This is a genomic window from Streptomyces lavendulae subsp. lavendulae (genome assembly GCF_002803845.1).
Lineage (GTDB): Bacteria > Actinomycetota > Actinomycetes > Streptomycetales > Streptomycetaceae > Streptomyces > Streptomyces lavendulae.
Window position 1 is genome coordinate 7,490,241 of the sequence record NZ_CP024985.1, and the last position, 112,579, is coordinate 7,602,819.

The 112,579-nt window shown below is 73.3% G+C and carries 104 protein-coding genes and 2 pseudogenes (2 of these 106 only partly in view); 50 read left to right on the forward strand and 56 right to left on the reverse strand.

The window, feature by feature from the left end:
• The 3 genes from SLAV_RS33515 to SLAV_RS33525 all read right to left on the reverse strand — a co-directional run.
• Nucleotides 1-1,627, reverse strand: partial view of a DNA-binding protein gene (locus tag SLAV_RS33515; RefSeq protein ID WP_234333728.1) — the 5' portion only. Its footprint begins 3,368 nt before the window's first position; only the first 1,627 of its 4,995 coding nucleotides appear in the window; it begins with the start codon at nt 1,625-1,627; its stop codon lies off the left edge, out of view.
• Nucleotides 1,624-2,481, reverse strand: coding sequence for a DUF4132 domain-containing protein (locus tag SLAV_RS33520; RefSeq protein ID WP_030234329.1), 858 nt, complete (start codon nt 2,479-2,481; stop codon nt 1,624-1,626). The genes SLAV_RS33515 and SLAV_RS33520 overlap by 4 nt, the downstream gene beginning before the upstream one ends.
• Before the next feature lie 204 nt (nt 2,482-2,685).
• On the reverse strand, nt 2,686-4,218 hold the full coding sequence (locus SLAV_RS33525) for an MFS transporter (RefSeq protein ID WP_030234332.1): 1,533 nt from the start codon (nt 4,216-4,218) through the stop codon (nt 2,686-2,688).
• A 139-nt stretch (nt 4,219-4,357) separates the two neighbouring features.
• Between SLAV_RS33525 and SLAV_RS33530 the strand changes: the two genes are divergently transcribed.
• Nucleotides 4,358-4,798, forward strand: a complete 441-nt coding sequence (locus SLAV_RS33530; RefSeq protein WP_030234340.1) for a MarR family winged helix-turn-helix transcriptional regulator — start codon at nt 4,358-4,360, stop codon at nt 4,796-4,798.
• 13 nt (nt 4,799-4,811) lie between these two features.
• On the opposite strand, the gene SLAV_RS33535 is transcribed toward SLAV_RS33530, so the two are convergent.
• Complete coding sequence (locus SLAV_RS33535; RefSeq protein ID WP_030234354.1) at nt 4,812-5,285, reverse strand: MarR family winged helix-turn-helix transcriptional regulator; 474 nt, start codon at nt 5,283-5,285, stop codon at nt 4,812-4,814.
• A 120-nt stretch (nt 5,286-5,405) separates the two neighbouring features.
• Between SLAV_RS33535 and SLAV_RS33540 the strand changes: the two genes are divergently transcribed.
• The gene (locus SLAV_RS33540; RefSeq protein ID WP_030234357.1) at nt 5,406-5,816 is read left to right on the forward strand and encodes an organic hydroperoxide resistance protein; all 411 of its coding nucleotides are present in this window, start codon (nt 5,406-5,408) and stop codon (nt 5,814-5,816) included.
• A gap of 62 nt (nt 5,817-5,878) precedes the next feature.
• Here SLAV_RS33540 and SLAV_RS33545 read toward each other — a convergent pair whose 3' ends face one another.
• The gene (locus tag SLAV_RS33545; RefSeq protein ID WP_051841171.1) at nt 5,879-6,274 is read right to left on the reverse strand and encodes a hypothetical protein; all 396 of its coding nucleotides are present in this window, start codon (nt 6,272-6,274) and stop codon (nt 5,879-5,881) included.
• Between the two features lie 176 nt (nt 6,275-6,450).
• Between SLAV_RS33545 and SLAV_RS33550 the strand changes: the two genes are divergently transcribed.
• From SLAV_RS33550 to SLAV_RS33560, 3 genes are read left to right on the forward strand one after another with little or no spacing between them, the layout of a single operon-like run.
• Nucleotides 6,451-7,719, forward strand: coding sequence for a sensor histidine kinase (locus tag SLAV_RS33550; RefSeq protein ID WP_078950474.1), 1,269 nt, complete (start codon nt 6,451-6,453; stop codon nt 7,717-7,719).
• On the forward strand, nt 7,707-8,363 hold the full coding sequence (locus SLAV_RS33555; protein WP_030234373.1) for a response regulator transcription factor: 657 nt from the start codon (nt 7,707-7,709) through the stop codon (nt 8,361-8,363). Before SLAV_RS33550 ends, SLAV_RS33555 begins: the two co-directional genes overlap by 13 nt.
• The gene (locus SLAV_RS33560; protein WP_030234377.1) at nt 8,360-9,181 is read left to right on the forward strand and encodes a DUF4097 family beta strand repeat-containing protein; all 822 of its coding nucleotides are present in this window, start codon (nt 8,360-8,362) and stop codon (nt 9,179-9,181) included. The genes SLAV_RS33555 and SLAV_RS33560 overlap by 4 nt, the downstream gene beginning before the upstream one ends.
• A gap of 32 nt (nt 9,182-9,213) precedes the next feature.
• On the opposite strand, the gene SLAV_RS33565 is transcribed toward SLAV_RS33560, so the two are convergent.
• From SLAV_RS33565 to SLAV_RS33615, 11 genes are all read right to left on the reverse strand, one after another.
• Complete coding sequence (locus SLAV_RS33565; RefSeq protein ID WP_234333730.1) at nt 9,214-9,921, reverse strand: DUF6882 domain-containing protein; 708 nt, start codon at nt 9,919-9,921, stop codon at nt 9,214-9,216.
• A gap of 28 nt (nt 9,922-9,949) precedes the next feature.
• The gene (locus SLAV_RS33570; protein WP_030234382.1) at nt 9,950-10,462 is read right to left on the reverse strand and encodes a mycothiol transferase; all 513 of its coding nucleotides are present in this window, start codon (nt 10,460-10,462) and stop codon (nt 9,950-9,952) included.
• 99 nt (nt 10,463-10,561) lie between these two features.
• Entirely contained in the window at nt 10,562-11,185 is a 624-nt protein-coding gene (locus SLAV_RS33575) for a hypothetical protein (protein WP_030234386.1), read from the reverse strand.
• 206 nt (nt 11,186-11,391) lie between these two features.
• Nucleotides 11,392-13,470 (reverse strand): RICIN domain-containing protein, encoded by a 2,079-nt coding sequence (locus SLAV_RS33580; RefSeq protein ID WP_244225257.1) that lies wholly within the window; start codon nt 13,468-13,470, stop codon nt 11,392-11,394.
• Nucleotides 13,471-13,852: 382 nt separating this feature from the next.
• Nucleotides 13,853-14,185, reverse strand: coding sequence for a TcmI family type II polyketide cyclase (locus tag SLAV_RS33585; RefSeq protein ID WP_030234393.1), 333 nt, complete (start codon nt 14,183-14,185; stop codon nt 13,853-13,855).
• A 48-nt stretch (nt 14,186-14,233) separates the two neighbouring features.
• Nucleotides 14,234-14,701: an SRPBCC family protein gene (locus SLAV_RS33590; RefSeq protein WP_030234396.1), complete on the reverse strand. Its 468-nt coding sequence runs from the start codon at nt 14,699-14,701 to the stop codon at nt 14,234-14,236.
• 1 nt (nt 14,702) lies between these two features.
• Nucleotides 14,703-14,957: an acyl carrier protein gene (locus SLAV_RS33595; RefSeq protein WP_030234400.1), complete on the reverse strand. Its 255-nt coding sequence runs from the start codon at nt 14,955-14,957 to the stop codon at nt 14,703-14,705.
• A 76-nt stretch (nt 14,958-15,033) separates the two neighbouring features.
• Nucleotides 15,034-16,287 carry a beta-ketoacyl synthase N-terminal-like domain-containing protein gene (locus tag SLAV_RS33600; RefSeq protein ID WP_030234403.1) on the reverse strand — a complete coding sequence of 418 codons (1,254 nt, stop codon included), beginning with the start codon at nt 16,285-16,287 and terminating at the stop codon, nt 15,034-15,036.
• Nucleotides 16,284-17,555 carry a beta-ketoacyl-[acyl-carrier-protein] synthase family protein gene (locus SLAV_RS33605; protein ID WP_030234407.1) on the reverse strand — a complete coding sequence of 424 codons (1,272 nt, stop codon included), beginning with the start codon at nt 17,553-17,555 and terminating at the stop codon, nt 16,284-16,286. Before SLAV_RS33605 ends, SLAV_RS33600 begins: the two co-directional genes overlap by 4 nt.
• A complete protein-coding gene (locus SLAV_RS33610) occupies nt 17,552-17,998 on the reverse strand; it encodes a cupin domain-containing protein (protein WP_030234410.1) in 447 nt (148 codons plus the stop codon). Before SLAV_RS33610 ends, SLAV_RS33605 begins: the two co-directional genes overlap by 4 nt.
• 99 nt (nt 17,999-18,097) lie before the next feature.
• Nucleotides 18,098-19,195, reverse strand: coding sequence for a TcmI family type II polyketide cyclase (locus SLAV_RS33615; RefSeq protein ID WP_030234412.1), 1,098 nt, complete (start codon nt 19,193-19,195; stop codon nt 18,098-18,100).
• A gap of 258 nt (nt 19,196-19,453) precedes the next feature.
• Between SLAV_RS33615 and SLAV_RS33620 the strand changes: the two genes are divergently transcribed.
• A complete protein-coding gene (locus SLAV_RS33620) occupies nt 19,454-21,088 on the forward strand; it encodes an FAD-dependent oxidoreductase (RefSeq protein WP_030234415.1) in 1,635 nt (544 codons plus the stop codon).
• A 16-nt stretch (nt 21,089-21,104) separates the two neighbouring features.
• On the opposite strand, the gene SLAV_RS33625 is transcribed toward SLAV_RS33620, so the two are convergent.
• Both SLAV_RS33625 and SLAV_RS33630 read right to left on the reverse strand, forming a co-directional pair.
• Nucleotides 21,105-21,317, reverse strand: a complete 213-nt coding sequence (locus SLAV_RS33625) for an acyl-CoA carboxylase subunit epsilon (protein WP_078950475.1) — start codon at nt 21,315-21,317, stop codon at nt 21,105-21,107.
• A 64-nt stretch (nt 21,318-21,381) separates the two neighbouring features.
• Complete coding sequence (locus SLAV_RS33630; RefSeq protein WP_063760329.1) at nt 21,382-22,305, reverse strand: DMT family transporter; 924 nt, start codon at nt 22,303-22,305, stop codon at nt 21,382-21,384.
• 19 nt (nt 22,306-22,324) lie between these two features.
• Here SLAV_RS33630 and SLAV_RS33635 point away from each other — a divergent pair, with 19 nt between their 5' ends.
• A complete protein-coding gene (locus SLAV_RS33635; protein ID WP_078950476.1) occupies nt 22,325-22,900 on the forward strand; it encodes a MarR family winged helix-turn-helix transcriptional regulator in 576 nt (191 codons plus the stop codon).
• Nucleotides 22,901-22,915: 15 nt separating this feature from the next.
• Here the strand turns inward: SLAV_RS33635 and SLAV_RS33640 are convergent, their stop codons facing one another.
• The gene (locus SLAV_RS33640) at nt 22,916-24,799 is read right to left on the reverse strand and encodes a galactose oxidase early set domain-containing protein (protein WP_037687823.1); all 1,884 of its coding nucleotides are present in this window, start codon (nt 24,797-24,799) and stop codon (nt 22,916-22,918) included.
• Between the two features lie 238 nt (nt 24,800-25,037).
• Between SLAV_RS33640 and SLAV_RS33645 the strand changes: the two genes are divergently transcribed.
• The 6 genes from SLAV_RS33645 (at nt 25,038) to SLAV_RS33670 (ending at nt 32,467) form a co-directional block, all read left to right on the forward strand.
• On the forward strand, nt 25,038-27,299 hold the full coding sequence (locus SLAV_RS33645; protein ID WP_037687824.1) for a HelD family protein: 2,262 nt from the start codon (nt 25,038-25,040) through the stop codon (nt 27,297-27,299).
• An 83-nt stretch (nt 27,300-27,382) separates the two neighbouring features.
• A complete protein-coding gene (locus SLAV_RS33650) occupies nt 27,383-28,576 on the forward strand; it encodes a cytochrome P450 family protein (protein ID WP_030234430.1) in 1,194 nt (397 codons plus the stop codon).
• A gap of 64 nt (nt 28,577-28,640) precedes the next feature.
• Nucleotides 28,641-29,906: a VWA domain-containing protein gene (locus tag SLAV_RS33655; RefSeq protein WP_030234433.1), complete on the forward strand. Its 1,266-nt coding sequence runs from the start codon at nt 28,641-28,643 to the stop codon at nt 29,904-29,906.
• Nucleotides 29,906-30,700, forward strand: a complete 795-nt coding sequence (locus tag SLAV_RS33660; RefSeq protein ID WP_030234435.1) for a hypothetical protein — start codon at nt 29,906-29,908, stop codon at nt 30,698-30,700. The genes SLAV_RS33655 and SLAV_RS33660 overlap by 1 nt, the downstream gene beginning before the upstream one ends.
• A 125-nt stretch (nt 30,701-30,825) precedes the next feature.
• Complete coding sequence (locus tag SLAV_RS33665) at nt 30,826-31,743, forward strand: MurR/RpiR family transcriptional regulator (RefSeq protein ID WP_030234436.1); 918 nt, start codon at nt 30,826-30,828, stop codon at nt 31,741-31,743.
• Between the two features lie 337 nt (nt 31,744-32,080).
• Nucleotides 32,081-32,467: a hypothetical protein gene (locus SLAV_RS33670; RefSeq protein WP_030234438.1), complete on the forward strand. Its 387-nt coding sequence runs from the start codon at nt 32,081-32,083 to the stop codon at nt 32,465-32,467.
• A 25-nt stretch (nt 32,468-32,492) separates the two neighbouring features.
• On the opposite strand, the gene SLAV_RS33675 is transcribed toward SLAV_RS33670, so the two are convergent.
• On the reverse strand, nt 32,493-34,088 hold the full coding sequence (locus SLAV_RS33675; protein ID WP_030234440.1) for a phospholipase D-like domain-containing protein: 1,596 nt from the start codon (nt 34,086-34,088) through the stop codon (nt 32,493-32,495).
• Nucleotides 34,089-34,405: 317 nt separating this feature from the next.
• On the opposite strand from SLAV_RS33675, the gene SLAV_RS33680 reads away from it, so the two are divergent.
• Complete coding sequence (locus tag SLAV_RS33680; protein ID WP_030234442.1) at nt 34,406-34,606, forward strand: hypothetical protein; 201 nt, start codon at nt 34,406-34,408, stop codon at nt 34,604-34,606.
• 66 nt (nt 34,607-34,672) lie between these two features.
• Here the strand turns inward: SLAV_RS33680 and SLAV_RS33685 are convergent, their stop codons facing one another.
• The 4 genes from SLAV_RS33685 to SLAV_RS33700 all read right to left on the reverse strand — a co-directional run bounded on the left by SLAV_RS33685 (nt 34,673) and on the right by SLAV_RS33700 (nt 38,401).
• Entirely contained in the window at nt 34,673-35,782 is a 1,110-nt protein-coding gene (locus SLAV_RS33685; RefSeq protein ID WP_030234443.1) for an aryl-sulfate sulfotransferase, read from the reverse strand.
• 63 nt (nt 35,783-35,845) lie between these two features.
• The gene (locus tag SLAV_RS33690) at nt 35,846-36,853 is read right to left on the reverse strand and encodes an ABC transporter substrate-binding protein (RefSeq protein WP_030235692.1); all 1,008 of its coding nucleotides are present in this window, start codon (nt 36,851-36,853) and stop codon (nt 35,846-35,848) included.
• A 55-nt stretch (nt 36,854-36,908) separates the two neighbouring features.
• Nucleotides 36,909-37,625, reverse strand: coding sequence for an ABC transporter ATP-binding protein (locus tag SLAV_RS33695; protein WP_037687920.1), 717 nt, complete (start codon nt 37,623-37,625; stop codon nt 36,909-36,911).
• Nucleotides 37,622-38,401, reverse strand: a complete 780-nt coding sequence (locus SLAV_RS33700; RefSeq protein WP_030235687.1) for an ABC transporter permease — start codon at nt 38,399-38,401, stop codon at nt 37,622-37,624. The genes SLAV_RS33695 and SLAV_RS33700 overlap by 4 nt, the downstream gene beginning before the upstream one ends.
• Before the next feature lie 129 nt (nt 38,402-38,530).
• Here SLAV_RS33700 and SLAV_RS33705 point away from each other — a divergent pair, with 129 nt between their 5' ends.
• Nucleotides 38,531-39,103: a helix-turn-helix domain-containing protein gene (locus SLAV_RS33705; RefSeq protein ID WP_030235685.1), complete on the forward strand. Its 573-nt coding sequence runs from the start codon at nt 38,531-38,533 to the stop codon at nt 39,101-39,103.
• Between the two features lie 9 nt (nt 39,104-39,112).
• Here the strand turns inward: SLAV_RS33705 and SLAV_RS33710 are convergent, their stop codons facing one another.
• Together SLAV_RS33710 and SLAV_RS43270 are read right to left on the reverse strand one after the other, a co-directional pair.
• Nucleotides 39,113-39,616: a GNAT family N-acetyltransferase gene (locus SLAV_RS33710; RefSeq protein ID WP_051841236.1), complete on the reverse strand. Its 504-nt coding sequence runs from the start codon at nt 39,614-39,616 to the stop codon at nt 39,113-39,115.
• 29 nt (nt 39,617-39,645) lie between these two features.
• Nucleotides 39,646-42,213, reverse strand: a complete 2,568-nt coding sequence (locus SLAV_RS43270; RefSeq protein WP_263459224.1) for a serine hydrolase — start codon at nt 42,211-42,213, stop codon at nt 39,646-39,648.
• Nucleotides 42,214-42,467: 254 nt separating this feature from the next.
• Between SLAV_RS43270 and SLAV_RS33720 the strand changes: the two genes are divergently transcribed.
• From SLAV_RS33720 to SLAV_RS33740, 5 genes are all read left to right on the forward strand, one after another.
• Nucleotides 42,468-42,887, forward strand: coding sequence for a GntR family transcriptional regulator (locus tag SLAV_RS33720; protein ID WP_030235676.1), 420 nt, complete (start codon nt 42,468-42,470; stop codon nt 42,885-42,887).
• Nucleotides 42,884-43,834, forward strand: coding sequence for an ABC transporter ATP-binding protein (locus SLAV_RS33725; RefSeq protein ID WP_051841235.1), 951 nt, complete (start codon nt 42,884-42,886; stop codon nt 43,832-43,834). Before SLAV_RS33720 ends, SLAV_RS33725 begins: the two co-directional genes overlap by 4 nt.
• Entirely contained in the window at nt 43,831-44,784 is a 954-nt protein-coding gene (locus tag SLAV_RS33730) for an ABC transporter permease (RefSeq protein WP_030235662.1), read from the forward strand. Before SLAV_RS33725 ends, SLAV_RS33730 begins: the two co-directional genes overlap by 4 nt.
• Before the next feature lie 143 nt (nt 44,785-44,927).
• Nucleotides 44,928-45,704, forward strand: coding sequence for a class I SAM-dependent methyltransferase (locus SLAV_RS33735; RefSeq protein WP_030235660.1), 777 nt, complete (start codon nt 44,928-44,930; stop codon nt 45,702-45,704).
• Between the two features lie 195 nt (nt 45,705-45,899).
• The gene (locus tag SLAV_RS33740; RefSeq protein ID WP_078950511.1) at nt 45,900-49,142 is read left to right on the forward strand and encodes a TIM-barrel domain-containing protein; all 3,243 of its coding nucleotides are present in this window, start codon (nt 45,900-45,902) and stop codon (nt 49,140-49,142) included.
• On the opposite strand, the gene SLAV_RS33745 is transcribed toward SLAV_RS33740, so the two are convergent.
• The 4 genes from SLAV_RS33745 to SLAV_RS33760 all read right to left on the reverse strand — a co-directional run bounded on the left by SLAV_RS33745 (nt 49,132) and on the right by SLAV_RS33760 (nt 52,916).
• Nucleotides 49,132-50,484, reverse strand: coding sequence for an MFS transporter (locus SLAV_RS33745; RefSeq protein WP_030235655.1), 1,353 nt, complete (start codon nt 50,482-50,484; stop codon nt 49,132-49,134). The genes SLAV_RS33740 and SLAV_RS33745 overlap by 11 nt on opposite strands.
• Nucleotides 50,481-51,089, reverse strand: a complete 609-nt coding sequence (locus SLAV_RS33750; RefSeq protein ID WP_030235653.1) for a TetR/AcrR family transcriptional regulator — start codon at nt 51,087-51,089, stop codon at nt 50,481-50,483. Before SLAV_RS33750 ends, SLAV_RS33745 begins: the two co-directional genes overlap by 4 nt.
• Before the next feature lie 48 nt (nt 51,090-51,137).
• The gene (locus SLAV_RS33755) at nt 51,138-51,836 is read right to left on the reverse strand and encodes a hypothetical protein (RefSeq protein ID WP_158740788.1); all 699 of its coding nucleotides are present in this window, start codon (nt 51,834-51,836) and stop codon (nt 51,138-51,140) included.
• Nucleotides 51,837-51,968: 132 nt separating this feature from the next.
• Entirely contained in the window at nt 51,969-52,916 is a 948-nt protein-coding gene (locus SLAV_RS33760; RefSeq protein ID WP_199922203.1) for an ArsR/SmtB family transcription factor, read from the reverse strand.
• 144 nt (nt 52,917-53,060) lie between these two features.
• Here SLAV_RS33760 and SLAV_RS33765 point away from each other — a divergent pair, with 144 nt between their 5' ends.
• The 3 genes from SLAV_RS33765 to SLAV_RS33775 all read left to right on the forward strand — a co-directional run bounded on the left by SLAV_RS33765 (nt 53,061) and on the right by SLAV_RS33775 (nt 57,410).
• Nucleotides 53,061-53,993: an oxidoreductase gene (locus SLAV_RS33765; protein WP_100661121.1), complete on the forward strand. Its 933-nt coding sequence runs from the start codon at nt 53,061-53,063 to the stop codon at nt 53,991-53,993.
• Nucleotides 53,994-54,066: 73 nt separating this feature from the next.
• Entirely contained in the window at nt 54,067-56,136 is a 2,070-nt protein-coding gene (locus SLAV_RS33770) for a prolyl oligopeptidase family serine peptidase (RefSeq protein ID WP_051841234.1), read from the forward strand.
• A 95-nt stretch (nt 56,137-56,231) separates the two neighbouring features.
• The gene (locus SLAV_RS33775; protein WP_037687945.1) at nt 56,232-57,410 is read left to right on the forward strand and encodes a PP2C family protein-serine/threonine phosphatase; all 1,179 of its coding nucleotides are present in this window, start codon (nt 56,232-56,234) and stop codon (nt 57,408-57,410) included.
• 12 nt (nt 57,411-57,422) lie between these two features.
• Here the strand turns inward: SLAV_RS33775 and SLAV_RS33780 are convergent, their stop codons facing one another.
• The 3 genes from SLAV_RS33780 to SLAV_RS33790 all read right to left on the reverse strand — a co-directional run bounded on the left by SLAV_RS33780 (nt 57,423) and on the right by SLAV_RS33790 (nt 61,815).
• On the reverse strand, nt 57,423-59,531 hold the full coding sequence (locus tag SLAV_RS33780; RefSeq protein WP_078950510.1) for a SpoIIE family protein phosphatase: 2,109 nt from the start codon (nt 59,529-59,531) through the stop codon (nt 57,423-57,425).
• Nucleotides 59,532-59,671: 140 nt separating this feature from the next.
• On the reverse strand, nt 59,672-60,757 hold the full coding sequence (locus SLAV_RS33785; protein ID WP_078950509.1) for an alpha/beta hydrolase family protein: 1,086 nt from the start codon (nt 60,755-60,757) through the stop codon (nt 59,672-59,674).
• Nucleotides 60,754-61,815: a zinc-binding dehydrogenase gene (locus tag SLAV_RS33790; RefSeq protein WP_078950508.1), complete on the reverse strand. Its 1,062-nt coding sequence runs from the start codon at nt 61,813-61,815 to the stop codon at nt 60,754-60,756. Before SLAV_RS33790 ends, SLAV_RS33785 begins: the two co-directional genes overlap by 4 nt.
• An 88-nt stretch (nt 61,816-61,903) precedes the next feature.
• On the opposite strand from SLAV_RS33790, the gene SLAV_RS33795 reads away from it, so the two are divergent.
• Nucleotides 61,904-62,848 carry a LysR family transcriptional regulator gene (locus tag SLAV_RS33795; RefSeq protein ID WP_030235627.1) on the forward strand — a complete coding sequence of 315 codons (945 nt, stop codon included), beginning with the start codon at nt 61,904-61,906 and terminating at the stop codon, nt 62,846-62,848.
• Between the two features lie 36 nt (nt 62,849-62,884).
• On the opposite strand, the gene SLAV_RS33800 is transcribed toward SLAV_RS33795, so the two are convergent.
• Nucleotides 62,885-64,951 carry a phosphocholine-specific phospholipase C gene (locus SLAV_RS33800; protein WP_030235625.1) on the reverse strand — a complete coding sequence of 689 codons (2,067 nt, stop codon included), beginning with the start codon at nt 64,949-64,951 and terminating at the stop codon, nt 62,885-62,887.
• A 272-nt stretch (nt 64,952-65,223) separates the two neighbouring features.
• Here SLAV_RS33800 and SLAV_RS33805 point away from each other — a divergent pair, with 272 nt between their 5' ends.
• Complete coding sequence (locus SLAV_RS33805; RefSeq protein WP_037687919.1) at nt 65,224-66,549, forward strand: cytochrome P450; 1,326 nt, start codon at nt 65,224-65,226, stop codon at nt 66,547-66,549.
• 84 nt (nt 66,550-66,633) lie between these two features.
• On the opposite strand, the gene SLAV_RS43275 is transcribed toward SLAV_RS33805, so the two are convergent.
• On the reverse strand, nt 66,634-67,146 hold the full coding sequence (locus SLAV_RS43275; protein WP_037687918.1) for a hypothetical protein: 513 nt from the start codon (nt 67,144-67,146) through the stop codon (nt 66,634-66,636).
• 295 nt (nt 67,147-67,441) lie between these two features.
• Between SLAV_RS43275 and SLAV_RS33815 the strand changes: the two genes are divergently transcribed.
• The 6 genes from SLAV_RS33815 to SLAV_RS33840 all read left to right on the forward strand — a co-directional run bounded on the left by SLAV_RS33815 (nt 67,442) and on the right by SLAV_RS33840 (nt 71,571).
• A complete protein-coding gene (locus SLAV_RS33815; protein ID WP_030235619.1) occupies nt 67,442-68,647 on the forward strand; it encodes a sensor histidine kinase in 1,206 nt (401 codons plus the stop codon).
• Nucleotides 68,644-69,309, forward strand: a complete 666-nt coding sequence (locus tag SLAV_RS33820; protein WP_030235617.1) for a response regulator transcription factor — start codon at nt 68,644-68,646, stop codon at nt 69,307-69,309. The genes SLAV_RS33815 and SLAV_RS33820 overlap by 4 nt, the downstream gene beginning before the upstream one ends.
• Before the next feature lie 164 nt (nt 69,310-69,473).
• On the forward strand, nt 69,474-69,758 hold the full coding sequence (locus SLAV_RS33825) for an SHOCT domain-containing protein (protein WP_030235614.1): 285 nt from the start codon (nt 69,474-69,476) through the stop codon (nt 69,756-69,758).
• Nucleotides 69,759-69,839: 81 nt separating this feature from the next.
• Nucleotides 69,840-70,598 carry an SOS response-associated peptidase gene (locus SLAV_RS33830; protein WP_030235611.1) on the forward strand — a complete coding sequence of 253 codons (759 nt, stop codon included), beginning with the start codon at nt 69,840-69,842 and terminating at the stop codon, nt 70,596-70,598.
• A 57-nt stretch (nt 70,599-70,655) separates the two neighbouring features.
• Nucleotides 70,656-71,081 (forward strand): GNAT family N-acetyltransferase, encoded by a 426-nt coding sequence (locus tag SLAV_RS33835; RefSeq protein WP_030235607.1) that lies wholly within the window; start codon nt 70,656-70,658, stop codon nt 71,079-71,081.
• 79 nt (nt 71,082-71,160) lie between these two features.
• Entirely contained in the window at nt 71,161-71,571 is a 411-nt protein-coding gene (locus tag SLAV_RS33840) for a GNAT family N-acetyltransferase (RefSeq protein ID WP_030235604.1), read from the forward strand.
• 23 nt (nt 71,572-71,594) lie between these two features.
• On the opposite strand, the gene SLAV_RS33845 is transcribed toward SLAV_RS33840, so the two are convergent.
• Nucleotides 71,595-72,716 (reverse strand): sulfite oxidase, encoded by a 1,122-nt coding sequence (locus SLAV_RS33845; RefSeq protein ID WP_030235602.1) that lies wholly within the window; start codon nt 72,714-72,716, stop codon nt 71,595-71,597.
• A gap of 304 nt (nt 72,717-73,020) precedes the next feature.
• On the opposite strand from SLAV_RS33845, the gene SLAV_RS33855 reads away from it, so the two are divergent.
• Nucleotides 73,021-73,812 carry a class I SAM-dependent methyltransferase gene (locus tag SLAV_RS33855; RefSeq protein WP_158740786.1) on the forward strand — a complete coding sequence of 264 codons (792 nt, stop codon included), beginning with the start codon at nt 73,021-73,023 and terminating at the stop codon, nt 73,810-73,812.
• A 154-nt stretch (nt 73,813-73,966) separates the two neighbouring features.
• The gene (locus SLAV_RS33860; protein ID WP_158740784.1) at nt 73,967-74,344 is read left to right on the forward strand and encodes a hypothetical protein; all 378 of its coding nucleotides are present in this window, start codon (nt 73,967-73,969) and stop codon (nt 74,342-74,344) included.
• Nucleotides 74,345-74,400: 56 nt separating this feature from the next.
• On the opposite strand, the gene SLAV_RS33865 is transcribed toward SLAV_RS33860, so the two are convergent.
• From SLAV_RS33865 to SLAV_RS33900, 8 genes are all read right to left on the reverse strand, one after another.
• Nucleotides 74,401-75,063, reverse strand: coding sequence for a methionine ABC transporter permease (locus SLAV_RS33865; RefSeq protein WP_030235593.1), 663 nt, complete (start codon nt 75,061-75,063; stop codon nt 74,401-74,403).
• A complete protein-coding gene (locus SLAV_RS33870; RefSeq protein ID WP_030235592.1) occupies nt 75,060-76,076 on the reverse strand; it encodes a methionine ABC transporter ATP-binding protein in 1,017 nt (338 codons plus the stop codon). Before SLAV_RS33870 ends, SLAV_RS33865 begins: the two co-directional genes overlap by 4 nt.
• Complete coding sequence (locus tag SLAV_RS33875; protein WP_030235589.1) at nt 76,073-76,954, reverse strand: MetQ/NlpA family ABC transporter substrate-binding protein; 882 nt, start codon at nt 76,952-76,954, stop codon at nt 76,073-76,075. The genes SLAV_RS33870 and SLAV_RS33875 overlap by 4 nt, the downstream gene beginning before the upstream one ends.
• Before the next feature lie 136 nt (nt 76,955-77,090).
• A complete protein-coding gene (locus SLAV_RS33880) occupies nt 77,091-77,474 on the reverse strand; it encodes a GntR family transcriptional regulator (protein WP_051841240.1) in 384 nt (127 codons plus the stop codon).
• Between the two features lie 125 nt (nt 77,475-77,599).
• The gene (locus SLAV_RS33885) at nt 77,600-78,598 is read right to left on the reverse strand and encodes an ABC transporter permease (protein ID WP_030235584.1); all 999 of its coding nucleotides are present in this window, start codon (nt 78,596-78,598) and stop codon (nt 77,600-77,602) included.
• Complete coding sequence (locus tag SLAV_RS33890; protein WP_030235580.1) at nt 78,595-79,539, reverse strand: ABC transporter ATP-binding protein; 945 nt, start codon at nt 79,537-79,539, stop codon at nt 78,595-78,597. The genes SLAV_RS33885 and SLAV_RS33890 overlap by 4 nt, the downstream gene beginning before the upstream one ends.
• 85 nt (nt 79,540-79,624) lie before the next feature.
• Entirely contained in the window at nt 79,625-81,541 is a 1,917-nt protein-coding gene (locus SLAV_RS33895) for a helix-turn-helix domain-containing protein (RefSeq protein ID WP_051841233.1), read from the reverse strand.
• Nucleotides 81,542-81,575: 34 nt separating this feature from the next.
• A complete protein-coding gene (locus SLAV_RS33900) occupies nt 81,576-82,967 on the reverse strand; it encodes an MFS transporter (protein ID WP_051841239.1) in 1,392 nt (463 codons plus the stop codon).
• A 412-nt stretch (nt 82,968-83,379) separates the two neighbouring features.
• Here SLAV_RS33900 and SLAV_RS41200 point away from each other — a divergent pair, with 412 nt between their 5' ends.
• From SLAV_RS41200 to SLAV_RS42730, 4 genes and pseudogenes are all read left to right on the forward strand, one after another.
• Nucleotides 83,380-83,886, forward strand: a complete 507-nt coding sequence (locus tag SLAV_RS41200) for an IS5 family transposase (protein WP_158740782.1) — start codon at nt 83,380-83,382, stop codon at nt 83,884-83,886.
• 224 nt (nt 83,887-84,110) lie between these two features.
• Nucleotides 84,111-85,181, forward strand: coding sequence for a YncE family protein (locus SLAV_RS33910; protein ID WP_158740780.1), 1,071 nt, complete (start codon nt 84,111-84,113; stop codon nt 85,179-85,181).
• Between the two features lie 541 nt (nt 85,182-85,722).
• A complete protein-coding gene (locus SLAV_RS33915) occupies nt 85,723-85,941 on the forward strand; it encodes an aldo/keto reductase (RefSeq protein ID WP_030235572.1) in 219 nt (72 codons plus the stop codon).
• A gap of 122 nt (nt 85,942-86,063) precedes the next feature.
• Nucleotides 86,064-86,216: pseudogene (locus SLAV_RS42730) on the forward strand (pirin); the annotation flags it as partial.
• A 209-nt stretch (nt 86,217-86,425) separates the two neighbouring features.
• On the opposite strand, the gene SLAV_RS33925 reads toward SLAV_RS42730, so the two are convergent.
• Nucleotides 86,426-87,691: a hypothetical protein gene (locus SLAV_RS33925; RefSeq protein ID WP_030235571.1), complete on the reverse strand. Its 1,266-nt coding sequence runs from the start codon at nt 87,689-87,691 to the stop codon at nt 86,426-86,428.
• A gap of 239 nt (nt 87,692-87,930) precedes the next feature.
• Nucleotides 87,931-88,839, reverse strand: a complete 909-nt coding sequence (locus tag SLAV_RS33930; RefSeq protein ID WP_051841232.1) for a LysR family transcriptional regulator — start codon at nt 88,837-88,839, stop codon at nt 87,931-87,933.
• 259 nt (nt 88,840-89,098) lie between these two features.
• On the opposite strand from SLAV_RS33930, the gene SLAV_RS33935 reads away from it, so the two are divergent.
• The 8 genes and pseudogenes from SLAV_RS33935 to SLAV_RS33970 all read left to right on the forward strand — a co-directional run bounded on the left by SLAV_RS33935 (nt 89,099) and on the right by SLAV_RS33970 (nt 97,336).
• Nucleotides 89,099-89,890, forward strand: a complete 792-nt coding sequence (locus SLAV_RS33935) for a gamma-glutamyl-gamma-aminobutyrate hydrolase family protein (RefSeq protein ID WP_030235568.1) — start codon at nt 89,099-89,101, stop codon at nt 89,888-89,890.
• A gap of 85 nt (nt 89,891-89,975) precedes the next feature.
• The gene (locus tag SLAV_RS33940; protein ID WP_030235558.1) at nt 89,976-90,653 is read left to right on the forward strand and encodes a FadR/GntR family transcriptional regulator; all 678 of its coding nucleotides are present in this window, start codon (nt 89,976-89,978) and stop codon (nt 90,651-90,653) included.
• Nucleotides 90,650-92,089 (forward strand): amino acid permease, encoded by a 1,440-nt coding sequence (locus SLAV_RS33945; protein ID WP_030235555.1) that lies wholly within the window; start codon nt 90,650-90,652, stop codon nt 92,087-92,089. Before SLAV_RS33940 ends, SLAV_RS33945 begins: the two co-directional genes overlap by 4 nt.
• Before the next feature lie 92 nt (nt 92,090-92,181).
• Complete coding sequence (locus SLAV_RS33950) at nt 92,182-93,198, forward strand: asparaginase (protein WP_030235552.1); 1,017 nt, start codon at nt 92,182-92,184, stop codon at nt 93,196-93,198.
• Between the two features lie 55 nt (nt 93,199-93,253).
• Nucleotides 93,254-94,663 carry an aspartate ammonia-lyase gene (gene aspA, locus SLAV_RS33955; RefSeq protein WP_030235550.1) on the forward strand — a complete coding sequence of 470 codons (1,410 nt, stop codon included), beginning with the start codon at nt 93,254-93,256 and terminating at the stop codon, nt 94,661-94,663.
• 174 nt (nt 94,664-94,837) lie between these two features.
• Nucleotides 94,838-95,191, forward strand: a pseudogene (locus SLAV_RS33960) (fatty acid desaturase); the annotation flags it as partial.
• 267 nt (nt 95,192-95,458) lie between these two features.
• Entirely contained in the window at nt 95,459-96,739 is a 1,281-nt protein-coding gene (locus SLAV_RS33965) for a preATP grasp domain-containing protein (protein ID WP_030235545.1), read from the forward strand.
• Nucleotides 96,740-96,895: 156 nt separating this feature from the next.
• On the forward strand, nt 96,896-97,336 hold the full coding sequence (locus SLAV_RS33970) for a hypothetical protein (protein WP_030235543.1): 441 nt from the start codon (nt 96,896-96,898) through the stop codon (nt 97,334-97,336).
• A gap of 99 nt (nt 97,337-97,435) precedes the next feature.
• Here the strand turns inward: SLAV_RS33970 and SLAV_RS33975 are convergent, their stop codons facing one another.
• A complete protein-coding gene (locus SLAV_RS33975; RefSeq protein WP_051841231.1) occupies nt 97,436-97,981 on the reverse strand; it encodes a DUF2231 domain-containing protein in 546 nt (181 codons plus the stop codon).
• 397 nt (nt 97,982-98,378) lie between these two features.
• Here SLAV_RS33975 and SLAV_RS33980 point away from each other — a divergent pair, with 397 nt between their 5' ends.
• Genes SLAV_RS33980 through SLAV_RS33990 form a run of 3 tightly spaced genes read left to right on the forward strand, consistent with a single transcriptional unit; the run spans nt 98,379 to nt 100,319 of the window.
• Nucleotides 98,379-99,035 (forward strand): HemK2/MTQ2 family protein methyltransferase, encoded by a 657-nt coding sequence (locus SLAV_RS33980; RefSeq protein WP_100661346.1) that lies wholly within the window; start codon nt 98,379-98,381, stop codon nt 99,033-99,035.
• Complete coding sequence (locus SLAV_RS33985; RefSeq protein WP_037687917.1) at nt 99,019-99,276, forward strand: CDGSH iron-sulfur domain-containing protein; 258 nt, start codon at nt 99,019-99,021, stop codon at nt 99,274-99,276. The genes SLAV_RS33980 and SLAV_RS33985 overlap by 17 nt, the downstream gene beginning before the upstream one ends.
• Nucleotides 99,276-100,319, forward strand: a complete 1,044-nt coding sequence (locus tag SLAV_RS33990; protein WP_030235532.1) for an iron-containing redox enzyme family protein — start codon at nt 99,276-99,278, stop codon at nt 100,317-100,319. The genes SLAV_RS33985 and SLAV_RS33990 overlap by 1 nt, the downstream gene beginning before the upstream one ends.
• Before the next feature lie 177 nt (nt 100,320-100,496).
• Here SLAV_RS33990 and SLAV_RS33995 read toward each other — a convergent pair whose 3' ends face one another.
• The 6 genes from SLAV_RS33995 to SLAV_RS41205 form a co-directional block, all read right to left on the reverse strand.
• Complete coding sequence (locus SLAV_RS33995) at nt 100,497-101,576, reverse strand: AI-2E family transporter (RefSeq protein WP_388097467.1); 1,080 nt, start codon at nt 101,574-101,576, stop codon at nt 100,497-100,499.
• Between the two features lie 278 nt (nt 101,577-101,854).
• Nucleotides 101,855-104,140: a catalase gene (locus tag SLAV_RS34000; RefSeq protein WP_030235529.1), complete on the reverse strand. Its 2,286-nt coding sequence runs from the start codon at nt 104,138-104,140 to the stop codon at nt 101,855-101,857.
• Nucleotides 104,141-104,325: 185 nt separating this feature from the next.
• Nucleotides 104,326-104,727 carry a hypothetical protein gene (locus tag SLAV_RS34005; RefSeq protein ID WP_030235525.1) on the reverse strand — a complete coding sequence of 134 codons (402 nt, stop codon included), beginning with the start codon at nt 104,725-104,727 and terminating at the stop codon, nt 104,326-104,328.
• 163 nt (nt 104,728-104,890) lie between these two features.
• Nucleotides 104,891-106,480 (reverse strand): phytoene desaturase family protein, encoded by a 1,590-nt coding sequence (locus SLAV_RS34010; RefSeq protein WP_030235522.1) that lies wholly within the window; start codon nt 106,478-106,480, stop codon nt 104,891-104,893.
• Complete coding sequence (locus SLAV_RS34015) at nt 106,473-106,925, reverse strand: SRPBCC family protein (RefSeq protein ID WP_030235519.1); 453 nt, start codon at nt 106,923-106,925, stop codon at nt 106,473-106,475. Before SLAV_RS34015 ends, SLAV_RS34010 begins: the two co-directional genes overlap by 8 nt.
• 264 nt (nt 106,926-107,189) lie before the next feature.
• Nucleotides 107,190-107,345, reverse strand: a complete 156-nt coding sequence (locus tag SLAV_RS41205) for a DUF6131 family protein (RefSeq protein WP_212723246.1) — start codon at nt 107,343-107,345, stop codon at nt 107,190-107,192.
• 404 nt (nt 107,346-107,749) lie between these two features.
• Here SLAV_RS41205 and SLAV_RS34025 point away from each other — a divergent pair, with 404 nt between their 5' ends.
• Complete coding sequence (locus tag SLAV_RS34025) at nt 107,750-108,715, forward strand: LLM class F420-dependent oxidoreductase (protein ID WP_030235516.1); 966 nt, start codon at nt 107,750-107,752, stop codon at nt 108,713-108,715.
• A 35-nt stretch (nt 108,716-108,750) separates the two neighbouring features.
• Complete coding sequence (locus SLAV_RS34030) at nt 108,751-109,419, forward strand: HAD family hydrolase (RefSeq protein ID WP_030235514.1); 669 nt, start codon at nt 108,751-108,753, stop codon at nt 109,417-109,419.
• A gap of 335 nt (nt 109,420-109,754) precedes the next feature.
• Here SLAV_RS34030 and SLAV_RS34035 read toward each other — a convergent pair whose 3' ends face one another.
• The 3 genes from SLAV_RS34035 to SLAV_RS34045 all read right to left on the reverse strand — a co-directional run.
• Nucleotides 109,755-111,152: an NAD(P)/FAD-dependent oxidoreductase gene (locus SLAV_RS34035; RefSeq protein ID WP_051841229.1), complete on the reverse strand. Its 1,398-nt coding sequence runs from the start codon at nt 111,150-111,152 to the stop codon at nt 109,755-109,757.
• Between the two features lie 255 nt (nt 111,153-111,407).
• A complete protein-coding gene (locus tag SLAV_RS34040) occupies nt 111,408-112,325 on the reverse strand; it encodes an oxygenase MpaB family protein (RefSeq protein ID WP_030235508.1) in 918 nt (305 codons plus the stop codon).
• A gap of 250 nt (nt 112,326-112,575) precedes the next feature.
• On the reverse strand, nt 112,576-112,579 hold the end of the coding sequence (locus tag SLAV_RS34045; protein ID WP_030235505.1) for an SRPBCC family protein. The gene runs 431 nt beyond the window's last position; only the last 4 of its 435 coding nucleotides appear in the window; its start codon lies off the right edge, out of view — the gene reads right to left on this strand; its stop codon occupies nt 112,576-112,578.

A 112,579-nucleotide genomic window follows, 5' to 3' on the forward strand; every position in this document is an offset into this window, starting at 1 on the left:
CCTCCGCGGGGAGCCAGGTCAGCCGCCGGATGGCCTCGGGCAGGTCCGGCAGGGCGGCCGCCGTGGAGGTCGCGGCCACCTGGCCGACCCACTCGGCGAGCAGGGCGCGGCTGCCGGCGCACTCGGCCAGGCGCCGCACGGTCCCGCGGCCGCCGGATCCGTTGCCGTTGAAGCGGTCCAGGGTGCGGAAGAAGGCGGGCCGCAGCCGTTCGTCGGCGCACAGCGCGCTCAGGTCGCGCGGCTCGGGGGACTGGGCCCACTGGTCCAGGCCCATGACGCCCTGCCAGGCGTCGCCGGGATCGGCGACGGACAGGCCGAGGGAGAGCAGGAGGTCGATGAGGTTCACGTCCTGGAGGGCCAGGCGCAGGCCGTTCTCGCGTCCGGGCAGGGCGAGTTCCTCACGCAGCCGGTCGGCGCAGCGCGCGACGAGCGAGAGCAGGGCGGGCAGCGCCGGCGGGGTCCCCCAGCCCGCGTGGCGGGCGGTGTGGAAGCGCTCCAGCCAGCCGGCCGTGCCGTCGGGGGAGCGCTCGGCCTCGGGCAGGGCGGCGTCGGCGAGTCCGGCGGTGGCGCCCGATTCCTCCAGCACCTCCAGCCACAGCGCGGCCAGTTCGCCCGCCTCTCCGCCGCTGCCGGGCATCATCCCGAGCAGGGTCCCGCGGACCGGCGGCACGCGCCGGGCCAGGGCGACGAGCGCGGTGCGGTGGGACTTCCACCAGCCGGCCGCGGCCCGCAGCGTGGCGGGCAGCGGCAGCAGTTCTGCGAGGTACTCCTGCTCGGGTTCGCCGCCGGTCAGCCCGGCGGCGCGGGCCAGGCGGCGCAGCTCGGTGGTGGCCTGCGCCGAGGGCGGGAGCCCGCCCGCGGTGCGGCGCACGCACAGGCGGCGGAAGCGGTCGAAGGCCTCGGCGGGGGAGACCCGCGCCGAGAGCTCCTTGCCGTATCCGGTGAGGACCTTCACCGGCAGGGCGCCGGCCAGGGCGAATTCGAGGAAGACGGCGTCGAGGCGGTCCTCGTCCACGGCCAGGCCGTACCCGGCCTCGCTGGCACGGGCCCGGCCGAACAGCTGGGCGGCGTAGGTGGTGTTCTCGACGCCGAGGAAGACGCGCGCGGCCTGCTCGTAGAAGACGGGCAGGAAGTGCGGGACGGCGAGGGCGAGCCGGTCGGCGAGCTCGTGGCAGGCGTCGAGGGCGGCCTTGGGCTTGGTCTTGGCCTGCCGCGCGAGCCGGTCCAGCTCGGGGACGACGGCGAGGGCGTGGTGGCCGTCCTCGGGGTGGTGCACCAGCACCCACTCGGGGAAGCCGAGCGCCTGGCGCCGGCCGAGTCCGACGACGGGCGGTTCGCCCTGCGGCACGAGGCCGAGGAAGCCGGCGGCGAGGTCCTCGGCGGCGCCCAGCTCGGCGGCGGCGAGGCGGACGACGACGCGGTCGTCCCCGAGCGCGGGGTGACGGTAGGTCCGGGCGGTCAGCGGGACGGCGGCGGGCCCGGCACCGGTGGTGCCGACGGGCAGGACGGCTCCGGCGGCCAGCAGCGCGGCGCTCGCGCCGTCGGTGCTCTCGGCGCCCTCGGCGCCCTCGGTGCCCTCGGCGCCCGCGCCGGTGTCGGTGGTGCTCATGGTGTCGGTGGTGCTCATGCGTCCCCGCCCTCCTCGATCTTGCGCCCGGCGTACAGCGCCGCGGCCATCCGCATCCCCTCGGACCAGGCCACCGGTCCGACCTCGCCGAGCCGTACGGCCCGGCCCTCCTCGTCGTGCCAGCTCAGCGGCCCGGTCTCCGACTCGTCCTCCCAGTACGGCTCGCCGATCCACACGGCCGCCTCCACCGCCCGGCCCGCGTCGCGCACCTTGCAGGTCGCGTAGCCGCCGGCGACCCGGTAGCCGAGGCCGGTGGCGCGGGCGGCGAGGCTGAAGCGGGTGGGGAAGGTGCCGCCCGCGTAGTCGCGCACCTCGGTGGCGGCGGGGGAGAGGTCGGCGGGCTTCGTCCAGGTCGCCCGGTGGATCTGCTCGACCCGCTGGGTGATGTCCAGCTCCGCCGCGAACTCCCGTACGTCGTCCAGGTCGGGCAGCAGCACGGGGTGCGGCAGGGTGACCGTGAGCGGCCGCAGGCGTACGGTCTCGCCGTCGAGGTTGACCACCTTGAGCTCGCCCTCGGGGGTGGCGTCGCGCAGGAAACCCACCTCGTCGGCGTCGGTGTCGGGGACGACGGCCAGGTCGCGCAGCGCGGCCTGCCAGGCCTCGTCGGGCCAGACCCGGGCGAGGAGGGCGGTCGGCACCGGCAGGGAGGACACCATCCAGGTGTCCACCTGGGCGGCGCACGCGGCCTCGTGGCGGTCGAGCCACTCGGCGAGCCGGCGCAGCCGGTCCACCTCGGGATGGTCGCGCAACGCCTTGGGAACCGTCTTCAACTGCCGCCCCGCGGGCCGCCGCACCGCGACCCGCCCCTCCACGAGGGCTATCTCGTACCCCTCGTCCAACGCCAGCCAAGCCATCAGCCCGTGCCCCTCCGCCTGTCCGAAAATGGTCTTGCGCAGCCCGGAGCAAGGCATCAACGCCTGCTGGGCTGCGGTATGTCGGGAGACTAGCGAGCCCCACTGACAACGCCGCCCGCAGGGCCGCCCGGAGTCCGCGGACCCGGACGCGACACAGCCCCCGGTCCGTGGGACCGGGGGCTGCGCGCGGGAAGTGGCGGGGGATCAGACGGCGTCGGCGGTGTCCGCGACCTTCGCCGCGGCCTTGTCCGCGGACTCCGGAGCGGCGGCGGCCACGGCCGGGGAGGCCGTCGCGGCCGCACGCGGCCCGTGGCCGGAACGCAGGCCGAGCCAGCTGATCAGGGCGACCAGCGCGAAGGCGCCGGCCCCGATCCAGAAGGTCAGGGTGAACCCGGACTCCGCCGGCAGCGCCGGAACGCCCGCCGGGAGGTGCTCGATCGTCTTGGAGGCCAGGATCGTGGTGACGATGGCGCTGCCGATCGCGCTGCCCGTGGAGCGGGAGATCGAGTTGATGCCGTTGGCGATGCCGCTCTGGTGGTGGGGGACGCTCGACATGATCACGGCGGGCATGGCCGCGTAGCCGAAGCTCACGGCCGCGCCGACGACCAGGCCCGCGCCGATGACCGAGAAGGTGTGGCCGTGGTCGAGGGCCAGCCAGCCGAACCCGACGGCGCCGAGGGCGGCGGCGAGGCCGAGCGCGACGCGCGGACCGCGGTGGCGGACCAGCTGGCCGCCCACGGGGGAGGCGAGCAGCGAGACGATCGCGCCGGGCAGCAGGAACTCGACGGAGGCGCGCAGGATGGAGGCGTCGAAACCGTAGCCGGTGAGCTTCTCGGGCATCTGGACGAGGTAGGAGACGCCCAGGAAGTTCGCGAACATGCCGAAGCCGACGAGGATGCCGGCCAGGTTGGCCATGAGCACCGGACGGTGGACGAACATCTTCATGTCGACGAGGGGTTCGCGCACCTTGCGCTCCACCAGCACCCAGACGGCGGTCATCACGGCGGCGCCGGCGAAGCTGCCCAGCGTACGGGCGGAGGACCAGCCCCACTCGTGGCCCTGCGAGATCGGGAGCAGGAGCAGCAGCAGGGCGATGCCCAGGGTCAGCGCGCCCAGGAAGTCGGTGCGCCCGCCGGTCTTGTGGCGGGTGGCCGGGACCAGGAGGACGACGGCCAGCAGGGCCAGCGTCGCGAAGCCCGTCGCCATCCAGAAGGCGTTGCGGTAGTCGGCGTCGGCACCGGAGGTCAGCAGGCCGGTCGCGACGAGCGCCAGTCCGCTGCCGAACGCCAGGGTGCCGCTGACCAGGGCCATCGCGCCGGGGAGCTTCTGCGGGCGGACCTCCTCGCGCAGCACGGACAGGGCCAGCGGGAAGATCGCGGTGGCGGCGCCCTGGAGCACCCGGCCCAGGATCAGCAGTGGCAGCGAGGTCGCCAGCGCGGCCACCACGGAGCCCGCGACCATGACGCCGAGGACGGCGACCAGGGTGGGCTTCTTGCCGTGCTGGTCGCCGAAGCGGCCGAGCAGCGGGGTGAAGACGGCGGCGGACAGCAGGGTGGCGGTGGTCACCCAGCTGACGTTGGCGGTGGAGGTGCCGAGGTCGTTGCGGATCAGGCCCAGGATCGGTACGGGCAGGGTCTGCATCATCGACACGACCATGGCGGCGAGGCTCAGGGCGAAGACGATGACCGTCTCGTTCCTGTTCCTCGCTTCGGCGGGGGCGGATGCGGCGGAGCTCATGACTGGCAGGACCTTCTTACTGCTTCAGGACGCAGATGTTTGATGTCATCAAGTACTTGGATGAAGGTAGCCAGCAATAGTTAAGGAGGTCAAGTAAAAGGTTGATAATGTCAACGATCCTGGCGTACGCTCCCTGGGTATGAGCGCCACCGCCCCCCATGCCCCCAGCAAGCTGGAACTCCTCGAACTGCTCGCCGCCATCGGCACCGCGCAGTGGCGGGACTTCGCCGCGGCGGCCGGCCGGTACGGGCTGACCTCCACGCAGGCCAAGGTCCTCGCCCAGCTGGAGGGTCCGGTCCCGATGCGCGGCCTCGCGACCCTCCTGGCCTGCGACGCCTCGAACGTCACCGGGATCGTGGACCGGCTGGAGGCGCGCGGACTGGTCCGGCGCGAGCCCTCCGCCGCCGACAGGCGGGTCAAGAACGTCGTCGCGACCGACGAGGGCCGCGAGACCATCCGCCGGGTCCGCGAGGAGATGCAGGCCACGCACGGCGCGCTGGACATCCTGGACGCGGCCGAGAGCGCGACGCTCTACGCCCTGCTGGAACGCCTGCGCCCCACCATGGAGCGCACCGCCTGAGGTCCGGCCGCCCTCAGTCCTGGGGGACGGCCGCGTCGAGTGCGGCCGTGAGGCGGGCCAGGCGCACCTGGAGGTCGCGGATCTCGGTCAGCTCGAAGCCGGTGGCCGCCGCGATCCGGCGCGGGACCTCCACCGCGCGCTCGCGCAGGGCGGTGCCCTCGTCGGTGAGCACCGCGTGCACCGACCGTTCGTCCTGCGCGCTGCGCTCGCGCCGGATCAGGCCGGCCGCCTCCAGCCGCTTGAGCAGCGGGGAGAGAGTGCCGGAGTCGAGCCGCAGGCGCCGGCCCAGTTCCTTGACCGGGGTCGTGCCGTTCTCCCACAGCACCAGCATCACGAGGTACTGGGGGTAGGTCAGGCCCAGGTCCTTCAGGACCACCCGGTAGAGCCCCCCGAAGGCCCGGTTCGCGGCGCCCAGGGCGAAGCAGATCTGCCCGTCGAGGCGGAGGAAGTCCTGGTCGCGGAGGGCGGCTGCGGGCTGCTCGGTCATGGGCGCCAGTGTACCGGAGCGCACTCACGAGCGATTGAGTTGTGCACAACTGAATTGTGTGCTCTAGTGGTGGTCAGGAACGGCCCCGAGCCGCCCCACCCCCTCCGAAAGGACCTCCCGATGGACGCGCTGTACACCGCCGTCGCCACCGCCAACGGCCGCGAGGGCCGCGCCGTCAGCTCCGACGGTCAGATCGACCTCGCGCTCGCCATGCCCCCGGCGCTCGGCGGCAACGGCCAGGGCACCAACCCCGAGCAGCTCTTCTCCGCCGGCTACGCGGCCTGCTTCGCCAGCGCGCTCGGCCTCGTCGGCCGCCAGATGAAGGTCGACACCGGCGACATCTCCGTGACCGCGGAGACCTCCATCGGCCAGGACGCCGGCGGCTTCGGCCTCGCCGTGACCCTGCGCATCGAGCTCCCCGAGTCCCTCGCGGGCGAGACCGGCGCCCTGCTGGTCAAGCAGGCCCACGAGGTGTGCCCCTACTCCAAGGCCACCCGCGGCAACATCCCGGTCGAGCTCGTCGTCGAGTAGGACCGGCACCGGGCCTCCCGGGCCCGGACCCCGTGGCCCGTCGCCCGGGCGGGCGCCCCGTCTCAGGACGCGCGCCGGGCGGCCACCACCGCGCACACCGCCGCCATCGGCAGCTCCGCACCGAGCGCCAGCACGAGCGCCATGCCCTGACCGCTCGTGCCCGCCGAGGTGGTGACGTCGAACCAGGCGTCCATCAGGAGCAGCGCGGCGGTGGCCGCCGCCACCGGCGACACCCTCGGGTCCCCCTTGCGCAGCAGCGCCCCCGTCCCGGCCAGCCCGAGGGCCAGCATCGCGTCGAGACCGATCCACGCGGCCGGCCAGTTGGAGACCTCCGCCGTCGCCGGCATCGTCTTGGCCAGCACCACCATCCACGGCAGCAGCGCCACCCCTGCACCGGTGAGCACCGTAGACAGGCGGGGAGTGCGCCGGATACGGAACTGCGGGGCGACGAGGGCCATGGCTGCGGGTCTCCTTCCGGCCCGCCGGACCGTCCGCCGGGCACACCACCACTCTCGTTCAGCGCGCCGCGCAGATCAGTAGCACCACCGTCCGAACCGGGGGTGGTGCCAGGTACACCCCCCACCGGGCGCCAGGGTGGTGGCCGGCCGGTGATCACTGCCGTTACCGTACGGACATGACAACCCGCGGCGCCCTGCGGCGTACGTACACCTGGATCGCCGCGCACACCCCCTGGTCCGCGTGGGCCTGGCGCAACACCGCCTTCGCCGCGGCGGCGATCGTGCCCACCCTGCCCCTCGTCCTCGGGAGCGCGCTGCTCGTCGCCGCCCCCGGCCACACCCCCAACCTGCTGCTGCTCGCCGTCGTGGGCTCCCCGCTCCTGACCGGGGTCCAGCGCAGCCGCTTCCGTTCCCTGCTCGGCCTGGACATACCGCCGGTCGTCCGGGAACACCCCTGGACGACCGCCCGCGGCCTCGCCGAACGGCTGCGCTCCGAATCGATCTGGCGGCAGTACGGCTACCACCTCGTGGCCGCCCCGCTCGTCGCCGCCGGCGCCGCGCTCCTCGTCCTCGCCTGGGCGGCCGGCGCCGTCGCGGCGAGCGTGTACGCCTGGGCCTGGATGCTGCCCGTGGACGAACCGTTCGGGCCGCCCACCGGCTGGCAGGCCCAGTACGACACGATCACCGTGCTCGGCGCATTGCTGCTGCTCGCCGCCCCCTGGGCGGCCGCGGCCCTGACCCGGCTGGACGCCGCCGCCGCGGCCGCCCTCCTCGGCCCCAACCGGGCCCGCGAGCTGGAGCGGCGCGTCGAGGACCTCGCCGAGAGCCGGGCCGGGGTCCTGGACGCCGCCGACCTCGAACGCCGTCGCATCGAGCGCGACCTGCACGACGGCGCCCAACAGCGGCTGGTCTCCCTCGCCATGAACCTCGGCATCGCCCGCGCCACCCTCCCCGACCTGCCGCCCGAGGCCAGGGCCGTCATCGACGAGGCCCACCGCGAGGCCAAGGAGGCCATCGAGGAACTCGGCAACCTCGTACGCGGCCTCCACCCGGCCGTCCTGGAGGACCGCGGCCTGGACGCCGCGCTCTCCGGCATCGCCGCCCGAGCGCCGCTGCCCGTCGAACTCACCGTGGACATCGCCGTCCGGCCGGGCCCCACCATCGAGGCCGTCGCCTACTTCGTGGTCTCCGAGACCCTCGCCAACGTGGCCAAGCACGCCCGGGCCCGCCGCTGTTCGGTCGCGATCGCCCGCGTCACCGGCGCCCGCGGGGACCTGCTGCGCATCGTCGTCACCGACGACGGCGTCGGCGGCGCGGACCCGGCGGGCGGATCCGGCCTGGTGGGCCTGCGCAAACGCGTAGGGTCGGTCGACGGAACGATATTGATCAACAGCCCCCTCGGGGGCCCGACCGTCGTCACTGTGGAGCTGCCGTGCGGGCTGTGATCGCCGAGGACTCCGTCCTCCTGCGCATAGGTCTTGTCAAAGTCCTCGAAATGGCCGGGTTCGAGGTGTGCGCCGAGACCGGCGACGCCGAAGGGCTGCTCGCCGCGGTCGAGGAACACCGCCCCGACCTCGCCCTCGTGGACGTGCGCATGCCGCCCGGCTTCACCGACGAGGGCGTCCGGGCCGCCCTGGTGATCCGTAGCCAGAGCCCCGGCACGGCCGTGCTGCTGCTGTCCCAGTACGTGGAGGAGCGCTACGCCGCCGACCTGCTGTCCTCCCGGAACGGCGCGGGCATCGGCTACCTCCTCAAGCAGCGCGTCGCCGACGTCGAGGAGTTCGTCGACGCCCTGCGCCGGGTCGCGGGCGGCGGCACCGCCCTCGACCCGCAGGTCGTCGCCCAGCTGCTGCTGCGCCGCGGCGGCGGGCCCGACCCGCTGGAACGCCTGACCCCGCGCGAGCGCGAGGTGCTCGCGCTGATGGCCGAGGGCCGCTCCAACGCCGCGATCGCCGACGGGCTCGTCGTCAGCGAGAGCGCCGTGGCGAAGCACATCAACAACATCTTCGCCAAGCTCGACCTGCCCCCGGCCGCCGAGGCCCACCGCCGGGTCCTCGCCGTGCTGCGCTTCCTGGACGGCACCCCGTGACCCGCCCCGCGCCCGTCGCCGCCGGGAGCGGGCACCGCGGTGCCTGGTACTGCGCCGCCGTCCTCGGCGCCGTCCTCGTCCTCGTCCCGGCCGGCTGGCAGGTGTGGGCGATGGGCAGCGGCCACACCGGCGTCCTGGAGGGCGGCAGCGCCGGACGGACGGTGACCGCAGTGGAGATCGCCGCCGGCGCGGCCACCGTGGACGTCACCCCGCGCGGCGACCAGCAGATCGGCTACCGGGCCGACGTCCGCTGGTCCTTCGGGCGACCGGTGATCGAGGAGAGCTGGCTCGGCGACACCCTGCGGCTGACCCCGCGCTGCCCCGGCGACACCGTCTCGGCCACCGACGAACTCGGCTGCTCCGTACGGCTGGCGGTGACCGTGCCCATCGGCGTCCCGGTCAAGATCTCCGGAACCTCAGGACGGATCGGCATCAGCGGCCTGGAGGGCACCGTCGACGCGCAGGTGCAGTCCGGCTCGCTCCACCTGTCCGGCCTGCGCGGACCCCTGCGGGCCGACGTCGACTCCGGCACCCTCCGTGCAGTCGGCCTCGCCTCCCGGCAGGCCGACGTCCGCGCGGGCGCCGGCCGGGCGGAGGTCCGCTTCGTGACCCCGCCGGACCGCGTCACCGGCCGCGTCGGCGCCGGCCGGCTCGACCTCACCCTGCCCGCGGCCACCCGCTACCGCGTCACCAGCCACGTGGGCTGGGGCCGCTGCGAAGTGGACGACAGCCTCCGCGACCCGTCGGCCCCGCGCACCCTGGACCTCTCCGTCGAATCCGGCACCGCCACGGCGGGCCACCGGCCCCCGGCCGACTGAACGGGCGGCGGGGCCCGCGGCCGGGGCGCAGGTCAGAGGTGGCCGGCGAGGGTCACGCGGATGTTCGCCATCCGGCCCAGTTCGTCGAAGGTGACCTCGGCTCCCAGGTTCCCGGGCAGCGTGGCCGTGATCCGGCCCGGCTCCTGGTGGGCGGGCAGCCCGAAGTGCTCGAAGTAGCCCGCCGCCATGGCGTACGGGGAGTGGCCGATCAGGCCCATCGCCGAGGTGAGCGCCCCCGGGAGCGCGGTGGCGTCGAAGACGGGCCGCGGCACCCGCGGGTCGTCGGCGAGCAGGTACAGCTGCGTGTCCGGACCGGCCTGCACGCTGAGGTAACCCGGTGCGCCGGTCACCCCCATCGCGGCGAAGGCGAGGGTCTCCGCGGCCCGGCGCGGGTCGGCGAAGCCCGACAGGTCCAGCGTCTCCTGCGCGAACTCGGCCATCCCGTACGCCCTCCCGTACTCCCCGGCGCGCCCGGAGAGCGCGACCACGGGCGTGCCCTGCAACCCCGGGTTGGCCCAGCCCCACATCCAGGACCCCTGGGAGAGGTCGTAGGTGCCCAGTACGGACACGCGCAGGTCGAGGCCGCCCTGGCGGTAGAGGCAGGCGTCCAGGTCGGCGGTCCAGTCGCCCGCGGGCACGAAGGCCGTCAGGGCCTGGAGCTGCGCCGCGCCCCAGGCGGCGTGGCGTTCGGCTTCGAACAGGAAGGCGTCGCCGAAACGGGAGTTCACAGGTGTCGTCACGAGCCACCACCCTAAGCCCGCCGGCGCGCTACTCCAGCCGCTCCAGGGCGCCCCGGACGAAGGCGGCCTGGCCCGCGTGCTGGAGGTCGTCCGCCAGCACGCTGACCAGGCGCACGCCCAGGGTGACCGGGGGGTCCCAGCGTTCGTCGACCACCCGGTCGAGGTCGGCCGCCGCGAGGCCGCGCACGAACCGCAGGGTCTGCTCGTGCACCGCGTCGAAGTAGCCCAGCAGCAGCCCGAACGCGTCCACGCGGACCGCCGCGGCCTGCCGCGCGGTGTGCCCGTACCCGGTGGCCCCGACGGGCAGCCGCAGGCCGAAGCGGTCGGCCCAGCCCTGCTCCCGCCACACCTGGGCCAGTCCGGCGGCGTCGGCCACGTGGTCGTCCTGAACCCGGGTCAGGTGCCAGACGAGCCAGGCGATCGAGTTCGCCGCCGGGTCGGTCCGGGCGTTGAGTTCCTCGGCCGAGAGCCCGTCGACCACCTCGTGGACCACTTCCCGGACGCGTTCGAAGCCGTCCACGAGTACCTCGGTGCCCTTCATCGCCCTCTCCCGCCACGTCCGCCGGACCGCCGGTCACCGCCGGTCACTGCCGGGACCACCATGCCGGGCCGCGGTGCGGCGGCGCGGGGCGACACTCCGTCAGAGCCGCCGCAGCCGCCTGCGGCGCAGCAGGATGCCCGCGGCCGCGCCGGCCAGGGCGATCCCGGCCACCCCGGCGGTGGTCCACCAGCCGGCGTCGTCGGAGTCGGAGGCGGGGGAGGTGGCCGGGGTGGCCGACGCCGGGGGTGCCGAGGCGGTCGCGGTCGCAGGGGCGCCCGAGGGGGAGGGGGCGGGAGAGGCGCCGGAGGAGGCGGTGGGCGGGGCCGGGTCCACCACCGGGACGGCCACCTCCTGCTGCGCGTGGCCCAGGGAGGGGAAGCCCGCGTCGACGGTCACCGTCCACGTGCCGGGCGGCAGCGTCTCGGCCGTCGTCCAGGTCGCGGCCCCACCGGTGCCGCGGACCAGCCGCCAGGGTCCCGCCGTACGGGACCCGTCGGCACTGACCGCGTTCACGGTGGCCGCCACGGCCTCCTCGACGGGGTCGCCGTCGTTCTCCCAGGTGACGTCGGCGGTGACCTTCCCGGCCTGCTGACCGGTGATCACCACTTTGAGGGTGTCCCCGTGGGCGTGCGCGGCGCCGGCCAGGGCGACGGCCTGCATGGGCAGCAGCAGGGCGAGTCCCAGGGCGGCGGGGAAGGGGAGGGGACGCGGGCGCGTGGTCATGGTGCTCCAGGCGGGAGGTGGGGAGGCAACGGGACGAGCGGAAGTGGGGGCGTGGGGGCGAGGGGTGTGGGGTGTGGGGGGCCTGGTGGAGCGTGGGGGAAGTGGGGGAAGTGGGGGAAGTGGGGGAGAGAGGAAGCCCGTGGGGAGGCGTGGGGGAGCGGAGCCGGAGGGCGGCCGGGGGAGCGGCCGCCCTCCGGAGCGGTGGGTCAGCCCGCCTTGCGGGCCGTCCAGGCCTGCGCGGGACGGCCGTCCGCGCGCTGGAGTTCGAGCAGCCAGTTCCCGTAGTAGGGGCGGTTGCTCACCGCGAGGGCGAAGCCGCCGCTCGGGTCGGAGACGGTCGTCGAGCCGTCCCGGGTGGTCAGTCGCCACTGCTGCGACGCGGAGTTCCCGCACGGCTGCTGGGAGACCCACATCCCGGCGGCCGGGGCGCCGCCCGGCTGCAGGCACTTGCCGGAGACGGCGGACCGGATGCGGACGAGCCCGCTGCCGGCGTCGTCGAAGTACCACTGCTGCTGTGCGTAGCCGTTGGTGCGGCCGGCCACCAGGACGGTCCCGTCGGCGGTGCGGCCGTCCCACATCTCGGCGGCCATGCCGCTGCTGCCGTTGCCGAGCACGTAGCGGGTGCCCGGGGTGGTGGCGCCGCCGCCGGTGGCGGTCGTACGGAAGGAGGTGGCCTTGCCCGGGCCGCTGTCACGGCCGGCCGTGTCGCGGACCGAGACGGCGGCGGTGTAGTCGGTCCCGGCGCGCAGGCCGTAGACGCGCAGGGAGGTGGACTGCACCCAGGTCAGGTGCTTGCCGTTCAGCAGCACCTGGTACCAGGCGGCGCCCTCCGTGCGGGGCCAGCTCAGCACCACCGAGTCGGCCTGGATCTGGCCGGCCGTCACGACCGGTCCGCCGCCCGTGGGCTTCTTGGTGGGCGAGGGCGAGGGGGTGGGCTTGGCCGTCGGGCCCGGGTTCGGGTTCGGTCCGGGCCCGGTGCCGCCGCCGTCGGTGCGCATCAGGAACTGGTTGTCGGCGATGTTCCAGTGGGTCGCCAGGTAGCTGCCCGGCTTCGGGCTGGTGTGGAAGTAGTCGTCGTGGTTGCAGTCCAGGATGTTCTCGGACGCCTGGTTCGTGCAGACGTTGCGCATCTGCGGGTAGTACGGGGTGTCCGAGTAGCACATGACGTCGAACTCGTCGGTGCAGTGCGCGCCACGGCTGGTGTTGGGGGCGCTGTTGTTGACCGCGCCGAGGTTGTGTCCGAGTTCGTGCGCGGCGGTGTGGCCGCCCCAGCAGCCCGAGTCCGTGCGCCCGTAGGAGGGGCCGAAGTTGCTCAGGTTGTTCTGGCCGGGCCGCTCGTCGCCGTTGAAGGTGCCGATGCCGCAGTAGATCTGGGTGTCCGCGAAGATCATGTACTTGCGGTCGCGGCGGTCCAGGCCCTTGCCGGCGAGCGCGGCGTTGGTGGCGCTGAACTCGGCGAGGGCCGAGTCTGGGAGCTCGATGCTGATCACGGACGGGGTGCAGTCTGCGGCCGTCACGTAACGGATGTGCCGGATGCCGCCGGTCTCCTTGGCGCTGGCCGCGTAGATGAGGTCGGCGTCGGCCGCCCACTTGCGGAACGAGGCCAGGTACTCGGCGTAGCGGTCGCGGCCGGGGCCGTGGGCGTAGACGACCTGGACCCGGTTGCCCGAGGTCCCGTCGCCGTCGCACTGGACGGTCTGTCCGGCCGGTCCGGCCGCTATGCCCTGGCTGCCGGAGGCCGGCGGGGCGGGGGCCGCCTTGGAGGCGGCCGTACGGGCGTCGGCCGCGGGCGCGTCCTGAGGACGCCCGCCGCCCTCCGTGGCGGCCGGGTCGGCGGAGGCCGGGGCGGCGGGGTCGGCCGCCGGGGCCTTGGTGCGGACCACGGGCTGGACGTCCTTCTTGATGTCCACGCCACCGGGGGGAGCGTCGGGGCCGTGGGTGCACAGTCCGGCGTCCGTGCGGTAGACGCCGACGCAGCGGTCGCCCTTGGGGGCGGCCTTGAGGCCGTCGTAGACCATGCCGCGGGCGTTCTCGTTCGCCGGGGCGCTGGAGAGGGCGGCCGGTTCCGCGTCGCGGGCCGGTGCGGCGGCCGGTTCGGCGGGTGCGCCGGCCCCCGAGGCCTGCGCGGGGGTGGTGGCCTCGGCGTCCGGGTCGAGTCCCGCGTAGGCGAGACCGCCCGCGATCACCGCCGCCGTGGCCATGGCGGCGGTCAGGAGCATCAACCTGCGCGGTTTGCGCCGGTGTTCACGCTGTCTGCGTCGTCGGCCGGTGTGTCGTGCTGTCATGCGCACCTCAAGTCCAAGTCAGGAGAGTGGGTGCGCGGAAGCTTGCCAGACGGGAGCCGCGGAGAATTCGGACAAACGGGAGCCGGGTCCGGGAAATCTATCCGTTACCTTGTGACTCGATTTGATGAACCGTCAACTCGCTCTGAATTCAAGAGAGTTACGCGCGTTGCGCGGGAAAGGTCCAGGCCTTTTCGGGGATGTCGTTATCAAATCGAGATATACGGGCAATGCTTATTGACGGCAATTCAGTCAGGTATTCATGTAAAAACTACCTGCCGAATTCTCCCCGTCACGAGCGGTGAAGCGCGACGGAGCTCCGGACGTGGCCGTGGGTGCCCAGGCCGCCCGGCCGGTGCGGCGGCGGCAAGGGCACCCGTACGGACTAGCGGACGGCGTCCCGCTCCCAGCTGTAGAACCGGGTGGCCATGGCGTCCTTCGGGCCCCGCCACGTCTTCGGGTCGTGCGGGCTGATGTAGGCGGAGAGCCGGTCGCTGAGGTCGCGGAACTCCGGGTGCCCGGTGACCTGCGCGATGGCCGGACCGGGGTCCTTCTCGGACTCGATCAGGTGCAGGTACACGTCCCCGAACTGGAAGAGACTGCGGCGGCTGACCCCGACGAGACGGGGGAGCTCGCCCGCGTCCGAGGCGGCGAACAGGTCGGCGATGTCGGGTGCCGATCCGGGCGCCATGCGGGCCACGATGAGGGCTTGGTGCATCGGGTGGGTTGCCTTTCGACTCGGAGAGCGAGGAGGAGGGCGGTGCGCTCAGCGGCGCGAGGCCACCCGCTCGCGGCGCTCGATCTTGTCCCGGATCAGTTCCATCTGGATGCGGGAGTTGTGGTTGATGCGGTCGGTCATCCCCGCGTCGTCGATCGGCGCGTCCGGCTTCATCGCGAAGTCCTGGACCCACCGCATGCGGGTGCCGCCACCGGGCGCCTCGCCGTACTCCCAGTGGATGTCCATGTGCGCGAACGGACCCGTCTCGACCCGGCGGGCCTTCACCGTCAGGCCCGCACGGTCCACGGTCCGCTCCGAGACCCAGCTCCACACCACCCCGTTCTCGTCCGGGTGCATGGCGAGACGGAACCGGGTCGTGTTCCCGGCCTTCTCCAGGATCTCGATCGACGCGTACTCGCTGAACAGCTCCGGCCAGTTGGGCAGGTCGTTCGTGACGTCCCAGACGACGTCGACGGGCGCGTTGACGGTGATCTCGTTGTCGGTGTGTCCAGGCATCTCAGGCTCCGGTCATGAGGCTGTTGTTGACGAGGTCGACGAACTCGCGGGGGCTCTTGCAGCGGTCCGCGTCGGTGGGCAGCGCGCGGCCGCGCCGGTTCTCCAGCTCACCGACGATGCCCAGCAGGCCCAGCGAGTCCAGGCCGTAGTCGTCGAACCGGGAGTCCGGACGACTCGCCAGCTCGCTGGGGTCGACGGTGATGCCGGCGCTCTTCATGAGCGTCGCCAGCTCTTCCATGGTCAGGCGGTCGGACATGGTGCCTTCTCTCTCTTCCTGCTTCCGGGGGCCGCACCGAACCCTGCGCGGCCCTGACCAGCTGGGGTCCCGATCCCTACGCGCGGGATTCGGGCCCCTTGCGGAGGACGAGTGCCGCGTTCGACCCCATCCGGCCGCGGCTCAGGACGAGCGCGGTCCGTACGGGGGTGACCCGGGCGCTGCCGGTGACCACGTCGAGGTCGTGGCAGACGTCGAACACGTTCGGGGTCGGCGGCACGACCCCGTGCTCCAGGGCCAGCACGGCCGCGGCCGCGTCGAGGGTGCCGGCCGCGCAGTACGCGCGTCCGGTCCCCGTCTTGGGGGCGGTCACGGGCACCTTGGAGCCGTGACCGCCGAGCGCGTCGCGGATCGCCCGCGCCTCCGCCGCGTCGGCCTCGGGCGTGCCCAGGGCGTCCGCGAAGACCACGTCCACCTCCTCGGGCGCCAAGCCCGCCTCCCGCAGCGCACCGCGGATGGCGTGGGCCAGGCCCTCGCCGGAGGAGTCCGGCGACCGCGTCCCGGTGAAGGTGGCGGCGTGCCCGGCCAGCAGGGCCCGGACCGTCGCGCCCCGCCGCCGGGCGGCCTCCGCGTCCTCGACGACGAACATCGCGCCGCCCTCGGCCGGGACGAACCCGCACGCCTTGGCCGTGAAGGGCCGGTAGGCGCGCTCCGGGTCGTCCCAGGTGCTGAGGCCCTCGTAGCCGAGCTGGCAGACCACCGAGTACGGGGCGAGCGGGGCCTCCGTCGCACCGGCCAGCATGGCCCGGCTGCCCTGCCGGATCCCCCGGGCGGCGTGCGCGAAGGCGTCCAGCCCGCCCGCCTCGTCGCTCGCGACGACCCCGCACGGGCCCTTGAACCCGCGCCGGATGGAGATCTGGCCGGTGCTGGCCGCGTAGAACCAGGCGATCGACTGGTACGGCCCCACGTAGCGGGGGCCCTGCCCCCACAGCCGCTGGAGCTCGCGCTGCCCGAACTCGCCGCCGCCCGAGCCGGCCGCCGTGACGACGCCCACCGCGTACGGGTCGTCCTCGTAGTCGGCCCGTCCCAGCCGGGCGTGTTCCAGCGCCAGATCGGCGGCGGCCAGCGCGTAGTGGCTGAAGCGGTCGGTCTGCACGAGGAAGCGTTCCTCGACCAGCGCGCCGGGATCGAAGCCCCGGACCTCGCCGGCGACCCGCACCGGAAGGTGCTCGCAGCCCTGCCGGGTCACCCTGTCCAGGACGCTGTCGCCCGCCTGCGTCGCCTTCCAGAAGGCGTCCGCGCCGATCCCGTTGGGCGCGACGACCCCGATGCCGGTGATCGCCACCGGGGTCCCCGCAGTACGGCTCTTCACGCGCGTACCTCCTTGGGCTGGGTCAGGACCACGGCGGACTGGAAGCCGCCGAACCCGCTGCCGACCGACAGCACGCTGCGCAGGGTGTGGCTGCGGGCGGTGCGCGGCACGTAGTCCAGGTCGCATTCGGGGTCGGGGGTCTCGTAGTTCGCGGTCGGCGGCACCACGTGATGGGTCATCGCCAGGACGCAGGCCGCGAGTTCGATCGCCCCGATGGCGCCGAGGGAGTGCCCCACCATGGACTTGATGGAGGTCATCGGCGTCTTGTAGGCGTGGTCCCCGAGCACCCGCTTGACGGCCGCCGTCTCGTGGCGGTCGTTCTGCTTGGTGCCGGAGCCGTGCGCGTTGACGTAGTCGATCTCACCGGAGCCGATCCGGGCCTGCGCCAGGGCGGTCTCGATGGCCCGCGCCATTTCCAGGCCCTCGGTGGTCAGCCCGGTCATGTGGTGGGCGTTGCCGAAGGTGGCGTACCCGCCGATCTCGCAGTAGACGGTCGCGCCCCGGGCCCTGGCGTGCTCCAGCTCCTCCAGGACCAGGACGGCACCGCCCTCGCCGAGGACGAAACCGTCCCGGTCGGCGTCGAAGGGCCGGGAGGCGTGCGCCGGGTCGTCGTTGTTCGCCGAGGTCGCCTTGATGGCGTCGAAGCAGGCCACGGTGATGGGGGAGACCGGGGAGTCCGACGCCCCGGCTATGCACACGTCCATCCGGCCCTCCTGGATGGAGTGCACGGCGTAGCCGACGGCGTCGAGCCCGGACGTGCAGCCCGTGGAGACGGTCTGCACCGGCCCGCGCGCCCCCGTCTGCTCCGCCACCGCCGAGGCGAGGGTGGCGGGGGTGAACGCGCGGTGCAGGAAGGGGGAGGACAGCCGGTGGTCCACGTCCCACCAGTCGCCGTGCCGGCTGACATCGACGTAGTCGTGCTCCAGCCGGGTGGTACCCCCGACCGCCGTGCCCAGGGAGACGCCGGTGCGCCAGGCGCTCTCGTCGTCGAGTTCCAGGCCGGAGTCGGCCACCGCCTCGCGGGCGGCGACCAGGGCGAACTGGATGTACCGGTCCGCGCGGGCCGCCTCGTCCTCGCTCAGGCCGTGCTCGGACGGGTCGAAATCGACCTCGGCGGCTATCCGGGAGCGGAACCCGGACGGGTCGAAGAGGGTGATGCCACGCGTCGCCGTACGGCCGTTGGACAGCAGGTCCCAGAAGGCGGGGGCTCCGATGCCCCCCGGGGCCACGACGCCGACCCCGGTCACGGCCACCCGCCGGCGGGTCACGAAACCGCTCCCGTGCGCTCCGGCGGACGCTCCGCCCACCCGGAGGCCTCCGGGTTCGGAGCCTCCTCGGTGTCGACGTGGCCCAGTTCCGGGCGCGGGGCGAGCGGACCCAGGTGGAAGACCATCCGGGCCTCGGTCGAGCCGACGTTGCGGAACCGGTGGCGGGTGTTCAGCGGGACGAGCAGCCCCTGGTCGACGCGCAGCGGGTGCGGCTCGCCGTCCAGGTCGACTTCGAGGGTCCCGGCGACCACGTACACGAACTCCTCGGAGTACGGGTGGTAGTGCTCGGCGATCGACTCGCCCGGGGCCATCACCGCCAGTCCCATGAAACCGCTGGTCGAGCCCACCGACGTCGGGGTGAGCACGGCGCGCAGGTCACCTCCGCGCCTGCGGTTGGGCTGGGTCTCGCTGAGGTCGACGATGCGCGGGTGATGTTTGGTCATGCTGGCTTCCTCCTGGCGGATCGGGAGCCCGCGCTGCGCGCGGGCTGCCGGACGGGGTGGCGGGAACGGGGGACCGGGTGCTGGATGCGGGCGCCCGGATCAGTCCCGCGCCGGAGCGTGCCGGTCGGTGATCGGGGTCATGGGGCGGGGGGCGTCGGACGCCGTGGTGGGATCCCCGGTGAGCAGGCGCCGCAGCACGGCCGCCCGGCGGGGTCCCTCGATGCCGAAGCCGCCGGCGAAGCGGCCGTCGGCCGGCCCGTGCACGTCGATGAGGCGGACCACCACGTCGTCCCGCTGGAAGATGGTGCTGCTCAGCACGGGACTCGTGGGGAGCTTCGCGGCCGTCTCGTCCTGCCGGGCGAGGAAGCGGGCCACGAGCGGGCCGCAGCCGGGCTTGGCCGGGTAGAAGAGCGCGTGCCGCGTCACCTCCGGCGGCGGCTGCCCCTGCGCCGCCACGTGGTGCACGGCGGGCAGGGCGGCGCGCATGAAGAACATCCGCGCGGACTCCGGATCGGCCAGGTCCCGGTCCTGCTCCAGGTACGGGTTGATGGCGTGCTCCACGGCGCGGACCTCGGGCTGTTCCGACACGTGCCGCAGCGCCGCCGTCAGGTCGCCCTCGACCTCCACCGCCCGCACCACCCGGTTGCCGTACATGAACAGGGAGGTGCGCAGCAGCCGGGTGTGGTCGTCGACGCGGGCCTGCGGGGAGTCGTAGGACGACAGGATCTGCGCGACCTTGTCCTCGCTGCCCGGCTTGACCGTGAAGGTCAGCGCGTGCCGGACGATCCCCGCGCCGAGCCGGGGGGCGCCCTGGAGCCGGGCCGCCGGCGCCCGCCCGGGGGCCTCGTAGCGCTTTCCGGTCTCCCGCAGCACGGTGAAGGTCAGCGGGCGCATCGAGCGGGCGCAGGCACCCAGCGGCCGGACCTGCGCCGCGTGCTCCTCGCTGTTCACCCAGGCGAGGTACTGCGGGGCGCTCTCCCACTCGCTGGTGATCAGCCACTGCGAGGGGTTGGCGAAGGACTGGCAGAGCTGGTCGCCCAGGTGGCCGGGCACCGACGCGATGTCGTGCCGGAGCTGCTCGTAGGCCTCGAAGAAGCGCTGTTGGGCACCCTCGTGGAGGTCCATCAGCAGGACGACCCGGAGCATGGAGCCGTCGAAGGCGGACTGCGACACCCGTTCGGACAGGGTGGTTGTCATCTGCTCACTCCTTCGTGAGTGCACGGGGACCGCCACGTACGCGCTCGTGTGCGTCATCGGCGGCAACGGCCCGGAGGGCGGGGGCGGGCGGTGTGGCCGAAAGGGGCTCCCGCTGTCGCTCATCGTCATCCGGCGGGGTACGGATCGCTACATCTCAGGATCAAGCGGGTGACAAGACGCGACTCGCCCGGGCAAGAACCCTGATCGGGGGCATAAGGCGTCCACTGCCCCCCCACACGAAACAGGAGCCCGCAGCTGATGGAAGAGCATGCCGATGTTCGCGTACCGGTCCTCGTCGTGGGCGGCTCCCTCGTGGGCCTGTCCACCTCGCTGTTCCTGAGCCGTCACGGCATCAGGCACCTGCTGGTCGAGAAGCACGCCGGTACCTCGGTCCACCCCCGCGGCCGGGGGATCAACGCCCGGACGATGGAACTGTTCCGCACGGCCGGCGTCGAACCCGCCATCCGCAAGGAAGCCTCCGCCCTTGAGGCCAATCAGGGCATCCTGCAGACCCAGTCGTCCCTCGTCGGCGGCGAGCACAAGTGGCTGATCAAGGCCGTCGACCCGTCCAACGCGCTCAAGAAGTTCAGCCCCACCGGCTGGTGCCTGTGCAGCCAGAACAACATCGAGCCGGTGCTGGCCGCGCAGAGCCGCGCCCAGGGCGCCGACGTGCGCTTCGCCACCGAACTGATGAGCTTCGACCAGGACGAGACCGGCGTGAGCGCCGTGGTGAAGGACCGGGAGACCGGCGAACACCTCACCGTGCGCGCCGACTACCTGATCGCCGCCGACGGACCGCGCAGCCCCGTCCGCGAGGCCCTGCGCATCCGCCAGACGGGCAACGGCGAGCTCTTCCACAACGTGAGCATCGTCTTCCGCTCGGAGCGGCTCGCCGACGTCCTCGGCGACCTGCGCTTCATCGTCTGCTACCTGATGAAGCCGGGCGCCGACGGGGCGCTGCTGCCGGTGGACAACGAGACCCAGTGGGTCTTCCACGCCCCCTGGCACCCGGAGACGGGCGAGACCCTGGAGGACTTCACCGACGAGCGCTGCGTGGAGCAGATCCGCGGGGCGATCGGCGTGCCCGACCTGGACGTGGAGATCGGCGGCAAGGCGCCCTGGCACGCGGCCGAAAGGGTCGCGGAGCAGTACCGCGTCGGCCGGGTGTTCGTGGTGGGCGACGCCGCCCACGAGATGTGCCCGACCGGGGCCTTCGGCTCCAACACCGGCATCCAGGACGCGCACAACCTCGCCTGGAAGGTCGCCGCGGTCCTCGAAGGCGCCGCCGGACCGGAGCTCCTGCACACCTACGAGCAGGAGCGGCTCCCCGTCGCCCGGGCCACCAGCGAGCGCGCCTCGGCCCGTTCGGCCGAGCACAGCCACCCCGGGTACGTACCGCCCCCCACCATGGGCGGCGGTCCGGGAAGCGGGGTCCTCACCACCGCGATGGGCTACTGCTATCCCGAGGGCGCCGTCCTCGGCGGCGACCCGTCCCGGCCGGTCATCCCCGAGACCATGCGGCTCACGGGGGACGTGGGCACCCGCGCCCCGCACATGTGGCTGACCCGGGCCGGCGAGCGGATCTCCCTGCTCGACCTCTACGAGCGCTCCTTCGTGCTGCTCAGCGGCGCGGGCACGCCCTGGCGGGAGGCGGCGCGGGAGGTCGCGCGGCAGACGGGCGTGCGCCTGGACGCCTACGCGATCGGCTCCGGACCGGACGCCGACCTGGTCCAGCCGGACGGCGCCGACTGGGCGGAGCTGCACGCGCTGGCGGCCGACGGAGCGGTACTGGTGCGCCCGGACGGATTCGTCGCCTGGCGTTCGGAAGGGGCCGTCCGGGACCCGCGGGCCGTCCTGACGGACGCGCTGACGCGGCTGCTGCGCCGCCGCTGACACCGCCCGGACCGCCCTAGCGGCAGGCCCAGCACCCCGCCCAGCATCCGTGGCCCCCGGGCCGCGGAGGCGGGCGGCGGTGCGCGGTGCGCGCGGAGCGGTCGCGGGAGGGGTCGGCCCGGCCCGCCGCGAGACAGGCGACCACCACCGTGATCGCGGCCAGTTCCTCGGGTTCGGCGGTGCCCCGGTGGACCCGGAGCAGGCTCGATATGGCGGAGTCGCTTCGCATCGGCACGGCCTCCCAGCAGGAGAGTTGACCCTCGCCGGGCCGTCCGGCCCCGACGCTGACGACGCTACGAGCCCGCCGGTGGGCTGTCGTGCCGGGAAGCTCCGTCCACAGCCATCCGTGCGACGTGCGGGGGCGGGGCGGGCGCGGCCCCCGGGCGGCCGAGGAAGATGCCGGCCACCGCCAGGAGCAGCCCGCACAGCTGGCGCGCCGTCAGGCTCTCCCCGGCCACCGCGAGCCCCAGCAGCACCCCCGTCACCGGATTGAGCAGCCCGAGCAGCCCCACCGTGGCTGCGGGCAGCCGCCGCAGCCCCGCGAACCAGGTGGTGAAGGCGAGGGCCGTCGCCACCAGGACCGCGTAGCCGAACCCGGCCGCCGCCCGGCCGTCCACCTCCGGCGGCCCGCCCTCCACCGCGACGGCGAACGGAAGCAGCAGGAGCCCGCCGCCGAGCAGCTGCCAGGAGGCCGAGGCGAGCACCCCGGCGCCGGCGCTCCAGCGTTTGGCCAGGACGTAGCCGAGCGCGGACATCGCCATGGCGACGGCGGCGGCCAGGACCCCGAGCCCGTCCGCGGGCACGCTGCCGGTGAACAGCATCAGCGCCACCCCGCCCGCCCCCAGCCCCGCCCCGGCCAGGTGCCGGGACCCCGGCCGCTCGCCCACCAGGGGCCAGGCCACCAGCATCATGGTCAGCGGTCCGGTCGCCATCACGGTGGCGGCCACACTGCTCGGCAGCCGTTGCGCCGCCACGTACACGAGGGCGAAGAACCCGCCCATGTTCAGCACGCCCAGCAGGAGCGACTTCCACCACCAGGAGCCGCGCGGCAGCTCGCGGCTCACGGCCAGGAGCAGCAGCCCGGCGGGCAGGGCGCGCATCGCCGATCCGTAGAGGGGGTGGCCGTCGGGGAGGAACGCGCGGGTGACGTAGTAGTTGGCGCCCCAGGCCACCGGGGCTGTCGCCGTCACCAGGGACCAGCGCAGATTCGCTTCCATGGAAGCTACAATACCTTCCATGGAAGCAATCAAGAGCGGTCCGCAGGATCACGCCGCTCCGCAGGATCACGCCGCTCCGCAGGACCACGCCGCTCCGCAGGACCACGTCGCCCGCATCCAGGCGGAATGGGCCCGTGAGCGCCCCGACCTGGACGTGGCCCCGCAGGCGGTGATCGGCCGGCTGCACCGCCTCGGCCTGCTGCTGACCGAACGGCTCACCCCCGTCTACCGGCGCCACGGCCTGGGCGAGGGCGAGTTCGACGTTCTCGCCGCCCTGCGCCGGGCGGGTGAGCCCTTCGAGCGGGCGCCCGGCGAGCTGGCCGCCCACACGATGGTCACCACGGGTGCGATGACCAAGCGGATCGACCGGCTGGAGCGGGACGGGCTGGTCACCCGCCGCCGGTCGGCCGCCGACGGCCGCGGCCGCGTGGTCGCCCTCACCCCGGCGGGCCGCGAGGTGATCGACCGCGCCTTCGCCGACCACATCCGCAACGAGCACGCCCTCCTCGACGCGCTGAGCCCCGCCGAGGCCGCCGGCCTGGAGGCGCTCCTCACCGCCTGGCTCGCCCGGGTGGAGCCGCCCGCGGAGTCCTGAGCGGCGGCCGGTGCGCTATCGGACGCCGAGCTTCAGCCACTTCGCCGTGCTGGGGACGCCCCGGCCGTCCAGGAGGAAGAGCATGTAGTACCCGGGCGGCGCGTCGGCCGGGGTGGCCGGGGTGCGCAGGGTGATCGTGTCCCCGCGCACCCCGGTGACCGCCAGCTCCAGGTGGCGCTGGCTGGTGTTCACCGCGTGGGTGACCGTGGTCGGCGCCAGCAGGACGGCCCGCCGCACGGCGGACGCGGTGGAGCTGCGCACCTCGAAGGCCGCGCCGTGGGGGAGTGCGCCCCCCGGGGCCCGGTCGAGGGCGGGCCGGGGGCCCCGGTGCAGGTAGGCGGGTTCGTAGAGCTCGATGCTGCCGTCCATCGCGTCGCGGATGTCGGGGTCGTTGGCGATCTGCTGGAGCTCGTCTCCGGTCACCATGACGCGGCCGTCCGGCATGACCAGGGCGTTGGAGTGGTATCCGCGCGGCAGCCGCTGGGCCGGGCCCAGCCGCCAGCGGCCGTCGGCGCCGCGCAGTTCGGTCTGCCGGTACTTGAGGTCGGCCTTCGGGTTGAAGGGGCCGTTGCCGTAGTCCCGGGTGCTCAGGGCGCCGTTGACGGTGAGCAGGGTGGCGTCCGGCAGGATCAGGGTGTCGTCCTGGGTGCGGCCGAAGGCGCGGGGTTCCTCCGTGCTCCACCCCGTGCCCGACAGCCGGTACGTGTTCGGGTCGTGCGGGTCGCCGCCGAGCACCAGGACCGAGTCGGGGCCGCGCAGGCCGGCCGGGAGCGGTACGGCGGATCCGTACCCGCGGAAGTCGGCCGGACGCCGGGGGAGGTCGCGGCGGGTCTCCTTGACGGGGTCGAACAGCCATTGCTGGTCGGCGTCGCGGCCCAGGCCGTAGATCATGCCGTCGCGCAGGGAGAAGAGGTGCGGGTAGTCGTTGCGGAAGGGCGCGTCCGCGCCGAAGCGTTCCGAGGCGATGTCGAGGGGGATGTCGTACGTGCGCCAGGGGACGGGCAGCCGCTTCGCCGGGAACCGCTCCACCACCGGGGTGGGGGTGCCCGTACCGCGCTCGGACTGGCCCGACATGATGATCTGGCGGCCGTCCGCGCCGGTGACCACCGAGGGGTACCAGCGGCCCACCGACATGTCCCGGTTGCGGTACCAGGTCTCCGTCCAGGGGTCGAAGACGAAGGAGAGCCGGGCGCCGCTGCCGCCCTTGCCGCCGTTGTTGCCGCCGAAGACGGCGACCATCCCGTTGGGCAGGAAGGCGTGTCCGGCGCAGAAGAACGGGGCGGGGCGCGGGGAGTGGGTGCCGTCGGGCATCAGGACGGTCGGCGGCCGGACCTCCTTGAAGGCCCGCGCACCCGTCCCGCGGGCCGGGTCCCAGAGGAAGGCGCGGCCGGCGTTGGTCCGTCCGATCCGGTCGGTGGGGCCGGTCTCCTTGGTGGGGTCGGTCTCGACGCGTTCGAAGGAGAACAGCAGCACCTTGCCGGTGGGGAGCTGGGCGAGGTGGACCCCGAAGTCGGGGGAGGGGAAGAACTCCGCGAACCGGCCGAACCGGGCCGCGGGGAACGCGGCGTTGGCGCGCGCCTGGGAGTCCGTCAGCGCGGCCAGGCTCGCCGTACGGGTGGCCTGCGGGTAGCCCCCGGCGTCCCGGGCGGCCCGGCGGCGCCCGGCGTGGGCCCGCGCGTGCTCCTCGCCGATCAGGGCCGCCTCGGCGGGGTCGGCCCCGGCCGCGGCCGCCGCGCCGGGGTGCGCGTCCCCCCGGTCGCCGTCGTGCGCCGGGGGCCGCGGCGGCCCGGCGGCGGTGGCCGGGACGGCGGCCGAGGCCGCGACGGCCAGCGCGGACAACAGGACCCCCGCGGACAGGACGGTGGATCGTACGACGGACCGGTGTGCTGCTCGGGGCATGCGTCTCCTCGGTGGGCAACCGCCGGGTCGGGACGGCCCATGCTAGAAGAAACGGGATGAAACACCTCGTACCGCACGGGTGCGTTTCCCCGGGGCCCGCGCGCGCCGGGACGTAAAAAATGCCCCGGGCCACATTGGCGTCCGGGGCATGCGTGCGCGTATATTCAATGGTTCACGCCATGCGGAATATGGGCATGGCGAAGCTTCGTAGAGGCATCGTATCGCGCCGGGAGTGGAATTGTCAAACATCGCATTTCAGAGTGAGCAGCAATTCGTCACCGAGCTGTACGCGCGCCTCGAAGACCTGCGCGACCAGGCCGACCGCGCCGTCCGCGCGGCGCTGCGCCAGGGCGGCAACGGATTCCAGGAACGGCTGGAGCGCGACGTGGTCGTCGCCGAACAGTCCGGTCTCGTCGCCGCGCTGAACGCGGCGGAACACGGTCTCTGTTTCGGCAGGCTGGAGTTCTCCGACGGCCGCGACCACCACATCGGCCGGATCGGGATCAGGCAGGACGACGCCGAACGCACCCCCCTCGTACTCGACTGGCGCGCCGAGACGGCCCGCCCGTTCTACCTCGCCACCGGGTACGTCCCGATGGGGCTGCGCCGCCGCCGGCACATCACCACCCGGGGACGGGAGGTGACCGCCCTGCACGACGAGATCCTCGACCTCGCAGACACCGAACGCACCGGTTACGAGGGAGCCGACGCGGACGCCGTGCTGCTCGCGGCCCTCGACGCCGCCCGCACCGGCCGCATGCACGACATCGTGCGGACCATCCAGGCCGAACAGGACGGGATCATCCGCTCGTCCCACCGCGGCGTCCTGGTCGTCGAGGGCGGCCCCGGCACCGGCAAGACCGCCGTCGCCCTGCACCGCGCCGCCTTCCTCCTGTACGCGCACCGCGAGCTCCTCGCCCAGCGCGGCGTACTGATCGTCGGTCCGAACCCCGCCTTCCTCGGCTACATCGGCGAGGTGCTGCCCTCCCTCGGCGAGACCGGGGTGCTCCTGTCCTCCCCGGGCGACCTCTTCCCCGGCGTCCGCGCCACCGGCACCGACCGCCCCGGCGCCGCCGCGGTCAAGGGCCGCGGCGCCATGGCCGAGGTCCTCGCCCGGGTCGTCGCCGACCACCAGACCCTGCCCGAGGGCGTGCCCGCGGGCAGCGGCGAGGAGAGCGACACGGTTCCGGAACCGGCCCTGGAGATCGACCACGAGGACTACGGGACGCTCCTGCTCGACCGGACCATGGCCCACGCCGCGCGCGACCGGGCCCGTTCCACCGCCCTGCCGCACAACCTGGCCCGCCCCTACTTCGCGTTCGCCGTCATCGACGCCCTCACCGCACAGCTCGTCGACCGGCTCGGCGCCGACCCCTACGGAGGCCCCAACCTGCTCGGCCCCGACGACGCCGCCCAGCTCGGCAAGGAGATCGCCACCAGCGCCGACGTGCACGCCGCCATCGACAGCCTCTGGCCGCACCTCACCCCGGAGCAGCTGATCACCGGGTTCCTCGCCGAACCCTCCCACCTGAGCGGGGCGGACGCCGACCTGATCCGCCGGACCGCGGGGGAGTGGACCCCGGCCGACGTCCCGCTCCTCGACGAGGCCGCGGAACTGCTCGGGATCGACGACAGCGCCGAACGCGCCGCCGCCGAGCGGGCCCGGCTGGAGCGCATCGACTACGCCCAGGGCGTCCTCGACCTCTCCCAGGGCTCCGAGTCCTACGAGTTCGAGGACATGGAGAACGAGTACCTCGCCGCCCACGACATCATCGACGCGGAACGGATGGCCGAGCGGCACGAGGAGGCCGACCACCGCACCACGGCCGAACGCGCCGCCGCCGACCGCACCTGGGCCTTCGGGCACGTGATCGTCGACGAGGCGCAGGAACTGTCGGAGATGGCCTGGCGCCTGCTGATGCGCCGCTGCCCCACCCGCTCCATGACCCTCGTCGGAGACCCGGCCCAGACCGGCGACGAGGCGGGCTGCGGCTCCTGGCGCCAGATCCTGGACCCGTACGTCGGCGACCGCTGGGAACGCGTCCGGCTCGCCGTCAACTACCGCACGCCCGCAGAGATCATGGAGGTCGCCGCCGCCGTCCTGCGCGCCCACCACCCCGGCTTCGAACCGCCGAGCTCGGTGCGCTCCACCGGCGTGCGCCCCTGGGTGCGCGGGACCGGGGACCTGCCCGGCGCCGTCGCCGAGGCCGTCCGCACCGACGCCCCGGCCGAGGGCCGCCTCGCGGTGATCGCGCCCCGCCCCCTGCACCCCGCGCTGGCCGGGGCCCTGCCCGGCGTACGGGCGGGGGAGGAGCCCGACCTCACGCGGCCGGTCGTGCTCCTCGACCCGCGCCAGGCCAAGGGGCTGGAGTTCGACACGGTGATCGTGGCCGAGCCGGCCGACTTCCCGCCCAGCGACCTCTACGTGGCGCTCACCCGCGCCACCCAGCACCTGGGCGTCCTGCACACCGGCCGGCTGCCCGACGGGCTGGACGGCTGAGCCGGGGCGGATCCGGCCGCACGCGCGAGAAGTGGCCGGATCCGCCCGTCTCCCGGGGCCCGCGGCCGTCGTACGGTGATCAGATGCCCGTGGTCGACATAAGTTCCGGCGCCGAGGACTTCGCCGCCGACCCCTACTCCTTCTACGCGGCGCTGCGCGCGGCCGGACCGGTGCACCGGGTCGGCGGCGGCCCGTCCGACGACGCCCCGTGCTGGATCGTCGTCGGGTACGAGGAGGTGCGCCAGGCCCTGAACCACCCGTCCCTGCTCAAGGACTGGCGCCACTCCGGGACCTTCCCCGGCCTCGAACCCACCGCGGCCAACTCGAACATGCTGGAGTCCGATCCGCCCCGGCACACCCGGCTGCGCCGCCTGGTGGCCCGCGAGTTCACCTCCCGCCGGGTCCAGGAGATGCGTCCGCTCGTCGAGCGCACCACCGCCGGACTCCTCGACGCCATGGCCGCCCGCCCCGAGCGGGCCGCCGACCTGGTCGGGGCGCTGGCCTTCCCGCTGCCGATGACGGTGATCTGCGAACTCCTGGGCGTCCCCGACCTCGACCGCGAGCGGTTCCGCCACTGGTCGAACGCCGTCGTCACCCCGGTGCCCGGCGTCGTCGGCAACGAGGCCCACCTGCACCTGAGCGGCTACCTCGCGGAGCTCGTCGCGCGCAAGGCCGACCACCCGGGCGACGACCTGCTCAGCGCCCTGATCCGGACCCGCGACGAGGACGGGGACTCGCTCTCGCCCGACGAGCTGATCGGGATGGCCTTCCTGCTGCTGGTCGCCGGCCACGAGACCACCGTCAACCTCATCTCCAACGGCGTACGGGCCCTGCTGGCCCACCCCGCCCAGCTGGCCGAACTCCGCGCCGACCCCGGCAAACTGCTCGACGGGGCGGTGGAGGAGATGCTCCGCTACGACGGCCCCGTCCAGAACTCCACCTACCGCTACGCCGCCACCGACGTGGAGCTCGGCGGTGTGGTGATCCCCGCCGGGGCCGTCGTGCTCGCCTCGCTGGCCGGGGCCGACCGCGACCCGGGCCGCTTCCCCGACCCGGACGTCTTCGACATCCACCGGGCCCCGCAGGGCCACCTCGCCTTCGGACACGGGCTGCACTTCTGCATCGGCGCCCCGCTGGCCCGCATGGAGGGCCGGATCGCGGTGCGCGCCCTGCTGGAACGCTTCCCCGACCTGGCCGAGGACCCGGCCGGCGGACCCCCGCAGTGGCTCCCCGGCAGTCTGATGCGCGGGGTGAGCAGCCTCCCGGTGCGCTGGTAGCGGGTGAACGCCGCCCGCCGGGGGACGTTTTGGTTTGCCGTTGGATCCTCAATACGATCCGGCGATGATCACAAGAAAACGGCTGGCGGCCGGGGCCTGCGGCCTGTTCGTCGCCTTGACCGCGGGGCTCCTGCCCACGAATGCCGTCGCCGCCGACGGACCCGCGAAAGAGCCCCCCAAGGTCGAGCTGGTGCTCGACGTCAGCGGATCGATGCGCGCGACCGACATCGACGGCCAGTCCCGGATGGCCGCCGCCAAACAGGCCTTCAACGAGGTCCTGGACGCGGTGCCCGACGAAGTCCGGCTCGGCATAAGGACCCTGGGGGCCACCTACCCCGGTGACGACCGGGCGCTGGGCTGCAAGGACACCAAGCAGCTCTACCCCGTCGGCACGGTCAACCGCACCGAGGCGAAGACCGCCGTCGCCACCCTCGCCCCCACCGGCTGGACTCCGATCGGCCCCGCCCTGCAGGCCGCCGCCCAGGACCTCGACGGGGGCAACGCCACCCGCCGCATCGTGCTCATCACCGACGGCGAGGACACCTGCGCCCCGCTCGACCCGTGCGAAGTGGCCCGCGACATCGCCGCCAAGGGCATCCACCTCGTCGTCGACACCCTCGGCCTCGTCCCCGACGCCAAGACCCGCGCGCAGCTCACCTGCATCGCGGAGGCCACCGGAGGCACCTACACCTCGGTGGCGCACACCGCCGAACTCTCCGGCAGGGTCAGACAGCTGGTCGACCGGGCCGCCGATCCCGTGGTCACCCCGGTGGCCACCGAGGGCGCCAAGCAGTGCGAAGGCGCCCCGCAGCTGAAGGCCGGCCTCTACAGCGACCGCGAGACCTTCGGCGAGCACCGCTGGTACCGCGTCGACGTCCGCCCCGGACAGGAACTGCGCGCCTCGGTCAGCATCGGCGCCGACCGCGCCGTCAACAACGACTACGGCGTCATACTGCGCGCGTCCACCGTCCACGGGCGGGAGATCGTCCGCGGTTCCGAGGCCGGCGACGGCCGCACCGACGTCATCTCGACCGGCCTGCGCTACCCGAAGGCCCCCCTGGACGGAGACGCCTCCGAGACCCCCGAGACCGTCTGCCTCCAGGTCAGCAACTCCTTCTCGGCCGGCCCGGCCGTCAAGACCGCGCCCGGCATGCCCGTCGAGCTGACCATCGACCTGGTCGACGGCCCGGACGAGCCCTCCGACGTGGCCTCCTTCGGCCTCGGCCGGGGCTGGTGGCTGCTGGGCCTGCTGGTGCTCACCGGCCTGCTCGCCGGGCTGGTCTGGGGCTGGATCTCGCGCTGGCGCATCTCCGTCTGGAGGACCAACTGATGCGTACCGTACGCACCCTGACGGCGGCCCTGCTGGCGGGGGCCGCCCTCCTCGCCCCGGCGTCCGCCGCCACCGCCGCCCCGAGCCCCACGCCGAGCGCGGGCCAGAAGGGCGAGGGCCCCACCGAGGCCGGAACCGGCTTCCGCACGGCGACCGCGTTCCGCCCGGGCCAGAAGGCCACCGCCGCCGGCTCCACCGGCGACTACCTGTACTGGGTCCTGCCCGTGGACGCGGGCCAACGGGCCACCGTGCGCGCCTCGGTGACCCTTCCGGAGGCCGCCTCCCGGCACGGCGCCTCCACCTGGCGGCTCGACGTCTACGACGGACTGCGCCGCCGCCAGGCCTGCACCTACGGAACCCAGACCGCCACGGCGGCCCGGGAGGCCGCCACCGTGGAGCTCGACTGCGTGCTGCGCACGGTCCGCTCCGGGGCCGAGGCCTGGTCCAACGACCCCCTGCCGGGCAGCTACTACGTCCGCCTGACGGTGGCCGGGCTCCCCGAGGAGGACCTGGGCCTGCCCGTACGGGCCCAGGTGGAGGCCGGGATCAAGGAGATGGGCGGCGCCGCGGCGGTGGACGCGGCCCTGGCCGAACCCCTGGTCCCGGGCATCGCGGGCGCTTCCGAGGAGCAGCGCGCGGCGCGTGCGCCCGAGGACGGCTGGTCCGGCGGCTGGTGGTCCGACCGCTGGCTGTGGACCGCCGCCGGCGGGATCCTCGGCGCCCTCGCGGGCATCTACGGGTACTCCCTCACCCGGGGCTCGGGCCGGCCCGGAAGGCCCCGCGCCGAGGCCTGACGGGAGCGGAGGAGCAGGGGGCCGTCCCGTCCGCGGACGGGACGGCCCCGCACGGCACAATGATCAACCGGCCACGGAGCGTCGGCTATGTTGGAACACGAGTGACGTGAGAAGGAGGCCCTCCGGTGTCATCGGGGCAGCAGGCGCGCGCACAGGCGGCCGCGATCACGCCGGGCGCGGTCCCCCAGGAACGGGAGAAGCCGCCGGCCGACCGGCTCCTCGCGCTCTTCGACGGCCACCGGCTCTCCCCGGGCCAGCGGCGGATCGCCCAGTACCTGATCGACCACCTCACCGAGGCCGCGTTCCTCTCCATCACCGAGCTCGCCGAACGTGTCGGCGTCAGCCAGCCCTCCGTGACCCGCTTCGCGGCCTCGCTCGGATTCAGCGGTTATCCCGCGCTGCGCGACGTGCTCCAGCCGATGGCGCTGAGCGCGGTGGCCGGCACCCCCGACAGCCGCGAGCAGATCCGCCACAACGAGCTCCAGGCCGCCGTCGACGCCGAGATCGAGAACCTGGAGAGCGTGCGCAGGCTGCTCGCCGACACCAACCGGGTGCTGGAGATCGGCCGCGACCTGGCCCGCTCGGTCCCGCTGACGGTCCTGGGCCTGCGGATCTCGGTGTCCCTCGCCGAATACTTCGCCTACGCCGCCCGCCGCATCCATCCCGACGTCCGGGTGGTGACCCGGGGCGGCAGCGTGGCCTACGACGCCCTGCTCCAGTCCCGGGCGGCCGGGGGCAGCTGGGTGATCGCCTTCGCCATGCCCCGGCACGCCAACGAGACCCTGGCGGCCCTGCGGGCGGCGCGCAGCACCGGCCTGCGGGTCGTGCTGATCACCGACCCCACCCTGGGACCGCTGGTGGAGGAGGCGGACGTGGTGCTGACGGCCGGTACCGGATCCCGGTTGGTCTTCGATTCGTACGCGGCTCCCGGCATGCTCTCCGCCGCCCTGCTCCAGGCGATGGCCGACGCCGATCCCGAGCGGACCCAGGCGCGGCTCGAACAGTACGAGCAGGTCGCTGACCAGCACGGATTCTTCCTCTGACGGGTCCCGCGGAGGCTTCGCGGGACCCCTCGCCGCAGGCGGATATTCAGCGCCCGGTCATGTATGAAATTTTTCATACCCTTGCATACTCGACGGTATATATGTTTACTGACGGCGGCGTTCCGGATCCACCAGATGCCAGGGAGGGCGACCCCACGTCCTCTTCGAACAGCCACCCAGTACGCCGCTCCTCCTCACGGCGCGACCGGGTGACGGGTCAGGGCTTTCGGATCCGGCGGAGCGCCCCCCTGGCGGCCTCGGTCAACCCCTGGGCCGAGGCCGCCCCCCTACGCAGTGTCTCGATCAGTGCTTCGACCACCACTCGGAAGTGACGAGAATGTCCCAGACGGCCACCCTCACGCGCAGCCCGGACTGGCCCCTCCAGGTGAAGTCCCCCGGCTCGCACGACTGGGAGCGCAGCGCCACCCGCTGGCTGCGGGACCTGCTCCCGGCCCGCTACGGCAGCTACCTGACGCTGACCCGTCACCACGCCCTGCTCGCCCGCCACGTCCAGCTCCAGCTGCAGCACGAGATGCGCGCGGTGCGCGTGGCCCTGCACACCAGCCGGGCCGATCTGCCGATGATGGGCGTCGCCGAGTCCGTGATCGAGAACACGATCAGGATGTACGCCATCGAGCTCGAACAGCTCGGCCGCCTCTCCCGGGGCGTCCGCCTCGTCTCCGAGGCGCTCCTCGTGGGCACCCCGGCCCAGCGCAAGCGCTGATCCCGGGGCGCCCCCGCGTCCGGACTCAGCCCTGGCAGACGCCGCGCGCGTAGTCGTACGTGGCGGTCGCCTGCGAGTACTTCCACTGGGAGGCGAGCAGGCCGTCCGCCAGCTGCTTCGCGGCGGCCGGGCTCTCGACGACGTAGCCGAAGTCCTGGAGCCACGACGGGTACAGGTTCTTCGAGCCGATGTAGAAGGCCGAGTCGTCCACCGAGACCAGCTTGTGGTGCTGGGCGTACGGCTTGCCGTCCGCCCACGTCGCCTTGTCGGAGGCGCGGAACGTCGCCAGCTGCAGACCGTCGCACATCGCGGCCTTCGCCCGGCCCGCGTCGCCGGTCAGGGCCTGGAGGCGGCCCCGCAGGACGTCGCTCACCTCGGACAGCGACTTGATCTGGGAGTAGCCGCCACTGCCGACCGCGCCCCGGTTCGCCGGGTCGCTGACGACGATGCGCACCTTCACCCCGGCCGCCAGCTTCGCGGCGAGGGCGTCGTAGAGCCGGACGTCGTAGCGGGGCAGCGGCGGGCAGGTCGCGTTCAGGTCCTGCTGGGAGATCTCGATGTGCCCGGTCGCGCTCGCGACCAGCGCCCGCAGCGCGCTCTCCTCCGGGTTGACCGTGTCGTAGTCCCGGTCGGCGTTGGTGTTGTCGTGCACCCCGACGACGCACTTGGTGTCGGGGGCCGTCGGCAGGACGGGCTTGAAGGCCGAGGCCGGGTCGCTCTGCCGGATGCCGACGCCGAGGCCGCCGACCGCGAGGGCCGGGACGTCGCCGCCGCCCGCCGGGGCCGCGGGGCGGGGCAGGGTGGACATGCAGCCCGCGTCGCCGGAGGAGGCGAACCAGACGCTGGCCCAGTTGCTCTTGTTGCGGCAGGTCCAGTCCCACAGGGTGTCGAGGTAGCGGGCGGCCGAGCCCGCGGCGGGACCGGACAGCGCGAGGTCGACGTCGTTCACCGGGTGGGCGGTGTCGAGGTAGTCGTCCTTCCAGCTGTTGATGCCGCCGGTGATCACCGAACCGCCGTCCACCACGACGATCTTGGAGTGGTTCCAGGAGAACGCGGTCTTCGAGGTCGTCGTCGACGCCACGTTGAGCGTGATGTTCGCCGCCGCGGGCCCCAGCTTGGCCAGCAGCTCGTCGCGGTACGAGGACGGGATCACATTGGCGTGGTAGATCGGCGCGGCGCCGACCAGGACGCGCACCTGGAGCCGGTTGCCCTTCTGCACCGCCTCCTTCAGGCCGGCCACGATCGCGTCCTGGAACCCGCCGTTGGGGAAGGGGGCCAGGGTGGATATGTCCACGCTCTGCCGGGCCTGGGCGATGTCCTCGCGCATCTTCTCCAGCAGCCGGCGGGAGCCGGGGCGCTCGGTGCAGGCCGGGTCGCCCCAGCAGCCGGGGCTCTGCAGCAGCCAGTCGGAACCGCCGGGGGCGGAGGCGCCGAGGCGGTTGCCGGCGGTGTGCTCCCAGACCGAGCCCTCCAGGCCGGGGGAGACCTGGCGCAGGGTCTGCTCCACCGCGTCCAGGTGCGGGGTGGGGGAGTCGGCGTACGCCGGGGCGGCGGACAGCAGGGCGAAGGAGGAGAGGGAGAGCGCGAGCGTGAGGGCCGTCGTGCGGACGGTGCGTGCCAATGTGGTTCCTTGGATGGGGGTGGCTCAGGCCGGACGGCACCGGGAATCGGGCCCCAGCCTTGATCAACTCGCGCAAGTTACCAGCCCGTAGGGCTCTGTTCATCTCCGTCCGTCGACTTCCGGCCACCTCCGGAGGGACCCCTCTGCGGGCATGGCCGAAAAGTGCTGACGGAATCGCGGCGTCCGGTGGGCCGTCGGGGAGCGGGCGTATCGGCCATTCGGATTGGAGTCGGCGCGACGCGGAACGCCGCCCGGACAGCGGGAGCCCCCCGCCCTACCTTCGGGGACTGTTCCGCTTCTTCCCGAAAGGTGCATCCATGCGATCTGTCCGTTCCGCATTCGCCGTCCTCGCCACCGCCGCCATCGTGCTCGCCGGCGCGGGCGCCGCGAGCGCCGACGTGAACGTGACCGTCCCGGAAGGCAGCCAGTACAACCTCGTCTTCGGCGACTGGTTCCAGTTCGCCGCCGACGACATCTTCAACGCGGGCAAGGACAACACCGTCGGTTCCAACAACTGACGCGACGAGCCGTACGGGCCCGGCCCGCCCCCGGTCGTACGGGGGCGGGCCGGGCCCGGCCGCGCGTCAGAGCCAGGGGATCTGCTCCGCCCCGTACCGGTAGGCGCGGAAGACGGAGTTCTGCGCGCCGCGCGAGGACTCCAGGCCGGTGCCGCGGCTGAACGAGCCGAACTCCGGCACGACGAACTCCCAGACCACGTCCCCCTCGGGGGTCACCTCGAAGAGCCGCCCGAAGGAACCCTCGGCGATGAACGTGTTGCCGTTGGGCAGGCGCTGGGCGCTGGACATGTACGGGCTGTAGAAGTTCTGCGGCGGATTGTCCTCGTACGACCACACCTGCTCGCCCGTCGTCGGGTCGAGCTCCAGCACCCGCGAGTACGGCACGGACGTCGTGTCGCGGTAGGTCCCGTTGTCGAACACCAGGATATTGCCGCCCGGCAGCTCGTGCGGGTGGTGCTGCTGCGCGAGGACGTCGGGGCCTATCCGCCAGCGCACGGAGCCGTCGGCGCGGTCCACGGCCACCGTCGTCGACGCGCTGCGGAAGCCCACGACGATGCCGCCGTCGGCGAGTTCGTTGACGGTGTTGGCCATCGGCCAGTGCTCGCGGGCGAAGTGCGGGTTGAGCGGTACCTCCTCCGGGTCGAGGTGCTCGATCGCCGCCCAGCGCCAGACCGTCTCGCCCTCCCAGGTCAGCTCGTACACCACGTCCCCGTAGATCACCCCGCCCGGTGCCTCCGAGCCGGGGATGCCGCCGCGGATCCGGGCCGCGTCCGCCGGGGACAGCGGCTCCACGACGGTGATCAGCAGGTTGCCGTTGCGCAGGACGGAGGCGTCGTGGTGGTGGAAGGGGTGGCGGACCTCGCGCAGCACGGTGGAGTCCGGGGCGAGTTCCTGGAAGATGCCGCCGTGGTAGACGTCCCAGATGGGGAAGAGGCTCGGGCCGCCGGTGTCCTTGGCCGCGTAGAAGAGGGTGCCTCCCGGGAGCAGCTGGGCCTGACGGCCGGGTGGGTGCGGGGAGTTCCAGGTGTGGGCGGGCTCGCCGTCGATGCCGACGAGGTGGATCCGGCCGTCACCGGTGATCGGGGTGTAGAGGGTGTAGCCGCCGAAGCTGCGCCGCGGATCGTGGGCGCGCAGGCCGGTGCCGCGGCGGCGCAGGGTGTTCTGGTCGACGCTCATGGAGGGTCCTCCCGGGGTGGGTGGGGTGGGTGGGGTGGTGGGGCGGGTGGTGCGGGGGCCGGTTCAGGGGGTGGTGACCGTGACGGCCGCCGGATCGGCCGCCCGCAGGGGGCCGGGCCGCAGCCGGGCCGACAGCGCGGACCGGTCGGCGGCGCCCGGCAGGGACTGGGCGGCCTTGGCCCAGGCGGCCTCGTCCGACAGATCGGCGAGCAACTCGGGCGTCAGGCTCGCCCCGTAGGCGTAGCGGGGCTGGAAGGCGTCGACGTACCCGGCCTGGAGCGCGCCCTTGGACTGGGCCACCACGGCCGCCCGCGCCGCGGCCGGATCGGCGGCGGCGGCGCGCTGCGCGCCGAGCACCGTGCGCAGGACGGAGGTGGTCTCCTCGTCGCCCGCCGAGGGGCCCGCGACGAGGAGGGTGTGGGCGGTGTAGCCGGTGAAGGGGAGCTCGGCGTAGCGGGCGCCGAGGGCGGTGCGGGCGGCGTCGTAGAAGCTGGGGAAGGTGACGCCGGCGTCGACGTCACCGCGGGCGAGGGCGGGGGCGACCTGGTTCGGGGCCAGGTTGACCACCGTCACGTCCGCCGCGGTCAGCCCGGCGGAGGCGAGCATCCGGGACAGGGCGTACTCGACGTTCGTCCCCTGCGGGACCCCGACCTTGAGGCCCCTGAGCGCGCCGAAACCCGTGACGGAGCGGTCGGTGCGGGTGAGCAGGCGCCAGTCCGAGAAGCGGGACAGGTCGGCCACGATCCGCACGTCGCGCCCGCCGAGCGCGGCCGTGACCGCGGGCAGGTCGCCCACGACCCCGAACGGGGCCTGGCCGCCGAGGACGGCGTTCAGTGCGTCGCGGCCGGTGGGCAGGGTGGTCAGGGTGGCGTCGAGGCCCTCGGCGGCCCAGAGCGAGCGCTCCTGGGCGAGGTAGACGGGCGCGGCGGCCAGCTGGTCGCTTCCGGCCAGGGTCACGGCGCGCCGTCCGCCGCCGCCCCCGGCCCCGCCGTCGGCGTCGGCGCAGGCGGTGGCGAGGAGCGGGAACAGCGCGGCCAGCAGTACGACGGCCAGCGCGCGGGGTCTGGGCATGGTGGGTTCCTTCCGGGGATGGGGGATGGGGGTTGGGGGATGGGGGATCGGGGGTTCAGGGGGTGGTGAGGCGGGCCGCGACGCTCTCGCGCAGGGCCGGGTCCGGGGGGCCCGCAGGGACCGGGTGGTCCGCGAGGACCCGGCCCGGGGAACCTCCGAGGACCACCACCCGCCCGGCCAGGGCGAGCGCCTCGTCGATGTCGTGCGTCACGAACAGCACGGTGGTGCCGCTGCGCTCCCACAGCTCGCGCAGCAGCGCCTGCATCCGCGTCCGCGTCAGCGCGTCCAGGGCCCCGAACGGCTCGTCCATCAGCAGGACCTCCGGCCGCGCGGCCAGCGCCCGCGCCAGCGCCACCCGCTGCTGCATCCCGCCGGACAGCTGCGCCGGGTACTTCTCGGCACCGTCCGCCAGCCCGACCTCCGCGAGCGCGGCCAGGGCCAGTTCGCGCCGGCGCGCACGCGGCAGCCCGAGCCGCTTGAGGGCGAACTCGACGTTGCCGCGGGCCGTGCGCCACGGGAAGAGCGCGTAGTGCTGGAAGACCACGCCCCGGTCCGGGCCCGGCCCCGTCACCTCGGTGCCGCCGGCCGTCACCCGCCCCGTCGCGGGCCGCACGAAACCGGCGACCGTGTTCAGCACCGTGGACTTCCCGCAGCCGCTCGGCCCGAGCAGCGCCGTGAACGACCCCGCAGGGAACACCAGGTCCGTCGGCCGCAGCACCGGCGCGGCCCCGTACCCGACCGACAGCCCCTCCAGCCGTACCTCCAGGCTCATGACGCGCTCCAGTGCACCCAGCGACGCCCGACGGCGGCCAGCAGCAGGTCGGCGGCCACGCCCAGCAGCCCGAGGACGAGCAGCCCCGCGAACATCCGGTCCACCCGCAGGAACTGGCCGTCCACCTGCAGTCGGTACGCCAACCCGCTGTCCGCGCCGCCCAGTTCGGCGGCGACCAGTGCCAGCAGGGCCACGGATGCCCCGTAGCGCAGCGCGGCCAGCAGCGCCGGCGCGGCGGCGGGCAGCAGCACCTCGGTGAACCTGCGGTGCAGGGGCGCCCCCAGCGAGCGGGCGGCCCGCAGGTGCGACACCGGTACGCGCGAGACCCCGTCGTGCACGTAGAGCCAGACCGCGAGGAGGACGGCGTAGGCGATCAGCAGCCGCTTGGCGTTCTCGCCGATGCCGAACCAGGCGGTCGCCAGCGGCACCAGCGCGACGGCCGGGATCGGCCGGAGGAAGGAGACCACCGGCGTCACGGCGGCCGACAGCCGGGGCAGGTACCCCGTCGCGAACCCGAGGGCGCCGCCGATCACCGCCCCCAGCGCGAAACCCTGTCCCGTGCGGGCCAGGCTGGCGCCGAGGTCGGTGGCCAGGGTCCCCTCGCGGGCGCTGTCCGCCAGGGCCGCCGCCGTCTCGGCGGGGGAGGGCAGCAGCCCCGGCGCCACCGCGCCGGACCGGGCGAGCAGGTACCAGAGCACCAGGACGGCGCCGGCCGCGCCCAGGGCCGGGCCGAGCCGGCCGAGGGCCCGGCCGGCGGGGGAGGGGGAGGCTTGCACGGGACGACTCCTCGGTGTGTTGATAAGTGAGGTCAATAATTGACCACGCTTATCAACGGGGTGTTGCGGCGGTGTGAAACCGTCCGGGTCCACCCGGGCCCGCGCGGGCGATGGGATACGTTCACCTGCGTGTCTCGACCCGAACCCACGCCCGAAGCACTGGAGGTCGGCCGGGCGATCCGCGAGTGCCGCACCGCGCGCCGCGTGTCCATGGCCGTGCTCGCCACCCGCTCGGGCCTCTCCCAGCCCTTCCTCAGTCAACTGGAACGAGGACTGGCCACCCCCAGCCTGAGCTCGATCTACCGCATCGCCGAGGCGCTCGACGTCACCCCCGGCACCTTCCTGCGCCCCCCGGAGCGCGCCGGAGTCGTCAGCCACGAGAGCGACCCGCAGGTGATCAGGGTGAGCGAGGCCGCCGGACAGGTCGCGCGGGTGCTCATCCCGGGCGGCCGCAGCGGCCTGATGGAGGCCTACGAGCACCACTTCGAGCCCGGCCGGGGCGAGCGCGGCTGGTTCTCGCACCCGGGCGAGGACTTCCTCTACGTCCTGGAGGGCGAGGTCCTGCTCGAAGTCGAGGGCGAGGAACCCCTGTTGCTGCGGGCCGGCCGCAGCGCCCACCACCGCGGCGACGTCCCGCACCGCTGCTCGCTGCCGGAGGGCGGCGCGGCGGCCCGCACCCTGCTGGTCATCGCCAACGCGTAGCCGCGCGCCTCACGCGGGGGCGGCGTAGCAGCGCACGGTCACCGTGCGCCCGGGGCCCCAGTGCTGCTCGACGCTCCCCAGCGGGCTCCAGCCGAGGCGGTCGTAGAGGGCGGCGGCGGCCGTGTCGGTGGACAGCACGTCGAGTACGGGATGCAGCCCGCGCGCCCGCGCCCCGCGCACGGCCCGTGCCATCAGCAGGGCCCCGGCCCCCAGCCCCCGTGCGGCCGGGGCCACGAAGAGCCGGCCGACCACGGCCACCGTCTCGACGGGTACGCCGGTCCGGCGGCACCACAGCGCCGGCGCGGCGTCGTCCGGGCCGCTGCGGGAGAGCGCGACATGACCGGCCGTCGTCCCGTCGTGCCCGGCCACCCAGGCGTCGAGGAGCGCCGGCGGCGACAGCCACCGCTCGGGCCGCTCCGGCCAGTCCACGGGATAGCCGTCGCTGCGGTGGACCTCGGCGAGCACGCGGGCGCACGCGCCGAGGTCACTGGGTTCACGGCGCCGGACGTCCATACCGCCATGCAACCACGAGGGCCGTGCCGTCAGGACAGCCGGGTCACCCGTGTGCCGAACGACGGCTCCGCCAGGTCCTTGCCCACGGCGACCGGGACGCTCCTCGCGCCCACCCCGTCGCCGACCGTCAGCACACCGACCGCGGTGCCCGCCTTCGCCTCGTGCGGAAGGGGCTTGCCGCCCGCGCCGAGCGAGAGCTTCAGTCGCTGCCCCGGTACGCCGATCACGGAGAGGTCCTTCGTGGCCACCAGCGGGGTGCGGCCGCCGAGCCCGTCGTCGACGTAGCCGACCAGCTGCCCCTTGCGCACGGCCGGGATCTCGGCGAGCGCCGCGCGGACGGCCTCGACGACCTTGCGGCTGTTCTCCTTCACCAGCTCCAGGCTCAGCGCGGCCCCCGGGTCCGGCCCGTCCACGTGCTGGTCCATCATGGTGCCGAGGATCAGCTGGTCCTGTGTCCCGACCGTCTTGTAGGCGGCCCACATCAGGGTGCCGCCGGCGGGGGTGCTCGAACCGGTCTTGATGCCCCTGATGTTCAGGCCGGGGGCGAGGAGCAGGCTGGCGTTGTTGTTGAGGATCGGCTCGGGCAGCCCCGCGATGGTGGCCTGGGGCGTGGCGACCACCGCGCGGAAGGCCTCCTCCTTCATCACCGCCTCGGCGAGCTTCAGTTGGTCGGCGGCGGTGCTGACGGTGCCGGCGTCCAGGCCGCTGGGGTCCGTGTACGTGGTGTCGTTCATCCCGAGCTCCTTCGCGGCGGCGTTCATCTTCGCGACGAAGGCGTCCGTGGCGGGGGAGCCGGTGTCCCAACGGGCCAGCAGGCGGGAGACGTTGTTGGCCGACGGGATCATCATCATCTTGAGCATGTCCAGCTGGCTGTACTTCGACCCGACCGTGAGCTGCCTGATGGCGGACTCGTCCAGGGAGTTGCCGTCGGCCACGGCCGTCGCGTCGACCTCGATACGGGGGCCGGGGTCGTTCTTGCGCAGGGGGTGGCCCTTGAGGATCACGTACGCCGTCATCACCTTGGCCACGCTGGCCGTCGGCATCGGCTTCTGCTCGCCGAAGGTGGCGACGTCGCCGGAGCCGGGCAGGCGGAGGGCGGCCTGACCCTTGGCCGGCCACGGGATCGGGGTGTTCCCCTCCAGGGTGTACGAGGACTCGCCGCCGGCCAGCCGGGGGGCGGGCAGCGGGCGCGCCAGCTGGGCGCCGACGACGAGGCCGCCCAGGAGCAGCACGATCGGCGTCCACACCTTGACCCGGCGGGTGAGGGTGCGGCGGGGGGTCTCCGGCGGGGGCGCGGTGTTGGTGAGCTCGGCCAGCAGTTCGAGCGGGGGCAGCGGTGCCTCCCGCGTCACCTCCGGCCCGGGGCGCGGTGCCGCGGGCGCGGGCGCGGCCTTGGTCCCGGCCGGGGCTCCGAGCTCCTTGAGCGCGACGAACTGACTGGTCCGCTCGGAGTCACTCTCCGCGCCGGCGTCGGTGTCGGCGTCGGCCCGCCGGGCGGAGGCGCCACCGGTCGCGGCGGCGGCAGTGGGCGCGGCGGCCCCCGCGCCCGGCTTCCGGGCCCCGCCGGCCGCACCGTCCTCCGGGGCGGGGGCGGCGCCGGTTGCACCGGGCTTGCCGTCCTTCGGTGCGGGAGCGGTGTCTCCCGCGTCCGGCTTCCGGGCGGCGCCGGTTGTGGCGGCCTTCCCGCCCTTGGGCGCTTCCGGGGCCGCGTTCCGGCCCGTGGCGGGCGCCGCGTCCGCGGACCCGTCGCCCTCGCGGTCACGGTCGCCGGGTTCCGGCCGGGCGGGGGCGGCAGAAGCGCCCTTCACGCCGTCGGGCGCTCCGGCCGCGGCCCTTTTCGCGGGCCGGTCGTCCTGCGGTTCGTCGGAGGCGGAGGCGGAGGCGGAGGCGGCTCCGCCCTCGGTCTCCGCGTCGCCAGCGCTGTCCTGCGCGGCGGCTCCTGCGGGTTCCCGGTCCCCGCCGTCGCCTTCGGCGGCGGTCGTCGGGGTGTTCTCCGCGTCGTCGGACGCCGAACCGCCGCCGTTCTCCGCCTTGCCGGTCCGGGCCCAGGACGGGGCGGGCCTCCCGGCGTCGTCGTCGCCGTCCCGGTCCGACGGATCGGGGGCCTCCTCCGACGGGCCGTCCCCACCGGTCCGCGGCGCGACGGCCTGCCGTTCCGGCCCGGCCGGGGCCGAGTCGGCCGCGGCAAGGCCGGTGCGGGCCTCCTCGGTGGTCTCGGCGGAGTCCGCCGGGGTTCCCCGTACGGCGCCGGGTTCTGTCGCGCCGTCACCGTCGGTCCGCGGGGTGGCAGCCGGCCGTTCCGGCTCGGCCGGGTTCGCGTTGGCGGCGGCCAGGCCGGTGCGGGCCTTCTCGGGGGCCTTGCGGGGGTCCGCCGTGGTTTCGCGAACGGCGCCGGGTTCCCGCTCGGGCGGGGTCAAGTCGGTTTCGGTGAGGGCCTCTTGAGGGTCGGCTTCGGCGGGCTCGGCGGTGTCCGCCGGGGTTTCGTCCGGGGTTTCCCGAACCGTGCCGGGTTCCGTGGCGCCGTCCCCCTCAGCCGCCCGCAGGGCACCCGGCTCGTTCTCCGGGTCCGTCCGCTCCGTCACCGTCTCCGCCTTCATCCCGCGCCCCACCTTGCTGTTCCCACCCGGCCAGGCCGGTTCTCGCCGTCGTCGTCATAGCCATCGGCGCGGCCGTCGGGCGGCTCGCCGATCACCTAGATGTGCTGTGCGGCCTGCGCGTTCCCCCGGTTCGAACCTGTGACCGTTCGGTCATACTCCGCCACCGCGCCCCCTCCGGTAGCCGGTTTGACGCGCCCGCGATCACTCTGCACTATTCCACTAACGTGTTAGTGGAATGAGGTGGAGGTGGAGGTATGGAGTTCCGAGTCGACCGGCGCAGCGGCGTCGCCACCTACCTGCAGCTCGTGACCCAGGTCAAGCAGGCCCTGCGCCTGGGCGTGCTGGAGCCGGGGGACCGGCTGCCGACAGCCCGAGAAGTGGTCGCGGCCACCGCGATCAACCCCAACACCGTCCTCAAGGCGTACCGGGAGCTGGAGCGCGAAGGGCTCGTGGAGCCGCGCCCGGGCGCGGGCACCTTCGTACGCCGGTCCCTGTCCCGCCCCGAGGCGGCGGCGGACTCCCCGCTCCGCACCGACCTGGCCGCGTGGATGGCCCGGGCGCGCGAGGCGGGCCTGGACCGGGAGGACATCACGGCGCTCATCACGGCCGCCGTGGAGGACAGCTTCAACAACTCCGGGCCCCTGCCCGGACCGTCGAGAGAGGACACGGCGTGAGCGACCCGACCCACGCGCCGGCACTACGGGCAACGCGGCTCGGACGGCTGTACGCAGGCAGGCCGGCCCTGCACGCGTGCGACGCCGAACTGCCCGCCGGGCACATCACCGCCCTCGTCGGCCCCAACGGGGCCGGCAAGAGCACCCTGCTCCAGCTCGGAGCCGGACTGCTCCGCCCCAGCAGCGGGGAGATACGCGTCTTCGGCCACGCGCCCGGCACCGCCGAGGCCCGCCGCCGCACCGCGTTCCTCGCGCAGGAGAAGCCGCTGCACGCCCGCTTCACCGTCGCCGACACCCTGCGCATGGGCCGCATGCTGAACCCGGGTCACTGGGACCAGGCCGCCGCCGAACGCCTCGTACGGGCCGGGGACATCCCCCTGGCCGCCCGCGTCGGCGCCCTCTCCGGCGGCAGTCGCACCAGGGTCGCCCTGGCCCTGGTCCTCGGCAAGCGCGCCGACCTGCTCCTGCTGGACGAGCCGCTCGCCGACCTCGACCCGCTCGCCCGTCACGAGGTGATGTCCCTGCTCATGGCCGAGGCCGCCGAGCACGGCACGACCATCGTGATGTCCTCGCACGTCCTGGCCGAACTCGACGAGGTCTGCGACCGCGTACTGCTCCTCGCGGGCGGCGTCCCCCGCCTCGCGGGCGACATCCAGGAGCTCTGCGACGGGCACATCTGGCTCACCGGCCGTGCCGACCCGATGGAGGAGGACGGACTGCCCCGCGCCTTCGACCGCGGCGCGGTCGTGCACTGCGCCGTCAGCGGCCGTCAGGTCACCGCCCTCGTCCGTACGGCGCCCGGCGCCCCGCTGCCCGCGGGGACCGATGAGCGCTGGATCGCCGAAACCCCCTCCCTGGAAACCCTGTTGCTCGCACACCTGCGCGGCGCCGCGACCCCCGCGACCGCCCCGACCACCGCCCCGACCACCGAGGAGGCCGCCGCGTGAAGGGCGTCCTCTGGCTGGCCTGGCGCCAGCAGCGGCTGATGATCCTGTCCGGCGCCGCCGTGCTGGTCGCCTGCGCGGCCTGGGTGGTGTACCGGCGCTCCGAGATGATGTCGCTGATCGATGCCACCGGATGGGTGCCCTGTCCGGGGTGGAACGGCGGCTGCGAGAGCCTCGCCACCTTCCAGATCATGGACGGCAACGTCACCGGAATCCGCGCGCTCGGCACCCTCGGCATCGCGCTGCCCGCCCTCATCGGCGTGTTCTGGGGCGCCCCGCTCATCGGCCGGGAGCTGGAGACCGGCACGATCAAGCCTGCCCTCACCCAAGGGGTCGGCCCGCGGCGCTGGTTCGCCGCCCGTTTCGGTCTCGCGGCCCTGTTCACCCTGCTCGCCTCGACGGTCGTCGCGGCCCTCGTCGCCTGGTGGTGGGCGCCCATCGCCAACACCCTCGACGGCCCGTACTGGCACGACGCCCCCATCTACAACGCCACCGGCCCGGCCTCCGTGGCCTGCGCCCTCTTCGCGCTCACCGCCGGCACCCTCGCGGGGCTGCTGGTGCGCCGGGTGCTGCCCGCCATGGGAGCGGCCTTCGCGGCGATCGGCACGGTGACGGTGCTCGTCACCTACTTCCGCCGCAGCTGGATCGACCCCGAGACCCGGATCACCCCCGGCATGACGCCCAAGCGGCCCGTCGGCAGCGCCTGGTCGACCGGGGAGTTCGGCTACCTGACGCCCGACGGGCGCGAGCACTCCATCTGGAACGTCTGCCAGACCTCGGGGGAGGAGCTGCGGCGGTGCATGGCCGAGCACGACTTCGTCGCCCGCTACCACAAGGTCTACCCCAGCAGTGACTTCTGGACGTTCCAGTGGATCGACACGGCCCTCTACGCGGGCGGCGCCGCCCTGCTCCTCGGGCTCACCCTCGCCCTGCTGCGCCGCCGCATCGCCTGAGGGCCCGCCGCGGCCCGACCCGCCGCGGCGGCCCCGTACGCACCGACCGTGCCTGTACCGACCGTGCCCGTACCGACCGTGCCCGCACCGACCCGCCCGCACCGTCCAGTCCACCTTCCGTCCGCACCCCAGGGGGACCCCTCATGGCAACGAAGAAGAACCTCACCGCCGACCGCGCGAGCGTCGGCCACAAGGTCCGTTACGCGCTGAGCAACCCGACCCGCATCGCCCCGTACGTCAAGCGTGCCGCGCGCGACAGCTGGCTGCGCTTCAAGCACCCCGACCACGTGGACTACTACCGGGCGGTCATGGCCTCGGACACCGGCCGCAACCCGGAGGCCGCGGTCGGCAGCCAGACCCACGACCGCTGGCTGGCCCTCGGGAAGATGCAGTTCGACTACCTCCTGGAGCACGGGCTCGCCCCGCGCCACCGGATGCTCGACATCGGGTGCGGGAACCTGCGGGCGGGCTGGCGCTTCATCGACCACCTGGAGACGGGCCACTACTACGGCATAGACATCTCGCCCGACATCCTCATCGCCGCCAAGCGCACGCTGACGGACCGGGGACTCCAGGCCAAGCTGCCGCACCTGACCATCACCCAGGACCTGACCCTCGACTTCCTGCCCGACCGCCACTTCGACGTGGTGCACGCGCACAGCGTGTTCTCCCACTCGCCGCTGTCGATCATCGACGAGTGCCTCGCCCACGTGGAACGGGTCCTGGCGCCGGGCGGCCGGTTCGACTTCACCTTCGACCGCACCGAGGGCACCGAACACCAGGTGCTGCGCGAGGACTTCTACTACCGCACCCAGACCCTCGTCGACCTGGCCGCGAAGCACGGCCTCAAGGCCCGGTTCATGGACGACTGGGAGAAGCTCGGCCACGGCCAGTCCAAGATCCGCGTCACCGCCGCCTGAGACCGCACCACGGCCCGGGCCGGGAAGCCGCCGCCACGGCTCCCCGGCCCGGGCCGTGGTGCCACATGCTCAAAACTGCTTGCGCAAAGACCACTTCGAGCAGCTTCCTTCAAAAAGGCCCCCGGGTTCCGCTATCTTGCCGAGAGCATGCCAAAGCGGTGTGTCCGTGACCCGGACCGCACGAGGAGCTGCCCGATGAGCGTCATCGACCGACCACACCGGCCCCGCCGTCCCGCCCGTCCCACCCGACGGTCCCCACTCGCGGCCCTGCTCGCCGCGGCCCTCGCGGTCGCCGGCCTCGCCGCCGCCGGTCCCGCCACCGCCCGCGCCGCGACGGGCCCCTTACCCGGCTCCGCCGCCGCGCCCGCGCCCGCCGCCCCGGTCTCCACCGCCGGTTCCGTCACCGGCCTCGCACAGGCGGGCGGCACCTTCACCGTCAGCACCACCAGTGGTGCGAAGGCCCGCGTGGTCGTGGCCCGCGCCGACATCTTCCGCCTCTGGCTGTCCCCCGACGGGTCCTTCTCCGACGATCCGGCCGGCTCCGCCCTCGCGGCCACCACCGACTTCGGCCCCGTCGCCGCGACCTCCACCGACGCGGGCACGTACTACCGGATCACCACCGGCGGCCTGTCCATCCACGTCAACAAATCGCCCCTGCGCTTCTCCGTCTACCGCGCCGACGACTCCACCCCCGTCTGGGAGGAGACCCAGCCCACCAGCTGGGGTGGCGGCCACACGACCCAGTACCTGGCCCGCGGCGCCGACGAGCAGTTCTACGGCACCGGGCTGCGCCTCGGCGAGTGGGCGCTGCGCGGCAAGACCGTCCCGGTCGCCGTCGACAACAAGTGGCGCGAGAACGACAACGCCAGCCCCGCCCCCTTCTACATGTCCACCAACCGCTACGGCGTCATGCGCAACACCTGGGCCCCGGGCTCGTACGCCTTCAACGCCCCCACCACCCTCACCCACGACGAGAACCGCTTCGACGCCTGGTACTTCACCGGCGACTCCTTCAAGTCCGTCCTCGACGCCTACACCGACGTCAGCGGCAAACCCTTCCTGGCCCCGGCCTGGGGCTTCGAGCTCGGCAACGCCGACTGCTTCAACGCCTCGAACCCGGACTACCAGGGCGACCACAACCGCCTCCGCCACCAGACCACCGCCGACGTGGCCGGCTACGCCGCCGACGCCCGCGCCGCCGACATGCCCTCGGGCTGGTTCCTGCCCAACGACGGTTACGGCTGCGGCTACACGGCCCCCCTCAGGTCCACCGTCGACGCCCTGAAGGCCAAGGGCTTCCAGACCGGCCTGTGGACCTCCACCGGCCTCGGCTCCATCGCCGACGAGGTGGGCACGGCCGGCAGCCGGGGCGTCAAGACCGACGTGGCCTGGATCGGCGGCGGCTACAAGGACGCCTTCACCGGGGTCCAGCAGGCCGTCGACGGCATCGAGAAGAACTCCGACGCCCGCCGCTACGTCTGGACCGTCGACGGCTGGGCCGGCACCCAGCGCAACGCCGTCGTCTGGACCGGCGACACCAACGGCACCTGGGACGACATGCGCTGGCACGTCCCCGCCATCGCCGGAGCGGGCCTGTCCGGCCTCAACTACGCCTCCGGCGACGTCGACGGGATCTTCGGCGGCAGTCCCAAGACCTACGTCCGCGACCTCCAGTGGAAGGCCTTCACCCCCGCCTTCATGACCATGTCCGGCTGGGGCGCCACCAACCCGTCGCCCGGCTACCAGGACAAACAGCCCTGGCGCTTCGCCGAGCCGTACCTGTCCGTCAACCGCAAGTACCTCCAGCTCAAGATGCGGCTGATGCCCTACCTGTACACGATGAGCCGGACCGCCCACGACACCGGCGTTCCCAGCACCCGCGCCATGGTCCTGGAGTACCCCGACGACCCGGTCGCCCGCGGGAACCTCACCAGCGGCCAGTTCATGGCCGGGGACTCCTTCCTCGTCGCCCCCGTCGTCTCCGACACCTCCGTCCGCGACGGCATCTACCTGCCCGCCGGTACCTGGACCGACTACTGGACCGGCAGGACGTACGCCGGACCGGGCTGGCTGAACGGCTACCGGGCGCCCCTCGACACCCTCCCCCTGTTCGTCAAGGGCGGCGCCGTCGTCCCGATGTGGCCGCAGATGAACCACACGGGGGAGAAGCCCGTCTCCACCCTCACCTACGACGTCCACCCGCGCGGGAACTCCACCTTCAGCCTCTACGAGGACGACGGCCGCACCCGCGCGTTCGAGTCCGGCGCCTACGCCCGCCAGCGCGTGGACGTCACCGCGCCCACCACCGGCTCCGGCACGGTCACCGTCTCCGTCGGTGCGCCCGACGGTTCCTACGCCGGACAACCCGCTTCGCGGGGCTACGAGTTCACCCTACACGTGGCCTCCGCACCCGCGGCGCTCACCGTGGACGGGGGCGCCCTGCCCCGCCTCGCCTCGAAGGCCGCCTACGACTCCGCCGCCACCGGTTGGTTCTTCGATCCCGCCGACCGCTCCGGCGTCCTGTGGGTCAAGACCGGCACGAAGAGCGGCGCGTTCACCGTGACCGCCACCGGTACCGCCGTCCCCGCCGCCGACCCGGTCCCCACCGGCTCGACGCCCGTCCCGCAGCAGGACTGGACCCTGGTCTCCGCCGACAGCCAGGAGACGGCCGCCGAGAACGGCGCCGCCGCCAACGCCTTCGACGGCAACCCGGCCACGCTCTGGCACACCGCCTGGTCCGCAGGCAAGCCGGCCGCCCTCCCGCACGAGATCCGCATCGACCTCGGCGCCCGGTACACCGTCGACTCCCTCGGCTACCTCCCCCGCCAGGACGGCGGGGTCAACGGCCGGATCGGCGGGTACGAGGTCTACGTCTCCGACACCACCGCCGACTGGGGCACCCCCGCCGCCACCGGCACCCTCGCCGACACCCCGGCCGCCAAGACCGTCCCCCTCGCCCCCAGGACGGGCCGCTACCTGCGCCTGCGGGCCCTGACCGAAGCCGGCGGACGCGGCCCGTGGACCAGCGCCGCCGAAATCACCCTCACGGGCCGGCCGACGCCGTTCCCCGCCGACGCCACCCTCGTCAACTCCGCCTCCACGACCTGCCTGGACCTCCCGCACAGCGCGACCGCCCCCGGGACGCGGCCCACCCTGTACACCTGCCACGGCGGCCCGAACCAGCGCTGGACCCTCCAGCCGGACGGCCGCCTCACCGGCCTCGCCGGGGTCTGCCTCGACGGCACCGACCCCGCCGCGGTCACCGTCCAGACCTGTGCCGGCACCCCCGGCCAGAGCTGGCGGACCGGCCCCGACGGCAGTCTCCGTACCGGCGGCCAGTGCCTGACCCCGGCCGGATCGGGTACCGCCGACGGCACCCTCCTGGCCCGCGCCGCCTGTACGGGCACCCCCGCCCAGCGCTGGACCCTCACCCCGTGACCCCCGCCGGGCCGGACACCTCCCCCACGGGTGTCCGGCCCGGCAGCAGCGCCGCCGCGGCCAGTCCGACGGCGGCCACCCCGGCCAGCACCGGCAGTGCCGCCCCCGCGTCCGTCCCCGCGCCCGCGGCCCCGGCGCCCGCGGCGACCGCGATCCCCAGCGACGGGCCGACGTTCGCGGCCGTCTGCTTGAGCCCGCCCACCACCCCCGCGTACCCCGGCGGAGCGTCCTCGACCACCGTCCCGGTCGCCGTGACCATCACCGCGGTGAACCCCGTGCCCAGCACCCCGAACGCCACCGGCCCGCCCGAGCCCAGGCCCGCGATCCCGGCCACCACCAGCCCCGTCCCGGCCAACGCCGTCGCCCGCGCGCCGTACCGGCGTACGGCCCGGCCCGCCACCGGCGCCCCCGCCACCATCAGCGCGGTCAGCGGCAGCACCCGCACTCCGGTCTCCAGCGGACCGAGCCCCCGTACGTCCTGGAGCAGGAACGTGGCCGTGAACAGCGCTCCGAACATCCCGGCGGAGACCGCCATCAGCAGGACCATCGACGCCGCCACCGGCCTCGACCGGGCCACCGCGGCGGGCACCAGCGGCCGCTCCCCGCGCCGCTCGCCCCGGACGAACAGCACCCCGAGCCCCACGGCCGCCGCGCAGCCCAGCAGCGTGGGCGCCCCCGTCCAGCCGTGCTCCGGTACGCCGGACAGCGCGTACACACAGGCCCCGAGCGCGGCCGCGAGCAGGGCGGGCGCCGCCGCCCCCAGCCGTTCGGCGCCCGCACCGGCGCGCGCGGGCGGCGGGACCCGCAGGGCCGAGGTCAGCACCGCGATGGCCAGGGCGACGGGCACGTTGAGCACGAACACCGCCCGCCAGTCCGCCCGCGCCACCAGGACCCCGCCGATCAACGGCCCCGCCGCCGCGGCCACCGCGATCGCCGCGGTCCGCACGGCGACCGCCGGCCCCAGCCGCTCCCGCGGGTACGCGACCCGCAGCAGGGCCAGCGTCGCGGGCTGCAACAGCGCCCCGAACAACCCCTGGACGGCGCGCAGCGCGATCACCCAGCCGGCTCCGGGGGCCAGCGCGATCCCCGCCGAGGCGGCGGCGAACCCGAGCGAGCCCGTCAGCAGCAGCCGGGGGTGCCCGTACCGGTCCCCGAGCCGCCCGGCGATCACCAGGAAGGCGGCGACGGTGAGCAGGTAGGCGGTGCTGGTCCACTGCACCTGCGCGGCGCTCGCCCCCAGATCGCGCCGCAGGGCGGGCTGCACCACGATCAGCACGGTGCCGTCGAGGGCCACGAGCGCCGCCCCGGCGGCGCTGGCCAGCAGCGCGACCGCCGGCCTCACGAGGGGTCCGCCCCGAGGTGCGCGTCCAGCGCGGCGCCGACGAGCCGGGCGACGTACGCCCCCCGGTCCGGGCCGTCGGCCGAGTCCCCGAGCGCCAGGGGCAGGCTGCCCGCCCCCCACAGCTGGGCCACCCCGTGCAGGTTCGCCCACAGCGCGGCGGCCGTCACCTCCGGGTCGGCCGCACCGCACCGGGACACGAGCCCGACGAGCATCGCGAACAGCGGCCGCGTCGACTCCCGCAGCCGCGGCCCGTCGGAGCCCTCCTGCCCGGTGCTGTCCAGCAGGTCGTGGCGGAACATCAGCTCGAACATCCCGCGCTGCTCCAGGGCGTAGGCCACGTACGCCGTCGCCAGTGCGCGCACCCGCTCCCTCGGCGAGGCCTCCCCGGCGCCGGCCACAGTGAACCGGGCCCCGAGATCGGCGAACCCGCGCCGGGCGATGGCCGACAACAGGGCCTGGTGGGTGGGGAAGTACCGCCGGGGAGCCCCGTGCGACACCCCGGCCCGGCGGGCGATCTCCCGCAGCCCGAGGGCTGCGGTCCCCTCCGCCGTGACCATCTCCACACCGACGTCGATCAGCCGCTCGCGCAGCGGTCCCTCATTCATGGACACTGTCTACCAGCCTGGGTAGACAGTGTCTACTCGATCGGGCCGCTACCGGGGGACCACCTCGAACGTGGCCGTGCCGCTCGCCGTCTGGTTCCAGTCGGTGGTGACGTCGGCCGTCAGGGTGTACGAACCGACCTCGCCGAGGCTGCCGCTGTCGAAGTTGAACAGGGTGATGCTCGGAGGCCGGCACCGTTCGCTGCGCGCGAGCTGTACCACCTCGCCACCGCGCTTGAGCGTCCACTGGACGTAACAGCCCCGGTCCAGCCGGCCCCCCGCGTCCTGGACGTAGGTGTCGGCGCCGGGCGTGGACCGGGCCCGGTAGGTGTGCGGACCCACCTTCCCGTTCGTGCCCATGTCGACGCGCACGAGAAGGGGGCCCGTGTGGGCGGGGGGCTGGGCCTTGGCACTCGGCACGTCGGCGGCCGGCGGCGTCGGGGTCCTGGTCTCCGGCCGGGGGAAGCCGGGCCCGGGCTCGGTGGTCTCCGGGTCCTGCTCGGGTTCGGCCGTGCGCGTCCGCGCCGTCGACGGTGTGGGCGTGCCACCTGTGCCGCCCGTGCCACCTGTGCCGCCCGTGCCGCCCGGGGTCGACGCGGGCCCGGGGACGGCCGGGGCGGAGGCCCCGGGCGGCGGATCCTGCGAGGAGAACAGGTCCTTGCCGGCCGCCACCGCGCCGATGATCGTGGCGATGACGCCGATCACGACCAGCACCGGGTGCTCGGCCAGTTTTGTCTGCCCACCACTCAAAGCGGCCTCTTCCTCCCCGGCCCCGGCCCGCCCTCGGCCGCCGGGGCGACGCTGTGCGTTGTCGACCCTAACGCTCCGTGGTCCGCCGGGGCGGGCGAACGCGGAACCCGCACCCCTGCCCGTACCGCCCGTTCAGGCGGAGCCCGCCGTGAGCAGGCACTCGCCCACCGCCGTACGGGCGTAGAGGACCGAGCGGCCCGCACGGTGGGCGCTGACCAGTCCCGCGTCACGCATGGCCGTCAGGTACTGCGACACCCCGGCCGGCGAGAGCCCCGTACGGGCGGCCAGTTCCGAGGTGGAGGCCGGGGTGTCCAGCTCCGCCAGCAGCCGGGCCCGCGAACGCCCGAGCACGGCGGCCAGGGCGGTACCGGCGACGGCCGGCCGGGACGCCCACAACGAGCCGGTCCCCCGCGCCGGATAGGCCAGCTGCGGCGGCTCCGGCGGCGCCACCCGGGTCAGCGGCACAGGCCCGGTGAAGGCCGACGGGATCAGCACCAGCCCGGACCCCGCCGTGCTGCGGGACAGGGCGCGCCGGCGCAGCGCCAGCCGCAGCGCGTTGTCGGACCAGCTCAGCGAGGAATGCAGGTCGTTGAGGAGCCGGGCCGCGCCCTGCTCGGCCACCTGCCGGGAACGGTGGAAGACGTCCGCGTCGAGCACGGTCCGGATCTGCGCCCAGTACGGGCCCAGGGCCAGCTCCCAGTACTGCCGGACCTCCTCCGCCACCCGGGCCAGCCGCCCCTGCGGATCCGCGTACAGGGCCCGCGACCGGGGACCGAGCCGCCCCTGTTCCCGGGCCAGCCGGTCCAGGTCCCGGCGCACCGCGGCCGCGGGCGCCTCCCTGACACGGGCCAGCTCCTGCTCCAGGGTGGGGGCGGGCCCGTCGGGCGCGGGGTTCAGGAAGTCCGGTACGAAGCCCTTCGGCGCGACCAGTTCGGCCAGCCAGCCCCGGTCCAGCCCGGCCGCCGCCAGCCGCGGCCGCACCTGGGCGGTCCACGGGCCGTGCACGGGATGGGCGGCCCCGGACCTCAGCAGCCGCATGCTGGTACCCACCTCCCACATCGGGGAGACGGCGAAGCGCATCTGCGCCAGGTCCCCGGCGGAGAACGCCAGCCTGACCGGCCCGTCCGGCCCCTCGCGCCGCACCAAGACGACCCTGCCTCCCCACCGATTCACGCATGTGCGAATCCGTGGCGGTGAGCGTACCGGCTGATGGATCATTCCGGCATGACGACCACTGAAACGATCACCGCCGCCGCCTCGGGGACCTGGAAGCTCGGCGACCTGGAGGTCAACCGCCTCGGCTTCGGAGCGATGCGCATCCCCCAGAACGGCGCGGCCCTGCACGCCGCAGCCGCCTCCGGCGACCGGGACCGGGCCCTCGCCGTCCTGCGCCGCGCGGTCGAACTCGGCGTCAACCACATCGACACCGCCGCCTTCTACTTCTCCCCGCTCCGCTCCGCCAACGAGCTGATCAACAGCGCCCTCGGCGGCCCCTACCCCGAGGACCTGGTCATCGCCACCAAGGTCGGCCCCGCCCGCGGGGCGTCGGGGGAGTGGACGGAGCACGCCGGCCCCCGCGAACTGCGCGGCCAGGTCGAGGAGAACCTCCGCCAGCTCGGCCGCGACCACCTCGACCTGGTGAACCTGCGCGTCTCCGGGATACCGGGCGGCACCACCGCGGTCGCCGAACGCTTCGGAGCCCTGGCGGAACTGCGCGAGGCCGGACTCATCCGCAACCTCGGCGTCTCCAACGTCACCCCCGAACAGCTGGCGGAGGCCCGGTCCGTGGCCCCGGTGGTGTGCGTGCAGAACCCGTACGGCATCGGGATGCGGCCCGACCAGGACGAGTTCGTCCGCTACTGCGGCGAGCAGGGGATCGCCTTCGTGCCCTTCTACTCGATCGCCACCACCGGCCGCGAGGGCGGCGCGAGCGGCACGGAGGACGAGGCACTGCTCGCCGTGGCCCGTGCGCACGGCGCGAGCCCCGCACAGATCCGCCTCGCCTGGACCCTCCAGCGCGGCCCCCACGTCCTCGCCATCCCCGGCACGGGCAACCCCGACCACCTCACCGCCAACGTCGCCGCCGCGGCCCTGCGCCTGACCGAAGCGGAACTCACCACCCTGGACACCCTCCACCGGCGCACCGAGGAGGCCTGACCTCCCGACGGCGCTCCGAGGCCGGGCGCGGGTCCCGCGCCGGGCCGACGGGCCCGTCCGGCACAATCGACGGATGAGCGACGAAGCCCCCGGCGTGACCCGTGAGTCCTCCGGTCCCGATGACCACGATCCGTACCTCTGGCTGGAGGACGTGTCCGGCGAGGCCGCCCTCGCCTGGGTCCGTGAGCGCAACGCCGAGACCGTCGACGCGCTGACCACCGGCACCGACTTCAAGGTGCTGGAGCGCGAGGTGCGCGAGGTCCTCGACGACGACGGGCGCATCCCGTACGTCGTCCGGCGCGGCCGCCACCTCTACAACTTCTGGCAGGACGCCGACCGCCTGCGCGGCGTCTGGCGGCGCACCACCCTGGAGGAGTACCGCACCGACGACCCGGCCTGGGAGACCGTCCTGGACCTGGACGCCCTCGCCGAGGCCGAGGGCGAGAAGTGGGCCTGGGCCGGCAGTGCGGTCCTGGCCCCCGGACACCGCCACGCCCTCGTGATGCTGTCCCGGGACGGCGCCGACGCCTGCGTGGTGCGCGAGTTCGACCTGCAGACCCTGCGCTTCGTGGACGGCGGCTTCGCCGTCGAGGAGGCCAAGACCCGGATCGGCTGGATCGACCACGACCACGTCTGGATCGGCACCGACTTCGGCCCCGGATCCATGTCCCCCTCCGGCTACCCACTCCAGGTCCGCCGCTGGCGCCGCGGCACGCCCCTCGCCTCCGCCGAGACCGTCTACGAGGGCCGTCCCTCGGACCTCTCCGCCTCCGGCTGGCGCGACCACACGCCGGGCTTCGAACGGGACTTCGTCTCCCGCCAGATCGACTTCTGGAACCAGGAGCTCTTCCTCCTGCCCGCGGACCCCGACGGTCCGCCCGAGAAGATCGACGTGCCCGACGACGCCGTCGCCTCCGTCCACCGCCAGTGGCTGATGGTGACCCCCCGCTCGCCCTGGCTCGGCCACGCCCCCGGCAGCCTCCTCGCCTTCGACCTCGACGCCTTCCGGGCCGGTGACCGCGAGCCCGACGTGCTGTTCACCCCCGACGCGCACACCGCGCTCGGCGGCCACAGCTGGACCCGCAACCACCTCCTGCTGACCACCCGCGCCGACGTCTCCTCCCGCCTGGAGCTCCTCACCCCCGGCCCGGACGGCTGGACCCGCGCCCCGCTCGCCGGCGTACCGCCGCTGTCCACGGCCTCCGTCGTGTGCACCGACCCGGACGAGAGCGACGAGTACTTCCTGAACGTCACCGGCTTCCTCCAGCCCTCCACCCTGTACCGGGGCACCGCCGGAGCCGCCGACGGGGGAGAGGGCGTCAAGCGGGGACCCGCGCTCTTCGACACCGCCGGCATGGCCGTGAGCCAGTACTTCGCCACCTCGGCCGACGGCACCCGGGTGCCCTACTTCGTCGTCGGCCCCGAGGATCGCCCCGGCCCGGGCCCCACCCTGCTCTACGGGTACGGCGGCTTCGAGATCTCCATGGTCCCGCAGTACAGCGCCGTGACCGGCCGGGCCTGGCTCGCCCGCGGCGGCACCTACGTGGTCGCCGGGATCCGCGGCGGCCGCGAGTACGGGCCCGCCTGGCACCAGGCCGCCCTCGGCGCCAACCGCGTGCGCGCCTTCGAGGACTTCGCCGCCGTCGCCCGGGACCTCACCGCCCGGGGCATCGCCACCCCCGCCCAGCTGGGCATCGAGGGCGGCAGCAACGGCGGCCTGCTGATGGGCGCCATGCTCACCCGCGAACCCGAACTGTTCGGCGCGGTCGTCGCCCACGTGCCGCTGCTCGACATGCTCCGCTTCCACAAGCTCCTCGCCGGAGCCAGCTGGACCGCCGAGTACGGCGACCCCGACGACCCGGCCGACCGGCCCCACCTGGAGCACATCTCCCCGTACCACCGGATGCGCGCGGACGGCCCCGCGTACCCGCCGCTGCTCCTGCTCACCTCCACCCGCGACGACCGGGTCCACCCCGGCCACGCCCGCAAGGCCGCCGCCCGGCTGCGCGAACTCGGCCACCCGGTCCTCTTCCACGAGCACCTCGGCGGCGGCCACGGCGGCGCCACCGACCACCGGCAGACCGCCTTCAACGAGGCCCTCGTGCACACCTTCCTGTGGGAGCGGCTGACCCCGCGCAGGTGAAGACCGCCCGGCGCGCTGCCCCGCCCGGCGCGCCGCGGCTGGTGCAATGGAACGACCGGCGGCCCGCACGGGGCCGCCCGGCGGGCGGAGGTACCGTGTCGGATCGCGACAGCCGCGCGTGGGTCCCGGCGCCGGACGAGACCCTCGAAGCGATCGGCACGACCGACGACGAGCACACCACCTGCCGGGAACTCGCCGCCTTCCTCTTCCGTACCCTCTGCGACGCCGCCGCCGTCGACCTGACCGGTGAGGCCGGCCGCGTCGAGCGGGTGGCCGAGGCCGGCGCCGCCGGCCTGCTGCGGCCCCCGGTACCCGGAGCGGCCGCCGCCGTCCGGGCGGTCGACGCCGGGCATCCGCTGCGCAGCTGGACGCTGCGGCCCGGCGGCCCCCCGGTGCACGGCCTGTCCGTCGAGCTCGCCCGGCACGGCACCTCGTACGGGACCCTCCTCGTGGCGCGCGTCGGGGCGGCCTTCACCGACCGGGAGGCCGCCGCCCTGCACTTCGCGGCCCGGGTCGCCGCCGTGCACGTGCGCCACGCCCGGCGGCTCGCCGCCACCGAGAGCGTCGCGCTCAACCTCCAGCGGGCCCTGGTCTCGGACCCCGGCCGGCCGCACCCCAACCTCCTGATCGCGGGCCGCTACCTGCCCGTCGGGCCGAGCGCGCTCGTCGGCGGCGACTGGTTCGAGACCGTGCGCCTGCACTTCGGGCGGACCCTGCTGGTCGTCGGGGACGTCATGGGCCACGGCCTGGACGCCGCCGTCGACATGAACGCCTACCGCTCCACCCTGCGCGAGGTCGCCTCCACCGACCTGGCCCCCCACCGGGTGCTGCGCCAGCTCGACGCCGTGGTCTCCGAGGACGCCGCGCGGCGCCCCGCGACCTGCCTGCTGGTCCGGGTCGACCCCGCGCGCGGGACCGCCGTCTACGCCAGTGCCGGCCACCTGCCGCCCGCGGTGTTCGCCGCCGGCGGCACCGGCCGGCTCCTCGACGTCCCCGTCGGCCCCCCGCTGGGCACCGGCCTCGGCGGCTACGAGTCCGTCGCCCACCCCCTGGCCGCCGACGAGACCCTCCTGCTGTACACCGACGGGCTCGTCGAACGCCGCGGCGAGGACATCGACACCTCCCTGGCCCGCCTCACCGCCCTGCGGCTGCCGCGCGGGGCCACCATCACCGAGGCCGCCGACGCGGTCGTCGGCGGCCTCGACGCCGTCCACGCCGAGGACGACGTCGCCGTCCTCGCGGCCCGCATCCGCTCCCGCTCCCCGCACCCCTGACCCGGCCCCCCGTCAGGGGAGGGCGCGGGCGATCAGGAGGGCGACGTCGTCGTGGGTGTCGGGGCGGCGCAGGGCGGAGAGCAGCAGGTCGCAGGTCTCCTCGATGGGGCGGTGGGGCCCGGCGAGCAGGTCGGTGAGGGTCAGCAGCCGGGTGTCGATGTCCTGGTCGCGGGTCTCGACCAGCCCGTCGGTGTACAGCACCAGCTCGTCCCCGGGGGCCAGGGTCAGCGAGGTCGTGCAGAACGGGATGCCGCCGACGCCCAGCGGGACCGCCGACTTCAGGCGCAGGAGCTGCGGGTGGCGGCCGCCGCGCAGGTGGACCGGGGGCAGGTGCCCGGCGGTGGAGAACAGGCACACCCGGGTGTGCGGGTCGTAGACGGCGTAGACGCAGGTGGCCATCGCCTCGCCGAGGTCGGCGGTGGCCGCGTCCAGGTGGGTGAGGACGGTCGCCGGGTCCAGGCCCAGGCGGCCCAGGGCGCGGGCGGTGGCCCGCAGCTGTCCCATGGTGGCGGCGGCGTTGATGCCGCTGCCCATCACGTCCCCGACTACCAGCGCGGTGCGCTCCCCGGTGAGGGGGATGACGTCGAACCAGTCGCCGCCGGTCTCGTCCGCGGCCCCCGCGGGCTGGTACCGGTAGGCGATGTCCAGGCCCGGGGCCGCCGGCGGGGACTGGGGCAGCAGGTGCTGCTGCAGGGTGAGGGCGGCGTGCCGCTGGCGCTGGAACCAGCGCGCGTTGTCGATGGACACCGCCGCGTGGGCCGCCAGCTCCGAGGCGAGCAGGACGTCGTCCGGCCCGAAGGGTACGGAGTTGCGGGCCCGCTTGAGGTCCAGGGCGCCCAGCACCTGCCCCCGGGCGATGAGCGGCACCGCCAGGTACGAGTGCAGCCCCGCCTCGCCGAGCAGCCGGGCCGCGTCCTCGTCGCGGGCGATCCGGGGCAGGTCCTCCGGCAGCACGTGCGGTACGAGGACCGGCCGGCCGGTGCGGGCGCAGCGGGACACCAGCCGGGCGGGGCCGTACAGGGCGACGTCCCCGACGGGGTCGGCGGCCGCCTCGGCGGGGGTCCGGTAGGCGGCCTTCACCGCCAGCGCCCGGAACCGTACGCCCAGGTCGATCGGGTCCCCGCCCGGCCGCAGACCCGTCAGGGCCGTGTCGAGGACGTCGACGGCGGCGATGTCCGCGACCTCCGGGACGGCGACGTCGGCGAGTTCCCGGGCGGTGATGTCCAGGTCGAGGGTGGTACCGATGCGGACGGAGGCGTCCGCGATCAGGGACAGGCGCCGCCGGGCGTGGGCGGCGGACACGGCCGTACGGTGCTGTTCCGTCACGTCCATCACCGACACGGCGACGCCGATCACCCGGCGCGCCTGGTCGTCCAGCCGGTAGACCGACACCAGCCAGGCGCGCTCGCCGTCGTGGTCCGCGGCGATCCTGCCGGTGGTGAACTCGTCCAGCACGGGCACGCCGGTCGCCATGACCTCGCGCATCCGCGCCTCGATCGCCGACGCGTCGAGGAAGGGCAGGATCTCGGCGATCCGCTTCCCCAGGTGCCGGTCGGCGGAGACGCCGTTGATGCGCTCCAGCGCCGGGTTGACCAGCACGAAGCGCAGATCGGTGTCCAGGACGGCCAGCCCGAGGGGGGACTGGTCGACCAGGCGCAGGGACAGCGCCAGGTCCCGCTCGACCCGCCGCAGGGTGGCCTGCTCGGAGGCCAGGCCCAGCGCGAAGAGCCGGCCGTTGTCGGCCTGCAGCCGCATGTTGCGGAACTCCACCAGCACGGTGCGACCGTCCCGGTGGCGTACGGGGAACACCCCCGCCCACGAGCCCGTGTCCCCGCCCGCCATGACCCGGGCGAACAGGCCCAGCACCTCCTCGCGGTCCTCGTCCGCGACCAGCAGCGCCGCCGCGTACCGGCCGAGCGCCTCCTCGGCCGGGTATCCGAAGAGGGTGGCCGCCTGCGGGCTCCACAGGGTGATCCGGCCGTCGGCGTCCAGGACGATGGCGGCCACGCCGAGGACGTCGAGGAGACCGCCCGCGGCCACGGCCCCGGCCGCCGCGGACGCCACCGTCCCGCGCCGTGCCCCGGCACGGGGGGCGCGGGGAGCGGGCTGCCCATCGGTCATGCGGGCCTCCTCACCCGGACGGACCTCCTTCCATGCTGCGTCCCCGGTCCCGCCCCTGCGACCCGGTGCCGGGCACCCGGGGTGGCGGGGCCGGACCGGAGCGTGCCGGGTCCGGGGCGGGGGCCGGGAGGGAGGGCCGGTCAGCTCCGTCCGGGTGCCGTCAGGGCCGCGGCCAGCCAGTCCGCGGTGCGGGCCAGCCAGTGCGGGTGGGCGTTGCCGAGCAGGTGCTCGCCGTGCGGGACCAGCAGGTACTCCCCGCGCGGGGCGGCCGCGGCCAGCGCGGCCCCGTTCACCACGCCCGGGATGACGTCCCGCCCGCCGTCCACCACCAGCAGCGGGCAGGCGATGTCCGGTGCCGCCCCCGACAGGTCGACCCGGCCGGTGAACGCGTGGGCCGCCCCCGTTCCGCCGACGCGTGCGGCGATCAGCTCCCGCAGGACGGGCGGCAGGCCGTCCCAGTCGAGCCGCAGCGGCCCGCTCACCGTGACCGCCGCGGCCACGCGCGGTTCGAGGGCCGCGCCGCGCGCCGCGTACCAGCCGCCGAGGCTGAGGCCGATCAGCCCCACGCGGTCGGCACCGAGCGCGTCGATCACCCCGGCCAGCACCCGTTCGTAGTCCGGCCGCAGGGTGCTGGACGGGGCGAGCACGCCCTGGCCCGGCCCGTCCATGGCGAACACCGCCAGCCCCCGGTCCAGCAGCGCCCGGGTGACCGCGTGGAACTCCTCCTTCCCGGAGTCCAGCCCCGGAACCACCACCACCGTGGCCGCCGCGTCCGCCGCCCCGCGCAGCCAGCCGGCGAAGGAGGGCCCCTCGATCCGCCGGGCCCCCGGCTCCAGCAGGGCCAGCGCCCGCCCCATGGCCGCGTCGGCCTCCGCGGCGGCCCGCGCCTGGGCCCGCGCCCGCGGGTCCGGGCCCAGCGTCGCGAAGTGGAACCAGCGGGCCGCGACCTGGAGGTGCCCGCCCGCGGAGACGGCCGAGGCCGCCCCCTCGGCGCGGGCGAGGTGGCGCCGGCCCGCGGCCGCGAACGCCTCGGCCCAGCCGTCGGCCAGAGCGGGCCCGCCCGTCACGTACCGGTACTCGTGGGGGTCGAGCCCGGCCCCCGTGGCCCGGCTGAACCGCTCCTCGGCGAGGGCGGCGAGGGCGGCGACGGCGGCCGCGGCGTCCTCGGTGGAGACGGCGTCCTCGGGGGAGGTGGCGTCCACGGCCGCGTCCGCTGCCCGGCTCATCGGGCGGCTCCCGTCGCCAGGTCCGCAGCCGGGGCCGTAGCCCGGTCCGTTGCCGCAGTCGCGTCCGCAGCCCGTCCCGCCGTCAGGCCCGCAGCCCGGCCCGTCGCCCGGTCCGCAGCCCGGCCCGCCGCCCGGTCCGCCGTCAGGCCCGTCGTCAGTACGGCCTTGCCGCGGATCCGCCGCTCCCGCAGGTCCACCAGCGTTCCCGCCGTCCGCTCCCAGTCCGCGACCCGGTCGATCTCCGGGTGCAGCCGCCCGGCCCCCACCAGGCGTACGAGGGCGTCCAGATCGTCGGCGTACGGCGCCCCGGCGTAGTGGAAGTGCCGGATCGAGGCGCCCTCCGGACCGGCGAAGAAGTCGAAGAAGTCCAGGGTCGCCGGGGTCCTGGAGGCCTGCCCGAACCACACCAGCAGCCCGCCCGGCGCGAGCCGCGACAGCGCCACCGGGAGGGCGGGGCCGCCGGTGGACTCCAGCACTACGTCGAACGGCCCGCGCGCCGCCGCCACCTCGTGCACGACCGCCGCCGCGCCCAGCCGCCGCAGCCGCTCCCCGCGCGCCGGGGTCGCCGTCACCACGGTGACCTCGGCGCCCGCCGCTGCCGCCAGCTCGGTGACGTAGTGCCCCACGCCGCCCGAGGCGCCGGTCAGCAGGACGCGGCGGCCCGCCAGGCTCCCCGCCGTGCGCAGCAGCCGCAGGGCCGTGATCCCGGCCAGCGGCAGCGCCGCGGCCCGGACGGCGTCGATCCCGTCGGGCAGGACGGCCAGCGAATGCGTGGGTACGGCCACGTACTCCGCCCAGCCGCCCAGCGGCGGGTGCCCCACCACCCGGGTCCCGATCGGCGGGCCGGAACCGTCGGCCGCCGCCTGCACCACCAGCCCGGCGACGTCCTTGCCGGGGAGCAGGCCGGGCTTCGGCCGTTCCAGCAGAAACGTCTCGCCGCGGTTCGGCGCGAACGCCTCGACCCGTACCAGCACCTCGCCGTCGGCCGGTACCGGCTGGGCGACCTCCGCGAACTCCACCGGCCGCGCCGGATCTCCCGTGGGAATCAGTCTTCTCATGCCCGTCATGGAAGCGGCGGGGCCGGGGGCCGGTCCAACAACCCGCGGGAGCGGCTGACAACCAGAGGTTGTCGCCTATGGTGAGGGCGTGGATCTTGATCTCGCGCAGGTGCGCGCCTTCGTGGGTACCGCGCGGGAACTGCACTTCGGCCGGGCAGCCGAGTCGCTCTCCGTCTCCCAGCAGGCCCTGTCGAAACGGATCGCCCGCCTGGAGTCCGCCCTCGGCACGCCGTTGTTCGACCGGGGCGGCGGCCAGGGGGTCCGGCTGACCGACGCGGGGCGTCGGTTCCTCGAACCGGCCCGCCGTACCCTGGCGGCCGCCGACCGCGCCGTGGCCGCCGTACGGGACGGGCACCGGCCGCTGAGGGTCGACGTGTGGGGCCATCTGTACGCCCCGATGCGCACGCTGGCCCCGGTGGCGGCGGCCGCCGGGGAACCGGCCCTGGAACCGGGTCACGGCCGGGACCTGCCCTCGGTGGCCGCCGCACTGCTGCACGGGGACGTCGACGCCGCCTTCGGGCGGGTCCACCCGCCGCTGCCCGCGGGACTGACCCACCGCCTGGTCCGCCTGGAGCCGGTCGACGCGGTCCTGGGGGCGGACCACCCGCTGGCGGCCGAGCCCGAGCTGCGGCCCGAACAGCTGCGGGGGAGCGTGCTGTGGACCCCCGGGGCCCTGGACCGCCTCGACTTCCTGCACCGCTTCGCCCGCCGCTTCGGCGTCGCCGAGCACGCCGAGAGCCCGAACCTGGGCCCCGAGCACTTCCTGTCCGGGCTCCACGGCGACCCGCGGCGCTTCACGCTGATGCCGGCGGACGTGCCGCTCCCGCGGACTCCGGGCATCCGGTCCGTGCCGCTGGTACGGCCCACGCCGCTCTACGCCTGGTCGCTGCTGTGGCGCGCCGCCGACCCCCACCCCGGACTGCCCGCCCTGCTGGCCGGGCTCGCGGAGGAGGCCGGACGCAGCCGCTGGCTGGAGTACGATCCGGCGCGCGACTGGCTGCCGGAGCCGGAGCCGGTCCCGGACCCGGCGTAAGGGGTCCGGGACAGGTCCGTCAGGAGGACAGGTCCGTCAGGAGGACTGGTCCGTCAGGATCCCGGGGTCCGACAGGCCGGCCGCGCCCGTCTCCACCTTGCCCGCGAAGCGGCGCAGGAAGTCCGGCACCCCGGATGCGGTGACCGTCACGTCGTACCAGCGCCGGGTGTTCCTCAGCGGGACGCTGTACGTGACCGTCGCGCCCTTGGCGACGGTGAGGCGCTTGGGCCCGCCCCCGTAGGCGTTGGTGACCGTCAGGATCGCGGCCGAGGAACCGGCGTTGGTGAGGGTGAGGTCCAGGTTCCCGGTGGTGGCGTTGTGGCGGGCGGTGACCTCGGGGCCGGGGGTGGTGCCGGGGTTGCGGAAGCCGCGCAGGAAGCCGTTGGGGCCGTGCACGGTCAGGTCGGTGACCCCGGCCGAGTACCGCGTGTTCCAGACGTCCGCGATCGACTTGCCCGCCTCGGTGGTGTAGGTCCAGGGGGCGTCGGTCCGGTTGCGGGAGGTGACGTAGAACTGCGCGCCCAGGTCCGGGCCGCCGCCGAAGGTCAGCCGGAACTTCCCCTCCCCGGTCAGCGCGGCGCCGTCCACGTACGGGGCGTACTTCAGCGCCCGCGTGGGACGCAGGCCCTTCTCCTGGCGCGGTACGGCTCCCTCGGCGGGCGGGGTGGGCCGGAAGTCGGGGTGGCGGTCGCGGTCCTGCGGGGCCCAGGCGCCGGTGTCGGGCAGCCGGACGGAGGCCGTGTCCTTGCGGGCGAAGTCGAAGGCGGAGGTGAGGTCGCCGCACACGGCGCGGCGCCACGGCGAGATGTTGGGCTCGTGCACCCCGAAGCGCTGCTCCATGAAGCGGATGACCGAGGTGTGGTCGAAGGTCTCGGAGCAGGAGTACCCCCCGGTGCTCCACGGCGAGACGACCAGCATCGGGACGCGCGGGCCGAGGCCGTAGGGTCCGGCGACGTACCCGGGCTTGCCGGGGAAGACGTCCAGGGCGGTGGGCACGGTCGACAGGCCCTGGGAGGCGTCGGCGGGGGCGTACGGGGGGACGACGTGGTCGAAGAAGCCGTCGTTCTCGTCGTAGGTGATGAAGAGCGCGGTACGGGCCCACACGTCGGGGTTGGAGGTGAGGGCGTCCAGCACCTGCGCGATGTACCAGGCGCCGTAGTTCGAGGGCCAGTTGGCGTGCTCGCTGAAGGCCTCTGGGGAGGCGATCCAGGAGATCTGCGGCAGCGTGCCGGCGGCGACGTCGGCGCGCAGCCTGTCGAAGTAGCCCTCGCCCGCCTTGGCGTCGGTGCCCGTGCGCGCCTTCTCGTAGAGGGGCTCGCCGGGCTTGGCGCCGCGGTAGCTGTTGAAGTAGAGGAGGGAGTTGTCGCCGTAGTTGCCCCGGTAGGCGTCGTTGATCCAGCCCCAGGAACCCGCCGCGTCGAGGCCGTCGCCGACGTCCTGGTAGACCTTCCAGGAGATCCCGGCCGCCTCCAGGCGTTCCGGGTACGTGGTCCAGCCGTAGCCCGCCTCGGCGTTGTTGAGGACCGGGCCGCCGCCCTTGCCGTCGTTGCCGGTGTGGCCCGACCAGAGGTAGTAGCGGTTGGGGTCGGTGGAGCCGATGAACGAGCAGTGGTAGGCGTCGCAGACGGTGAACGCGTCCGCGAGGGCGTAGTGGAAGGGGATGTCCTCGCGCGTCAGGTGGGCCATGGTCGTGGGCGTCTTGGCGGGTACCCAGTTGTCGTACCGGCCCTTGTTGAAGGCGCTCTGGCCGCCCGCCCAGTCGTGGTTGAGGCCCTGGAGGAACTCCATGCCGAGGTCGTCGGACGGCGGCCGGAAGGGCAGCGTCTCCTTCGTGCCGTCGGACTGGTGCCAGACGGACTTGCCGCTGGGCAGGGTCACCGGGCGCGGGTCACCGAAGCCGCGGACGCCGCGCAGGGCGCCGAAGTAGTGGTCGAATGAACGATTCTCCTGCATGAGGACCACGATGTGCTCGACATCGGCGATGGTGCCGGTGCCGCCCTGCGCGGGGATGGCGGCGGCCCGCGCGATGCTCTCGTCGAGCATGGTCAGGGCGGCGGCGCCGCCCGCGAGCTGCAGGAAGCGGCGGCGGTTGAGTTCTGCCATGGCGGTACGACCTCTGTGGTTGAGGGGTGGTTGAGCGCCCCCAGCACAGCGCGGCCGGGGTACCGGACAGGGAGCCTGACGTGACGGCAGCGGATACACCAGGCGAACGGCAGCCGGATTCCGACGGAGTTCGGCCAGACGCGGCGCCGGACGGGCGCGAACCGGCCCCGTCGCGGGACGGGCTGTCGCGGGGAGCCCCCGCTCCCCTACAGTGCGTGATGCCCGTACCCGGCCCCGCGTGACGCCGCACCCCCGTCGAACAGGAGCCACCCGTGTCCACCGACGCCCGCCCGGGCCGCCTGCCGGGCCCCGTCCCGGCGGACCGCCGGGTTCCCGAACTCGACCCCGCCCTCGTCGCCGAGTGGCGGGCCGGGGGAGGGCAACCGGTCGACCTCTTCACCCTGGCGCGCGAACGGCTGGGTGGAATCGCGGCGTTGGACCTCGGTTCCGGGTCGGGCCCGACGGTCCTCGTCACCGCGCCCGAAGCCGTGCGGCACGTGCTCGCGCTCCATCCGGACCGGTACGTCAAGCGCTCGCACCGAGCCCGGCTGCTGATCGGCGACGGGGTCCTGGCCGCCACCGGCGACGCCTGGCAGCGGCAACGGCGGCTGCTGCAGTCGCAGTTCACCGGCCCGGGGATGCGCCGCTACGAACGGCGGATCACCGGTGCCGCCCGGACCGCCGCGGAGCGCTGGGCCGGGTACGCCCGTACCGGCCGGGTCTTCGACGTCGGCGACGAGATGCGCCGCTTCGCCCTGGACACCATCTGGCGGTCCCTGACCGGACATCCCCTCGACCCCGCGACCGAGCGCGAACTGGGCGCCGTGGCGCACGTGGTGGCCGAGCTGCCCGGCCTGCCCGCCGACGGCGGCGCCGCCCGGGGGGCCGTCGCCGCCGAACTGGCCCGGATCGACGCCGTGGCGAGCCGCGCCATCGAGGCGGCCCGGGACGGCGCGGCCGGACCCGACGGCCCGGGCCTGCTGCACGTGCTGCTCGACGCGGCGGGCACGCGCCCCGAGTACACCGACCGGCTGATCCGTGACGAGCTGGTCACCCTCCTGGTCGCCGGTCACGAGACCACCGCCTCCACCCTGACCTGGCTGTACCTCCTGCTGGACCGGAACCCGGGGGCACGGGAGCGGGCCCTGGCCACGGGCCCCGAGGGCTCGGACGGCCGGCGGCAGGCGGTGCAGGCCCTGGTGCACGAGACCCTGCGCTTCTACCCGTCCGCCTGGATCCTGCCGCGCTCCGCGGCGCGCGAGGACGTGCTCTGCGGGTACCGGATCGCGGCCGGCACCGACGTCGTGGTCTGCCCCTACCTCACGCACCGCGATCCCGGACTGTGGGAGGATCCCGGGCGCTTCGACCCGGAGCGCTTCACCGTCCCCGGCCGACGCCCCGCCGAACCGGGGAGCTACCTGCCGTTCGGCATGGGGCCGCGGGCCTGCCTGGGCCTCCGGTTCGCCCTGCGGGAGTCGACGGTCCTCCTGGAACACCTGCTGCCCGACCACACCCCGCGCTTCCGGTCCGTGCCGGAGGGGGCCGCGTACAGCATCACGGTCCGCCCCGACGGCCCCACGCCCGCGACGCTGGGCTGATCCCGGGGGTGGCGGCCGGGTGCCGCGTACGGTTCCGGTCCGGGCCCGCCCGCCGGAGGGGGAAGGGGCGGGCCCGGCCGCCGGTCAGTGGAAGAGCATGGACGCGCCCCCGGCCGCCGTGGTGACGGAGCCCGGACACAGGAAGCTGCCCGAGGTCTTGGTGGCGGTGAAGGCCCTGTTGACGTACTTCCTGGTCGTCCCGTCGCGGTCCCACACGATGTTGGTGGCCTTGTAGCGGCAGGAGACGAAGCTCTGCTGCCCGGTGATGTCGATCAGGTCGGTCCGGGCGGTCGCGGCGGTGTCGTCGAAGGTGAAGGCCGGGTTGTTGTTGAGGGAGGCGGTGATGCTCCCGTCGCAGGTGAGGTTGCCGCCGGGCTTGTTGATGCTGCTGCGGTCCACGGTGAGGGCGGTGGGGGGATTGGCGCTGGTCCGGGCATTGGTCCAGCCGCAGGTGTTGCCCGCGACGACGATGACGCCGTCGACCTTCTGGTCGGCGGTGGGTGACGCGGTGGCGGTCGTGACGCCGGCGGCACAGGCCGCGAGTGCCAGTGCGGCGACGGCGAGCTTCGTCCGGTGCGGCTGCGTGAGGTGCAGCATGTCGCTCCTCCTTGACACGTCCTTGTGGGGGTGTGGTGCGAGGCCGGTGCGGAGTGCGTCACGGAATGTCCCACAGGGGTCTTGAGATGTCATGTGCACATCAGTGATTGGCTGGATTGCGTTCCGGCGCGGGCCGCGGCGGGTGTGCGCCGGGAGCACGGTGGGTGTGCGGTGTGCAGTGTGCGGTGGGCGTGCCGGGGAGTCGGCGTACTCCGGTGTACTACCGGGGGAGTACACCGGAAACGCTACGCCGGGGTGACGCCGGTGACGCGGTCCCACCTCTAGCGTGATGGTCATGGAACAGCAGCGCGAACGCCACGGTCCGCCGTGGCGACGATGGGCGGAAGGAGCCGGGCGGGGCCCGGGCCTGCGCTCCGTGCTGCTCGTCGCCGTCCTGGCGCAGGCCGGCTCCGCATGGGCCGCGCAGGCGCAAAGCGGCCGGATGCCGCTCGACGTGTGGGCCCGGATCCTGCTCCTGCTCGGACCCGCCCTGCTGGTCGTGCGCCACCGGTACCCGGTGGCCGTGGTCTACGGGGTGAGTGCCGTCACCCTGGTCTACCTCGGAGCCGGGTATCCCTACGGCCCCGTCTTCATCAGCCTGGCCGTGGCCTGCTTCGCCGCCGTCATCTCCGGACACCGCGGGGCCGCCTGGGGGGCCGTGGCACTGTTGTGGACCGGCCGGCTGCTCATCGGACACTGGCTCTACCGGTGGCTGCCTCCCCCCGGGGACGGCCCGGCCCCCTGGACGCAGGAGCTGGGCGTCACCGCCTGGGTCCTGGCCATGCTCGCCGTCTTCGAACTGGTCCGCGTCCGCCGTGAACAGTGGTCCCGCGAGCGCTCCGAGCGGGCCGCGGCCGCCCGCCGCCGGGCCGACGAGGAGCGGCTGCGCATCGCCCGCGAACTCCACGACGTCCTCGCCCACAGCATCTCCGTGATCAACGTCCAGGCGGGGGTCGGCCTCGCCCTTCTCGACACCGACCCCGAGCAGGCGCGTACGGCGCTCACCACCATCAAGGCGGCCAGCAAGGAGGCGCTCGGCGAGGTCCGCCAGGTCCTCGACACCCTCCGGGCCCCCGGCGCCGCGCCGCGCGCGCCCGCACCGGGCCTCGACCGCCTCCCCGAACTCCTCGAACAGGCCGAGGCGGCCGGACTGACCGTCACCGCCGCCACGGAGGGACGGCCCCGGACCCTGCCGCCCGGCGCGGACCTCGCCGCCTTCCGCATCCTCCAGGAGGCCCTGACCAACGTGGTGCGGCACTCCGGCTCGCGCACCGCCCGCATCCGCCTCGCCTGGCGGCCGGACGGCCTCGAACTGCGGGTGGACGACGACGGCCCGGCCACCGGCGACCCCGCCGGCGGCAGCGGCAACGGCCTCGCCGGAATGCGCGAGCGGGCCGCAGCCCTGGGCGGCACCATCGAGGCCGGTCCCCGCCCGGACGGTGGCTTCCGGGTGATCGCGAGACTTCCGCCGACGGCCGCCCCCCTCCAGGAGGAACCGTGATCAGCGTCCTGCTCGCCGACGACCAGCTGCTCGTCCGGGCGGGGTTCCGGGCCCTGCTCGACGCACAGGACGACATCGAGGTCGTCGGCGAGGCGGCGGACGGCGAGGAAGCGGTGCGGCTGGTCCGGACCCTGCGCCCCGACGTGGTCCTCATGGACATCCGGATGCCCGGCCTCGACGGACTCGCCGCGACCCGGTCGATCACCGGGGACGGGACGCTGTCCGCCGTGCGGGTGGTCATGCTGACCACCTTCGAACTCGACGAGTACGTCTTCGAAGCCATCCGCTCCGGCGCCTCCGGCTTCCTCGTCAAGGACGCCGAACCGGAGGAACTGCTGCGCGCGGTCAGGGCGGTGGTGGACGGCGACGCCCTGCTGTCCCCCGGCGTCACGCGCCGGCTGATCGCGGAATTCGCCGCCCGCTCCAGACGGCCCGCCGCCGCGGGGGGCCTGGAGCGGCTCACCGGGCGGGAGCGCGAGGTGATGGCCCTGGTCGGCATGGGGCTGTCCAACGAGGAGATCGCCCGCCGGCTCGTCGTCAGCCCGCTCACCGCGAAGACGCATGTCAGCCGGACCATGGTCAAGCTCGGAGCCCGGGACCGGGCCCAACTCGTCGTCCTGGCCTACGAGTCCGGGCTGGTCCGGCCCGGCTGGCTCGGCTGACGCCCACCACCCCGCCGGGACCGGCCTCACCGGGGGTACTCCCGCGGAAGTACCCCCGGTGCCGCCGCCCGTACGACGACCCGGACCCCCGCCGGGAGGGAGGCTCGGAAGCGAGACGAGAACCACCGCTTCCGAGGAGCCGAACCGAGATGGACACCACCACCCTGACCACCCTCGCCCACGACGGACCCGCCCCCTGGCTGCTGCTCTTCCCCCTGGTGTGGGCGGCGGTCGTGGTCACCGTCGTCACCGTGCTGCGCCGCACCGTGTGGCGCGGCGGCCGACGCGGACCCTGGCAGAACCGGGGCGCCGCGTACGGCGAGCACTCCCCGATCGCGATCCTGGGACGGCGCTTCGCCTCCGGGGAGATCGACGAGGAGGAGTACTGGCGCCGGCTGTCCGTCCTCGACGAGCAGTTCGGCCGCTCCCTCCGGGACGGCGCCGCATGAGCACACCGCCAGGGCGAGTGCCCGGCCCGCCGCCCGGCCCGGCGGCGGTCCCGGCGGCGGGCCGCGTGGCAGGCTGGAGGCATGTGCGGCCGATACGTCTCCACCCGCAGCCCCGAGGACCTGACCGGCCTGTTCGGCGCCCTCGCGCCGAGTCCCGACGCGGTGGTCCCGCCCAGCTGGAACGTCGCCCCGACCGATCCCGTGTGGGCGGTGCTGGAGCGCGCCGACCGGGAGACCGGGCTCCTGGAACGCCGGCTGCGGCCGCTGCGCTGGGGGCTGGTGCCGCCCTGGTCCAAGGACCCGGGCGGGGCGGCCCGGATGATCAACGCCCGGGTGGAGACCGTCGCGGAGAAGCCGGCGTACCGCCGCGCCTACGCCAAACGCCGCTGCCTGCTGCCCGCCGACGGCTTCTACGAGTGGCAGGCCGTCCCGGCGACCGCCACCGCCAAGGCGTACAAGCAGCCCTGGTTCATCAGCCCGCAGGACGGCGCCGTGATGGCCATGGCCGGCCTGTACGAGTTCTGGCGCGACCCCGCCGTCCCGGACGAGGACGACCCGGCTGCCTGGTGGGCGACCTGCACCGTCATCACCACCGAGGCCACCGACGCCGCCGGCCGGGTCCACCCCCGGATGCCGCTGGCCCTGGCCCCCGCCGACTACGACGCCTGGCTGGACCCCTCGCACCAGGACCCGCACGCCCTGCGCACCCTCCTCGCCACCCCCGCCGGGGGCCGCCTGGAGGTCCGCGCGGTCGGCACGGCGGTCAACAGCGTCCGCAACAACGGCCCCGAGCTCCTGGACGCCCCGGTCCCGGACGGCGGCGTTGTCAGTGGCCCGTGAGACGCTCGCCCCGACCACTACCATCCGCACCTTCACGAAAGCATGCGAGGCGAAGCCATGACCACGGGGAAGAAGAACGCCGCCTACGAGATCCGGCCGGGCGTTCCGGACGTCGCGACGTACCGGATGCTGCGCGGCGCGACCGGGCTCGGCGCCAAGAGCGTCGAGGGCTCGGCGATAGGGCTGCCGAACTCCTGGTACTGCGTCACCGTCACCCACCACGCGGACACCGTCGGCATGGGCCGGATCATCGGCGACGGCGGGTGCTTCCTCCAGATCGTCGACATCTGCGTGCTCCCGGAGCACCAGGGGCAGGGCCTCGGCAAACTGATCATGGCCGAGCTGACCGCCGAGCTGGAGCGGCGCGCGCCGAAGGGCACGTACGTGTCCCTCATGGCCGACGGCGACGCCCGGCACCTCTACGCGAAGTTCGGATTCGTGGACCCGGCGCCGGCGTCGGTGGGCATGGCCCGACTGCTCTGAGGCGGCCGGCGGCCCGTACGATCATGGTCGAAGGCCTGCGCAGGGTGCGGGCGCCGTGCACCGAGGAGAGTCACCCGCAATGTGGTCCTGTGAACGCGTCGTCGGATCCGCCCTGGACGTCGAGGAGGTCCTCGGTCTCTACCGCGCGTCGACGCTCGCCGAGCGCCGCCCGGTCGACGACGTGGAGCGGTTCACCCGGATGCTGGCCGGAGCCAACCTGGTGGTCACGGCCCGCACCGGCGAGGGACGCCTCATCGGCATCGCCCGGTCGGTCACCGACGGCGCGTACGCGACCTACCTCAGCGACCTCGCCGTGGACGCGGCCTACCAGTCGAAGGGCGTCGGGCGCGAGCTGATCCGGGTCACCGGCGAGGCCGCCCCGCAGGCCACGATCATCCTGCTCGCCGCCCCGGCGGCCGTCGACTACTACCCCCGGGTCGGGTTCACCGCGCACCACTCCGCCTGGACCCTCGACGGCCCCGAGGAGTGAGCCGGCGCGGGCCGCGGCGCCGCTCACCGGCGGCACAGGACGGGCACCCGCTGGACGGCGTTGTTGCCGAAGCCCCCGCGGTTCCAGGCCTGGCCGAGCGGCTGGGTACGGCCCGTGGCGTCCGTCGCCCGCGCCATCAGGACGTAGCGGCCGGGCGCGGCCCGCCACACGCCGTGCCACGCCTGCCACGCCCGGGAGGACCGGCCGTCCCGCGCCCCCGGCTCCACGGCGGCGTCCGTCCACGTCCGGCCCCCGTCGCAGCTCAGCTCGACCCGGGTGACCGGCCCGTGCCCGGACCAGGCGCGCCCCTCCAGCGGTACGGGGCCGGCGCGCACGACGCGTAGGCGGGACATGAAGTCGGGGAACCCCGGCGGAACCATCAGGGCGCGCGGCGCGATCAGCGTCACCGGCTCCCCGGGGTCCTCGGGGTCGCGCCGGTAGCGGTAGGCCAATGCCTGCTGGAAGCCCTCGAAGGGCACGTCGGACAGCGTGATGTCCCGCAGCCACTTCACGTGCGCCATCCCGTACCAGCCCGGCACCACCAGCCGCAGCGGAAACCCGTGCTGCGGCGGCAGCGGCCCGCCGTTCATCGCGTAGGCGAGCAGCACCTCCGGCTCCGTGCCGGCCGCGACGGCCACCGGCAGGCTGCGCGCGTAGTCCTGCTCGACCCCGCGCTCCACGCCGTGGTCGGCCCCCGTGAACACCGCCTCGACGGCCTCCGCCCGTACCCCGGCCTCGGCGAGTACCGTCCGCAGCGGCACCCCCGTCCAGTCGGCCGTGCCCACTCCCTCCACCAGCCAGGGCTGGCTGACCGGCCGCGGCAACAGCCGGGCCCGCCCGTTGCCCGCGCACTCCATCGTCACCCGCCGCGTGACCGCGGGCAGCGCGCGCAGGGCCGCCAGGTCCAGCGACAGCGGCCGGTCGACCCGGCCGCCGACCGTCAGCCGCCAGGTGCCGGGGTCCGCGGCCGGGATGTCGTAGTGCACCAGTACGTAGTGCAGCCCGGCCGGCGTGACCCCGTAGCGCAGGGCCTCCAGGGGCAGCCCGTGGTTGCGGGCGGCGAGCGCCAGTTCCTCCGCCCCGATGTCCTCGTCCTCGGCCGCCAGCCGCCCCGGGGCGCTGATCCCGCTCAGGGCCGTGTCCATACCCCCATGGTCGCGCCCACCACCGGCTCCGGCACCCGGGGACCAGGGTGACGCCTTGCCGATCGGCCGAGTTGAGGGGTGCGGGGATCACGGGCGGGCGGCGGGCGACCGGGCCGGGACGCCGGGCCGGCACGCGGCCGAGCTCCGCGCCGACAGCGGGTTCACCGACCTGCGCGCGGTCCGCTTCCGCGAGGACCGGCACTACGGCACCGACCGCCCGGTAGGCCCGTACGGCAGGCACCTCCGGTACGGGACGCCGTGTCGTAGCCCTGCGGCGCGGCCCCGATGGGCCGATAGTGGGGCTGTGAACGAGAGGTCGCGCAAGAGGGGACGGACGGGCGGGACCGGGGACCCCGCCTGGTCCGGACGGGCGGGGGCGGAGGCCTTCGCGGCGGTGGAGGCGGCCACGGACTGGCTGCTCGGCTATCCGTTCGTCTTCCGGGCCCTCGCCCGCAGGATCCGCGGCGGTGACGTCCTCGTGGACTACGGATGCGGTCCCGGCGCGGTCGCCGACCGCGCGGCCCGGATACTGGGGGCCCGGGTGGTCGGGGTGGACACCTCGCCCGAGATGCTGGCGCTGGCCCGGGCCCAGGAGAGCGCCGTGGCGGAGTTCCACCTGGTCGAGAACGGGCGGGCGACCGGCCTGGCGGACGGCTGCGCGGACGCGGTGATGTGCAACCACGTGATCGCGTCGCTGCCCGACGAACAGGCCGTCCTCGGCGTCTTCACCGAGATCCGCCGCCTGCTGCGCCCCGGCGCCCCCTGCGTCCTGCTGGCCACCGACCCCGCCTGCACCGGCCGGGAGTACGCCTCCCTGCGGATCGGTGAGCCGGGCGAGGTGTACGGACCGGGCGACGAGCTGACCGTACGGCTGCGGCGCACGGACGGGACCTGGCAGGAGGTGCGCAACCACGCCTGGCCCCCCGGGATCTATCCGGAGCTGCTGGAGGGCGCCGGGTTCCGGGAGGTCGTCCAGCAGCACCCCACGGTGGAAGAGGCGCAGTCCCTCGCCGATCCGGAACTCCTGCGCGGCCGTGACTGGACGGCGGAGCGCGAGCGGCCGCCCCTGGTGGTCACCACGGCGCTGGCGGTCTGACCACCGGAAACCCGCCGGTGCCGAACACCCATTTGTCGGTCGATAGTTCGACTTCTGCGGTGTTCCATCGAAAGTCAGACAATCGGCCGGATCGTGTGGGAGTCTGCTCCGCACGCGAGGCGAGAGCGCGCGCATCCGTCACTGGGGAGGTCTCATGCGTGGATCACTGCTCCGGAAATCCCGTGGCATGCTGGTGGGTTCGGTCATGGCCCTGGGGGTGGTCGGGCTGACGGCCGCTCCGGCCAGCGCCTGGTCGGGCGGGAACGTCTGGGTCAACTTCGGCGACTGGAACTGCCCGGGCGGAGGGTCCGTGGTCGGCGTCTACTGGGCGGTGGACGCCTACTCCGTCGGTCCGGCCGGCGGTGACTGGGGCGACAACGTCATCTACCCGCGCGTGCGGGTGGGTTCGGGGGCCTACAACACCCTGAGCTACCAGACGATCTGCAAGAAGTGGGGCTGGTACCAGTACCGCGGCGTGGTCGGCTCGCGGTCCCTGACCCCGTACAAGTCGGGCCTGAGCTACACCTACTGACCCGGCACGGCCGCCGTCGGCGCATCTCGGACGTCCGGGGTGCGCCGACGGTGCGTTCAGCGCCGCAGGATCCTGCGCGAGACGCGGTCGCCCAGGAACTGCGCGGACTGGACGAGGGCGATCAGGACCAGGACGGTGACGACCATGACCGAGGTGTCGAACCGCAGGTACCCGTACGTCATGGCCAGGTTGCCGACCCCGCCCCCGCCGACCGTGCCCGCGACGGCGGAGAAGTCGATCAGCGCGACGAGCATGAAGGTCAGGCCGAGGACCAGCGGCCCGAGCGCCTCGGGCACGAGGACGGTGAGCAGGATGCGCAGCGGGCCGGCCCCCATCGAGCGCGCCGCCTCGATGACGCCCGGTTCGACGGAGAGCAGGTTCGACTCCACGATCCGCGCGATCCCGAAGGTCGCGACGATCGTCATCGGGAAGACGGCCGCGTCGGTGCCGATCATCGTGCCGACCACCGCCCGGGTCACCGGGGCCAGGGCCACGATGGCGATGATGAAGGGGACCGGCCGGATGACGTTGATGAACGTCCCCAGCACCGCGTGCACGAGCCGGTTCGGCAGGACCCCTCCCTTGCGGGTGGCGTAGAGGGCGAGCCCGACGGCGAGCCCGAGGACGGTGGAGAGCGCCAGCGTGATCAGCACCATGTAGACGGTCTCGCCGGTCGCGTCCACGACCTTGGGCCAGAAGGTGCTCCAGTCGGCCTTCACCGCACACCCGCTTCCCGCTGGGCGGGCGCGGCGAGGCCGCGGACGACGGCCTCGACCGCCGCGTCCCCTCCGCGCAGGGCCAGGGTGACGCTCCCCAGCGGCCGTCCGCGCACCTCCGCGACGCCGCCGTGGACGAGGGTGAAGTCGACGCCGTTCTCGCGCAGCAGCGGCGAGAGGTCGTCCAGCACCGCGGCGCCGTCGACCACGGGCACCGTGACCAGCCGCCCCGGATGGCGGGCCCGCAGCCGCTCCAGCAGCGGGCCGTCCGGCTCGCCGTGGAGGGCGGAGCGGACGAAGGCGGCCGTGGTGGGGTGGGCGGGCCGCGCGAAGACCTCGTAGACCTCGCCGCTCTCCACGACCCGCCCGTCCTCCATGACGGCGACCCGGTCGCAGAGCGTACGGACGACCTCCATCTCGTGGGTGATCAGCAGGATGGTGACGCCCAGTTCGCGGTTGACCCGGCGCAGCAGCGCCAGTACCTCGCCGGTGGTCTGCGGGTCGAGGGCGGACGTGGCCTCGTCGCACAGCAGCACCTTCGGGCGGGTGGCGAGCGCGCGGGCGATGCCGACGCGCTGGCGCTGCCCGCCGGACAGCTGCTCCGGGTAGCGCTTGCCGTGTCCGGCGAGGCCGACGAAGTCGAGGGTCTCCTCGGCGCGGGCCCGGGCGGCGGCGCGGTCCAGGCCGGCCAGGCGCAGCGGGTACGTGACGTTGCCGAGGACGGTGCGCGAGCGGAACAGGTTGAACTGCTGGAAGATCATGCCGATGTCGCGGCGGACCGGGCGGAGCCGGCGTTCGCCGAGTGCCGCGAGGTCCTGGCCGTCGAGGAGGACGCTTCCCGCGGTCGGTTCCTCCAGGCCGTTGACCAGGCGCAGCAGCGTGGACTTGCCCGCGCCGCTGTGTCCGACGACCCCGAAGACGCTGCCCGCGCCGACCGTCAGGCTCACGTCGTCGACGGCCACGGCCCCGCCGGGGAACTCCTTGCGCACGCCGCGCAGTTCGATGGCGGCGGTCACCGGCGCAGCTGCTTCTGGACGCGGGCCAGTTCGGCCTGGAGCTCGGGGGCGGCGAGCTCGATGTGGTGCGCGGTGCCGTTGCTGGTGCGGCGGACCTCGTCCTGGACGGCCTTGGACGCGTACAGCTTGATGATCTTCTGGTAGTCGGCGTCGTCCTTGCGGTCCGCGCGGGCGGCGATGACGTTGAGGTACGGGACGGCCTGCGGGGATGCGGGGTCGTCCTTGAAGAGCGCGGTGTCGGCCTTGATGCCGGAGAGCTCGGCGACCCCGTCGTTGATGATCGCGGCGTCGGCGTCCTTGAGGGTGCGCGGCGTCTGCTGGGCGTTCACCGGGGTCAGCTTGACGTGCTTGGGGTTGGCCGTGACGTCGTCGGGGGTGGCGAAGAGACCCGTGTCCTTCTTGAGCTCGATGACCTTGGCCTGCTCCAGGACGCGCAGCGCGCGGCCCTGGTTGGCGGGGTCGTTGGGCAGGGTGATCTCTGCGCGCTCGGGGAGGTCCGCCAGCTGCTTGTGCTTGCTGGAGTACAGGCCGAGCGGAACCACCGTGGTGGCCGCGATCGGGGCGATGTCGGTCTTGTTCTCCGTGTTCGACTGGGCGAGGAAGACCAGGTGCTGGAAGGCGTTGAGCTCGATGTCACCCGCGCTGAGGGCCTTGTTGGGCAGTGAGTAGTCGTCGAAGACGACCGTCTCGACGGTCAGGCCCTCCTTCTTGGCCTCCTTGGCGAGGACCTCCCACTCGGGGGCGTCCCCGGCGACGCCCACGCGGATGCGCTTGCCGTCCCCGCCGCCCGATCCGCAGCCGGTGGTCAGGAGGGCGAGGGCGGTGAGGGCGGCGGAGAGGGCGAGCGCGGTACGGCGGCGGGGTGATTCAGCAAGCATCGTGGATCCAGTGATAGAGGAACGCGTCTGGCGAAGTACCTCTGAACAGTAGGCATGGATCCTGGTATTGGCTTGATATGAAAGATCGTATTCACGATCCTGCAATGAATGAAAGGTGGTGGCGGTTACTGTCCGGTCAGTTCGCGGGGACGTGCGCGGGCCGGGGCGCGATCCCCGGGTAGGCCTCCCCGAGCACGGTGTCGAACAGCGTCGTGACGTCGTCCGCCGTCATCCCCTGTTCCCGCGCCTCGCGCATCCACTCCCCGAGCCGGCCCCGCAGGGGGGACTCCGGGGCGGTCTGCGGGGTGGCCAGCGAGCGGGTGATGAAGGTGCCGGAACCCTGCCGCACCTCGACCAGCTCCAGCCGTTCCAGCTCGCGGTAGGCCTTGAGGGTGGTGTTCGGGTTCACCTTGGTGGTGGCGGCGACCTGCGCCGCGGTGGGCAGCTTGTCCCCCTCGGCGAGGGCCCCCATGCGGAGCGCCTGCTCCACCTGGTGGACGATCTGGAGGTAGGCGGGCATGCCGCTGCGGCGCTCGATGCGAAACACGACCACGGTACCCGCCTCCTTGATCTTTCGTGGGTTCTTCCAGCCTAGGGCTTCGGCGGGCCCGCGGTGGCCCGCCTCCGCCCCGGGCCCGCGGCCGCCTACAGGGCGCGGCGCCGGGCCCGCCACAGGAGCGCGCCGACGAGCGCGGCGGCGAGTACGGTGAACGCCGCCGCGGCGGTCCACTGCATGCCCGCCATCTGGTCCTTGGTGTAGTGGTCTGCGACCCGGTCGACGATGCCGAGAGCGCTCCGGCATGCCTCCGGTGAGCTGTCGTGCGCGCAGGTGCCCCAGCCGTAGAGCTTCCCCGAGGCGGTCCCGAACCACTCGTCCACCACGACCACGTGGTCGAGCAGGGCGGGCCGCTCGGCGCCGACGGGGTAGGCGAGCCGCCTGGGGGAGTCGAGCAGCGGCCGGAACATCTCCGCCGCGACGAGCGCGAAGCCCGAGACCAGGAAGGTGCCGGCCATGGACACCACGGTGCGGCGCAGCAGCGCCCCGGCCAGGATCCCGAGGGAGGTGGTGAACAGGGCCGTGGCCACCCCGGTGGGGCCGGTGACCGCGAACACCGGGGAGTTCAGCCAGTCGTCGGGCGCGAACGGGCCGGCGGAGCGCCACCACCAGGCGTAGAACAGGCCCAGGATGCCCGAGGTCGCGGCGGAGAGGAGCAGGGCGAAGCCCACCTTCCACACCAGCCACCGGGTACGGGAGACCGACTGGGTCGTGACGAGCCGCGCGGTGCCGTTCTCCAGGTCGGCGGAGATCAGCGGCGCACCGAGGAACACGCCCAGCAGCACGGGCAGGAAGGCCAGCGAACTGCCCATGGAACCAAGGTCGTTGATGATCCTGTTGAGGAGGTTGCCGTCGACCTCCGACGGGGGCTTCGCCGGCCAGCCGGCGCCGTGCAGGGTGTCGAGCATCGCGCCGCGCCGGTACGCGATCCAGGCCGCGCCGAGGACGACGGCGACGGCGCACGCGATGAGGGCCGTGCGGTGCTGGCGGACCACGAGCCAGGCGAGCCCGCGCAGCCTGCGGGCGGGGGCGGGGGCGGGGGCGGTCGCGGCGCGCCCGTCGGTGGCGCCTCGGGTGAGCGTGCTCATGCGGCGGACTCCTCTCGGTGACCGGGGACGGCGGTGGGGGAGAGCAGCGCGGGGGCCCCGGGGGAGCGGAGGTAGGCGAGCAGTACCTCCTCCATGCCGGGCTCGGTCAGTTGCCACGGGCCCTGCAGCGGCCCCTGGCGTCGGACCAGTGCGGTGAAGTGCCGTCCGGACGTGCGTACTTCGATCACGGTGTGGGCGTTCAGGGCCGCGGGCAGGGCGTCCTCCTCGGTGACTCCGGTCACCAGTGTGTGCATCGGCACCAGTTCGTCGGCCTCACCCGCCATGCGGACGCGGCCTTCGGCGAGGACGACGAGGTAGTCGCACATGTCCTCGATCTCGCTGAGCAGGTGCGAGGACATCAGCACGGTCGTGCCGTGCTCGGCGGCCTCGGACAGCAGCAGGGAACCGATCTCGTCCCGGGCGACCGGGTCCAGATCGGCCATGGGCTCGTCCAGCAGCAGCAGTTCGGGCCGCTTGCCGAAGGCGAGGGCGAAGGCCAGGCGGGTGCGCTGGCCGCCCGACAGGGTCTCGACGCGGGCATCGAGCGGCACCTGGCCGGACCTGACGATCCGCTCGGCCGCCCGCTGGTCCCAGCCCGGGTTGAGCTCCCGGCCCATCCGCAGGGTCTGTTCCACGGTGAACCTCTTGAACAGCGGCTTGTCCTGCCCGAGATAGGCCCACCGGCCCATGGTGCCGGGCGCGTCGGCGGGTGCGCCGAAGATCCGCAGCTCGCCGGCCGAGGGCTCGGCCAGGCGGGTCGCCAGGTTCAGCAGGGTGCTCTTGCCGGCGCCGTTGGGCCCGACGAGCGCGGCGATGCGGCCCGCCGGGACCCGGAAGGTGCAGTCCTTCAGGGCCCAGCGCCGCCGGTACCGCTTGCCGAGCCCGCGCGCTTCGAGGGCCCATCGGGCGTCCGCCGTGCCGTAGGTGGTCGTGTCTCGCACGGCTTCCCCCTTTCCTTCAGTCCACTAGATAACTAGTGGAATCATGGACTCAGGGGGGAGCCCTGTCAACACGCCGACGAGGAGCTCAGGAGGGGGACCGGGGGGACGGCTCCGCGGCCGCTCCGCCGGACACCTGGTGCAGCCGCAGGGCCAGTTGGAGTTCCAGGCTCCGGTCCGGGGACTGCCAGTCCGGGCCCAGCAGACGGCCGATGCGGTCCAGTCGCTGCACGACCGTGTTCACGTGGACGTGCAGGGCGTCCTTCGCCCTGGCCTGGCTCATGCCACAGGCGAAGTAGACCCGCAGCGTGTGGACGAGGTCGCTGCCGCGCCGGGCGTCGTACTCCAGCAACGGCCCGAGGACGTCCCGTACGTAGGCGGGCAGGTCCGGCCGGTCGCCCAGCAGCACGCCGAGGAACCCGAGCTCCGCGAGCGCGGCGCCGTCCCCGTCCCGCCCGAGCGCGCGCAGCGTGGACAGACAGCGCAGGGCCTCCGCGTGCGCGGCGGGCAGCGCCGAGGCACTGCCGTCGGCGCGCGCCGCCCCGACCGTGACCGGGCCTCCCACCGCCCGCCCGAGCGCGGCGGCCAGCACCGGGGCGTCCGCGCCCTCGGAGTCCGAGGGCGCCAGCAGTACGACGTGGTCGTGGTGCACCCCCGCCAGACCCCGCCGCTCGCGGGCCCGGTGCGCCGCCGCGGCGAGCAGCCGCGGGCGCGGGGCGGCCGCGCTGTGCAGGACGAAGAGGGCGTGCGGGCGCCCGAGGTCCACCCCCAGCCGGCGGGCCCGCACCGCCAGGCCCGCCGGATCCGCCGACGGGCTGAGCAGGTCGCCCAGCAGCTCCCCGCGTATCCGGTCCTCGGTCTCCGCCACCGAACGGCGCAGGAGCAGCAGCAGCGCCGTGACCGTCGCGGCACGCTCGAACAGGCGCCGCCCCGCGTCGTCGAGACCCGCACGGCCGGTGAGGGTGACGCTGCCCAGGAGCTCCGGGCCGGCGAGCACCGCGCACACCCAGGTCCCCTCCAGGGGCACCGCCCGTCCGCTGCCCCGCGAGGCGACGACGGCCCGCGCGGTCGGCGGCCGCGGGTCCGACCGTACGCGGGCCAGCTCCACCCCGTCCGCGTCGTGGATCAGCGTGCCGCCGTCGAGGAGGGTGCCGATCGCCGCCGCTACCTCGGTGATGTCCCCGCCGCGCAGGACGAGGCCCGTCAGCCGGTCGTGCGCCTCCTCGGCCCGCCGCAGCGCGTCGCTGTTCTCCCGGATGGTGCGCGACGCGGCGTTCAGCTCGGCCAGGGCCTGACGCGTCTCCTCCAGCAGGCGCGCGCCGTCGATGGCGATCGCGGCGTGGTCGGCGAGCGAGGACAGCAGGGCCACCTCGCGCGCGGAGAACGCGCGCGGGCTGCGGTCGGCGGCGAACAGCACCCCGATCACCTTCGGCCCCAGCCGCAGCGGCACCCCCAGGATCGCCCGCAGGTCCTCCTCGGCGACGGCGCTGTCGATGGGGCCGGTGTGCCGGAAGCGGGGGTCGCTCTGGTAGTCCCCGGTCGCGTACGGGCGGGCGGTCTGGGCCACGAGCCCGCCCAGCCCCTCGCCCATCCCCAGCCGCAGCTGCTGGAAGGCGGCCGACACCGAACCGTCGGTGACCCGCATGAACGTGTCGCCCGCCGCCTCGTCGATGAGGGACAGGTAGGTGACGTCGGTGTGCAGCAGCTGCTTGGCCCGGTGCGTGATCGCCCGCAGCACCGCGTCCAGGTCCCGCAGCGCCGCCAGGTCACCCGCCGTGTCGAACAGCGCGGTCAGCTCCGCCTCGCGCGTGCGGTGCTGCAGCAGCGTCCGGTGCACCTCCAGCGCCACCGCCGTGGCCTCCTCCACGGCGGCCAGCTCCGCGGCGCCCGCACCGGCGGAGCGGGCCGCCGCGGCCGGCCGCGCGAAGTCCTCCGCCGGCGCACCCCGGGCCAGCAGCCCGAGCAGGTCGCGCAGGGCGGTCCGTCCGGCGGTGGGATCCGTCATGCCGGTGAGCTTACGTGCGCGGGCGCGGACGCCGTCAGCCGCCGAGACGGGTGCGGACGGGTGCGGACACGGACCCCGAACCCTCACCCTCACCCGGTCCGGATTCGGGCCGGGTGAGGCTGCGGCCCCTGGTCTCCCGGGCGAAGACCACCGTCACCGTGGTCACCAGCGCCGTCGCACACACGTAGAGGGAGACCGGGACGGAGGACCCGTAGTCCTTGAGGAGTTCGACGGCGACGATCGGGGCGAGCGCCCCGCCCACGATGGAGGCGAGCTGGGACCCCATCGAGGCACCGGAGTAGCGGACCCGGGTGTCGAACATCTCCGAGATGAAGGCGGCCTGCGGACCGTACATCGCCCCGTGCAGCAGCAGCCCGGCGGTCACCGCCACGGCGATCACCGGGAACGAGCGCGAGTCCAGCAGGGCGAAGAAGGCGAACGCCCACCCCGCCATGCCGACCGACCCCACGAGGGTCACCGCCCGCCGGCCGATCCGGTCGGACAGGGCGCCCCAGGCCGGAATGGCGACGAAGTGGACGGCCGAGCCGATCAGCACGGCGTTCAGGGCGTCGGCCTTCGGCAGGTGCAGGTGGGCGGTGACGTAGACGAGGAGGAAGGCGGTGAGGACGTAGTACGAGACGTTCTCGCCGAGCCGGACCCCGATCGCGGTGAGCACCCCGCGCCGGCCGGTGCGCAGCACCTCCACCACCGGCGGCCGCTGCTTCGCCCCCGCGGCCTCCTCGGCCTCGGCCCGGGCCCGCGCCTCCAGGAAGGCGGGGGACTCCGAGACCGACACCCGGATCCACAGCCCGATCACCACCAGCACCCCGGACAGCAGGAAGGGGATCCGCCAGCCCCACGCGAGGAACGCCTCGTCCGACTGGACGGCGGCCAGCAGCGCCAGCACCCCGGTGGCCAGCAGGTTCCCGCCGGGCGCTCCGGCCTGCGGCCAGGAGGCCCAGAAACCCCGGTTCCGGTCGTCCCCGTGCTCGGCGACCAGCAGCACCGCCCCGCCCCACTCCCCGCCCAGCGCGAACCCCTGCACCAGGCGCAGCAAGGTCAGCAGCACGGGCGCGCCCGCCCCGACACTCGCGTGCGTCGGCAGCAGCCCGATCGCGAAGGTCGCCCCGCCCATCATCAACAGGCTGAGCACCAGCAGCCGTTTGCGCCCGATCCGGTCACCGTAGTGCCCGAAGACGATCCCGCCGAGCGGCCGCGCGGCGAAGCCGACGGCATAGGTGAGGAAGGCCAGCAGGGTGCCCACGAGGGGGTCGCTGGAGGGGAAGAACAGCGTGTTGAACACGAGCGCGGCGGCGGATCCGTAGAGGAAGAAGTCGTACCACTCGATGGTGGTCCCGATGAGGCTGGCGGCGACGACTCTCTTGAGGGATCCGGCGGTCGGGGGAGCGGTCTCGGGGGAGGCCATGAACACCACTTCCAGGGGGTCTGCGGGGACGATCGGTGTCGCCACAACGTAGAAGTCCCCAGTTCAGCGGCATATGTGGCGGGCCGTCACAATCGGGCGTCGTTCTATGTATCCGACCGCCACACCGCCTGCGCGGGCGCCTCCCGCGGCCCCGGACGCGATGGCGACGACCCCTGCCGGAAATGCAGAGTTGCGCCCGCTTTGGAGGGCAGGCGCTGACTCCCGTGCTGGTTTGGTGCTGACCCAAAACCCTACGTCAGCACCCTTCGCGACCCGCCCCGTGCTGGTTCGGTGCTGGTTACGCTGCGTTGAGCGCGCCCCGTACGCGGCCAAGGCGGCACAAACCAAACCGCAGGAGTCGGGATGCCGCGTCGTCTCCCCGGGCTGCTTCGTGCCCTCATGCCGTCATCGGGTGACCGATGAAGTCGTCGAGTCCGAACGGAACGCGCTCCCTGAGATCTCCGCTGCGGGGACTCCGTCGCCGGTCGACCGGCGGAAGACGGGCAGCAAACACCACCTGATCTGCGACGGACGAGGCACGCCGCTCAAAGTCATCACGACCGCCGCGAACGTCAACGACGTCACCCAGACCCTCGCCCTGGTCGACGGCCTCCCACCAGTGGCAGGCCGTCCCGGCCGACGCCCCGAGGCCCTGCTCGGGGACAAGGGCTACGACTCCAACCCCAACCGCGATGAACTGCGTAAACGCCGGATCCTGCCCGTCATCTCCCGCAAGGGCGCCCCGAATATCAAGGACATGGGCAAGCTCCGCTACTTCGTGGAGCAGACGTCCGCCCTTCTCCACCAGCTCAAACGACTCGCCGTCCGCTGGGAACGCCGCACCGAACTCCACGACGCGCTCGTCTCCCTCGCTTGCAGCCTCATCTGCTGGAGACGCCTCAACAAGCCCGAACCATGATCGTGTTACGCGCTCTTATATGCCGGAGGAGGGTGCTTATCCTCGCCTGCCGTATTCCCTGGGTGCGATCAAGGTGATGGTCGAAGGACCAGGGCCACCCTCGTCGTGTGCTGCTCGGGCCGGCACTCTTCCGGGGGATTGACCTGCTGGTTCGCCGCCAACCGGAGACGCGGCGCGGTACATCTGATGGCGCGGGAGACCATCACGTCGATCCGGAGGTCCACGTGCACTTTCAGCGATCCGTCGTACGGCGAACCATCGCGGTGGCCATCGCGTCAGGGCTGGTACTCCTGGCGCCTGCGCCTGCCACGGCCGCCCCGAAGCCGCCGCCGCAGCAGAAGGAATACGCCTACATCAGCAGCCTCGACGGCCACGTGTACCCGATCGACACGAGTACCAACGAGGTCCGGGAGATCGGGGCCACCGCCGTCGGTGGCGGCCCCGACCAGGTGGCGATCACCCCCGACAACACCCGTCTCTACGTGACCAACGCCTTCAGGTACGTGTCGGCGATCAACATCGCCAAGCGGAGCGTCACGGACATCCTGTACGACAAGGACGAGCTCTCTCCCGACAGCCTCTACGGGGAAGCGATGGCCCCGGACGGCAAGCACGTCTACGTGGCCGTCCAGAACCCCTTCGACGGGGACAAGGTGTCGGTGATCGACACCGCCACCAACCAAGCCTCCGCCACCATCAAGGTCAGCAGGCCCGACCAGGTGGCGATCGATCCCGGCGGCAAGCGTCTCTACGTGGCCGACAGCAAGGGCAGCCTGTACGTGATCAACACCGCCGACAACCAGCTCATCGCCACCATCCGCCTCAACGAAGCGGCCAACGGTATGGCGATCAGTCCGGATGGCAAGCGCCTCTACGCGACCGGCAACAGCGGCAACGTCTCGGTCGTCAACCTTGCGAAGCAGAAGATCGTCCGCACCATCACCGGCGCCGGCACGGGCGGGCTGGCGATCAGCCCCAACGGCAAGCGGGCCTACGTGGTCGGCGTCGACAACAAGATCATTCAGGGCAAGGTGTCCGTGATCAACCTGAAGACCAACAAGGTCACCAAGACCATCCCGATCGGCGACATCCCGCCGTCCACCGGGTCGGGCCGGTACTTCCGTCCGTCGAAGGTGGGCCTCACCCCCGACGGGAAGAGCGCCTATGTGGTCGGCTCCTACGGCAAGTCGACACCCCAGGGGACGGTGTTCGCGATCAACACCGCGACCGACGCGGTGACCCCCATCACCGTCGGCGCCAACGACACCATGGGGGTAGCCGTCGGCCGACTGTAACGGCGGCACGAGCGCTCCGGCAGACCCCGGCGGCACGCGCCTCCTCGCCGCCCGCCGTCTCCATCAGGTGCGCGGCACCAGGACGCGCTGGAGCGTCACTGGTGCCGCCGGTGCAACCCGGAAGTCTGTGAGGATCCGCACCATGGTGCCGCGTTCGTCGCCTGGGAGCTTCTGGAGGGTTGGGCACGCCTTGAGGTTGAGGAACGAAGGGGAGAGCTCGACTTTTTGGAGTGGCTATGGGAAGGGGGCCGCGCCTTCGGACGAGTTCGCCGCCGCGGCGCACGGCTCACTGACGACCACGGCTGGCTAGAGCGTCCCCGGGGATTCGTGTCGGGAGGGTGCTGCCGTCCGTCGCGGACCTGGATTACCCCGGTCCTGGCGCCGAGTCCCGGTGTCGACCTCAGGACCTCGAAAGAGGGTGGGCCTCCAGGAGTTTCTCGATCGGCCCGTCCGGAGCGTCCTCTGATCAGCTAGTCGATCAGTCGGATGGGTCTGGAGTGCGTGCACGTGTTCTCATCACACCGCTACGATCCCGCGACCAGTGACCGGCGCCAAGCTGAAGCAGCTACGGGAACTGGGCAGGCTGGCCGAGCGACGCGGACGGAGCCTGGCGCAACTGGCGATCTCGTGGGTGCTGCGCGCCCCCCGGGCGGTGTCGGTGATCACCGGCGCGAGCAGCGTGATCCAACTGGACCAGAACCTCGATGCGCTGCACAGGGCCCGCTGCCCGAGGACGACCTGGCGGAAATCGATGCGCTGAGCCGCTGAACGACACATGTGGCCGTGACGCGATCTGGAGCTGCTCCGATGTGGGCAAGCATGAAGCCTGCGGTTCTCCACGCTCTTGGGCTGCATGGAGATGGATGCCTCGCGGACTCCTGAAACTGGATCGGACGCTGCAACGAGGAGAAAGTACAGGCGCGCAAGGACTGGATGGAAGGCACTCGCTACGGCGAAGTGAAGGGCTGTGACGGCCCCCCGATCCCCGTTCCCCAACTCCCGCCGGTGCCGCTGAAAGCACGCGGAGGGGTGTGAAGGTTCTCTCCGGGCCCTCGACGTTTCCCGGGTGTGACCAGCTGGGGTCAGCTTTGTCAGGACGGGCCGGCCTACGGCAAGCTGTCGCACTGGCCCGCTGACGCCCCAGTCCTGCCGTCCGGCTGCGGCGGGTGGATGCCTCGGTACTTCACCGACGGGTACGGGGTGAGGGTTTGCCTGTCGGTGCTCCGGCCGTAGGCGCGCGTGGTTCACAGTCCGGATGCGGCGGTGGTCTGGTCGTCGTTCAGCCGGGCTCGCCACTCGCTGACGTATTCGTCGGGCATGGAGGCCAAGCGGGCGATCTCGGCGTCGCCGCGTCCGTCGGACCAGGCGAGGATCCGCGTCACGGTGCGGTTTCGTCCGGCGCGGAACTCCTTGAGCAGGTTTTCGAGGCGTTCGACTTCCTCGCCTTCGAAGACGAGTTGCCGGTCGACGGCGGCGCGTTCCTCGGCGCGCAGGCGCCGGAGGTAGGAGCTCAGTCCGGTCAGGACGAGCCCGTGTTCTCGCGCGGCGTTCTGGAACCTCTCGGTCAGGTCCGTCAGCACGCAGTCGGGGACGTCGGCGAGGGTGGCTCCGAGGGGTTTGGCCGCCTCCCAGGTGCTCTTGCCGGTCTCTGTTGTCTCCAGCCAGGTGCGGGCGTCTGTCGGGGTACGGTCGCCGCACGCCTGCGCGCGGTAGGCGTACAGGGCGGCGCGGTTGCCGTAGAAGGTGAAGCCGTCCTCGATCCGCCGCTCGGCGGTATGGCAGGTCCTTCCCGGGACTCCCCCGTAGCCGGTGTCGGGATGGTAGTCGGCGTAGGCGTCGAGTTCGGCGTCGCTGGCCACGCCCCAGGAGGGCTCGCACAGCTCGGGGTTGGCGGCGAGGAAGGCGGCGACCTCCACGCGCCAGGCGGGGGCCGGTGTCGTGCGCGGCCTGGGCCAGTGGAGAGTGCCGGAGGGGCCGAGGGTGTGGGTGGTGGTGTGCTCGATGTCGTCCCAGGCGGTGGCGGCCTCGGCCGACCACTCCAGTTCGCCGTCCGGCCCGATCCGGTGGATCGAGTCGACGAGGCGCTGCACGGCGGGCAGTATGCGCAGTGCGAGCGTGTGGAGCTCTTCGGCGGTGAAGAAGCGCCAGGTACAGCCGTGCTGTTGATCATGGGTCAGGTGGCCGAGGAGCTGCACCATGGTGCCGGGGGCGGGGACGGTCCCGTCGCCGAGTGCCCTGCGGGGCAGTCCGGGGAGCTGGCCGGCGAGGTCTTCTTGCGGGGCCCGCCAGTCGGTGTCGCCGAACCAGACGGCGCCGTCTCTCGCGTCGACTGCCAGCCACTGCCGGTATCCCGTTCCCGGGCCGTAGCGCCGCTCCTGCTGCTCGGCGTGTTCGTCGTGCCATACGTACTCGGCTGGAGGTGGGTCCAGCTCTGCGGCCATGAAGCCGTCCTCGGGGCGGTAGCCGGTGAGGACGCGGGCTGTTCTCGGTGCGCTGTCGGCTGCGGTCATGAGGGGTTTCCTCTCGGTGGAACGTCAACCGCGGCCAACGTAGTCCGCCAGCCACCTAGTGGTTTATTTTTCAGCCACTGCGTCCGATAGTCGGACACGGTGGGGGCGTTGGCCTCGTGGTGAGGTCTACGCGCGTGCAAGTGGCCACAACTTGGCTGCATTTCACGTGGCCGGTCTGCGGGTGCGGCGCGTGGTCACGCGACCGGCCGGCGGCTCCTGGCTGCCGGCCGCCGTACGCGTCAGGAGAGAGCGGCCAGTGCTTGGGCGGCGAGTATCCGCTCCAGGTCCAGGACGGCCCGCGGGGCATGCCGGGTGTCGATGCGGACGGCGTAGATGAAGCGCGTCAGCTGGGGTGCGGCCAGGGGGCGGGCGACGATCTCGGGGCTGGCGCGGGGCAGGGCGAGTTGCGGCATGAGGGCCACGCACAGGCCTGCCGCCACGAAGCCGAGCACGGTGTTGAAGTCGTCCCCCTCGTACTGCAGGCGGGCCTGGAAGCCGGGCGTCTGGGCTATCTGGGAGAGCAGTTCCAGGCGCAGCGCGGCCTCGGGGGCGGCGATCCACGTCTCGGAGGCGAGGCTGGCCAGGTCGATGACCTCCCTGTCGGCCAGGCGGTGGTCCGCCGGGAGGACGGCCACCACCGGGTCCCGGGCAACCAGCGTCCGGCGGAGCATCCGGGGCGGGGGTACAGGGATGAAGTCGTAGTCGTAGCTGAGGGCCAGGTCCATGTCGCCGCGCTTGAGCCGGCTGTAGCCGGCTTCGGGTTCGAGCTGGCAGAGGCTGACCTGGAGGTGGGGGTAGGCGGTGTGAAGCTGGGCCAGGGCTTGGGGAACGATGCCGGTGGCGGCGGAGGCGAAGGCGCCGAGGCGGATCCGTCCGGCCGTGCCGGCGCGCATGGCATCGAGTTCCGCCGACGCCGCCGCCAAGACGCTGCGCACGCCCTGCTCGGCGTCGAGGAGGACTTCGCCGGCCGGTGTGGCGCGCACGGGGCGGCGTTCGAGCACCCTGAGGCCCGCGCGGCGTTCGAGTTCGGCGATCTGCTGGGAGACGGCGGGCGGGCTGTAGCCGAGCTCGCGTGCGGCGGCGCTGAAGGAGCCGTGCCGTACGACGGCTTCGAGGGTGGCGAGCAGGCGGGGATCGAGTCCGTGCACGGAGTTAAGGCTCACTTATCTGTCGCGAAGATGTGTTTTCTTGTGATTCAAGATGAACGCCAGCAGGATTCTTGCTCGCGGCAGGAAAACGCAAGCCTGCGCTCCCGGGCCGCGCGAACGCCCCTTCCCCGCCGTCGCGGCGTCCTCCGCCGGTGCCGCCCCTGCCCCCGCCGCAGCCTGCCGCGGCCGGTGGCTGCCCGGCGGCCGGGTGCGGATCCCATCGCCGACGGTCACCCCTCATGCCCCGAAAGGAAGTGGTATGCCCCAGCCACCACTCATCGGACTCACCACCTACCTCGCCCACGCGCAGTGGGGCGAGTGGGACCTGCCCGCCGCAGTGCTGCCCGCGGCCTACGCGGACTGTGTCCAGGCGGCGGGCGGCCGCACCGTGCTGCTGCCGCCCGCCGCGCCCGCGACCGCGGCCGATGTGGTCGGGCGTCTGGACGCGATCGTCCTGACGGGCGGCGAGGACGTGGATCCCGCCCTGTACGGGGCGGTGCCCCACCCGCGTACAGGGCCGCCGGTGCGCGAGCGCGACGCATGGGAGCGGGCGGTGCTGGCCGCCGGCCTCGCCCGCGACATACCCGTGCTCGGTGTGTGCCGGGGAATGCAGCTGATGAACGTGCACGCGGGCGGCACCCTCATTCAGCACCTGCCCGACACCGTGGGCCACCACGGTCACAACCCCTACCGGGGCCACTTCTGCGCCCACGCCGTGACCACCGTGCCAGGGACGCGGATCGGCGCCCTCCTGCCGGGGACCCGGCAGGTCGCCACGCACCACCATCAGGCGGTGGACCGCCTCGGCGCGGGGTTGATCGTGGCCGCCCGTGCGGCGGACGGCACCGTCGAGGCGCTCGAGAGCACCCGGCAGCGCTTCGCCGTGGGCGTCCAGTGGCACCCGGAGATGGGTGCCGACGCGCCGGTCGTGCGCGCCCTGGTGGCTGCTGCGGCCTTCGCCGCGGACACCGATGAGGCTCCGGTGGCCGGACGGAAGGAGCACACGGCGCGAAGCTCGCCGGACGGGATTTTCCCGGCACAGGTGTCTTGACACCCTGCGGTGCACCCCGCAGGATCACAGCGTGAACCTGTCAGACAGCCAGACAGGTGGCCCCCTTCCGCGGCGCGTCAGCGCCATGGAAGCGGTCTTCGGCCACCTGCGCAGCGCCATCGAGCGCGGTGAGTACGCCGTAGGCGACAAGCTCCCCTCCGAAGCCGAGTTGTGCCGCACCCTCGAAGTCAGCCGGCCCGTACTGCGGGAGGCCCTGCGGGCCCTGCAGGCCATGGGGCTGACCGTCTCCAAGAGCGGCAAGGGCACCTTCGTCGTGGCGAACACGGTCGAGGACCCCACCTTCGGCGACTACGCCGCCAGCGACCTGCTGGAGGTGCGCCGGCATGTCGAGATCCCGGTCGCCGGGTACGCCGCGCTGCGCCGCACCCCGGAGGACCTCGACCACCTGGCCCACCTGCTCGACCGGATGGAGCGGGAAACCGACACCACCGCATGGGTGGCGATGGACACCGTCTTCCACCTGGCGGTGGCCGAGGCCTCCGGCAACCCGGTCTTCCGCCGGGTCATCGAGGAGATCCGTGACGCACTGGCGCGTCAGTCGACCTTCCTGAACGAACTGGGCGGCCGACGCGAGCAGTCCAACTGTGAGCACCGGGCGATCCTTGAGGCGCTGGCCGACGGCAGTGAGCACGACGCGGTGGAGGCCATGTCCCACCACCTCCTGCGGGTCGAGACGACCCTCACCGACATCGTGCGCCCCCAGCGCACGGTCACCCCTACGGAAGGCAGACCCGAGGCGTGAGCGAGCAGTTCCTCAAAGACGAGAAGCGCCCCACGACCCGTCACGTCGACGCCGGGGACACCGGCTACAGCAAGTCCCTGAAACCCCGGCACGTCAAAATGATCGCCATCGGGGGCGCGATCGGCACCGGTCTCTTCCTCGGCGCCGGCGGACGCCTCGCCGACGCCGGGCCCTCCCTGTTCGTCGCCTACGCCGTCTGCGGGATCTTCGCGTTCCTCGTCGTGCGCGCGCTCGGCGAGCTCGTCCTGTACCGGCCGTCCTCCGGCGCCTTCGTGTCCTACGCCCGGGAGTTCCTCGGAGAGAAGGGCGCCTACACCGCGGGCTGGATGTACTTCCTCAACTGGGCGACCACCGGCATCGCCGACATCACCGCTGTGGCCACCTACACCCACTACTGGCATCTGTTCTCCGACGTCCCGCAGTGGGTGATCGCCCTCATAGCCCTGGCCGTGGTCCTGACCGTGAACCTCATCTCGGTGCGGATCTTCGGCGAGCTGGAGTTCTGGTTCGCCATCGTCAAGGTCGGCGCCCTGGTCGTCTTCATGGGGATCGCGATCTTCCTCCTGGTCACCCGGCACCCCGTCGACGGCGCCGTCCCCGGGCCGGCCCTGATCACCGGCAACGGCGGGGTCTTCCCCAACGGCCTGCTTCCCATGCTGCTGATCATCCAGGGCGTCGTCTTCGCCTACGCCTCCGTCGAGCTGGTCGGCGTCACGGCCGGTGAGACCGAGAACCCCGAAGAGATCATGCCGAAGGCGATCAACTCGATCATGTGGCGCGTGGGCCTCTTCTACGTCGGCTCGGTCGTCCTGCTGTCGATGCTGATGCCCTGGAGCAGCTACAGCTCTGGCCAGAGCCCTTTCGTGACCGTGCTCTCCCACATCGGCGTCCCGGCGGCCGGCGACGTGATGAACCTGGTCGTGCTCACCGCGGCCATGTCCTCGCTCAACTCCGGCCTCTACTCCACCGGCCGCATCCTGCGCTCGATGGCCGTCAACGGCTCCGCCCCGCGCTTCACCGCCCGGCTCAGCCGAACCCAGGTCCCCTACGGCGGCATCCTCCTCACCAGCGGCATGTGCGTCCTGGGCGTCGGGCTCAACTTCGTGGTCCCCACGGCCGCGTTCGAGATCGTCCTCAACCTCGCCGCGATCGGCATCCTCGCCACCTGGGGCATGATCATGCTCTGCCACCTCCTCTTCTGGCAGAAGACCCGCAGCGGCGAACTGACCCGCCCCTCCTACCGCCTGCCCGGCTCCCCGTGGACCGAACTGGTGACGCTGGCCTTCCTCGTCTCCGTCCTGGTCCTCATGTACGCCGACGGAGGGGCCGCGCGCACCACCGTGCTGTGCGTACCGCTGATCGCCGCGGCGCTGGTCGTCGGCTGGTTCGCGGTCCGCGGCCGCGTGGCGCGCGCCGCCTCCGAGAGCGACGGCTGAGCCGGGCGAGGGGCCCGCCCCGGTCACCCTCGGGGCGGGCCCCTCGCCCTGCCGGCCCGGTCAGCAGCAACCCACCACCGAACGAGGCAGTGATGCGCAGCCCACTCCTCGCGGACGCTCCCGCGATCCGCGAGCCCCAGCACGCCCCCGTCGCCCACGTCGTGCGGGGCGGCGTGATCGAGGGAGTCCACTACGGCTCCGTCGTCGTCCTCGGCAGCGGGGGCGGCGTCCGGTTGGACATCGGCGACACCGAAGCCGCCTGCTACCCGCGCTCGGCCCTCAAACCGGTCCAGGCCGTCGCCATGCTCCGGGCCGGCCTGCCGCTCGACGGGGCCCTGCTCGCCCTCGCGATGGGCAGCCACTCCGCCGAGCAGCACCACATCGCGGGCACCCGGCTGATCCTGGAACTGGCCGGCCTCACCGAGGACGACCTGCGCAACGTCCCCGACCTGCCGTACGCCCCGTCCGTCCGGGACGCCTGGGTCCGCGAAGGCCGCGGGCCTTCCCGGCTCGCCCAGAACTGCTCCGGCAAGCACGCGGCGATGCTGTACCTGTGCAAGCTGTCCGGCTGGCCCCTGGAAACCTATCTCGACCCGGACCACCCGCTCCAGAAGATGATTGCCGAGGTCGTCGAGGAACTCACCGGCCAGCACATCGCGAACGTCACCGTCGACGGCTGCGGATCCCCGCTGTACTCGGTGTCCCTGCACGGCCTGGCCCGAGCCGTCGCCCGCATCGCCACAGCCGCGCCGGACACCGCCGAGTACCGGGTCGCAAACGCGCTGCGCGTCCATCCGGAGATGGCCTCCGGCGCAGGGCGGGACACGGCCGAACTGATGCGGGCGGTGCCGGGGCTGCTGGCCAAGGACGGCTTCGAGGGCGTCCAGGTCGCCGCGCTGCCCGATGGCCGCGCTATCGCCGTGAAGATCGCCGACGGGGCCGACCGGGCGCGTATCGCGGTGACGGCCGCCGCCCTCGCATGTGCGGGAGTCGAGCACCGGCTGCTCGCCGGGTTCGCAGGCGAGCCGGTGACCGGCGGCGGCAGGACGGTCGGCAGCGTCCGCCCGGTGGCGGCCCTGAACCCGCCCGGCACCCCCGCCAACCGCTGACTCCCGCTTTCCACCATCGCCATTCACCCACCTCAGGAAGAGGACCCGCACACCCATGACCGCCTCCAGCCGCAGCGAACACGACCTGCTCGGAGACCGCGACGTCCCCGCCGACGCCTACTGGGGCGTCCACACCCTGCGTGCCACCGAGAACTTCCCCATCACCGGAACACCCATCTGCGCCTACCCGCACCTGATCGACGCCCTCGCCGCCGTCAAGGAGGCCGCAGCCGTTGCCAACGCGGAACTCGGCCTGCTGGAGCCCGCGAAAGCAGCCGTGATCGTCGCCGCCTGCCAGGAGATCCGCGGCGGCGAGCTCCACGACCAGTTCGTCGTCGACGTCATCCAGGGCGGCGCCGGCACGTCGACCAACATGAACGCCAACGAGGTCATCGCCAACCGCGCGCTGGAGCTGCTGGGCCACACCAAGGGCGACTACCGGCGCCTGCACCCCAACGAGGACGTCAACCTCGGCCAGTCCACCAACGACGTCTACCCGACCGCGGTACGGATAGCGACCGTCTTCGCGGTCCGTGGCCTCCTCGACGCCATGGCCGTCCTCCAGAGCACCTTCGCCCACAAGGCCGCCGAGTTCCACGACGTGCTGAAGATGGGCCGCACCCAGCTCCAGGACGCCGTGCCGATGACGCTCGGACAGGAGTTCTCCGCCTTCGCCGTCATGCTCGACGAGGACCGCAGCCGGCTCGCCGAGGCCCTCGGACTGATCCACGAGATCAACCTCGGCGCCACCGCCATCGGCACCGGCCTCAACGCCCCGGCCGGATACGCCGAGGCGGCCCGCCGCCACCTCGCCGACATCACCGGCCTGCCCCTGGTCACCGCTCCCGACCTGGTCGAAGCCACCCAGGACTGCGGCGCCTTCGTCCAGATGTCCGGCGTCCTCAAGCGCATCGCCGTCAAACTGTCCAAGACCTGCAACGACCTGCGCCTGCTGTCCTCCGGGCCCCGCGCCGGCCTCGGCGAGATCAACCTGCCTCCGGTCCAGGCGGGCTCAAGCATCATGCCCGGCAAGGTCAACCCCGTGATCCCCGAGGTGGTCAACCAGGTCGCCTTCGAGGTCATCGGCAACGACATCACCATCACCATGGCCGCCGAAGCCGGACAGCTGCAGCTCAACGCCTTCGAGCCGATCATCCTGCACTCGCTGTCGAAGTCCATCACCCACCTGCGCGCCGCCTGCCTCGCCCTCGCAGAACGATGCGTGAGCGGCATCACCGCCAACACCGAGATGCTGCGCGCCACCGTCGAGAACTCCATCGGCCTGGTGACCGCCCTGAACCCGCACATCGGATACACCGCCGCCACCGACATCGCCAAAGAGGCCCTCGCCTCCGGTCGGGGTGTGGCCGAACTCGTCCTGGAACGGGGCCTGCTGCCGGCCGAGCAACTCACCGCCCTGCTGCGGCCGGAGGTGATCGCGGGAACCGGCCCGGCCCGTACCTGACACCGACCGAGGCGACACACCGCCCCCGCAGCGGTTCCGTACGGATGCCACGGACGGCCGCCGGCCAGCCACCCGGTGCTGGGGCGGGCGGGGCGGCGGACACCGGACGGCCGGTAAACGTGGACGGCACGCGGGTCCCGGTCCGGCGGCCGGCGGCGGCTTTTGGTTTGGCGCTTCCTGCGCCGCCAGGTCCTGACCTCCCGCGACGTGCGCGGAGGCCGCTTCACGGATGTCGTCCTGGGTGGTCTCAACCATCAGATCGAGCACCACCTCTTCCCGAGCATGCCCAGCCCGCACCTGCGCAGGGCCCGGATCGTCGTCCGCGGGTACTGCGAGGAGCTCGGGGTCGGCTACCCGGAGACCGGCCTGGTCGACTCCTACCGACAGACCCTCGCCAGCCTCCACGCGGCCGGAGCCCCCCTCGGAACGCCGGAGACCACCTGGGCTTCGCGGGCGGGCGCCGGCCTGAAGGGGGGCAGTCTGGGTGGACCGACCGTGGACGGCGCCCGGGCGACAGCGGTCCGGTGAAGATCACCCGTTTGGACGTGAAGGGGTGCCAATGCGCTTCGTGCGGCAGAGGCTGGGCCCATGGCCGCCGAGCTGATCATCCACCCGCCCGACCGGCACGGCCGGCGACGAGTCGGCCAGGAACCGTTTCCCGGCCCTCCCTCCCTGTTCTGCCCGCTGTGCGGAGCATGCGGCCCCCCGTCTTGGGCCCGGCCGCGCCGGGAACGGGCTGAGCGGGGGACCCCGGGCTGACTGTGGACGGCCGTGCGGCAACCAGAGGAGCAGAAGGTGACGGAGACGGGCCCGATCGTTGTGTTCGCGAACTTCCTCTCGGACCTGGCGGTGGATCTCGACGAGGGGCAGATCCTGACGACGTGGGCCCAGCAAGCGCCGCGGAAGGCGTGGCTGCTGCGGCCGGGGGACGTCTTCGTCACTCCCGTGCGGTTGAGCCGGGAGTTCTTGCGGTACGTGTACAGCCTGACGGGGGTGCCCCCGGAATCGGCGGCGGTGATCGAGGTGCCTCCCGCCGGAGCCGTTCCGCTGGCGCAGGCGGTGCGCGAGGCCGGTCTCGTCGAGCGGGTCCGGGCTCTCGCCGGCGACCGGGGTGCGGCGCTGCTGCCGACGGCGTTGGACGCGTCGGCGATCGCGTTCGCCCGGGACATCGGCATCGACGTCCACCCGTATCCCACGGTCGAGGCCGCAGAGGCCGCCCTGAAGACGACCATGGCGCTCAACACGAAGACCGGCTTCCGCGAAACGGCCGAGCAACTGGGTATGCGGCTGCCGACGGGGCGGATGTGCCGGCGCCCGGAGGTCGAAGGTGTGGCGCGCGACCTCCTGCGGGACCACGAGCGTGTCGTGGTGAAGCCCGACCGCTCGGCCGGAGGGCACGGGATGCGCTTCGTGGCCCGCGACGACCTGCGGAGTGGGGTGGGCCTGCCGCTTGATACGGTCGGTGGGCCGGAGGGCCTGTGGGTGGTGGAGGAGCATCTCGACGTGGCCGAGTCGGTCAGTGTCCAGGTGGAGGTCTCCACCTCCGGGACGCGCGCGCTCTTCAGCGGAGCGATGCGCACGGTTCAGGGTTCTTTCACGGGATACGCCTCTCCGCTGCCGCCGTCCTGCGCGCACGTGGCCGGCGAGCTGGAGGAGTGGGGGACGGCCCTGGGCCGCCACCTGGCCGACCACGGCTACGCCGGGCCCTTCGGGCTCGACGCGCTGGTGGACACGGACGGTGTGGCGTACGCGAGTGAAAGCAACATCCGCCGTACGGCCACCACCACACCGCACGCCATGGTCGCCCGGCTGACCGCGGGATCGGCCAACGCCCACCCGGCATGGTCGGTGTCGAAGGGCTGGACCCGGGCTCCGATGGACTTCGACGGGGCGCTTGCCCGGCTGCGCGCCTCCCGCCTCGCCTTCGACCCGGATCGCGGCGAGGGCGCGGTCCTCTACGCTGACGCACCGCCTGACGGCCGCTCCTGGCGGTATGTGCTGATTGCCCGGAGCGCCGGGGACGTCGGGGAGCAGGAAACCGCCTTGGCCGAGGTCCTCGAATTCGAGGGTGGCTGACGCCGCCACGTAGGTGCCGAGCTCTTCGTGGTAGCGGGTGTCGCCGAGGTCCGCTTCGGCGGAGCCACGTCGAAGCCGATGCATCCGGGGAGACTTTCTTACGCCGGTTGGCTCAATCGCCCAACCGGGGGGCGTCCTTCGGGCAGAACATCCTCCATGGACAGCAATCAGGAGATGGATCCGGCACACCAGGTTCCGGACGGCGTCGACGAGAAGACGGTGCGTGCCCTGGGCGCGCTTTCGAAGGCGCTGGAAACCACGGAGCGGGCTCGTGGCCACCTCTACGGGTTCCATCAGCTGACCGGGACGGCGGACTTCGAGCTCGGCGACGCGGTGCGGCTCTTGCGGGAGGCGGGCTACGAGGAGCAGGCTAACCTGGTCGAGCGCGAGATCGTGGGCCGCAACGTCATCCCGGGTCACTGGACGTTCCAGATCATCGAGGCCTACAACTCCACCTACTACCAGCCCTTCGCCGCGGTGGAACGCGCCATCGTCGACGAGGTGGCCGGCGGGCGCGACCATCTCCTGGAGGCCCGCCTCAAAACGATTCGCCGCACCCCCCACCATCCTGACCACGCCGCAACGCCCCCCTCCTGAATCAGGGCGCGGCTTGGGGAAGGCTCGGGGGAGGCCTACCGGAGACCGGCTCCGAGCGGTCCTCATCGAAGGGGACGGAGCGGGCGCGTAAGGGGCCCCTCACGTTGCGGCGTGCGCTCCGACGGCCTGCCGGTAGGCCACGTGCCCGCCCAGCGCACCGCTGACGGCCACGGCAGCCATCCCGCCCAGGGCCCACAGCCGGCCCTTCGCCGAGTGGCCGCGAAGCCGTGCGGTCAGGGACGCGGTGTAGCAGGCCACCGCAGCGACGTTGGAGGCTGCGTGGGCCAGGCCGACCCGGGCCTGCTCGGGCGGCAGGTCTGCCCAGTCCGCCCAGCCGGCGACCGCTGCCGGGGCGACGCCGGCCAGTCCGACGGCGGTCAGGGTGCTCGCCGCGTGGTGTGTCCCGGGCACGAAGTCCAGCACCGAGGCCGACAGCCAGCATCCGATGGGCACCTGCACGAGCACGGGGTGTACGGGGTGGCCCAGAGGTCTGCCGCGCAGCAGATCGCGCATGCCGCCCAGGGGGAGTGAACGGATACCCCGCTGCAGCAGCCTGATGGCCGGATCGGCCACCGTGGTCCGTTCGATCCGGTCGAGGGTCTTCAGCCAGCATGCCGAGGCAGTGTCGAGGGTGGTTGAGTTCATACACGACGCCTACCCGCTGTCACGCCGCCATCCCGCTCTGGGGCCGACTGCACCCGAACGACAGGCCCGCCGAGGTGGGAGGCCGCGGTCTTCACCGCCGTCCTGCTGCGCCGGGCCGCGCAGAGCTCTCGCTCGTGGGGGCGCGGGTTGAGGCGGTGCCGGGGCAAGCGCAGATTTTGAATCCTCAATCATTCTCGCGTCCGCTGGTTCAGGCCGGCGTACGAACTCAGGAATGTCGGCGCTGTTTTTGGTCTGATCCTCCGAAGACCGACGCTCTTCCGGATGGGACGCATGGGTCAGGGCAGGCGCCGTACCTCAAGCAACCGCTGTGGCTCGCCCGGCGAACCGCGGTGAGACCGGAGGTACGGTGCCCAGTACTGCTCTTTCCTTGACCACGCTGCCCGGCGGCCTGGTGGCCCTGCCGGGCGTCTACCAGCCGCAGGCGGACACCAGGCTGCTCGCCGCGGCACTCGCCCAGGAGGACCTCGGGTCCCGTACCGAGGCTTTGGAGATCGGTACGGGCACCGGTGCCCTTGCCCTGCATGCCGCGACCAGGGGCGCCCGGGTCACAGCGGTCGACGTGTCCTGGCCCGCGGTGGCCACAGCCCGGCTGAACGCCTGGCTGCACCGTCTTCCGCTGCGCGTCCTGCACGGGGATTTCGAGGCACGCACCGCGGGGCGGCACTTCGACGTCGTCTTCTCGAACCCCCCGTACGTCCCTGCGCCGGACGACCGACTGCCGTCGCGCGGGCCGGAACGGGCCTGGGACGCCGGACTCGACGGGCGCGCCGTCATCGACCGGATCTGCGTGGACGCTCCTTCCCTGCTGCGGCCCGGTGGAGTCCTGCTGATGGTGCACTCGGGGATGTGCGGTGCCGAGAAGACCCTCGACCGGCTGGCGGGGGCAGGGCTGGCGGCCGAAGTCACGGCGACGGCATCCGTGCCGTGGGGCCCAGTCCTGCGGTCGAGACGGTCCTGGCTGGAACAGCAGGGCCTGGCGGCCGAAGCCGAGGAGCGGGAAGAGCTGGTGGTCATCCGTGCCCAGTGCCCCTGACCCTGCCCGGCGCCAGGTCCCCGTCACCGCGGACGCCCGCCGGGTGACCGTCGAACCGCAGGGCCCGGTGCTGGTCGAGGGCCCCGTGGAGGTCGTCCTCGACGACGGGACGGTGGCCCGGTCCGACCGCTTCGTGGTCGCGCTGTGCACCTGCCGCCGCAGTCGCACGTACCCCTGGTGCGACACCAGCCACCGACGCCGCGCGAGAACCGCGCCGCCGCCCGAGGACAGGAACCCGTGATGACCCCTCCCAGCCCGACCAACACCGCCACCGCCACGGCAGGCACCGCCGCCGGCCCGCGCCTCGTCGAGGGCCGGGGCGATCTGTCGGCCGCTGTGTCGCGCGCCTTGCGATCGGGCACGCCGCCGGTGTACGCGCCCGCGGCGGTCCTGAAGGCGGACCCGTGGGGCGAGGACCTGCAGCTCGCACTCCATCTGCTGTACGAACTGCACTACCGCGGCTTCGATGGCGTGGACGGCGAACGCGAATGGGATCCGGACCTGCTGCGGCTGCGCCAGGCCCTGGAAGCCCGCTTCCTGCACGCCCTGCGCACCGAGCTGTCCGACGCGCCCCGGTCGGTCGACGAGGCCTTCGCCCCGCTGCTCGTCGAGCCCGTCGACCTCTCCGACAGCCTCAGCCACCACCTGGCGACCGAGGGCGAGCTGTGGCAGTTGCGCGAGTACGCGGCCCTGCGCTCCCTCTACCACCTCAAGGAGGCCGACCCGCACGTCTGGGTGATCCCGCGGCTCACCGGGCGGGCCAAAGCCGCGATGGTGGCCATCGAGTACGACGAGTTCGGCGCCGGCCGTGCGGACCGCATCCACGCCGGGCTCTTCGCGGAGCTGATGAACGACCTCGGACTGGACCCGGCGTACGGCCGCTACCTCGACCAGGCCCCGGCGGCGCTGCTCGCGACCGTGAACCTGATGTCCCTCTTCGGACTGCACCGGGCCCTGCGCGGCGCGCTCGTCGGCCACTTCGCGTGCGTCGAGGTCACCTCGTCGCCGGGGTCCCGCCGCCTGGCCAGGGCGATGCGGCGCTGCGGAGCGGGCCCCGCGGCCGAACACTTCTACGCCGAGCACGTCGAGGCCGACGCCGTCCACGAACAGGTGGTGCGCCACGAGGTCATCGGAGGCCTCCTCGCGGACGAACCGGATCTGGAGGGGGACATCGCGTTCGGCTGCGCGGCGACCATCCTGGTCGAGGACCGGCTCGCGGCCCACATCAGCGGAGCCTGGGAACGGGGCAGCAGCGCCTTGCGCACGGCCCTGCCGGAGCACTGAAACCCGGCACGGGCGGCGCGTCGGGCTCAGGCCCGGGGGATCCGGCGATGGGCCCGCACCGGCGGCCCTGCTTGAGTACCCGGACTTGTCCGGCGACGAGTCGGGAGGGGCCCACGGTGGGTGGGAGCCCTTCGGGCCGCTGCCGAAGCCTGTGCTCGCCCCCCCGAGAAGCGGACCTCAAGCGGCGTCGGTCCTGGGGAAGACGTATTCGTCGAGGAGCAGCCCGATGCCGGCGGCCGCAGGGATGGCGACGAGGGCGCCGATGATGCCGAGCAGAGCGCCCCCGACCAGGACGGCCAAGACGGTGACCAGGGGGTGGACGGCTACGGCGAACTTCATGGCCCGGGGCACGATGAAGTAGTCCTCGGCAAGGCGGAACACCACGTAGAAGACCGCGGTCGCCAACGCGAGGCCGAGCGATACCGACAGGGCGACGAGGCTGACGAGGATACCGGCCACAGTGGCGCCGACGACGGGGATCAGATCCATCACCGCCACGAAGACACCCAGCGCCGCACCGTAGGGGACGCCGGTGATCGCACACCAGGCGAAAGTCGCGATCCCCGCGATCGCTGACGTGGCCAGATTTCCCAGCATGAAGCGCCCGATCCGGTTCATGATCTCTTCCGCTACACCCTGGGTGTGTTCACGGCGTGTCCGGGCGACGAAGCGGTAGCAGAACCGTTTGATCGCCGGCAGTCCTGCCATGCAGTAGAGCGTCACCGTGACCACGATCACCGCCGCGACGATGGTGCTCAGAACGATTTGTCCGGCCCCGAGCAGGCCACCGGCCAGACCGGAGATACCTCCACTGGAACTGACCTGCTGCTGGACCTTCTCCACAAAGTGGAAGCGATCCTCGAAGCGTCCGATTGCCGAGCGGCGATCGTGCATTTGCCGAAGCCAACCCGGAACCGCGTCCATCAGTGCGCCGACCTCCCTGGTCACAGGCGGAATGACCAGCAGCAGAATCGCACCGAGAACGACGAGGAACCCCAACAGCACGATCAGCACGGCCCAGCCGCGGCGCAGACCCCGATGCGTGAGCCCCACCACCAGGGGCTCCAGACTGATCGCGACGAAGACCGCCAGCAGCAGGAGCGTGAGCATCGAGCTGACCCGCAGAACGGTCTGGACAGCCAGCCACCCGAGAGTTGCACCCAGTCCGATCGAAAAGCCAAGGGCGACCCGCGACCTTTGACGCCCACGCCGCGTGCCCGCTCGTCGGGAACCACGTCCTGCACTACCTGCTCCCACGCATGCGCTCCCTTTTCGCCGCCTGGTAAGCCTCCCGTTCGGACCCGCGGCCTTCGAGAGGATCCGGCTTCCATGGCGGCACAGGTCTACCGTCCAGGAGGAATCCAGGTGCCGCCGTCGGCGAGCTTCTCACCGGAGGCCGGCGTTTCCAGCGGAAGCGCCCAGCCGCGTACGGATGAAAGTGCAAGGTGGCGGGACAGCGACTGGTGTCCGGCGGGCGGGCCAGGAGCCACTCCGGTCCGGCCCGCAAGGGAGTGGGGCCGGACCTTGCCTGCCGGTCAGACGGTCGGAGGGAACCTGTCCCAGGCGCGGTGTTGTGCCAGGGCGTGCGTGAGGTGTTCGAGAGCCGTGGCGGCGGTTTCGTTGAAGGCGAGGCCGGGTCCGTCCGCCTGGATCCCGGCGCCTTCGAGGATCCGGGAGGAGCCGTTCCATCCGCCGATGGCCTTGCCGTGCCGGTAGGCCTCGGAGACCAGCATCAGGACCCGGGGGTCGGGACTGCCGGGCTCGGGGGCGCCGGCTTTGGCGTCGCGGGCACCGTGGGCGTCAGCGGCCGCCTGGGGAGTTCCGGCCAGGAGGAGCGCGTCGAACTCGGTGGAGCGGACGGTGGCGAAGGTGCGCTGGACCGGGACCGGGTTCCTCTTGGGGCCGAGCGTGCCGCCCGTGGGGGCGATGACGAGGGGGACCATCCCGGACTTGAGCACCGTGTTCCGCACGGCCCGGACGCCCTTCAGGTCGCAGGTGGGATCGGCGATGATGCCGATGACCCGCCCGTCCACCGGCCAGGTACGGCCGAGCTGGGAGAGAGCAGGACTCGGATCGGTGTCCACGAGTGGTTCGGTGGCGGCCGGGGCGGGGAGCCCGAGGCCGGTGGCCACTTCCGCGCAGAGTCGCGGGTCGATGTTCGCGAGGACGGCGAGGGTGCGTTCCTTGACGGCCTGCTGCTGGCACTTGCTCAGTTCGAAGGTGTAGGCGGCGATGATGTGTTCGCGTTCGACCGGGGTCATGCTCAGCCAGAACAGGCGGGGCTGGGTGAAGTGGTCCGCGAAGGAGGCCGGTGCGTCGCGCACTTTTCGCGTCGCCGGGAGTTCGAGGGGCACCTCGATGAAGGCACCCGTGTCGGTTCCCGCGAGGAAGGGGCAGCCTCCGTCGAGGCTGTTGGGCCGGTACGGGGCGACGCCGGTGTGCACGGCGCTCTGGTGCATGCCGTCGCGGAGCATGTCGTTGACGGGGGCGTGCGGGCGGTTGACCGGGATCTGGGCGAAGTTCGGGCCGCCGAGGCGGCTGATCTGCGTGTCGAGGTAGGAGAAGAGGCGACCGGCGAGCAGGGGGTCGTCGGTGACGTCGATGCCGGGGACGAGATGGCCGGGGTGGAAGGCGACCTGTTCGGTTTCGGCGAAGTAGTTGGCCGGGTTGGCGTTGAGCGTCATCAGTCCGATGGCCCGTACGGGGGCGAGCTCCTCCGGGACGATCTTCGTGGGGTCGAGGAGGTCGATGCCCTCGAAGGTCTGTTCCGGGGTGTCGGGGAAGGTCTGGATGCCCAGTTCCCATTGAGGGAACGCACCGGCCTCGATCGCGTCGGCGAGATCCCTGCGGTGGAAGTCGGGGTCCGTTCCGCTGGTGATCTGTGCCTCCTCCCAGACCAGGGAGTGGACGCCGAGCTTCGGCTTCCAGTGGAACTTCACCAGGGTGGTCGCGCCCTTGGCGTTGACCAGGCGGAAGGTGTGGATGCCGAATCCCTCCATCATCCGGAAGGACCGGGGGATGGCGCGGTCGGACATGTTCCAGATGGTGTGGTGGGTGGCCTCGGTGTGCAGGGACACGAAGTCCCAGAAGGTGTCGTGAGCACTCTGGGCCTGCGGGATCTCCCGGTCCGGGTGGGGCTTTCCGGCGTGGATGACGTCGGGGAACTTGATCGCGTCCTGGATGAAGAAGACCGGGATGTTGTTGCCGACGAGGTCGAAGGTGCCCTCGCCGGTGTAGAACTTCGTGGCGAACCCACGGGTGTCACGCACGGTGTCCGCCGAGCCCCGAGACCCGAGGACGGTGGAGAACCGGACGAAGACCGGAGTCTCGGCGCCCTTCGCCAGGAACGCCGCCTTGGTGACCTTGCCCGCCGTGCCGTAACTCTGGAAGGTCCCGTGGGCGGCGGCACCCCGTGCGTGCACCACGCGCTCGGGGATCCGCTCGTGGTCGAAGTGGGTGATCTTCTCCCTGAGGTGGTGGTCCTGCAGGAGTACAGGCCCCCGTGGCCCGGCCTTCAGGGAGTGGTCACTGTCGTGGAGACGGGCCCCCTGAGCAGTGGTCAGGTAGGCGCCGCCCTGTGCCACCGCGGCCTGGGGTGCGCCGGTCGGCTGTCCCGTGGGGCTGAGCGTGTCCGGGCCGGCCTGGTCCTGTCCGGGCGGCAGGGGCCCGCGCGGCTCGGTGGGCTCGGTCACCTTCGGAAGCTTCGGAGCGGGCCTGCCGGCGGGCGGCGAGGCGGTGTCGGGCTTCGCCCGTTTTCCGGACGTGGACTTGGCTGTCGTGGTCTTCTTGGCAGCTGCAGTCTTCGCCTTCTTCTGGGCCATTTTCGGTGTCTCCCTCTGCGGATTCCCCGGGCCGTGATCCGTTGCCCGCCCGACCGGCTGACGACGGCACGAGAGCCCTGGCGCCACCCTTTCTCCCTTGCCCGCCTCAGGCACCTTGAGTACGGCCGGATCGGCTAAGCCTGCTCCGATCGCATGCGGGCGCTGCGCTCGACCGGCCGGTGAGGTCAGCGTGTCGCGGTGCGGTGGCCGAACCAGTGGCGGCGGCTGTGGGGGGCGTCGGCCACCGGGCCGTCGGTCTCGGCGCGGGCGATGTCGCGTTGCTTGATCAGGTCGTCGCGTTCCCGGTCGACGACAGCGGCCTCGCGGCGTGACATGCCGACTCCACGTCGGGCCCGCGCGGAGCGACGGACTCCGAGCATGACCAGGGCCAAGCCGAGCAGGGCGGCGCCGCCCACGACGATTCCGGCCAGGAACACGCTTCCTGTGGAACCCATGACGTGGTAGCCGAAAATGGAGAAATCGCCTCCGGCGCCGAGAGCGTGTTCGGCTCCCATGTTGCCGAACACGCCGACGACGCCGATGATCACCGCGGCGATCAGAATGATCAATCCCAAGATGAGAATCATGGAGTGCTCCTTGCGTCCGTGCCCGCACAATCCACCGGACACGGCTGGCGCCTACCCGGAAAAGCAGGTGTCACGCGGGACGGCGGACACCGAGCGCTCGCGTGGCGCACGAGGTGCGCAGCGCTGACGCTCCGCTGGGCGCGAGACCGGAGGGCACCGGCTGTCAGACGCGTTGGGCGCGGTACAGGAGGGTGCGCAGTCCCTGGGCCCGGAGCACTGCCCGTGCGGCGTTCGCGCCGGGTGCTCCGTGGACTCCTCCGCCGGGGTGGGCGGCTGCGGAGGCGAGGTAGAGGCCCTTGACGGGGGTCTCGGGGCGGCCGGTGCCGGGGGTGGGGCGGAAGATCGCCTGCTGGTGCAGGGCGGTGGTGCCGTTGTTGATGGCGCCGTTGTGGAGGTTCTCGTCCATGGCCTGGAGGGTGGTGGGGGCGAGGATGCGGCGGGCGCGGATCAGTGTCCGGAAGCCGGGTGCGAACCGTTCCACCTGGCCTTCGATGCGGTCGGCCATCGCCTCCTGCTCACGGGCGTCCCACCGGCCGGTGATGTGGTCGGGTCCGGCGTCGCGGGCGATGCGCTGGGGGAGGTGGGTGTAGGCCCAGGCCGATTCGGTCCCGGCCGGTGAGCGGCTGGGATCCGCTGTGGTCATCTGCCCGAAGAGGGCGAAGGGTTCGTCGGGGACGTGCCCCATGGCGATCTGTGAGGCGAATCGGGTCAGACCGTCGATGCCGTCGGCGACGTGGACGGTGCCGGCCCCGGCGGCCTGCGGTGCCGTCCACGGCACCGGTCCGGTCAGGGCCCAGTCGACCTTGAAGGTCGCGAAGTCCCACTGGAAGCGTTCCAGGTCACGTAGCAGGCGGGACGGGAGGTGCTCCTGTCCGACGAGGTCCCGGTACAGCGCGGTCGCCGACGTGTCGGCGAGCACGGCCCGGCGTGCATCCACCGTTTCTCCGCCGGCGGTCCTGACAGCCACGGCCGTGCCACCGCGTACGACGACGGACGTGACCCGCTCCCCGCAGCGCACCACGCCTCCGCGGCGCCTGAGACGGCTCACGAGCGCTGCGGTCAGGGCGCCGGCCCCTCCGACGGGGACCGGGAAGCCGTGGCTCTGGCCGAGCATCGACATCAGCCAGCCAAAGCCGCCGCTGCCGACGGCCTCGGGGGAGAGGTCGGCGTGCAGGGCGTTGCCGGCCAGCAGGAGCCGGCCGCCCGCGCCCGCGAACTCCTCCTCGCCCAGGCGGCGCACGGGCAGGGCCAGGTTCCGGGCCAGTCTGAGTCCGTCCGCGGCCCGGAGCTTCGCGGCCAGGCGGAGGCCGGCGCGGACCGGGGGGAAGGGGGTGAACAGGGCCCGTACGAGATCGGGCCCCACACGGCTCCATGTCCTGTACATGTTCCGCCAGGCGTCGCCGTCGGCCGGTGCGAACGCCTCCAGCCCGGCGGAGGTCTCCTCCACGCGGCGTTCGAGTACCGCGCACCTGCCGTCCGGCAGGGGGTGTGCCAGTACGCGCGGCGCGTGGCTCCAGCGCAGGCCCTCGGCGGCGAGGTCGAGGCGGGCGAGGACCGGAGAGGCGGCGGCGAGCGGGTAGAACGCGCTGAAGAGGTCCGAGACGTACTCCGGATGGACGCCGCGGTCGCTGCGTACGGCCCCGCCGGGCTCCTCCTGCGCCTCCAGGACCTCCACGCTCCAGCCGGCGTCCGCCAGCACGTTCGCGGCCACCAGCCCGTTGGGGCCCGCGCCGATCACGACCGCGTCAGGCATGGAGCACCTCGTCCTGCCGCCGTTCCACCGCCTTGGCCAAGCGGGCCAGCATGCCGCGGTGGCGGAGCTGGAGCAGTGCTTCGGCGGCGGGGTTGTGGAGGGTGCCGCCGATGCCGCGCAGGGGGTGCTCGTCGCAGACGACGAGGGTCTCCTCGCCCCACGGCCGGAGCTGGAGGAAAATCCGCGCCGTGCCGAGGGCCCTGAAGGACGCCTCCAGTTCCAGCTCCGTGCCCGGCTCGGTGTGCCGGACGGTGGTGACTCCGTCGAGCGACCAGGGGCCCAGGCGGACGGTGTAGCGGAGTCGCGCGCCGACGCCGGGCCAGGCGCCGTCGAGGGGTGTGGACTCGGAGGGCCCCACCACCCATTCTCCGTACGCGTTCGGATCCGCGAGGACCGTCCACACCGCCTGAGGGGGACGTCGGATCAACTGGTTTCGGACAGCCATGGGTCAAGTCCTTCTGCCGGGACCGGGAAAGCGGGGCAGCCGCAGTGGTGCAGGGGATGCGCCGGACGGGTGGCTCGGGCGGGGGCTTGCGGTACGGCTGCCGCGTAGCCGCGAGACCTTGCTGCGTGACGGAGTAGCACTGCCGGCGGTGCACCTTTGTCCACCTGCCCCGGCGACCGGGCGTCCTGCTCCTTGCGAAGCCGTCAGACGGTTGTCAGCCGGCGCTGCGCGTGCCGGGCGGGTCCACCTGTGGTGGCCGGCCCATCACCAGTAGTGCTTGCGTCCGCCCACGGAGTGTCCGACGGCGCCGAGGATCCAGAGAATGGCTCCGACAACGACGAGGATGATGCCGATGGTCCACAGGATGCTGATTCCCGTGAGGAAGCCGATGACGAGCAGAATTACGCCGAGGACGATCATGAGGTCCTCCGATTTCACTGTGAGCCTCCTTCCAGCCTAGGCGCCTTCGTCACCGTCGGCGTGCCGTGCATGGCGGGGGCCCTGCCCAGTGCGCCAGGCCCCTTCCTGACCAGCGAGCACCGGCCAGCTCCGCGCACGCGGGCACTCACGGGACGGAAGACGCAGGGGGCCGGAAGCCCGGTCCCGGCGCCCGCAGCGGTGTGCCCGCCGGGCGACGGCCCGCCGCCCCCGCTGTTCCGGTACCAGGAGCTACGGAACCTGGAGCCCGGCCACCCGGCCTGAGGCCACGGACGAGGGTGCGGACCGCAGCGGATTGATCAGCCGGATCCACCGCGAGCCGTGGACTCACCTCGCCCGGCCGGGCCGGCACGTTTCAAGCGTGCCGAAGCGGTAAGGCGCCCGGCATGGTGGCAATCGGATACACGATGATGACCGAGCAGGCCGGACCCCGGGATCTGGTCGACCACGTGGTGGGAGCAGAGCGGGCGGGATTCGACTTCTCCGTCATCTCCGACCACTCCTTCCCCTGGCTGGAGGCCCAAGGACACGCGCCCTACGCATGGAGCGTCCTCGGCGCCGCCGCCCAGGCCACGACCCGGATCCCGCTCATGACGTACGTGACCTGCCCGACCTTCCGCTACCACCCCGCGGTGATCGCCCAGAAGGCCGCCACGATGCAGCTCCTGTCCCAGGGACGTTTCCGGCTGGGCCTCGGCTCGGGCGAGAACCTCAACGAACACATCGTCGGCGCGGGTTGGCCCGGCGCCCACGTCCGCCTGGACATGCTCGAAGAAGCCGTCGGCATCATCCGCTCCCTGTTCGCCGGCGGGTACGTCAGCCACCACGGCACCCACTTCGACGTCGAGAACGCCAGGCTCTGGGACCTGCCCGACGATCCGCCCCCGATCGGCGTCGCCGTCTCCGGAGACCGCTCCTGCGAGATCGCGGGCCGCTACGGCGACCTCCTGATCGCCACCGAACCGAAGAAGGAACTGCTGACCGCGTTCGGCGCGTACGGAGGCTCCGGCAAACCGAGCGTGGGCCAGCTCCCGGTCTCCTACGACCGCGACCGCGACGCGGCGGTGGCCCGGGCGCACGACCAGTTCCGCTGGGCGCTCGGCGGATGGAAGGTCAACGCGGAACTCCCCGGCCCGGCGGGCTTCGACCAGGCCTCGCAGCACACGAGGCCCGAGGACGTCGCGGCTGCCATCCCCTGCGGCGACGACGTGGGCACCTTCGTCGAGGCGGTACGCCCCTTCGCCGATGCCGGATTCACCGAGGTCGCCCTGGTCCAGATCGGCGGCGACCAGCAGGAACCCTTCCTGGACTGGTCCGCCTCGAAGCTGCTGCCGGCTCTGGGGGAGCTGTGAAAGCGGCCGCCTACTGAGCCCTGCGGGAGGCGGACATGAACCGTGCCGCTCTGTTCGACGTCGACGGCACCCTTGCCGACACCAATCACCTGCACGTCGTCTGCTGGTGGGAGGCCTTGCGGCAGGCGGGCCACGACGTCGCGATGCACGACATCCACCGCGCGATCGGGCTCCCCGGTGAGGACCTCCTCGCGCATCTGCTGGGCGACGACCGGGACACGAGCGAGGACGACGGGCTCAGCGCCGCCCACACCACCCTCTACGGCACGTACTTCGACCGACTGCCCCCGCTGGCCTCGGCAGCCGGACTGCTGCGCGAGCTCGACCGACGGGGCTGGCGGGTCGTCCTCGTGACCTCCGCCCGGGGTGACGAGCTCGACGCCCTCAGACGGGCCGTCGACGCCGACGACGCCATCACCGCGACGGCGAGCTCCGACGACGTCGACAAGGGCAAGCCCGCACCGGACCCGGTGCGCCACGCCCTCGACCTCGCCGACGCGCCCGCGCGTGGCGCCGTACTGGTAGGCGACACCGTCTGGGACATGCAGGCCGGGTCCCGTGCCGACGTCGCGTGCGTGGGACTGCTCTGCGGCGGCATCCCGCGGCGCGACCTCGAAGGAGCCGGGGCCCGAGCCGTCTACCGGCACCCCGCCGACCTGCTCGCACACCTCGACACCAGCCCGTTCGCCGGCCACACCGCTTGAGCCCTGATCGGCCGGTTCGGCGCAGACAGTACGAGAACGCTCTGCACGACGGGGTGATCGGCATGGCTCAGGGCTACCGGCATGCCGTTCTGGACGTCGACTCGACGGACGCCATGGCGGCCGGAGGCCTCTGCCGGCGAGGTCCTGCCGCCGGTGAGCGGCGAAGCTGCTCGACGCAGCCGCGAGGCCGCCGCGCCGCGGCACGGCGTCTGTGCTCAGGATCGTCCGGTCGTCCAGCCGCGGCCGCCCCAGCACTCCCTGACGCAGCAACGGCTGCACGAGTTCCCACTCGTCGTCCGATAGGTCGGCCGGAGCCACCGGTCCTGGTGGTCCGACTACTGCTGAGGGCGATCTCGCCCTCCGGAGCGGTCGACCTGGTCGGCCGCCGTGCGCGCCCGTACCTCTTCCGGGGTGAGGTACTGGTCGGTGTGCTCGAAGTCGCGCAATGTCGGCGGCTTGTTCGTTTGGAAGCCGGTCCGGACGAAGTCGTCGCCGGCCACGGCGTTCAGGAGCCAGTTCGTCATCACCCGGGTCTTGGCGGCGCCGGTGCGCAGTGCCGCCCAGTGGTAGCCGCGGGCCACGGCCTGGGCGGGCATGCCGCGCAGGTCGATGCCGAGTGGCCGGGAGACGCCGTCGCGGCCGCCGAGGTCCACGACGAGTCCGAGGTCCTTGTGGACGTACCGCCGTAGTGGGGTGCCTCGCAGTGTGGCGACGATGTTGTCGGCGGCGACCTTGCCCTGGCGCATGGCGTGCTGTGCGGTGGGCGGGCACACCGTGCCGTCCCCGCCGGTGGCGAGGTCGGGCACGGCTGCCGCGTCACCGAGCGCGAACGCGCCCTCCGCCCCCGGCACCCGCAGGTCCGCAGTGACGACGAGTCGGCCGCTCTTCGCGGTCTCGGCGCCCAGGGTTGCGACGAGCGGGCTCGCGGCGACGCCGGCAGTCCAGATGAGGGTGCGGCAGGGCAGCACGCGCCCGTCGGTGAGGGTGACGTCCTCGGGGCCCGCCTTGGCGACGGAGGTGCCGAGGGAGACCTCGATGCCGCGGCGGCGCAGCACGTCGAGGGCTGCCCGGCCGAGCCGGTCGCCGAGCTCGGGCATCAGCTTCGGGGCCACGTCCACGAGGTGCCAGCTGATCTCGCGCCGGTCCAGCCGGGGGTAGCGGCCGACGGCGTTCATGGTGAGCCTCTCCAGGGAGGCGGCCGTCTCGGTGCCCGCGTAGCCGCCGCCCACCACGACGAAGCCGAGCCGTGAGGCCCGTTCCGCCGAGCCCGGTGCGGCGGCGTCGGCCAGGTCGAGCTGGGCGATCACGTGGTCGCGCAGGTGGGCCGCCTCGGCCAGCGTCTTCATGCCGCGGCCGTGTTCCGCCAGGCCCGGGATGTCGAAGGTGCGGGTCACGCTTCCCGGCGCGAGCACCAGGTGGTCGTACGGCTGGTCCACCAGCTCCCCGGTGATCTTCCGGATGACGCAGACCTTGGCCCGGGTGTCGACGCCCACGGCCCCGCCGGGCACGATCCGGGTCCGGTGGCGGCGGCTGCGGCGCAGCGACACCGCCACGGACTGGGGGGTGAGCACCCCGGAGGCCACCTGCGGCAGCAGGGGCAGGTAGAGCTGGTAGGAGGACGGAGTGACCAGCAGGATCTCCGCCTCCCCGGGTTTCAGCGTCCGCTCCAGGCGGCGTACGCAGGCGACGCCGGCGAAGCCCGCGCCGACGACCACGATCCTCGGTCGTGCCATGGTGTCCGTCCCTTCTCGGGCGTACGGGTCACCGGCCCTCCTTCCCCGGCAAGCCGTTCCATGCACCCGGAATGCAGGGCGGATCGGCTCGGGAATGGAGGGAACCCGTACACACCTACCTGATCGTCGAGCAGTGCGCCGGTGTCATCGGTGACCACCCGCGGCGCAACGCTGGTGTAGCCCACGGATGCAGTGTGACTCACCGGTGCTGCCTCCTGGTGTGTCTCTCCGTGACGGGACGGCCTTGGCGACCGACTAGGACATATGCGGGCCTGGACGAGGCAGGGAGGTGCCCTGGTCGGCTGGTGACTCAGGGGGAGGGGGCATTGCCCACCGGATTGTCCGGATCAGGGCGTGCCCGGACAGAAGTACGCAGGCTGCCGCAGCCCCGGCCGCCGGGTGCAGGCCGAGCAGGGCGGGAGCCCACGGCGGCAGCAGTGCGACCGCGTTCGCGCCGAGCAGCATGTACGGGGCCCGGGCGAAGCCGGTCAGGGGCGGGCGGCGGAGGATGAAGCGGGCCGCCTCAAGGGCCTCGGGCGTGGCCCTCAGCTCCGGCCGGTACTCCGACAGCAGGGCTGTGAGTGCCGCCCGGTCGCGGGGCGGGTCCAGCACGCCGAGGGCCGTTCCCACGCGTGCTGTGTCCGCCACGTAGGCGTCGTATCCGGCGCCGTCCAGGGGGTGCTCACCGAAGCGCTGGTGGGCCCGGAGGAAGCAGTCGACCTCGGCCGCGTGCACCCAGCCCAGCAGATGGGGGTCGGCCGCATGGTAGTGCTCGCCCGCCGCTGTGGTGCCCCGCACGGCTTGGTGGACCGCCCGTACGCGGTCGACGGCGAGCTGAGCGTCCTGCGCGGTGCCGTAGGTGGTGACGGCCAGGAAAGTGCTGGTGCGCTGGAGCCTGCCCCACGGGTCCCCACGGAAGCCCGAGTGCGCGGCGACCGCAGCCATGGCGAGCGGGTGCAGGGACTGGAGCAGGAGGGCGCTCAGGCCCCCGACGAACATCGAGGCGTCGGCGTGCACCGTGCGGATGGGGCGCTCGGGGCCGAACCATCGCGGCCCGGGGGTGGTGTGTATCCGGGCGCGGTTCGCGGGGCCCGACGGGCCGGCCACCCGGCTGAACAGCGTCGAGCCGAGCCGCTCCCGCACCTGCCGGCCCCGAGCAGGCCATCTGTCCATGATGCTCTCCTGCCCGCCCCGGCCTCGGCCCATGTTCCGCCCGCGCCGGGGCCTGTCCGGCGGGCACGTCGGGTGTCGCGACAGTGCGGCGGCCCGCACACGTATGGTCACGGCCCTGCCACCTGGCGTCGCGACGTCGTGACCCAAACGCCGGGGAAGACCGGGTCCGGTGCCTTCCGGACGACGTCTTCCCGGTCCGTCTGACGGTGGAGCGGTGCTGCCTCCGAGCGGAGGTCGGAAGCGGCCCGCCTCAC

Bases quoted from the DNA above. Each gene is read 5' to 3' on its own strand.
- SLAV_RS33610 (WP_030234410.1), bottom strand. From the start codon at position 17,998: ATGACCAAACATCACCCGCGCATCGTCGACCTCAGCGAGACCCAGCCC.
- SLAV_RS33655 (WP_030234433.1), top strand. From the start codon at position 28,641: ATGATCACAAGAAAACGGCTGGCGGCCGGGGCCTGCGGCCTGTTCGTC.
- SLAV_RS33530 (WP_030234340.1), top strand. From the start codon at position 4,358: ATGAGCGCCACCGCCCCCCATGCCCCCAGCAAGCTGGAACTCCTCGAA.
- SLAV_RS33575 (WP_030234386.1), bottom strand. From the start codon at position 11,185: ATGACCACGCGCCCGCGTCCCCTCCCCTTCCCCGCCGCCCTGGGACTC.
- SLAV_RS33880 (WP_051841240.1), bottom strand. From the start codon at position 77,474: ATGCCCGCCTACCTCCAGATCGTCCACCAGGTGGAGCAGGCGCTCCGC.
- SLAV_RS41205 (WP_212723246.1), bottom strand. From the start codon at position 107,345: ATGATCGTCCTCGGCGTAATTCTGCTCGTCATCGGCTTCCTCACGGGA.
- SLAV_RS33550 (WP_078950474.1), top strand. From the start codon at position 6,451: ATGACAACCCGCGGCGCCCTGCGGCGTACGTACACCTGGATCGCCGCG.
- SLAV_RS33635 (WP_078950476.1), top strand. From the start codon at position 22,325: ATGGAAGCAATCAAGAGCGGTCCGCAGGATCACGCCGCTCCGCAGGAT.
- SLAV_RS33690 (WP_030235692.1), bottom strand. From the start codon at position 36,853: ATGCCCAGACCCCGCGCGCTGGCCGTCGTACTGCTGGCCGCGCTGTTC.
- SLAV_RS33535 (WP_030234354.1), bottom strand. From the start codon at position 5,285: ATGACCGAGCAGCCCGCAGCCGCCCTCCGCGACCAGGACTTCCTCCGC.
- SLAV_RS33760 (WP_199922203.1), bottom strand. From the start codon at position 52,916: ATGCGCTTCGCCGTCTCCCCGATGTGGGAGGTGGGTACCAGCATGCGG.
- SLAV_RS33685 (WP_030234443.1), bottom strand. From the start codon at position 35,782: ATGAGCGTCGACCAGAACACCCTGCGCCGCCGCGGCACCGGCCTGCGC.
- SLAV_RS33520 (WP_030234329.1), bottom strand. From the start codon at position 2,481: ATGGCTTGGCTGGCGTTGGACGAGGGGTACGAGATAGCCCTCGTGGAG.
- SLAV_RS33650 (WP_030234430.1), top strand. From the start codon at position 27,383: ATGCCCGTGGTCGACATAAGTTCCGGCGCCGAGGACTTCGCCGCCGAC.
- SLAV_RS33970 (WP_030235543.1), top strand. From the start codon at position 96,896: ATGGACAGCAATCAGGAGATGGATCCGGCACACCAGGTTCCGGACGGC.
- SLAV_RS33660 (WP_030234435.1), top strand. From the start codon at position 29,906: ATGCGTACCGTACGCACCCTGACGGCGGCCCTGCTGGCGGGGGCCGCC.
- SLAV_RS34000 (WP_030235529.1), bottom strand. From the start codon at position 104,140: ATGGCCCAGAAGAAGGCGAAGACTGCAGCTGCCAAGAAGACCACGACA.
- SLAV_RS33840 (WP_030235604.1), top strand. From the start codon at position 71,161: ATGTGGTCCTGTGAACGCGTCGTCGGATCCGCCCTGGACGTCGAGGAG.
- SLAV_RS33975 (WP_051841231.1), bottom strand. From the start codon at position 97,981: ATGAACTCAACCACCCTCGACACTGCCTCGGCATGCTGGCTGAAGACC.
- SLAV_RS33835 (WP_030235607.1), top strand. From the start codon at position 70,656: ATGACCACGGGGAAGAAGAACGCCGCCTACGAGATCCGGCCGGGCGTT.
- SLAV_RS34040 (WP_030235508.1), bottom strand. From the start codon at position 112,325: ATGGACAGATGGCCTGCTCGGGGCCGGCAGGTGCGGGAGCGGCTCGGC.
- SLAV_RS33800 (WP_030235625.1), bottom strand. From the start codon at position 64,951: ATGGCAGAACTCAACCGCCGCCGCTTCCTGCAGCTCGCGGGCGGCGCC.
- SLAV_RS33815 (WP_030235619.1), top strand. From the start codon at position 67,442: ATGGAACAGCAGCGCGAACGCCACGGTCCGCCGTGGCGACGATGGGCG.
- SLAV_RS33720 (WP_030235676.1), top strand. From the start codon at position 42,468: ATGGAGTTCCGAGTCGACCGGCGCAGCGGCGTCGCCACCTACCTGCAG.
- SLAV_RS33735 (WP_030235660.1), top strand. From the start codon at position 44,928: ATGGCAACGAAGAAGAACCTCACCGCCGACCGCGCGAGCGTCGGCCAC.
- SLAV_RS33785 (WP_078950509.1), bottom strand. From the start codon at position 60,757: ATGAGCCGGGCAGCGGACGCGGCCGTGGACGCCACCTCCCCCGAGGAC.
- SLAV_RS33540 (WP_030234357.1), top strand. From the start codon at position 5,406: ATGGACGCGCTGTACACCGCCGTCGCCACCGCCAACGGCCGCGAGGGC.
- SLAV_RS33990 (WP_030235532.1), top strand. From the start codon at position 99,276: ATGACCCCTCCCAGCCCGACCAACACCGCCACCGCCACGGCAGGCACC.
- SLAV_RS34025 (WP_030235516.1), top strand. From the start codon at position 107,750: ATGGTGGCAATCGGATACACGATGATGACCGAGCAGGCCGGACCCCGG.
- SLAV_RS33875 (WP_030235589.1), bottom strand. From the start codon at position 76,954: ATGCTTGCTGAATCACCCCGCCGCCGTACCGCGCTCGCCCTCTCCGCC.
- SLAV_RS33925 (WP_030235571.1), bottom strand. From the start codon at position 87,691: ATGACCGCAGCCGACAGCGCACCGAGAACAGCCCGCGTCCTCACCGGC.
- SLAV_RS43270 (WP_263459224.1), bottom strand. From the start codon at position 42,213: ATGAAGGCGGAGACGGTGACGGAGCGGACGGACCCGGAGAACGAGCCG.
- SLAV_RS33680 (WP_030234442.1), top strand. From the start codon at position 34,406: ATGCGATCTGTCCGTTCCGCATTCGCCGTCCTCGCCACCGCCGCCATC.
- SLAV_RS33895 (WP_051841233.1), bottom strand. From the start codon at position 81,541: ATGACGGATCCCACCGCCGGACGGACCGCCCTGCGCGACCTGCTCGGG.
- SLAV_RS33830 (WP_030235611.1), top strand. From the start codon at position 69,840: ATGTGCGGCCGATACGTCTCCACCCGCAGCCCCGAGGACCTGACCGGC.
- SLAV_RS33740 (WP_078950511.1), top strand. From the start codon at position 45,900: ATGAGCGTCATCGACCGACCACACCGGCCCCGCCGTCCCGCCCGTCCC.
- SLAV_RS33580 (WP_244225257.1), bottom strand. From the start codon at position 13,470: ATGACAGCACGACACACCGGCCGACGACGCAGACAGCGTGAACACCGG.
- SLAV_RS33710 (WP_051841236.1), bottom strand. From the start codon at position 39,616: ATGGACGTCCGGCGCCGTGAACCCAGTGACCTCGGCGCGTGCGCCCGC.
- SLAV_RS33640 (WP_037687823.1), bottom strand. From the start codon at position 24,799: ATGCCCCGAGCAGCACACCGGTCCGTCGTACGATCCACCGTCCTGTCC.
- SLAV_RS34005 (WP_030235525.1), bottom strand. From the start codon at position 104,727: ATGATTCTCATCTTGGGATTGATCATTCTGATCGCCGCGGTGATCATC.
- SLAV_RS33615 (WP_030234412.1), bottom strand. From the start codon at position 19,195: ATGACAACCACCCTGTCCGAACGGGTGTCGCAGTCCGCCTTCGACGGC.
- SLAV_RS33595 (WP_030234400.1), bottom strand. From the start codon at position 14,957: ATGTCCGACCGCCTGACCATGGAAGAGCTGGCGACGCTCATGAAGAGC.
- SLAV_RS33770 (WP_051841234.1), top strand. From the start codon at position 54,067: ATGAGCGACGAAGCCCCCGGCGTGACCCGTGAGTCCTCCGGTCCCGAT.
- SLAV_RS34030 (WP_030235514.1), top strand. From the start codon at position 108,751: ATGAACCGTGCCGCTCTGTTCGACGTCGACGGCACCCTTGCCGACACC.
- SLAV_RS33585 (WP_030234393.1), bottom strand. From the start codon at position 14,185: ATGCACCAAGCCCTCATCGTGGCCCGCATGGCGCCCGGATCGGCACCC.
- SLAV_RS33570 (WP_030234382.1), bottom strand. From the start codon at position 10,462: ATGAAGGGCACCGAGGTACTCGTGGACGGCTTCGAACGCGTCCGGGAA.
- SLAV_RS33625 (WP_078950475.1), bottom strand. From the start codon at position 21,317: ATGCGAAGCGACTCCGCCATATCGAGCCTGCTCCGGGTCCACCGGGGC.
- SLAV_RS34035 (WP_051841229.1), bottom strand. From the start codon at position 111,152: ATGGCACGACCGAGGATCGTGGTCGTCGGCGCGGGCTTCGCCGGCGTC.
- SLAV_RS33950 (WP_030235552.1), top strand. From the start codon at position 92,182: ATGCGCAGCCCACTCCTCGCGGACGCTCCCGCGATCCGCGAGCCCCAG.
- SLAV_RS43275 (WP_037687918.1), bottom strand. From the start codon at position 67,146: ATGCTGCACCTCACGCAGCCGCACCGGACGAAGCTCGCCGTCGCCGCA.
- SLAV_RS33845 (WP_030235602.1), bottom strand. From the start codon at position 72,716: ATGGACACGGCCCTGAGCGGGATCAGCGCCCCGGGGCGGCTGGCGGCC.
- SLAV_RS33670 (WP_030234438.1), top strand. From the start codon at position 32,081: ATGTCCCAGACGGCCACCCTCACGCGCAGCCCGGACTGGCCCCTCCAG.
- SLAV_RS33545 (WP_051841171.1), bottom strand. From the start codon at position 6,274: ATGGCCCTCGTCGCCCCGCAGTTCCGTATCCGGCGCACTCCCCGCCTG.
- SLAV_RS33765 (WP_100661121.1), top strand. From the start codon at position 53,061: ATGACGACCACTGAAACGATCACCGCCGCCGCCTCGGGGACCTGGAAG.
- SLAV_RS33620 (WP_030234415.1), top strand. From the start codon at position 19,454: ATGGAAGAGCATGCCGATGTTCGCGTACCGGTCCTCGTCGTGGGCGGC.
- SLAV_RS33750 (WP_030235653.1), bottom strand. From the start codon at position 51,089: ATGAATGAGGGACCGCTGCGCGAGCGGCTGATCGACGTCGGTGTGGAG.
- SLAV_RS33900 (WP_051841239.1), bottom strand. From the start codon at position 82,967: ATGGCCTCCCCCGAGACCGCTCCCCCGACCGCCGGATCCCTCAAGAGA.
- SLAV_RS34010 (WP_030235522.1), bottom strand. From the start codon at position 106,480: ATGCCTGACGCGGTCGTGATCGGCGCGGGCCCCAACGGGCTGGTGGCC.
- SLAV_RS34015 (WP_030235519.1), bottom strand. From the start codon at position 106,925: ATGGCTGTCCGAAACCAGTTGATCCGACGTCCCCCTCAGGCGGTGTGG.
- SLAV_RS33790 (WP_078950508.1), bottom strand. From the start codon at position 61,815: ATGAGAAGACTGATTCCCACGGGAGATCCGGCGCGGCCGGTGGAGTTC.
- SLAV_RS33590 (WP_030234396.1), bottom strand. From the start codon at position 14,701: ATGCCTGGACACACCGACAACGAGATCACCGTCAACGCGCCCGTCGAC.
- aspA (WP_030235550.1), top strand. From the start codon at position 93,254: ATGACCGCCTCCAGCCGCAGCGAACACGACCTGCTCGGAGACCGCGAC.
- SLAV_RS33935 (WP_030235568.1), top strand. From the start codon at position 89,099: ATGCCCCAGCCACCACTCATCGGACTCACCACCTACCTCGCCCACGCG.
- SLAV_RS33630 (WP_063760329.1), bottom strand. From the start codon at position 22,305: ATGGAAGCGAATCTGCGCTGGTCCCTGGTGACGGCGACAGCCCCGGTG.
- SLAV_RS33885 (WP_030235584.1), bottom strand. From the start codon at position 78,598: ATGAGCACGCTCACCCGAGGCGCCACCGACGGGCGCGCCGCGACCGCC.
- SLAV_RS33525 (WP_030234332.1), bottom strand. From the start codon at position 4,218: ATGAGCTCCGCCGCATCCGCCCCCGCCGAAGCGAGGAACAGGAACGAG.
- SLAV_RS33695 (WP_037687920.1), bottom strand. From the start codon at position 37,625: ATGAGCCTGGAGGTACGGCTGGAGGGGCTGTCGGTCGGGTACGGGGCC.
- SLAV_RS33860 (WP_158740784.1), top strand. From the start codon at position 73,967: ATGCGTGGATCACTGCTCCGGAAATCCCGTGGCATGCTGGTGGGTTCG.
- SLAV_RS33940 (WP_030235558.1), top strand. From the start codon at position 89,976: ATGGAAGCGGTCTTCGGCCACCTGCGCAGCGCCATCGAGCGCGGTGAG.
- SLAV_RS33780 (WP_078950510.1), bottom strand. From the start codon at position 59,531: ATGACCGATGGGCAGCCCGCTCCCCGCGCCCCCCGTGCCGGGGCACGG.